Source organism: Burkholderia sp. IO2, from assembly GCF_029522185.1.
In the GTDB taxonomy this organism is placed as follows: domain Bacteria; phylum Pseudomonadota; class Gammaproteobacteria; order Burkholderiales; family Burkholderiaceae; genus Burkholderia; species Burkholderia cenocepacia.
On record NZ_JAKWFH010000019.1, the window covers coordinates 1 to 112988 of the forward strand.

Below are 112988 nucleotides of genomic sequence, written 5' to 3' on the forward strand. Positions count from 1 at the left end.
ATGTCACCAGAGCTGTTCGGTGCATCGTCGGCTCCATGATCTGACGGGGAACCGGCAAGCTTACCGAGGTCCAAATGCGACATTTCTAAATGGCTAGAACACGACATTTCTAAAAAGCTACTACAACCAAATATTGTGATAATTCACGTTATGTAAAATTGAGTCGCTAGCGAAAACCGGTAGTTCACCGCCCGCAACGCCTATGAATGCCGCCGCCTGCCGTCACGGCGCGCAAGCCGATTTGCTCACGCTCACCGATGGCCTGTCTATCGCTCGAAGCGCCCAAACACTCCGCTGCTGCATTCGCACCGTGCGGAACTACGTCGCCGGCCGCTCGCCGATTCCGCGGCATTGCCCCGAAGTCCTGCGCCTGCTGGTGCTCGAAGCGCACAGCACAGCCCATGAATCGGCGGCAGCCTGCACGCGCGTCAACCCGCCGTCGCCGCTACGCGCGAACATCCGCGCTGGACGTTCCGCTCGATGAAATGCTGCCATGAGTCGGTGTTCATGCACACGTTCGCGACCGCGCTCGCCAAGTGGCGCGCTCGCGCTGGATCTACCGCGCGCATGGCATTCTGAGCCGCCCTGGACCGGCATCGATCCACCCGCAGATACCGCCGAAATATTTGAGCTGCCGACGCAGGAAGTTCGGGCGTTGTAACGCGTGTGATATCTTCCGACCAAACGCTTTCAATTATTACGGGGTTATTTCGCATGACACGGGGTCTGTCATACGTCTGCATTTCACTCGCGCGCGCACACGATCGCCGCGCAGGAATGGTCGAGGAATTCGCGAAACAAAATATCAATGCGCGCTTCTTCGACGCCTTCGAACTCAAAGGCTGCGGCCACGGTATCCCCGGGTACGACACCGGCGCCCGCCTTCGCCGTTACGGCTGGCTGCTGTCACCGGGCGAACTCGGTTGCTATCTCAGTCATCGCGCTGTCTGGCGACAACTTGTGGAGTCGGGGAGCAACGCGTGCTGCATCATGGAGGACGACGTGGCGTTACTGGATGGCTTCAAATCCGCGACCGAAGAACTGTACGCCACGCGCGAGCACTGGGACATGGTGCGATTGATGTGGCTCAACAGACGCGAGCAAACCGAATACGCACACCTGTCGAGCGGTACAAAGCTGATGTGGATGGAAAGCCCGGTCGGTTTGCAGTGCTACATGATCACGCGCGAAGCAGCCGAAGCCATGCTCGATTACACGTCCAGGATTTTGCACGCCATCGATATCGCGTTCGATCGCAATTGGGAACACGAGCAGCGGATGTTTGTCACTGAACCGCAATTCGTCCAGGACACCGGCGCACCGACCACGATCCTCGATCGCTCAGACGCCCGCACGCTCGTACAACGGCTGAAAGCCAAATATCACCGGAAGGTCGATCGTATAGCGGCACGCGCGTACGCCAAGAAGCACCGTCCGTCGAGTCCGATAACGCTTGACGAGCGAAAAACGATTGACGCGTGAGACCTGCGATTGAAAGCGACGGCACCCGGCGCGTCGGGCGCCGTCGCCAGTCCGGGCGATCATCGAGCCGGCCCCGCCCACGCTGGACCGGTATCGAGGCGCCGACCGTCGCCCATGAACGGCGACCAACTGGCATCGAGACATCCGCAAAGCGGGCGCGCCGCACGCATCACGGCGCGCCCACACTCAACCGACCGTCAGACGGCCATCACCGTCACCGACTTCGTGACGAGATACGGCTCCAGCGCTTCCGGCCCGCCTTCCGACCCGTAGCCGGAATCCTTCACGCCGCCGAACGGCATTTCCGGCCACGGCGTCGCCGGCTGGTTGATCCACAGCATCCCGACTTCGAGGCGCTGCGTCAGCAGATGCACGTTCGCGAACGAACGCGTGAACGCGTAGCCGGCCAGGCCGAACGGCAGACGGTTCGCCTCGGCGATCGCCTCCTCCAGCTTGTCGAAACCGCGAATCGCCGCAACGGGGCCGAACGGCTCGTTGTTGAACACGTCCGCTTCGAGCGGCACGTTCGCGATCACGGTCGGTGCGAAGAAGTTGCCTTCCGCGCCGATCCGCTCGCCGCCGGTTTCGATGCTCGCGCCGACCTTGCGCGCGTTGTCGACGACCGACGCCATCGCGGTCAGGCGCCGCGGGTTCGCCAGCGCGCCGAGCGTCGTGCCTTCCTCGAGGCCGTTGCCGACCTTCAGACCTTCGGCGTGCTTGACCAGCGCGCGCGTGAATTCGTCGCGGATGCTGTTGTGCACGAGGAAGCGCGTCGGCGAAATGCACACCTGCCCGGCGTTACGGAACTTCGCCCCGCCGGCGGCCTTCACCGCGAGCGCGACGTCCGCGTCCTCGGCGACGATCACCGGCGCATGGCCGCCCAGTTCCATCGTCGCGCGCTTCATGTGCTGGCCCGCGAGCGCGGCCAGTTGCTTGCCGACCGGCGTCGAACCCGTGAACGTGACCTTGCGGATCACCGGGTGCGGAATCAGGTACGACGAGATTTCAGCCGGATCGCCGTACACGAGGCCGATCACGCCCGCCGGCACGCCCGCATCGACGAACGCGCGCAGCAGCGCGGCCGGCGATGCCGGGGTTTCTTCCGGCGCCTTCACGAGGAACGAACAGCCGGTCGCGAGCGCGGCGCTCAGCTTGCGCACGACCTGGTTGACCGGGAAATTCCACGGCGTGAACGCCGCGACCGGGCCGACCGGCTCCTTCACGACCGTCTGCTGCGCGCCGAGGTTGCGCGGCGGCACGATCCGGCCGTACACGCGGCGGCCTTCGTCCGCGAACCATTCGATGATGTCGGCCGCCGACAGCACTTCGACGCGTGCTTCGGTGAGCGGCTTGCCCTGCTCCTGCGTCATCAGCTGTGCAATCGTGTCCGCGCGTTCGCGCACCAGCGCGGCCGCCTTGCGCATCGTCGCCGCGCGCTCGTGCGCGGGCACCTTGCGCCATGCCTCGAAGCCGCGCTGCGCGGCGGCGAGCGCGCGGTCGAGATCGGCGATGCCCGCGTGGGCCACCTTGCCGATCGGCTTGCCGGTCGCCGGGTTCACGACGTCGATCGTCTTGCCGCTCGCGGCGTCGACCCACTCGCCGTCGATCAGCAGTTGCGTATCCGTATAAGTCACGTTAGCCATCCAGACACCCCTACATTGCGTCGATAAAACGCGCGCTGCCGCGAACGGCCACGCGCCGGTTGACAGAAAAAGCCGAGCCGCCGGGGCAGGCACGCACCCGGCGGCATCGACGGCAGGCACGCCGGCCTGCCCTCGTTTCGCGGCGCGCCGCGCTCAGTGCGCGGCCGCCGTCGCCTTGCGGAGTTTCGCGACGTCCGCCGCCTGCACGGCCGGCGCGCCGTTGTTCCAGCCGGCGCGCATGAACGTCAGCACGTCGGCGACCTGCTGGTCGTTCAACTGGTTCGAGAACGCCGGCATCGGATACGCGGACGGCACGCCACCGATCACGAGCGTGTCGCTGCCGTTCAGCGTCACGTTGATCAGCGACGATGCATCGGCCTCGAGCACGTTCGGATTGCCGGCGAGCGGCGCGAGCAACGGTGCATAGCCGCGCCCGTCCGCCCCGTGGCAATGCAGGCAGTAAGCGTTATACACCTTCGCGCCCGGATCGGCTGCCGGCCGGCCCAGCGCGACCTGCGTCGCCTTCGGATCATAGCGGTACGGCGGCGCGCCCGTGCCGCCTGCCGCCGGCAGCGATTTCAGGTAGCGCGAGATCGCCGCCAGATCGTCGTCGGTCAGTTCCTGCGTGCTGTGGTTGATCACGCTCACCATCGAGCCGAACGCGGTCGCGTGCTGGTTCGCGCCGGTCTTCAGGAACTGCGCGACGTCGGCCTCGTTCCAGCGGCCGAGCCCGGTGTTGTGCTCGCCGGTCAGGTTCGACGCGAACCAGTTGTCGATCGACGCGCCCGACAGGAACGCCGCGCCGCTTTCGTCGAGCGCCTTCTCCTGGAAGCCGACACCGCGCGGCGTGTGGCACGACCCGCAGTGCCCGAGCCCCTGCACGAGATACGCGCCGCGGTTCCACATCGCGTCCTTGGCCGGCTTGTCCGCGTACGGCGTCGTGTCGAGGAACACCGCGTTCCACAACGCGAGCGGCCAGCGCATGTTGAGCGGCCACGGGATGTCGGACGGCCGGTTCGCCTGCTTCACCGGTTCGACGCCGTGCATGAAGTACGCATACAGCGCCTTCACGTCGTCGTCCTTCAGCTTCGCGTACGACGGATACGGCATCGCCGGATACAGGTTGTGACCGTCCTTCGCGACGCCCTTGCGCAACGCGCCGGCGAAATCCGCTTCGGTATAGCCGCCGATACCAGTGTCCGGGTCGGGCGTGATGTTGGTCGTGTAGATCGCGCCCATCGGCGTGACCATCTTCAGGCCGCCCGCGAACGGCGTACCGCGCGGCGCGGTATGGCACGCGACGCAGTCGCCGGCTTTCGCGAGATACGCGCCGCGCGCGACGAGCGCGCTGTCGGTGGGCGCCGGCTGCGCGGCATGCGCGGCCGTGCCGATCACCAGAGCGGATAGCGCGAGCAGCGACGCGCGGAGCGTGTTCAGGTTCAGGGTGAGATATCGCATGGTCGTCCCCTCCCCTCAGGCCGTTTTCAACTGGTTGCCGACCGGCAGCTTGCGCAGCCGCGTGCCGGTGGCCGCGAAGATCGCGTTCGACAGCGCCGCCGCGGTCGCGGCCGTGCCCGGCTCGCCGATCCCGCCCGGCGCTTCGCCGCTTTTCACCAGGTGGACTTCGATTGGCGGCACCTCGTTGATGCGCATCATCCGGTAGTCGGTGAAGTTGGTCTGCACGACGCGGCCGTCCTCGATCGTGATCTCGCCGTACAGCGCGCCCGTGATCCCGAAGATGATGCCGCCCTGCACCTGCGCCTCGATCGTGTTCGGATTGACGAACATCCCGCAATCGACCGCGCACACGGCGCGCTTGACCTGCACCTCGCCGCCGTCCACCGCGACGTCGATGACGATCGAGAAGAAGCTGCCGAACGCGTGCATCACCGAGACGCCGCGACCTTGCCCCTTCGGCAGCGGCGCGCCCCAGCCGGCCGCCTTCGTCGCGACGTCGAGCACGTTGCGGGCGCGCGGCGTCTTGTCGAGCAACGCGCGGCGGTATTGCACCGGGTCGGTCTTGGTCTGCGCGGCCAGTTCGTCGATGAAGCTCTCGACGACGAACGTGCCGCGCGTCGGCCCGACGCCGCGCCAGAACGCGGTCGGCACGTGGCGCGGCTCCTGGCGCACGTAGTCGACGAGCTGGTTCGGCAGGTCGTACGGCAGTTCGGCCGCAACCTCGACCGCGTCGGGATCGACGCCGTCCTTGAACGCGGGCGGCGCGAAGCGCGCCATGATCGACGAGCCGACGATCCGGTGCTGCCACGCGACCGGCTTGCCGTTCGCGTCGAGGCCGGCGGAGATCTTGTCGTAGTAGCACGGCCGGTACATGTCGTGCTGCACGTCTTCCTCGCGCGTCCAGATCACCTTCACCGGCGCGTTGACCTGTTTGCCGACCTTCACGGCCTGGCCGACCATGTCGGTTTCGAGCCGTCGGCCGAACCCGCCGCCGAGCAGGTGGTTGTGCACGACGATCTTGTCCGGCGGCAGCCCGGTCAGTTGCTGCGCCGTGTCGCGTGCGCGGGTCGGCACCTGCGTGCCGACCCAGATCTCGCAGCCGTCGCCGCGCACGTGCACCGTGCAGTTCACGGGCTCCATCGTCGCGTGGGCGAGCAGCGGCTGTTCGTAGACGGCGTCGACGCGCGTCTTCGCGTTCGCGAACGCCTTGCCGACGTCACCCTCCTTGCGTGCGACCGCGCCCTTGCCGTTCGCCGCCGCCTGCGCGAGATCCGCGAACAGATCCTTCGTCGACACCTTCGCGCCCGCGCCTTCGTTCCACTTCACGACGAGCGCCGACGCACCGCGCTTCGCGGCCCACGTGTGATCGCCGACCACCGCGACCGCGTTGTCGACACGCACGACCTGGCGCACGCCGGGGATCTTCCTCGCGGCCGTGTCGTCGACGCTCGCGACCGTGCCGCCGAACACCGGGCTGTTCACGATCACCGCATACAGCATGCCGGGCAGGCGCACGTCGAGCCCGAACTGCGCGGTGCCGTCGACTTTCTCCGGCGAATCGAGGCGCTTCGCGGGCGTGCCGATCAGCTTGAAATCCGCCGGCTGCTTCAGCGCGACGTCCTTCGGCACCGGCAGCTTCGCCGCGGCGTCGGCCAGCTGGCCGTACGATGCGCGCCGGCCGCTCGGCGGATGCTGCACCTCACCGTTCGCCGCGCGGCAAGTGGCAGGATCGACGTTCCATTGTTTCGCGGCGGCCGTGACCAGCAGCGTGCGCGCGGTGGCGCCCGCGCGGCGCATCGGTTCCCACGCGTAGCGCACCGACGTCGAGCCGCCGGTGAGCTGGCCGCCGAGCAACGGATCGAGGAACAGTTTCTCGTTCGGCGGCGCATGATCGAGCGTCACGCTCGACAGCGGCACTTCGAGTTCTTCCGCGATCAGCATCGGCAGCGCCGTGTAGACGCCCTGCCCCATCTCGACCTTCGGCATCACCAGCGTGACCTTGCCGGCGCGGTCGATCTGCACGAAGGCGTTCGGCGCGAACACGCCGGGCGCCGCGGGTTCGGCCGCGTCGCCGCCAATCACCGAACGGCGTGCATCGTCGCCCGCGGCCGGCAGGCTGAAGCCGAGCAGCAAGCCGCCGCCGGCCGCGGCACCGAGCGACATGCCGAGTTTCAGAAACCCGCGGCGCGACACGCCCGCGCCGGCCCGGCCTGCTTCGAGGAGTCCTCGCGACATGTCAGGCCTCCTTCGCGGCTTGCTTGACCGCGGCGCGAATCCGGTTGTACGTGCCGCAGCGGCAGATGTTGCCGGCCATGGCCGCGTCGATGTCGGCGTCGCTCGGGTTCGGGTTCGATGCGATCAGCGCGGTAGCGGCCATCACTTGCCCCGACTGGCAGTAGCCGCACTGGACGACGTCGAGCTCGCGCCAGGCCTGCTGGACCTTGTGGCCGGCCGGCGTCGCGCCGACGGCTTCGATCGTCGTGATCTTGCGGCCCGCGACCGCGGCGACCGGCAGCACGCACGAACGCGCGGCGACACCGTCGAGATGCACGGTACACGCGCCGCATTGCGCGATCCCGCAGCCGAACTTGGTGCCGGTGAGGCCGACGACGTCGCGCAGCACCCAGAGCAAGGGCATGTCGTCGGGGGCGTCGACCGAGCGGTTTTCGCCGTTGATGTTGAGGGTGATCATTCAGCCTCCGGGGCCGTTGTATTGGGGAAGCGGCGCGAACGAGGCGCGCTGCGCCGTGTGGTCGTCGTCATCGCCGTTGCGTCGTGCGCAACGGGTGCCGCGCGGCCCGGGTGCGGGCGGGCCGCGGCGGTGGTGTGGCGTGCTGCGTCGTTACTCGGCCACGTCGATGCCCGACAGCACCTTGATGACCGGCGGTGCGGTGAACCAGTCGGCCGACTTCGTGCGGAATTCGCCGAAATACGGGCTCGCGAGGTGTGCGTCGAATGCCGCCTGATCGTCGTAGATCTCGTACAGATGCAGGTTCGGCGAACCGTCCTGTTCGCGGAACAGGTCGTAGCGCCGGTTGCCCGGTTCGGTGCGCGTCTTGGCGACCATGCTGCGCAGCTCGGCCTCGGCGGCCTGCGCGTGTTCGGGTTTCAGGAACAGCGAAGCAATCACGTGAAGCGCCATTTTTTCACTCCTTTGCAAACGGAAACGAGCATGCCACAAGCCGGCGTCGAGCGACGCCAGCGTGCAACGGTGGTAGGTGGTCGAGCGGAGGGATCAGGCCAGCTCGTCCGGGCCCACACGCACGACGACCTTGCCGAAATTCTTGCCGGCGAGCAAGCCGATCAGCGCTTGCGGCGCGTCGGCGAGATCGGGGACGACGTCCTCGAGCGTCTTCACCTTGCCCTGCGCGACCCATTCGCTCATGTCCTTCAGGAACGGCGCATAGCCGCTCGCATAGTGATCGAGGATGATGAAACCCTGCACGCGGATGCGCTTGCGCAGGATCGCCCCCATCAGCGCCGGCACCCGATCACGGCCGGTCGACAGCGCCTTGTCGTCGTAGGCCGCGTCGTTGTAATGCGCGATGATCCCGCAGACGGGCACGCGCGCATGGTCGTTCAGCAACGGCCACACCGCATCGAACACCGCGCCGCCAACGTTCTCGAAATAGACGTCGATGCCGTTCGGGCACGCGTCCTTCAGCTTCGCGGCAAACGCCGGATCGTGGTGGTCGACGCATGCGTCGAAGCCGAGCGTGCCGGTCACGTACGCGCACTTGTCGGCGCCGCCCGCGACGCCGACCACGCGGCAACCCTTCAGCTTCGCGATCTGGCCGACCACGGCGCCGACCGCGCCGCTCGCGGCCGCGACGACCACGGTTTCGCCGGCCTTCGGTTCGCCGATCTTCAGCAGCCCCGTGTACGCGGTGAAGCCCGGCATGCCGAGCACGCCGAGCGCGTACGACGGATGCGCGAAGTCGCGGCCGAGCGGGATCAGGTCGCGTCCGTCGGACAGCGCGTAGTCCTGCCAGCCGGCTCCGGCGACGACCAGATCGCCTTCGCGAAACGCCGGCAGGTTCGACGACACCACGCGGCTGACCGTGCCGCCGACCATCGGCTGGCCCAGTTCGGCCGGCGGCGCATACGACGGCGCGTCGCTCATCCGGCCGCGCATGTACGGGTCGAGCGACAACCAGACGGTGCGCAGCAGCACCTGACCGGGGCCGGGCACCGGCACGTCACTCGTTTCGGCGCGGAAGTTGTCCGGCGTCGGTGCGCCGACCGGGCGCGAATTCAGGATGATCTGGCGGTTTGCGGTCTTGCTTTGCGGCATGTGAGCCTCCGTCAACAGGAATGAACGTGCTTCGTGGGCACGATCGGATCAGGGATGGACCAGCAGGAAGTGCACGCCCGTGGCGGCATCGGCGGTCGGGCCGGTGCGCTCGCAGGCAGGCGGTGGGAACGATCGGGACAGCGTAACGCAGCGTGAAGCGTTCGTCATGAAGGATTGAGTAGACCAGTCGTCTAGAATCAGGGCAAAAACAAGGCGCGCTCAGGCGCGCCCGGATTACGACTGCGCTCCGTCGTGCGCGGCCGGCGGCAGGTTCAGCATGCGCCGCGTTTCGGCCATCGCCCTTTCGAGCGGTTTGCGGTTGCGGTGAATCTTTTCCAGCAGCGTCGCGCCCAGCCACAGCTCGTACAGGATCGCGGCCGTGTACGACGGATCGTCGACGCCGCTCAGCGACCCGTCGGCGAGCCCGCCTTCGATGCCGCCCGCGAGCCGCTCGATGATCTGGCTGGTGCCGCGCCGCAATACCGCGCGCATCGCTTCCGACAGATCCGACACTTCCGCGCCGAGCTTCACCGCGAGGCACTTGCCTTCCGGATCGTCCGCGCATTGCGTGTGCAGCCAGTTGCCCCAGTACGTCATCAGGCGCTCGGCGCCCGTGCCGGCCTGGTGCTTGAGCAGGTTGTCGAGATGCGCGAGATAGCCTTCGAAATACGATTCGAGCAGCGCTTCGCCGAATGCCTCTTTCGAGCCGAAGTAATGGTAGAACGAGCCCTTCGGGATGCCCGCCGCGGCGAGAATCTCGTTCAGACCGACCGCCGAAAACCCCTTGTGGAGCATGATCGGCTTCGCGATGTTCAGGATGTGCTGGCGGACTTCGGCGCCTGAAGATGCATTCATGATGGCGTATGGTAGCAACGATTAGACCGGTCGTCTAGTAACGTCGAACCGGCATGTTGAGCGGCACTTTACCCGATCCCCGTCGCGCACCCAATGCCTGGCCGGCGCTCCCCTCGCCCGCCCGGGCCGTCCGCGCGCGGCGCGTCACATCGGCGACTCGGTTTCGTCGCAGGCATTTCATCGATCTCCCGCATAAATACGCGCGGCGCATGTGCCGGCGACCGCGAGGACGCAGCCGGCATTGCACACGTGTGCAATGCGCCGGACCGTTACCGCCTCTCGAACCCGTGACCAGGAACGCCCCATGACCGCTTCGAAACCCGTCCGCCCGACCGCGCCGAACCGCCGGCGCTTCATCCAGCGCGGCGCCGCGCTGACCCTGTCGCCGCTCGTCGGCTCGCTGGCTGCCTGCGGCGGCGACGGCAGCCCGGCCGCCGCGTCGTCGTTCGCCGCCACCGGCGCCGCCGATACGTCCGCCCGCAGCTACGGCATCGGCGATCGCTCGATCACGATCAACGTCGTCAACGCGATTCCGTCGACCACGCTCGCGTTCGGCAATGCGGCGAGCCAGAGCGGCTCGACGCCGCAGGCGTCGCAAAGTTTGATCGCGACCGGGCAATCGACCGCCGTCAGCGCGTCGAACAGCTGGGGCGATTGCACGGGATCGTTCAGCCTCGCCGGCGGCGACGCATCGTTCGCGATCGCGTACACGCATCCGTTCGGGTCGCAGCCGACCACCGTCAGCGTCACGCCGTCGGCCGGCTACGTGTCGGGCGCCGACGCCGCGACGTTTCCCGGCCACGACTCGGTCGCGAATCTCAACCTGTATCGCGGCGTCGCGACCGCGAACGGCGCATGGGTCGTCCCGCTCGCGCAACTCGCGACGCCGCCGGCCAACAACTGCCAGGATTTCGCGAACAGCATGTTCGGCAGCAACGTGCGCACGGCCGCGGCGATCCGGTCCGCGTATCAGGGCACGGGCTCGCTCGGCTACGTGCCGCCCGCCGACTTCACCGGCGGCCAGCTCGCGGGCTTCGTCGCGCAATGGGTGCGACGCTGGCAGGACGGCGCGTCGTACACCGTGCTGCCCGGCGCCGATGCGCAATTGATCGATGCGCTGAAGCAGTACGTGTCGAGCGCGTCGAACGCGGGCCCGCTGACGATGTGGGTGCCGCAGATCGCGTGGCAGGCCGGCTCCGACCCGGCGGTTTTCTCGCTGACCGGCTATTGCGCGTTCCCGTTCGTCGACGCGCAAGGCAACTGGAACGCGGCCACGCTGTCCGCGTTCCTGACGCTGCTGGCGGCCGGTTCGCACCTCGTCGCGATCAGCGCGACCAGCGACCTGCCGGCGGGCGTCACGATGCAGGCCTTCGACAGTTTCATGGGGGCGAGCGGGCTGGCGACGTCGACGGATATCGGCAATTCGCACTACGCATCGGTCGTGAACACGACGGGCCGCTATTACCTGAGCGTCGGCAACGATTTCGCGCCGGCGAATTGCGGGCTGATCCTGTCGTTCCTGTACGGGCGCACGGTGAACAACCTGCTCGCGGGCGCCAGCACGTACAACACGTTCATCCAGCTCGAAGGCTGGCAGGCCGGCGGCTCGCGCCACAACGCCGACTACGCGACGTATCAGCAGACGTTGTGGAACATCTCGACGTACGGCGCATCCGCGTACAGCGAGAAGCGCGCGACGTCGATCTTCCTCGCGCCCGCCGGCTGGACGCCGCAGGTCTATCAGACGACGCGGATGATGCCGTACGTCGGCGCGTATGCGCAGTCGAACGGCACGCCGCAAGGCTGGCTGAACACGTCGCTCGTGACGATTCCGGCGGACGCGCCGCCGCTGCCGTCGCGGTATGTGGGGAGTTGAGCGGGGCGCAGCGGCCGGCGGTCGGTCGGGCCGGCCGCTCGCGCCACGTCGCTTCGCGCATGCGGCGCCGATCGGCCTGCAGTCAGCGCGGCGCTTCGTCGGCGCGCTTTCTCATGCGTGCCCGCCGCTCGCTCCGTTCGGCGGCCGGGACGGCCTTGACGCCGCGCAACGGCGGCCGGCGCACGAGCGCCGCCATCTCGCGCCTCAGCGCGTCGAGCTCGTTGCTGCGCGCCGCATCGGTCGCCAGGGCGCCGTCGAGCTGCCCCTGAAGCACGCCGCAGCGATGCAACGCGTCGCCGAGTTGCGCCTGTAGCGCGGCCATGTCCTTCCGCTGCTGCGCATCGCGCTGTTCCGCGCGCGATGTCGCTGCGTCGAGTTCCTTTTGCAATCGTGCGGCCGCGAGCCGCTCGCGATCGATTTCCTGAAGCGCCCGCTTCTCCGATGCGCGCAGGCGCGCCTCGGCGCGGCCCGCGTCGTCGCGCAACCGGTCGAGCTGGGTGGTGAAATCCGCGCGGGCTTCGGCGAGTGCGCGATCGGCCTCCGCGTTGTCGGCTGTCAGGCGTTCGATATCCGCTTGCAGCGCTTGCCGCGATGCATCGTCCGCCGCCCTCGCCTGCTCCAGTTCCTGAATGCGGACCTGCGCGGCCAGCAGCGCGGTCGTGCGTTGCTCCAGCGCGGTTTCGGTGCGGGCCAGTTCGGCCTGCAACGTCGCGACTTCCGCTTGCGCCGCGGCCCGCTGGGCTTCGACTTCCGCGCGCAGCGAGTCGAGTGCGGCGGCCGCCTCGGTACTCGACCGGTTCCACAGCGCCGCGACCAGTTCGCCTGCCGCGGCCTGCAGATCGGCCGGCAGGTCCGGGTGCTCGATGCGCACGCGGCTCTTTTCCCGCAGCTCGGCCCAGAACTCGGCCAGGACGGCCGTCGGCGTGCTCATGCTGCCCTTGCGGACGAGCTGGTACAGGCGGTTCGCCGTCGGCGTGATGCCGAAGCGGAAGAACAGCAACGCGCAGGCTTCGCGGTACAGCTCGCGGGTTTTCGGGAAGTCGGCCTTGAGGCGCTCGATTTCGGCGGTCAGGCGGGGTTCGTCGGCGGCGAGATCGGACATGGCGGGGTTTCGTCGGGAACTTGATAAATAATATAACGTAAACCGTTAGATATCCAATCATTCGCCAATTGAGTTTTGACATTATTTCTATAATGTCGAGTGCGATGGTTCATGGCCTCGCATGTGCCATCGCGGGAGCTGTTGGCCGCCTCGTCTTCGCCCCAACGTGGTTGCCCGGCAAAAACGCCGCTGCAACCGCCTCGAAAAAACGTCAACATGGCGCGATTGAAGGCTGGCCGCCCTGCTTTGCCGGGGCAACGGTAAAAGACAGAAGAACGAGGAGCCCGCGTTGCGCACATTCCGGATCGGCTTTCGCGGCTTGTTCGTCAAGCTCGTACCGACGTTCATCGTCGTGGGGTTCGTCGCGATGGTGCTGTCGTCGGTGCTGACGAGCGTGTTGTGGCGCGCGCATGCCGAAAGCGACATTCGCCGTTTTCTCGGCAATCTCGATCGCCCTGCACTGGCCGCCGCGACCGGCGCCGTCGACTTGCGCGACCCGCTCGCCTGCCGCGCCGCGGCCGACGCGATGTTCTGGCAGATCGCACGAATCGGCGCGCGCGACGTGATGGATTTCGCGCCGATGATGGGCTTCTTCGGCGCCGGCCGGTTGCAGGTGCGCATCGCGCAGCCGGATGGCGCGGGATGCGAAACGTCGCCGGTCGCGTCGCCGCTGCTGTCCGATGCGTTCGCGGCGACACCGGCCGACCCGGCGGCGCCCGACACGATGCTGCATCGTGACGGCGACTGGGCCATCGTCACGCGCATCGCGCTGGCCGGCGGCGCGATCGCGCGGATCGGCGTCCATTACTGGCCGGGCTGGCAACTCCACTACGAGATCGCGGACGACGCCTCGGCCTACGACCTGATCCGCACCGTGCTGTATCTCGGTGCGATGGGCGCGAGCTTCGCGGGCTTGCTCGTCTGGTTGCTGGTGCGGCGCGTGCGGCGGATGACGGCGGCGGCCGACCGCTGGGCGGCCGGCGACTTGTCGGCGCGGATCGCCGATGCGTCGCGCGACGAACTCGGCGCGCTGGCCGCGCATTTCAACCGGATGGCCGATGCGCTCGCGCGGGCGTTCGGCATGCAGAAGGCGCTCGCGGTATCGGTCGAGCGCACGCGCATCGCCCGCGACCTGCACGACACCGCGAAGCAGCGCAGCTTCGTGCTCGGCCTCAAGCTGACCGAGCTGGAATACGAGGCGCAGCGTCATCCCGACCTGTTGCCGACCGTCGGCGCGGCGCGACGTCTGGCCGATCACCTGCAGCAGGATCTCGACAACGTGGTGACCGGCTTCAGCCTGCCCGCGATTGCCGAGGACGGCCTGCGTGCGGCCGTTTCGCACGCGGTGCGCGACTTGCTGGCCGGCTCGGGCATCGCGTGGTCGCTCGACCTGCCGGATGCCGCGGCGCGCACGCTCGATGCCGATCCGGCGGCCGCGCACGAGTTGCTGATGATCACGCACGAGGCGGTCGCGAATGCGCTGCGCCATAGCGGCTGTCGCCGCATCGACATCGCGTGCGAACCGGGCGACGCGGGTCACGCATCGGCCGCCCGTCCGCCGGCACACTGGCGATGGAGCGTGCGCGACGACGGCGCCGGTTTCGACCCGGCCGCCGTGCCCGTCGGCATGGGGCTCGGCAATTTGCGCTGGCGCGCGGACGCGCTGCCCGGCGGCAGGCTCGACATCGTGTCGGGCGCGGACGGCACGCGCGTGACCGTCCATTTCAATCCGATGGAGACCACATGACCACCATCCTCGTTGCCGACGATCACGCGGTCGTGCGCGAAGGCATCCGTGGCCTGTTGCGGCTCGATGCGTCGTTCGAGATCGTCGCGGAAACGGACGACGGCGCGTCCACGGTCGAGCAGGTACGCGTGCATCGTCCCGACGTGCTGTTGCTCGACCTGATGATGCCCGGTATGGGCCACGCCGGCGTGCCGGCGGTGATTCGTGCGATTCGGGCGGCGAGCGGCGACACGCACATCATGGTGCTGACGTCGTCCGACGACGATGCGCTGGCACTGGCCGCGATCGACGCCGGCGCCGATTCGTTCCTGCTGAAATCGATGCGCGGCGAGCGTTTGCTGCAGGCGATCCATGCGGCCGTCCACGGCGAACCGACGCTGCACCCCGGCATCGCGCAGCGCATGATCGGTGCGTTGCGCAAGCCGCCGCGCAACCCGTTCGCCGCATTGACCGCGCGCGAGCTCGAAGTGCTGCGCTGCCTGGCCGAGGGCGGCAGCAACGCGCGCATCGCCGCGACGCTCGGCATCACGGAAAAGACGGTCAAGACGCATCTCGGCAACGTGATGTCGAAACTGCATCTGGCCGACCGCACGCAGGCCGTCGCGCTCGCGTGGCGCGAAGGATTGATGGCGCCGAAAACCTGACGTCGCCGAGCGGCCAGTGCCGGCCGCGCGTCGACCGCGCTTCCCCGTATCTACGACTTTCGTCGGATCCTTTCCGTCGCCAGCGCGCGACCTTCGCCCGATGCGCGGCGCGGCCGGCGTCCCTAAAGTGGCGCTGTCGCGCGATTCCGCGCATTCGTTACGGCGAAAACATGAGACCTGCCTGGCTGTTGTGCCTTCCTGTCGCGCTGGCGGCATGCGCGCCGCTCGAACCTTCCGCCGCGGGGCGCGACGTGCGCATCGTCACGAGCGACCCCGGCGGCACCTGCCGCCACCTCGGCGACGTGACCGGCAGCCGCGGCAACTTCCTGATCGGCGGCTTCATCCCCGATGCGACGCTCGAGACCGGGGCGCGCAACGACCTGAAGACCCGCGCGGCCGCGCTCGGCGGCAACGTCGTGGTGCTGCTCACGCAGCGCGGCGTGCAAAGCGGCAGTTTCGACGGTACCGACGGCGGCTACCTGCGGCAGACCGGCGTCACGCTGACCGGCAGCGTGTATCGCTGCCCGGGCGCCGGGGCGTGACGATGCGTGCCTTCGCCACCCTGATATGGAGCCTCGGTATTTCCGGCTGGCTGCCCGGCTGCGGCGGCGACGGCAACGAGCCCGTCGTGCCGGGCGGGCTGCCGTCCGCGCCGCCCGAGATGCTGCGCGCCGCGTGGCAGGACGGCGCGTTCGTGCCGCAGACACACGGTATCTGGGCGCTTGCCGGCACCGGCGCGATCGCCGAGATCGGGCCGCACGGCGCGGTCATCTACAACACGACGCGCACCGGCAACCTGTGCTGGCGCGATCCCGCGTACAACGCGAGCACGGCGGCCGTCGCCGGCCTGATCGGGATGTATGCACGCTGGCGCGGCGGCATGGTCTTCACCGACTCGCCGGACGGCATGCAGCTGCATGCGCGCCCGCTGGCTGCGCTGCCCGACGCGTGTCGCATGACGGGCAACGGCGCGCCGTCGCCGCTCGCGACGTATGACGCGGTCGCCGCCCTGCTGCTCGACTTCCATTCGTTCGCGGCCGACTACGGCATCGACTGGGCGGCGCGTATCGCGCGACTGCGCCCGCAGGCCGCCGCCGCCGGCAGCGACGCGGCGCTCGGGCCCGTGCTCGATGCGCTGCTCGGCGCACCGGTCGATGCGCATACCAGCATCAGCGACGAAAACGATTCGTTCACGCTCGGCTGGCGCGACGAAAACGCACCGCAGCAGACCTTCCGCCGGTTGCGGCATGCGTGGATGCAAGAGGCGCCCGCTACGTCGTTTCCGGCCTGGCTCGGCGTGTGGCACGCGCGGCAAACGCAGGCGCGGCTCGGCCTCCTGCGCGCCGATGCGCGCGGCATCGAATTCGACGGCAGCCTGGTCTGGGGCGTGCTCGACGGCAATATTGGCTATCTCGCGATCGACCGGATGGGCGGCTTTGCGGGCGGCCCGATCGCCGACATCGAGCAGGACCGGGCCCGGCTCGCCGCCACGCTCGATGTCGTGCTCCAGCGGCTCGGGCAGACGCATGCGCTCGTGCTCGACCTCGCGTTCAACCAGGGCGGCGCGGCGCAGATCGCGCACGACATCGCCGCGCGCTTCGCCGACCGCAAGCGGCTCGCCTATACGCGTGCGCTCCCGCAGGCGGCCGGCATCGCGCCACAGCGATTCCATGTCGAACCGGGCGGCGCCGTGCGCTATGCGAAGCCCGTCGTCGTGCTGACGAGCGACGTGACCGTCAGCGCCGGCGAATACCTGACGCTGATGATGCGCACGCTGCCGCACGCGATCCAGGCCGGCCAGACCACGCAGGGTGCGCTGTCCGGCGGCTTCGGCAAAGGGTTGCCGAACGGCTGGATGATGGGCATCGCGAATCATGTGACGCGCGATGCAGCCGGCATGTCATACGAAGCACGCGGAATCCGGCCCGACGCGGAATTCGACGTGATTCCGGACGATGCGTCGGACTCGGGTTACGGCCGCGCCGTGTTGCGCGCCGCGGCGCTTGCCGGCGAAGCCGCGCTGTCGCACCGGACGCGGCGCACCATGCGCGACCGACCCAACCACCGCGCGCGAGGGCGGCCCGGAGCGCGACGCATCACGGCGCGGGCCTTCAACGGCCCGACGCGGCTTCCCTGAGGAAATCGAGCAACTGGCGTGTCAGGAAGGCCGGATTCTCGTCCGGCAGCCAATGGCCCGTATTCGGCGCAACGGCTCCGCGAACGTCCAGCGCCAGCTCCCTCGCCATGTCGAGTTCCTTGGCGCCGTTGCTCTTGTCGCCCGCGAGCGCCAGCACCGGCATCGGGAGCTTGTGCTTCATGAACGCCTTGAACCGCGTCTCGTCCTGCGGAAACGCGCGATAGAGTTCGAACCCGGCGCGTAGCGCGCCCGGCGCCGCGTAAGCGTCGGCGTAGACGGCGATATCGTCGTTCGACAGCGCGACGTGGGTTCGCTTCTTGTAGAAATCGAGGATGTACGCGCGCTCCTTGCCCGCAATCAACATTTCCGCGATATCGCGCTGCTGATGCAAGCCGAAATGCCAGATCTGCGGATCGGCGCTGGCCTTCGCTTCGTCCCAGATACGCGTGCCCGGCACCGGAACGTCGAGCATCGCAAGTTTCACGATCTCGGTCGGCCATTGCGCGGCGTACGCATAGGCCACCATCACGCCGATGTCGCGGCCGACGAGGTGGATGCGCGTCGCGCCGAGCTGGTGAACGAGGGCGCGGATGTCGCCCGCCATCGACGCCTTGTCGTAGCCGCCGAGCGGCTTGTCGGATTCGCCCGCGCCGCGGTAATCGACCGCGACGACCCGATACCCGTCTTCGGCGAGTGCCGGCATCACGTGACGCCACGTGTACCAGGTTTGCGGCCAGCCGTGCAGCAGGACCACCATCTCGCCGTCGTCCGGGCCGCCGGTCACGTAATGGAGTCGGACGTCGTCGAGCTGCGCGTAGCGTCGGCTGAAGCGCCGCTCGAAACCGGCCGGCAGGCCCGGCGCCGGCATCCCTGGCATCGATTGTTCGGATCGTTCGTTCTGCATGGGTCGTCATCCGTTGCTGTGTCGGTCGCCCAGCCTGTCGACCTGCTTCACGCCCCGGAGCAGCCATGGCCGAAGTTGCCTCGTGAGGAGCGGCATGATGATCCAGGTCAGCGATGCGGTCAGCAGCGCGGAGCTGAGCGCGAGTTGGACAGGACGCTCCGACGCTGGCAGGAGCGCGTTCAGTAGGTACGTGATCGACAGCAGGGCCGGATAAACGGCCAGCCACGTCACGAGAAACGTTTTCCACTTCGGTGTAGCGGGCTTGCCGGCGATCGCGAACCACGCATCCATGCCGACCGCGGCATCGCGATGCTCGTCCGATATCGTGTCGCCCTTCGCCACCAGCTTTCGTCGCTCCGCGGAGGCCTCCCACGCATGCAGGTGCGCCGGCGAGTCGAACCGATAAATCAGGTAGTTGATGCCGCTGGAATCGCTCAGGCGAACGTTTCCGAGGTGCCCCGGGTAACGCCGCGCCGCCGCGTCGATCTCGCGCGCCCAGCGATCGAATTGCCTTTCCCGTCCCGGATGAACGACGCGACCGACGACGATCGTGCTGGACTCACGCATCGTGTCGGGTGGGTGAAGGTGCTGGCTGTCGTGCATTGAGGCGCTCACGGGAGTGGGCGGTGAATTTCGTCGCCCGGCAGCTGCCGGTGGCGGCCGGGAAAACCTCGGATACGCGGTCCGGGCGAACCTGCCGGGCTGTCGCGAAAGCAAACCGCGATCCCGCTCGCAAGCCGGCCGCGTCGCTCATCGCGCTTCGGCGCTCCATCGGGCGGCCTGCGGCGACGGCGCGGCAGCGTCATCCGATGCCAGCGAATCCGCTACCAAATGAACGCGCGCTGTAATTTTTTCAGCGCAATCGAAAGCGGTGAGCGCGACGGGTGACCGGTCAGCGGATCGCCATGCGCCGAATCCTCGCGCCGCGCCCTCGTTTCGTCTTGTCATTCGCGTGCCACCGTAGGCCGGTAACGTTCGAAGCCGTCCCCGATTCCGACAAGCGATCCGCCATGCAGCGCCCGTCGCGCGCCACGCCCCACGTCTACGCAGCCACGTCCCGCGCACTCGTCGTCAGCCTCGCGATCAACCTGCTGCTGCTCGCCGTCGAGACGGCGGCGGCATGGTCCGCGCATTCGTCGGGGCTGCTCGCGGACGTCGCGCATGCGGCGATCGACCTTGCGGCCGATGCGCTGATCCTCGTCGCCTGCCGGCTCGACGCGCGCCTGCCGCCGCAGCGTCGCCCGACCTACGAGCCGCTCGCGCTCGCGGGCCTCGGCGCGTTGCTGGCCATCACCGGCGCGCAAATGATCTGGCATGCGCTGACCCGGTTCGATACGCCGCCGGTCGTGCAGCCGGGCGCGACCGCGCTCGCGCTGGTTGCGGTCACGCTCGCCGGCAAGGCCGTGCTGTCCTGCTGGATGCTGCGCAAGGCGCGCGAGACCGGTTCCGCGCTGCTCGAGGCGAGTGGCTGGCACGTGCGGACCGATGCGCTGTCGTCGTTGCTCGCGGCGCTCGCGATGAGTGCGGCGCTGGTTGGCTTCGGCCGCCTGGACGACCTGGCCGCGCTCGCGATCGGCGCGCTCGTGATCCGCACCGGCGTCGCCTTCATCCGGCGCGGCTGCGCGCAGTGGCCGGCATGGGCCGATTGGGCGAATCGCTCGACGCGCGGGTCGTGAACTCGGGTAGCCGCACGACCCGTCGCCCAATCGATACGCATGAGCGACGGCACGGGATGAAAAAGAGGCTCGCGCGGTGCGAGCCTCTTTTGCGTCAAGTCGCCATCGTCGCGACGCCGGTGAAGTATCGATCGATGCCGATGTATTGCCGGGCGAACGCATCCGTTGCCGCTTGGTCGGCATCGACTACACCATTCACCCGAGCGGCACGACACTCCCGAGCAGAATCCGCACCAGCGTCGCCTGACGCGTGACGCCCGTCTTCGAGAAAATCGCGCGCAGGTGCGTACGCGCCGTGTTCTTGCTGATTCCCGATTCGTCCGCGGCTTCCTCGAGCGTCAGCCCGTTGGTGAGCAGCAGCGCGAGCGACGTCTCGGCCGGCGTCAGGTCGAACAGCTTGCGGATGATTTCCTGCGCGCCCTGCGGCTTGCGATCGGGATCGCGCAGGAACAGCGTGACGGCCGGCCGGCGCCGGTTGTCCTCCGACCAGTCGGACAGCAGCACCGTGCGCACCAGCAGCCCGAGGCGCGGCTTGTCGAAGCTGCGCGTGATCGGCATCGCCTCGACGGTTGCCGCGGCTGTGCCGTGATGCCCCATCACCGCGTGGCGGATCAGCCGCTTCAGCGTGCGGTTCTCCTGCGCGTCGGTCGCCTCGATCGTGCCGCGCGCGATCGTCAGCCCGTTGTTCTGCTTGAGGATCTCGTCGGCGACGCTGTTCATGTCGATGATCGTGCCGTTCTCGTCGAGCGCGATCGTGCCGACCTGCATGCGGTCGATCGCGTTCGCGTAGATCGAGCGCTCGACCTCCGCCGAATCGAGCCGCGAATGCAGTTCCACCGCGCGCTTCAGGTGCGGCAGCAGCAGCGCGCAGACCGCCTTGTCGCGCGCGGAGAACTGCTTCGACGCATGGTTGCGGCACACGCGGAACCGGCACTCGACGCCCGACGGCGTGCGCAGGTCCGCGCCGAGGATATAGCGCACGTCCTGCGGCTTCAGGAACTGCTTGTACAGCTCGCTCGACAGCCAGCCCGTGTCGCCGAACACGTCGTCGACCGTGACGACGCGATCGGCCGGCAGGCCGACGAACGGGTCGAGCGAATAGTAGTAGTTGTTGTACGACGCCTCGCCGTCGCCCGGAACGACCGGGCCGAATTCCGACGCGTGCACGGACAGCGGCGCGCGGCGATCGCTCGCGGCCGCGCGCAGGATCAGCGTCACGTAGTTCGCGTGCAGCCAGCGACGGACGAGCTCGAGCGCGCCGGCCCACGGCGGCGTCTCCAGCGGACCCTGGTAGATGCGCGCCATCAGCTCGCTGAAATCCGCGACGCCGATGTCGGCCTCGTCACTGGTTGCCTGGCTCTCTTGCGGAGCCCATCTCGTCTCCATCAGCACGCTCCATCCTCCATACGACATGTTTGCGGTGCGACCGAGCCGCGCCGCCATGATTTAAGACGCGTCTAAATTCCGGCGTCATCGGGAGATTCACTGAATGGCGAGAATTGGCCATCCGGGCGGGCAAACCATCGTCCGATCGGATGATGTGGCGCCCTGCCCGCTGCGCTGGAATGCCCGTCAGGCCGTGCCGGCAAGCGTCCGGCGCGGACTCAGGGAAAACCGGGACACGGGTTTACCTGATTCAGACCGCATCCGATTCAGACAGGAGTTCCCATGCCGCTCGACCCCCAGGCGCAGGCGCTGCTCGCCGCATTCGCCCAGGCCCCCGCGATCGATTTCGCGCAGCTCACCGTTCCCGCGTACCGCGCGAGCCTCGCCGCCGGCGGCGCGTTCGCGCCCGGCGATGCCGTCGCCGCCGAAGCGGACTGGCAGATCCCGGCAGCGGGCCGTCGATTGCCGGCGCGGCTGTATCGGCCCGCCGTCGACGGGCCGTTGCCGCTGACCGTGTTTTTCCACGGCGGCGGCTTCGTGTCGTGCGGCATCGACTCGCACGCGAACCTGTGCCGCAGCCTCGCGCATCGGGCGTGCACGCTCGTGCTGTCGGTCGACTACCGGCTCGCGCCCGAGGCGCGCTTCCCGGCCGCCGCGCACGATGCGTGCGACGCCGTGCGCTGGGCGGCGGCCAGTGCACGCGATCTCGGCGCCCGCGCCGGCGCGGTGGCGGTCGCCGGCGACAGTGCGGGCGGCAATCTCGCGGCGGTCGCCGCGCTGCAGTTGCGCGGCTCGGGCATCGCCATCGCGCACCAGTTGCTGCTGTATCCGGTCGTCGATTGCGCGACCGAGCACCCGTCGTACGAATCGCTCGGCAACGGCTATTTCCTGACGGCCGACATGATGCGCTGGTTCAAGGGCCACTACTTCGACGACGGCGCCGATCGCGCGTCGCCGCTCGCGAGCCCGCTCGCTGCGCCGGATGTCGCGGGCGTCGCGCCGGCGACGATCGTCAGCGCCGAATTCGATCCGCTGCGCGACGAGGCCGAAGCGTATGCGCTGCGTCTCGCGCGGGCCGGCACGCCGGTGACGCTCGTGCGCTGGCCGGGCCAGTTGCACGGTTTCGCGAGCATGCTCGGCGCGGTCGACGCGGCCGAGCACGTGCTGACGTTCGGCGCCGACGCGCTGCGCCGCGCCTTCGACGCGACGGAGGCGTCATGACGCTCGCCGGCACGCTGGAGATCGTCGACGAGTTGCGCGCGGGCCGCATGGTCCTGCTCGTCGATGAAGAGGATCGCGAGAACGAAGGTGACCTGGTGATCGCCGCCGATCACGTGACACCCGACGCGATCAATTTCATGGCGCGCTTCGGGCGCGGGCTGATCTGCCTGACGCTGACCGCCGAACGCTGTGCGCAACTGCGGTTGCCGCCGATGGCCGACCACAACGGCACGCCGTTCGGCACCGCGTTCACCGTCAGCATCGAGGCGGCCGAAGGCGTGACGACCGGCATTTCGGCCGCCGATCGCGCACATACGATCCGCGTGGCCGTGCGTTCGGGCGCACGCCCCGACGATCTCGTGCAGCCCGGCCATGTGTTTCCGATCGCCGCGCGGCCGGGCGGCGTGCTCGTGCGCGCCGGGCACACCGAGGCCGGTTGCGATCTCGCGGCGCTGGCCGGGCTCACGCCCGCGTCGGTGATCTGCGAGGTGATGAACGACGACGGCACGATGGCGCGGCTGCCGGAGCTGAAGGCGTTCGCCGCGCATCACGGGCTGAAGATCGGCACGATCGCCGACCTGATCCATTACCGCCGCGAGCATGAGTCGCTCGTCGAACGCGTCGGCGAGCGACCGCTGCATACGCCGTGGGGACGGTTCCGTGCGATCGAGTATCGCGACGCCGTGCACGACGCGCCGCATCTGGCGCTCGTGCGGGGCGAACCCGATCCGGCGACGCCCGTGCTGGCGCGCGTGCACGAATGCCATTCGCTGCTCGACCTGCTCGACGCGGAGCCCTCCGCGCATTCGTGGCCGCTGCACGCCGCGCTGCAGCGCATCGATGCGGCCGGCTGCGGCGTGGCGGTGCTGCTCGATTGCGACCTGCGTGGCGACGCGCCGCGGATGCCGGCCGGTACGGCGCGCCGCGACGGACGCGTGACGGGAATCGGGTCGCAGATCCTGCGCGACGTCGGCGTGCGGCGGCTGAACGTGCTGTCGAGCCCGTTCCGGCTGCCGGCGTTGTCGGGGCACGACCTGGAGATCATGGCGTTCATTCCGCTCGGCGACGACGATCCGGAAGGCGCGCGGGCGATGCCGGCGAATTCATTGCGGGCGGCGTGAGGGTCGGCGCGGGTAGCCGGGGCGCGGCACGCTGCCGTTCGGTGCCGTGGAGGGGTGTTTCGTCGATGCCTGCCAGCCACCGTGCGTGCTCGACGGGATCGCGGCGGGCCGCCGCGCGGCACCGCGGCTCATCCACGCGGACGATGCGCGCCCGTCCCGCCGCCGCACAATGGTCGCCGTGCCCATCCTTTCGTCCGCCCCATGGAATCAGCTGACCTCACCACCGCGTTCAGCCCGCTGCAGATCGGCCCGTTGACGCTGCGCAACCGCCTGATCAAGTCCGCCACCAACGAAGGGATGACGCCGAACGGCGTGCCGTCGCGAGCGCTTGTCCGCTTTCACGAGCGCATCGCCGAGGGCGGCGCCGCGTTGACGACCGTCGCATACTGCGCGATCAGCGACGACGGTCGCACGTTCGTCGACCAGGCCCGGCTCGACGCACCGACGGTCCGGCAATTCCGCGTGCTGACCGATGCCGTCCACCGTCACGGCGCGGCGGCCTCCGCGCAGATCACGCACGGCGGCTGCTTCACGTTCCTGCCGTCGCTGTCGACGAAACGGCCATTGAGCGCGTCGGGCGGCTTCAACAAGGTCGGCGTGATGAGCGGCCGCTTCCTGAAGCAGGCGATGACGCGCGAGCAGATGTCGGCGATCGCCGACGAGTTCGCGCAGGCGGCGCGGCATGCGCGCGACGCCGGCTTCGATGCGGTCGAGATTCACATGGGGCACGGCTATCTGCTGAGCCAGTTCCTGTCGCCGCTGTACAACCGCCGCCGCGACGCGTATGGCGGCGACGCCGCGCGTCGGGCGGCCTTTCCGGTCGACGTGCTGCGCCGCGTGCTCGACGCGGTGGGCCGCGATCTCGCCGTGGTCTGCAAGATCGGCGTGACGGAAGGCGTGCGTGGCGGCGGCACGGCCGACGACGCGTGCGAGATCGCGCGGCGGCTCGAAGCCGAAGGCGCGCACCTGCTCGTGCTGAGCGGCGGGATGAACGTCGAATCGGTATGGCAGTTGTTCGGCAGCCCGCTGCCGGGCGATGCGCGCGCGAATGCCGACAATGCGATCGTGCGGGCCGCGATGGCGCTGCAGACACTCACCGAGCCGAAGATGGGCGCGTTCCGGGAGATGTATTTCCTGGAGCATTCGAAGCAGCTGCGCGCGGCCGTCCGGATGCCGCTTGCCTACCTCGGCGGCGTGCGCTCGCGCGACAACGTCGCGCGGGCGATGCGCGAAGGGTTCGACGCGGTCGCGCTGGCACGGGCGCTCGTGTTCGAGCCGGGTTTCGTAAACGGGCTGCGCGACGGCCGGCTCGCGCAGTCGGGCTGTACGTCGTGCAACCGCTGTGTGGTGTCGATGTACACGCCCGGTGGCACCGCATGCGTGCTGCGCGAGCCGAACGACCCCGCGCCGAACCGCGTGCCGGCCGCCGGCGCCTGATCGTTCAGCCGGCGTCGCGCGCGCGGGCAAGCGCCGCGAGGTTGCCCTCGCCGAACCCGTGGTGCCCCTTGCGCTGCACGATCTCGAAGAAGATCTCGCCGGGGCGGCGCTTGACGAAGGTCTGGAAGAACAGCCTCGGCACACCGTCGCTGCCGATCTCGCCATCGACCAGCACCGCGCGGCGGCGCAGCGCGTCGAGGTCGACGCCATGCGCCGGCAGCCGCGCGTCGACGTCGTCGTAATAGCGCGCGGGCGGCTCGATGAACTCGACGCCGTTCGCACGCAGCGCATCGACGCACGACAGGATGTCGTCGGTGGCCAGCGCGACGTGCTGCACGCCCTCGCCCGGATGATCGGGCAGGTACGCATGCATCAGCTCGGTGCGGCGCGTGCCTTCCTCGTAGACCGGAATCCGCACCGCGCCGCACGGCGACACCATCACGCGCGATTCCTCCGACACATGCCAGTGCGCGTCGATCTGATGGATCTCGCGAAAGTGCAGCAGGTCGTGGTAGAAATCCAGCCACTCCTGCATGCGGCCCGCGCCGACGGTTTGCGTGAAGTGATCGACCTGCTGCAGGCCGACGCCCGCGCAATCGAGATCGGTATGCGCGGTCGCGATGTCGATCGGCCGGAAATCGATGTCGAAGATCGAGATGTCGCCGACGCCGCCGCGCTGGCCGTCCCGCCCGCGCCAGCGGTCGACGAAATACAGGTGCGAATCGCCGATCCCCTGGATCGCCGGGATCTTCAGCTCGCCGACCCCGACCTTTTCGCCTTCGAACGCCCACGCGCCGAGCTGGATCGCACGCTCGAACGCACGCCGGGCGTTCGCCACGCGCAACCCGATCGCGCAGACGCCCATTCCGTACTCCTCCGCATAGCGCGCGGCGAACGAATCGGGCTCGGCATTAATCAGGAAATGCATCTGCCCTTGCCGGTACAGCGTGACGTTCTTGCTGACGTGCCGCGCGATCGCCTTGAACCCGAATTGCTCGAAGCGTTGCGCGAGCGCTTCCGGCACGGGCGCCGCGAATTCGACGAATTCGAGGCCGGCCATCCCGAGCGGATTGGCGGCCGAATCGGCGACGGGCGGCGTATCGCTGGACAATGGGTGGGAATTGCCGGGCATTCCAGTCTCCGGGGACATGCGGTCGATGGGGATTCGTGCCTGTCGCGTGCGGCATGCGCGGCCGAGGTGACGGCGGCGCATGCGCCCCGAACGGGCGAGTTGTCGATGCTGCAGATTTTAACCAGATCGTTCACGGCGGCACACCCCGGCCGAACGGGATATCGTCGCACCGCCTAGTGCAAACCCGGAAAGCGTTCGATAATCGCACGGACTTGAACGATAATCGCGCACATTGCCCGTTTGGCCAATTGCCGCCATGTGGCGCGCGCCCTATTCTCCGTTCACCCTTCGACTTCAATGCAGCATCGGACGCGGCCCCGCCACGATTCCACGATGCGCCGTGCCAGGAGACATTGCCATGACCCCCACCTTCGACACCCTCGACGCCGCGGCCGGCGCCCGTGCGCGCAGCCAGGCCCGCAAGGCCGCGATCGGCAGCTTCGTCGGCGCCGTCGTCGACTGGTACGACTTCCTGCTGTACGGGATCGTCGCCGCGCTGGTGTTCAATTCGGAGTTCTTCCCGAAAGTCAGTCCGACGATGGGCACGCTCGCGGCGTTCGCCACCTTCGGCGTCGGCTTCCTGTTCCGGCCGCTCGGCGGCATCGTGTTCGGCCACTACGGCGACCGGCTCGGCCGCAAGCGGATGCTCGTGCTGACCGTGATGCTGATGGGGCTGTCGACGGTCGCGATCGGCCTGCTGCCGGCGTTCTCGACGATCGGCTGGTGGGCGCCCGTGCTGCTGGTGCTGATGCGCGCGATCCAGGGGTTCGCCGTCGGCGGCGAATGGGGCGGCGCGGCGCTGATGGCCGTCGAGAGCGCGCCGAAGCAAAAGAAGGCGTTCTACAGCAGCGGCGTGCAGGTCGGCTACGGCGTCGGGCTCGTGCTGGCCACCGGCATCGTCTCGATCCTGAGCCATACGCTCGGCGAGGCCGCGTTCAAGTCGTGGGGCTGGCGCCTGCCGTTCGTGTTCAGCATCGTGCTGGTGCTGATCGGGCTGTGGGTGCGCAAGAACATGGACGAATCGCAGGAGTTCGTCGAGAAGGTCGAGCATGGCAACCGCAAGCTGCGCCTGCCGGTGCTGGAAGCGCTGACGCGCCACCCGAAGGCGTTCCTGCTGATCGTCGCGCTGCGGCTCGCCGAACTGTTCACGATGTATATCGTCACCGCGTTCGCGCTCAGCTATTCGACGACGAACCTCGGCATGTCGCGCGACCTGTTCCTGAACATCGGCCTGCTGGTCGGCGCGGTGAGCTGCGTGACGATCCCGTGCTTCGCGTGGCTCGCCGACCGCTACGGCCTGCGCCGCATCTACCTGATCGGCGCGCTGATCGGTCTCGCGTCGGCGGTACCGTTCTTCGTCGCACTGGAAGCGCGGTCGATCGCATGGATCGTGATCTTCTCGATCCTGCTGGCGAACGCGGCGCACGACATGGTCGTGAGCGTCCAGCAGCCGCTGTTTACCGAGCTGTTCGGCGCCGAATACCGCTACAGCGGCGCGGGCGTCGGCTACCAGTTCGCGAGCGTCGTCGGCGGCGGGTTCACGCCGTTCATCGCGGTCGGCCTCGTCAGCGTGGCCGGCGGTTCGTGGCACCTCGTCGCCGGCTATCTCGCGGTCGGCTGCCTGATCTCGCTGGTGGTCGCGGCGCGGATGCGGGCGGCGCAATGACGGTGTGAGCGGATGGCCGGCCCGACGTGCGGCCGGCCATTGTGTCGGGCCGGACGGCATTCGGCCTGCCGTATCTCTGGCGCGACGTCAAACACTGTCAGTTAAGCGCGCCGATTCCCCCTTTTCCCCTCTGAACATTCCACGCCGCGTGCCGACCAATGGCATCATATGGGCCTACGTCAGTCACCGATACGCCCCCATATCATGTCGAATCTCATCGTCCACGGCGGCACTCCGCTGCGCGGGGACATCAAGCCGTCCGCGAACAAGAACGCCGTCCTGCCGATTCTGTGCGCCACCCTGTTGACCGATCAGCCGCTGCGTCTCGTCGGCGTGCCGGACATCACCGACGTGCGCAAGATCCTCGACATCTTCCGCACGCTCGGCAGCGACGTGTCGGTCGATTTCACGACGGGTCTGCTCGAACTCCACCATCGCGACACGAAGTTCGATCCGGCGGTCCACCGGCTGCCCGAGGCGATGCGTTCGTCGATCATGCTGATTCCGCCGCTGCTCGCGCGCTTCGGCGTCGCGCGGCTCGAAAACGACGTGAAGGGCTGCACGCTCGGCGTGCGCGAGATCGATCCGCACGTCGAGGTGTTCGAGCGATTCGGGGCGCACATCGAGCGCACGCCCGATTCGCTGATCGTCCGTACCGACGGCCCGCTGACGGCCAACGATCACTGGCTCGACTACGCATCGGTGACGACCACCGAGAACTTCGCGCTGTGCGCGACGGCCGCCAGCGGCACGTCGACGCTGATGAACGCGGCGTCCGAACCGCACGTGCAGGAGTTCTGCCAGTTCCTCGCGATGATCGGCGTCGCGATCGAAGGCATCGGCACGTCGCGGCTCTGCGTGACGGGCGGCGGCAAGCTCGGCGGCGGCGAGTTCCGCTTCGCCGAGGATTTCCACGAGATCGCGACGTTCCTCGCGCTCGGCGCGATCACGGGCGGCGACATCACGGTGCGCAACTCGTCGCCCGAGCATTTCCCGCTGATCGACCGCACGTTCGCGAAGTTCGGCGTCACCGTCACGCACCGCGACGGCTGGTCGCGCGCGGAACGCGACGGCCCGCTGCGCGTGCGCCGGCCGTTCACGCAGAACATCCTGACCAAGGTCGAAGCCGCGCCGTGGCCGTACTTGCCGGTCGACCTGCTGCCGATCTTCATCGCGCTCGGCGTGCGCGCGGAAGGCAGTGCGATGTTCTGGAACAAGGTCTACGACGGCGCGCTCGGCTGGTCCGGCGAACTGTCGAAGTTCGGCGCGCACGTGCTGTTGTCCGATCCGCACCGGCTGATCACGTTCGGCGGGCTGCAACTGACGCCGGCCCGTGTCGAGAGCCCGTACATCATTCGCGTCGCGATCGCGCTGCTGATGGTGGCCGCGAGCATCGAAGGTCGCTCGGAAATCATGAACGCGCTGCCGATCCGCCGCGCGCATCCGCATTTCGTCGAGAACCTGCGTTCGGTGGGCGCGAACGTCGAGTGGACGAGCAGCGAGTAAGGGCATGACGGATGCGGCGCGCGGAATAGTCGCGTCGCATCCGGTTCCTCGGCTTTTCATGCCGTATCGGCCGCTTCCATGCGCGGCCGCGCAGCGTTCTGCCATCGGTTGCCATCTGTTTACGGCAGCACACTGCGTGCTGCTTCACGCCTCTTTCCCGCAGTCAGCGCCAGCCCGACAATGCGTCATCGGGGCGTCTACTCCCGCGCCCTGCCGGCATTTTCCCGCTCACGGCACAACCAGATTCAGACCTGTCCAATTGCCCAAGCATGAGCCCGGCCATAGGCTGCCTTCCTGACCCCGGCGGATAGCGCCAAAAAACCGCGCACCCGCGCTCCAGCAGGACAATGCACCGCCTATGGAACCCCGATTCACCCTGGCGCAGATGCGCGACGTCTGGATCGACGCGTATCGTCACGCCGATGTCGAACAGCTCGATTTCGTCGCAAGCCCGAACTTCTTCGTCCTGCACGAAGCTCACATTCGCACGAAAGCGCAATTTCTTGCGCGAATGCGCGTCGTAGCGGCCGAACGTGCATCGAACAGATCGGGTATCGCATATCGGGACGAAACCATGCAAATCGTTACGCGCGGACAACGGGCGACGATAACGGGCATCGGGACGGTACGAATCAACCAGGCAATCGATTCCCGCTTCGATTTCGTCGAGCAGTGGTGCGTGATCGACGCGCGATGGCGCATTGCCTCGCTCCGCCACGAACACAAGTAAGCTGGACCGCGCCGCGGCTGCGTCCCGGCGCTTGAATGAGTCGACTCAATCCGACTCGTTTGCGTCGTTCCGCCTGAACCTGAAATCGCCTGGTAGCTTGCCTCTGAAACGCCTCAACGGCAGGAGAATTGCTTCGGGGCTCGCGTTGCGGCTCTCAGCCAAAGCACCTGCACGGTAAACGACGATTTCGACTTCGTCGCCTTCACGCAGCCCCCACTCATCGACCAGACCGGCCGGAAGGCGCACGGCCAGACTATTCCCCCACTTCGCAACCCGCATACGACCTCCTTGAATAGATGTCGTCGACTCTATATCTGCCGCTATCCAGCGGACAAGGATGGTGGATCGACCGATTTCCCGTTACCCGACCACTCGCGCGATAATCGACCACTCCTGCGCGAACACCGCGCATCTCCCCGCGCGCCGCCCATGACGAAAAAGCCCGACCTCGACCGACGCGACTGGATTGCCGGCCTCGAAAAAGGCCTGATGATCCTGGAGGCCTTCGACAGCCAGCACGCGCGCATGACGCCCACGCAGGCCGCCGCCCGCACCGGCCTCACGCGCACGGCCGCGCGGCGCTACCTGCTGACGCTGGAATCGCTCGGCTACGTGTACACCGACGGCAAGCTGTACGGCCTCACGCCGCGCGTGCTTCGGGTCGGCTGGTCGTACTTCGATTCGGCGCGGCTGCCGCGCACGGTCCAGCCTTATCTGCAGCAGCTGAGCGCGTCGCTGAACGAATCGGCGTACGTCAGCGTGCTGGACGGCTGGGAACTCGTGTTCATCGCCCGCAACGGCGTGTCGCGCGTGATGACGACCGGCTTCGTGCTCGGCGCGCGCGTGCCGGCGCCGTTGACGTCGCCCGGTGTCGTGCTGCTCGCCCATCATCCCGATCGCGAAGCCGTGCGCGCGTGGCTCGACGAGACCGAGCTGCCGCCGTTCACGCCGCACACGATCACCAACAAGGCGCGGTTGCTCGAACAGGTCGACCAGGCGCGCGATGCCGGCTACGCGGCGATCGAGCAGCAATTGCAGGTGGGCGTGCGCGGCATCGCGGTGCCGCTGAAGAACCGTCACGGCGAAGTCGTCGCCGCGCTGAGCACCAACATGCCGATCGGCGCGGAAACGACCGACGCGGCCGTGCGGCGCGTGCTGCCGCACCTTCAGGAAGCCGCGCTCGCGATGCTCAACGTGCTGTAGCGACGACCGGCAACGCCGTCACCCGATCCGCCACCACCGCGGCAGCAGATTGCGCACTTCGCGTCGCCGGTAACGGTCGTCGATCAGATGCACGACGCCCTCGTCGTGCTCGGTGCGGATCACGCGTCCGGCCGCCTGCACGACCTTCTGCAGCCCCGGATACAGGTACATGTAGTCGTAGCCGTTGCCGAAGCGCGCGTCCATCGCGCGCCGCATCTGCTCGTTGACGTCGTTGACCTGCGGCAGCCCGAGCGTCGCGATGAACGCGCCGATCAGCCGCTCGCCGACCAGGTCGACGCCTTCCGAGAACGCCCCGCCCAGCACCGCGAAACCGACGCCGCGTCCGCCCGCGTCGAAGCGCGCGAGAAACGCATCGCGCTCGCTTTCGGCCATGCCGGGCGCCTGCGCCCACACGGGGACGTCCGGATGGCGCGTCTGCATCAGCGCGACCACGCGCCCGAGATAGTCGAAGCTGCTCAGGAAGCCGAGATAGTTGCCGGGGCGCGTCGCATATTGCGCGGCGATCAGGTCGGCGATCGGTTCGAGCGAGCGATCGCGGTCGCGCCAGCGGGTCGACACGTGGCTCGCCACGCGCACCGTCAGTTGCTCGGCGCGGAACGGGCCGTCGACGTCGAGCCAGCCCGTATCGCCGGGCAGCCCCAGCGTGTCGCGGTAGAAATGGAACGGGCTCAGCGTGCCGGAGAACAGCACGGTCGCGCGCGCGGCGGCGTAGCGCGGCGCCAGGAAACCGGCCGGGATCACGTTGCGCACGCACAGCGTCGACTGGACGCGGCGCCGGCGGCCGGCCGCCGCGACGCCGTCGAGCACGGGCTGGCGCGGCATCGGTTCGCCGTGCAGCGTCGCGTCGAAGATCGACGCGCTGTCGAACGCTTCGGCCAGCACGCCGAACTGGATTGCTTCGAAGTGAAAGCGCAGCAGCGCGTCGCCGTTCGCGCGCGGCGCGTCGGTCAGGTGTTCGCCGATCGCCGCGACGAGGTTCTGCACGGCCGACACGATCGGGCCCGGCACGTCGGGATAGGCCGCATAGCGTTCGGCCTGCGCACGATTGAGCGTGCCCCACGCGCGGGCGAGCCGGTCGAACGCCTTGCGCAACGCGGCGGGCGCGGCTTCCCGCGCGGCCGCGAACGCGAACGGATCGAGCGACGCGCTGTACATCTTGCGGGCGCGATCGAGCAGGTTGTGCGCTTCGTCGACGAGCACGCCGACGCGCCACTGGTTCTGCTGCGCGAGCGTGTGCAGCATCGCGCTGCCGTCGTAGTAGTAGTTGTAGTCGCCGATCACCATGTCCGACCAGCGCGCGAGTTCCTGTGCCAGGTAGTACGGACAGACGTCGTGCGCGAGCGCCGCGGTGCGCACCGTATCGCGATCGAGCAGTCCGGCCTCGATCGCCGCATCGCGCGCGGCCGGCAGCCGGTCGTAGAAGCCTTTCGCGAGCGGGCACGATTCGCCGTGACACGCGTTGTCCGGATGCTCGCACGCCTTGTCGCGCGCGACGAGTTCCAGCACGCGCAGCGGCAGCGCGGACGTGCCGGCGCCGAGCGTCGTTGCCGCTTCGAGCGCGAGCGCGCGGCCGGGTGTTTTCGCGGTCAGGAAAAACACGTGGTCGAGCTCGCCCTCGCCGCATGCCTTCAGCAGCGGGAACACGGTGCCGAGCGTCTTGCCGATGCCGGTCGGCGCTTGCGCCATCAGGCACTGCTCGTCGCGTGCCGCGCGATAGACGGCCACCGCCAGTTCGCGCTGGCCGCTGCGGAACTGTCCGTGCGGAAACGCGAGCGCACGCAGCGCCGCGTCGCGCGCGGCGCGATGGCCCGTCTCGCGTTCGGCCCAGCCGACGAAGCACGCGCACTGCTCGGCGAAGAACGTCGCGAGCGTGCCGGCATCGAGCGTTTCCGTCAGCACGGTCTCGCGCTCGGACACGATGTCGAAATACACGAGCGCGACGTCGATTTCCCCGAGGTCGCGCGCGGCGCACATCAGATGCGCATAGACCTTCGCCTGCGCCCAGTGCAGCGCGCGATGGTTGGCCGGCATCGCGTCGAGGCTGCCGCGATAGGTCTTGATTTCCTCGAGCCGGTTCGCCACCGGATCGTAGCCGTCCGCGCGGCCGCGCACGGTGAGCGTGCCCCACGTGCCGGTCAGCGCGATTTCGGTTTCGTAGCGCGCGCCGCGCTTCGACGTGACCGCGCCGTGCCCGGCAATGCCTTCGAGCGCGGTCGGCGCGGGCGTGAAGCGCAGGTCGAGATCGCCGCGCCGCGCGGTGAACTCGCACATCGCCCGCACCGCGACGACGTAGCTCATGCGGACAACCCCGCCGCCTCGGCGTGCGCAACGCCCTCGCCGGCCCACTCGACGTCGACGACGCGCACCGGCATGCGGTGGGCGATGCAGTACGCGAGCCAGCGCGTCTGGTTGTCCTGCAGCCGGTCGCCCGGGCCCTTCACCTCGATCAGCTCGTAGCGGCGTTCGGCGGGCCAGAAGCGGACGAGATCGGGCAAGCCGGACCGGTTGCTGCGGATATCCGCGAGCAGGCGCGTGAACCACAGCCGCAGGTGTTCGGGCGGCAGGCAGGCGAGCGCTTCGTCGAGCAGTGCGTCCGTCAGCACGCCCCAGAACACGAACGGCGATTGCAGCCCGGCCTTCGTCGCGAAATGCCGGCGGATCGTGTCGCGGTACGCGCCCGAATCGAGCTGCGCGAAGCAGGCATCGAAGGCCGCCGCGCGGCGCACGGCGAAATCGGGCGCATGCAGGTCGGCCGGGCCGCGCTGGAACGGGTGAAAGAACGCGCCGGGCACGGCCGCGAACACGGGCTCCCAGCACAGCAGCCCGAACAGCGAATTGATCAGCGTGTTTTCGACGTAGTGGACCGGCGACGCCGGCTGCGCGAGGTGGTCGCGCACCGCGAACTCGACGCTGACGAACGCGTCGGGACGCGCGAGCACGAGCGTCTCGCGCGGCACGTCGACCGCAGCGGCCGCGCGTTCGACGCGCTGGCCGGCGCGACGCTGCAGGCGCGGCAGCATGCGCTCGACGCGCTGCCGCTCCTCGTCACTCTCGAAGCCGCCGCGCGCGTCGAGCGCCAGCGCGAGCGCGTCGTCGTCGCGCCCGCAGCGTTCGAGCACGCGGATGCGCCGGTGCCGGCTGCCGGGCCACGCGCTGCGCGTGTACACGTCGAGCGCGGCGTCCCAGTCGGCACGGCGTTCGCACGCCTGGCCGAGCGCGAACAGCAGCTTCGCGCGGCGCGTCGCGAGCCACGGTTGCGCGCAGTCGACTGCGTCCAGCGCGCGGATCAGGTCGTCGAACGGCAGATCGTCGGGCCACGCGTCGAGCGCGTCGCGGCACATCTGCAGCGCGAGATACGCGTCGACGTCGCCGCGCTGCTGGAACGCGCGCGACGACGGCGCGATCGGCACGCTTTCGTACTGGAACACGCCGAGATCGGCGAGCACGAATTCACTCCAGTCCTGATGCAGATTGCCGAAGAACATCAGCCGCAGCCGGTCGCACAGCGCGCCGACCGTCACACGCAGCACGCGGTCGTCGCACTGCGCGCACCACGCGTCGAGCGGTTGCGCGACGTCGTGCGCGGGCCGCAGCCGGTCGAGCCAGTCGGACTTGCGCTCGCCCGCATGCGCGGCGAGCGACGGAAAGATGCGCAGCAGATCGGCCTTGGTCGACAGCGCGAACAGTTCGTCGAGCGTGAGCGCCGGCGCCGGATCGACCCAGCCGAGCGCGACGAGCGGCGCAGCGGCGTCGAGCGGGCAGCCGATCTCGTCGTACACGAGCTTGCTCGCGCGGAAATCGGACCCGTTGCGCATCAGCATCCGCACGAGCAGCGCGCGCGACGCCTGCGGCAGCGTCGCGAACTGCCGGACGAACGCGTGCTCGTGCGCATCGAACAGGTCGTCGTAACGCTCGCCGAGCCAGGTCAGCGCGCGTTCGAAATTGGTCAGGTAGTAAAACGCCGGGGGCGTGGGCGAGGCAGGCGTCACGGGGATCGATCACTGTACATTTGTACAGGTCGCAATCATATCAAATGTGACGGACGATGCCGCATGCGGCATCGCCCTTTCGCTGCCCGCCCCGGTCAGAACTGGTAATTCACCGACATGTCGAACACGCCGTTGGTCGACTGCTGCGTGATCGGGCTGCGCGCCGCGCGGCCGACGAGCTGCTCGATCGCGCCGTCCATCGTCACGAACCAGTGCTTGTTCACGAACCACACCATCGTCACGCCGAGGCCGGCCGACTTGATCCCCGCCCCCGACGAATAGGTCGGCAACCCCGAGCGAGCGGCCGCGCCCGGGTTCACGCCGAACCAGCTGTTCATGTAGCGGGAATCGGCGAACGTCACGGTCGGCCCCGCGAACCAGAAGAAGTGTTCGTTGCTGCCCGGCATCGGCATGTACGCGGAGAAATCGCCGGTCCAGCCGTTCGACCCGCCGATGCTGCGCCGGACGTCCGCGCGCAGCACGAGCGGGAAATCCTTCGACACCACGTAGTCGGCCGCGAGTTTCATCACGGGCGCCGCGTTGATGTTGTCGAGACCGTTCAGGTGGCCGAGATCGTCGGCCGAACGGCGTCCGAGGTCATAGCCGACCGACAGGCTCACGCGCCAGTTCGGCCCGCGCAACACGTTCGCGCCGAGCCCCTCGCCGGTCGACAGGAAGAACAGGTCGCGATAGCGGATGTCGAAGTTCGGGCCGCCCATCACGCGATAGCGGTCGGAGCCCGCATAGCGCGGCTGCAGCGTCATCGCGGCGCCGACGCTCACTTGCCAGGTGGGGATATTCGGATCGAAGAGTTTCTGGAGCGGTACGCCCGCCGTGTACTGCCATTCGCCGAGCGGCGAAGGCGTCTGGGCCGACGCGTCGCGGGTGCCGGCGGCGGCGAGCGCGGCGAAGGCCGACAGGCCGGATACGAACCGGCGTGCGCCGGGGGACAGCAACAGGCGAGCAACAGGGGTCAAGGCGGTCTCCGTCGGTTGCGCGAAACGAACCTGAAGGAAAGCGCGTCGCGCTTCATCGGCCGCAACAGCCGGCGGCCTGCCGCGCGAACGTAGCGTGCGCTGAATTAACGGACATCCTACGCGACACGCGCGCAGACGCAAAGCGCCCGTTGTGCACGGGCACTTTGCCGAAATCCGGCATGAGCCGGCGAATGATTGCGGAATCAGAAACGCTCGACGTGATAGTCGCCGGCGAGCGCGGCCGGACTGCGCGTCGACATCATCCGCGAGAAGCCGTCGGCGAGCCGGCCGAGCGCGAGCTGCTTCTGGCTCGCGTCCCAGTGCGTGTAGGTGTCGTACGCGGCATCGTCGAACGAAACGGTGACGGCGACCGGGCGGCCGCTGGCGCGAAAGCCGATCTGCAGCACGCCGCCCGGCAGTTCCTCGATGTGATAGTGCAGCGAGCGCGATTCGAAATAGCGGCCCAGTACCTGAGCGATCGCGCGCTTGTCTGGCGATTGCACGTGAATGTCCATGTCGGTCCTCCTTTTCAAGGTTCGCGCGGCCGCTCGCGGCGCATGGCCTCCGCCCGGCATCCGCATCGGCGGCGGGTTCGACGGCGGATCGCCCTGCGGCAGCCCGTCGGGCACGGGCGGATCGACCGGGTCGTCGTGTCCGGGCGGTGGCGGATCCGGATCGACGTTGGGTGTCGTCGGTTCGGGGCGATGCAGCATGGATGGCGTGTTCATGTCACTCCCGCGCGACGGCGCGCGCATCTCGATGGCGAGGCGAGCGCCCGCAAGCACCGTGCCTGCTCTCGCGCCGCGGCCATCGGGCGTTTGGTTCATCGGTCATTCGTCGTAAGCCGCCATGACGAGCCACATCGTGCGCCCCTCGGCGCTCAGTTGCACGGCGAGCGCGAACGGATCGGACGGCTCGCATCGCGCGATGAGCGCCTGCTGCGCGCGCTCCGGGCCGTCGTAGACGGTGTCGTTCAGTGCGCGTACCTCGTCCTTGCCGTCGAACATGCGGCGCTCCGGCCGATAGACCAGCGATTCGCGTTTCCACGTCGCGAAGCGTTCGCGCACGTGGCCGAAGTCGCCGCCGCAGACGTTCGCGTCGTAACGTATCCTTTCCCTGGCTGCATTCATCACGATGTCCTCTCGTCCATGCCGGACGCGTGCGCGTCGTATCCGCATGCCCGGCCCTCGCCGGCTTGCAAGCGCCGTGCCGCGGACACCGCGGGTACGGCGCTTGCGCCTTCTCATCGACAAGGAGGTTGACCATGACCGTTCACGCCCCCGGCCGCCGCGACGCCGTGTCACCGGCTGCCGGACTGCTCCGGCTCGCCACGTCGCGCCCGCCGTCCGAAGACAAGACGGAGGAGCGCATCGACGAAGGGCTCGAGGAGACGTTCCCGGCCAGCGATCCGCCCGCCGTCGGCGGTGCGACGCGTATCGACCCCGCCAAGCCGTCCGGCGAGCACGAACGTCGCGCGCCGCACGTCCCTTCCCCGCCCCGCGATCACGGCTGACGGCGGCACCCGGCGCGCGGTGCATGGCAGCAGCGGCGCACCGGCGAAATCAGGAGCGATCCGATGAAAGTCCTTGAACGCAGATGGCATGAAATCAGCGGCGCGGCCGGCGTCGCGGCGCTCGCCGCGATCGAAAGCGCGGTGGTGCTGGCAATCGTCACGGTGACGGGTATCGGTCACTGACGTCCCGCACCGACCGGCCGCGGCGCCGCCGTGGAAGATGTACAAGCGCGGTGGCAAATTTCTCCGTCGCCCGGCCGCCCAGGCCCGGCGTGCGCGCCGTGCGCGCGGCACGCGACCTGCTCCCGTATCGTTCCGATCACGAAGGAGGCGTTCATGTATCGCGTCAACGAGATCATGTCGCGCGACGTAGTGTGCGTCGCGCCGACCGACACGATCCGCCATGCGGCCGAATTGATGCAGCGCTTCGATATCGGCGTGCTGCCCGTGTGCGACGGCACCGAACTCGTCGCGATCGTGACCGACCGCGACCTCGCGGTGCGGGCGCTGTCGCACGGTCATTCGCCCGATACGCCGGTTCAGGCGGTCGCGTCCCGGCCGGTGCAGTGGTGCGTCGAGGACGATGGCGTCGGCGACGTCCAGCAGCGGATGGCCGACGTGCAGTTGCACCGGTTGCCGGTGCTCGACCGCAGCCTGAAGCTGGTCGGCATGGTGTCGCTCGGCGACATCGCGACGCGCGCCGGCGGTCCGGCGCGCGACGAGCTGGCCAATACGCTCGAGGACGTATCGCTGCCGCGCCGCCGTTGATCGGCGTCCCTCATCACCTCGCGGCCCGTTCTCCCGGCGCATTGCCCGCGCGGCGAATTCGCATGCGCACCGGGTTGCCGCTACGATCAGGAGGTTTTCGATGACAACGGACAAACCGTCGCGCGACCCCGCGCACATCGTCGGCACCCGTCCGCGCACGGCCGTCGGCGGACCGGGGCCCGACGTGATGGCCGCCCGCACGTTCGAAGGCGATCGCGTGCTGACGATGGATGGCGACGACGTCGGCAAGCTCACCCACATCATGCTCGACGTGCGCGCCGGGCGGGTCGCGTATGCGGTCGTGTCGTCGGGCGGCCTGCTCGGGTTCGGCGACAAGCTGCTCGCGGTGCCGTGGAACGCGCTCGTCCTTGATGCCGAGCGCGAGTGTTTCGTGCTGCCGGTCAACACCGAACGCGTGCGCGAGGCGCCCGGTTTCGACAAGAGCCGGTGGCCCGCGATGGCGGACCCGGAATGGGCCGAAGCACTGCATGCGTACTATGGCCGCTCGCCGTACTGGCTGATCGAGGAAGGCGAAACGGCGCTCGATTCGCCGCCGTACGAGGCGTCGCCGGGCGGCCCCGAGGACGGCACGCGGCAGCACTGACGCCTAGCCGCCGGAAAGCCGATCACTGCGCGGCGGCCACCGTCTTCGCGAGTTGCCGCGCGGCACTCAGGTGCGCGTTCAGCGTCGGCAGCGTGCGGGCCGCGAATGCGCGAAGCTGCGGATCGCGGCCCTCTTTCGCCTCGGTTTCGTAAAGCCGGACCGCCGCTTCGTGCGCGCGGGGCCCGGCCAGCGCCACGTACGCGGCATCGAACGCGCGCCCGTCCTTCGCCCGCAATGCCGTTACCTCTGGATCGACGAGCATGCGCGTCTGCACCGGCACGCCCTTTTGCGCACCGATATGCCGCAATTCGTCCGCGATACGCGCGTGATCGTCGACCATCCTGCGGGCGAACGCCTTCACGTCCGCGTTCGACGAGCGGTCGAGCGCGAGCTGGCCGGCCTGCCGTTCCACCTTGCCGATCATGCCCGCCTTGTCGACGAATTCGGCATCGATACCGATCGGTCGTTGGGTCAGGCCAGCCTCGTCGGCGGTCGGGCCGGGGCGGATGACGCCGGGCGCGACCTGCGCGGATGACGCGGGCGGCGCCTGCGCGTGCGACAGCGCGGATGTCAGGATACTGACGGCGGCCGTCAGCACGATGGCCATCGGCCGCCGCGTGCCGGGTTTCATTCGGTGGAGTGTCGTCATCCGGGCCTCCGTGTCGGGCGACGGAGCGGGCCGGCCGCCCGGTTTGCCGTCACGCGGGACGATGGGCCGACGTGAAGAAATCGGTCCACGCGCCGTTGTGCCACGCGCCCTCGGTACGCTCGACCGACAGCGCGCCGGCCGCGAGCATCGTCCGCTCGGCGAACGTGATCGTGCGCCGCGTCACGTGCGCGGCCAGCACGACGCCGTTCTCGCATTGCTTGAGCGCGCCATGCCCCTCCGGCGCATCGCCGCGCATCCGGCCGAGCGCGCCGCACAACGCGCCGACATAGCCGCCGACGAGCGGCACGCCGATCCACGCGAGCGGCGAATGAAGCCCGACCAGATAGAGCAGCGCGGCCCCGGCGAGCCCGACGATCGCACCGATGGCCACGCCTTCCAGCGCGCCGAGGCCGCCCGGCCGCGCGGCGGAGTCCGCATAGACGTCGCCGCCGAGCCAGAACAGCGCGTGCTGTCCGGGCGGATTGAGAAAGAAGACCTTCACGTCGTCCCGATGCATGGCGTGGCCGCGCAACTGTTCCGCGCAGCGTTCCGCCTGTTCGAGCCGCGAGAAACGGCCCGCGATGATGGTGTCCATGTCGAACCTCCTGCCCGGTGACGCGCAGGGCCGCGGACGTGCGACGCCCGGTCGGCCCGGCGCTGGCCCGCGCATCACGTTACTTCCGGCGGATCTGCAGCTTGTCGCGCACGCCGCTCACGCCGTCGACGTCGTGCGCGACGCGGATCGCGGTCGCGCGTTGCCGCTCGTCGGGCACGTTGCCCGTCAGTTCGACCACGCGATCGTGAACCTGCACGTCGATGTCCGCGGAAGCCAGCCCGCGTTCGGCGACGAGCGCGGCCCGGACGCGGGACGCGAGCGTCGCGTCGCGGATCTGGCCCCCGACGGCCGACGCCTGGCTCGCGAGCTTCGCACGCGTGCCCTCCTCGGCGGCTGCGTAGCGGGGTGTCGCGATCCATGCACACGACAGCATCAGTATGCTCGCGATCGGCACGACCGGCGTCCTGCGTCGGCTGCGTGCAGGCCGGCGGCAGCCGCCGTCGCGCCGCATGCTTTCCGTTGCGTCCATCGCGTCTCCTTTTCGTATGCGGCCGAGTGGCCAGGGGGCCGGCCCGCCGGGCCGCGTGCGCGCCGCTATCGGTCGCGCGGCTTCCCGTCGCCGGCGTCGTCCGGTACGACGTCGACGATCACGCTCGCGAGCGTCGGCATGTCGACCGGCTTGCACAGATACGCATCGAACCCGGCGGCCATCACGCGGCGCCGGTCGGCCGTGCCGGCGTGCGCGGTCACCGCCACGACAGGCAGATGCCCGCCGCCGTTCGGCAAATGCCGGATCTGGTCGAGCAGCCAGTAGCCGTCGCCGTCCGGCATCGCGAGATCCGACAGCACGACGCTCGGCTGCTGCCGCTCCACCGCCGCGAGCGCATCGTGCCCCGAACGCGCGGTCGATACCTGTGCGCCCATCGTCTTGAGCGCCGCCGCGAGGCTGGTCCGCGACGTTGCGTCGTCGTCGACCACCAGCACGCGCTGGCCGTCGAGCGCGACCGTATCGGGAGCGCCTCGCGCGCGCGACGTCTGCCCCACCGGATCGTCGGCGTCCCAGCCGGCCGGCAGCGTCACCGTGACGGTCGTTCCGCGCCCGGCGCCCGCGCTCGTCGCGACGACCTCGCCGCCGTGCAGCTGCGCGATATTGCGCACGATCGACAGGCCGAGCCCGAGGCCGCGCTTGGGCGACGTGAACGCGCCTTCCGGCCGGCTGAACGTCTCGAACAGATGCGGCAGGCGTTCCGGCGCAATGCCTTGCCCGGTGTCGGAAACCGACAGCCGCACGCGTTCGCCCGCGCGCGTCAGCGAAACGTTGATGCGGCCGCCCGGCGGCGTGAACTTGATCGCATTCGACAGCAGGTTGGACAGGACCTGACGCAGGCGTTCGCCGTCCGCCGGAATCACGCAGGCGGGCATCGCGTATTCCGTCGACAGCACGAGCCCGTTCGCCTGCGCGGTCGCGTCGAGTTCACGCGCCGCGTCGCGCACGATCCGCACGAGATCGACCGGCACGCGCTCGAGGCGCAGCCGGCCGGTCGCGAGCGACGATGCGTCGAGCAGGTCGGCGACCATGTGCGACAACGACCGTGCGCTGCGATCGATCGCGGCGACCGCCTGCTGCACGAAACCCGGCCCGTCGGCATTGCGCAGTACCTCGACCCAGCCGTAGATCACGTTCAGCGGCGTGCGCAGTTCGTGCGACACCGTCGCCAGCAGCTCGTCCTTCAGCCGGTTCGACGCGTCGGCCTGTACGCGCGCGTCGCGGGCGCCGCGCAACGAACGAAGGTGGTGGCGTTCGTCGCGGCGGCGTTCGCCCGCTTCGCGCAGCGTCAATGACAGGCCCGTGCAGTTGCCCTGCGCGTCGACGATCGGCGACGCGGCGAACGTAGCGCGAAAACGGCCGCCGTCAGGGCGCACGCACAGTACGTCGAGCGGCCCGACCGGCGCGCGCAGGTCCGCGAACGATGCGGGCACCGGATGCCGGCGCAACCAGCGCGGCGCGATCATCGTGACGATGTCCCGTCCGTTCGCCTGGGCCGTATCGATGCCGAAGATGCTTGCCGCGGCCGGATTCCAGCTGGTGATCCGGCGCGCGGCGTCGGTCCCGACGATGGCATCGGGCGACGCGTCGACCACGCGGCGCAGCAGCCCGTCGTCGGGCGCAGCCGCGACGGACGACGGCTCGAGGTGCGGCGGGTACGAGCCGCCGTCGTCGTCATCGATCTCGCGCAGACGATCGTTCGCGAGCAGCGGCTTCACGGCCGTCACCAGCACGCATTCGACGAAACTGATCGCGACGAACGCGCCGGCTTGCGCCAGCAGCGTCGCCAGCGGCGCGTCGCGCCACCACAATGCGCCGATCACGCCGACGCTCGCGGCGGTCGCGACGAGTCCGCCGGCGAACGACGTCAGCCATGCGGCAGCCGCCACGCCTGCGTAGAAAGGCAGCGGCGCAAAGGGCGCGTGCTGGCCGACAGCCCGAATCGCCCACGCCTGCAGCGCGGACGCAAGCCCGACGGCCAGCACGACCCATGCACCCTGCCGCAACACCTCACGGGTCAGAGTCCTCATTGCATCCTTGCATCGCACCGGCTGCCGTCGTGCGGGGCATGCCGCCAGTCGGCCATCCGGCATGCCGTCGAACGCGCCGGGCGAGCGTGAACGCGTCAGCAAACGGCGTGCCTGGCCGGGGCTGGCAGTCGGGTTCGCGGCAACGGCAGGCGGGACCGTGCGCCCGCTCGGGGCCGTGGCCGATCAGGTCGTCGCCGATCTCACGGCGCGCGCGGGCGCACCGTGCGGCCGGCCACTTTTTTCATCGACTTCCTGTAAAAAAGCGCCGGTAGCGACCGGATGGAGCGTCGCGCGCCGAATGCGCGGAAAACCGATGGGCGATTCCTTTCGTGCCGCTCGCCCGCATTGGAAATTCCTATTCAGCGGCACCTTCGTGGTCGTTTCGCTGTCGATGATAAATATTGCAATCAACGGGATGCGTGATGCCGTTTTTCAAAACGGCCCGCGAACGCCTATGGGTGAATCCGCCAACCGGACGAAGCAGCGCGCAGACGACCGCCGGCTGTCCGGCCGGTCCGCCGCGATGCGCACGCTGCTCGGCCGTATCGAGAAAATCGCGCCGACCCGCGCGAGCGTGATGATTGCCGGCGAAAGCGGGGTCGGCAAGGATATCGTCGCGCGCCGGCTGCACGATCTGAGCGCCCGGCGCGACGGCCCGTTCGTGCCGATGAACTGCGGCGCGATTCCGCCTGACCTGGCCGAGGCGCAATTGTTCGGGCACGAGAAAGGCAGCTTTACCGGCGCGGTCACGCAGCGTGAAGGGTTCTTCGAAGCCGCGCGCGGCGGCACGCTGCTGCTCGACGAGATCGCGGAGATGCCCGCGGCGCTGCAGGTGAAGCTGCTGCGGGCGATCGAGTCGAACACGATCGTGCGGGTGGGCGGCACCGAATCGATTCCGCTCGACGTGCGGTTCGTGTCGGCCACCCGCCACAATCCGGCCGACGCCGTGCGCGACGGCCGGTTGCGCGAGGACCTGTTCTACCGGCTCGCCGCGTTCGCGATCTACGTGCCGCCGCTGCGCCAGCGCGACGGCGACGTCGAGACGATCGCGCGGGAATTCGTCGACACGCTGAACGCACGGCATCGCTCGCACAAGCGGCTGACCGACGCGGCGATCGCCGCGTTGCGCGCGTATTCGTGGCCCGGCAACGTGCGCGAGCTGCACAACACGATCGAGCGCGCGTACATCCTGTCGGACGAAGGCATCGAGGTCGCGCTGCCGAAGCAGCCGGTGCCGGCCCTCGACAGCACGTCGGAAGGCGCGATGGCGCTGCCGCTCGGCGCGACGCTGCACCACGCGCAGCAACACTTCATCGCGGCGACGCTGCGTCACTTCGACGGCAACAAGCCGCGCGCGGCCAAGGCCCTCGGCATCAGCCTGAAGACGCTCTACAACCGGCTCGCGCTGATGCGCGACCAGGACGGTTCGTGAGCGGCGCAGCCCGCGAGCCGCCGCTGCGTCAGGCGACCTTGAACTGGCCGACCGTCGTCGCCAGCGCGTTCGCCTGCGACTGCAGCGCGGTGGCCGCCGCGGTCGACTGTTCGACGAGCGCCGCGTTCTGCTGCACCATTTCGTCGAGCTGCGTGACCGCGCGGTTCACTTCCTGGATGCCGCGCGTCTGCTCGTTCGCCGCGTGCGTGATCTCGGAGATGATGGTCGTCACGTTCGACACGTTGGACACGATCTCGCGCATCGTGTCGCCGGCCTGGCGTACCTGGCCGGACCCGGCCGACACGCTCGCGACCGTCGATTCGACCAGCACCTTCACTTCGCGCGCGGCTTGCGCGCTGCGCTGCGCGAGGCTGCGCACTTCCTGTGCGACGACCGCGAAGCCGCGGCCCTGTTCGCCCGCGCGGGCCGCTTCGACGGCCGCGTTCAGCGCGAGGATGTTGGTCTGGAACGCGATCCCGTCGATCACGCCGATGATGTCGCCGATCCGGCCCGACGCCTCCTCGATCTTCCCCATCGTCGCGACCACGTCCGACACGACCACGCCGCCGTGCGACGCGATCCGCGACGCGGCCGCCGCGCGTTCGTCGGCCTGGCTCGCGGCCGCCGCCGACTGACCGACGGTCGCGGTGATCTCTTCCATCGACGCGGCGGTTTGCTCGAGGCTTGCCGCCGCCGATTCGGTCCGCGACGACAGGTCCTGGTTGCCCGCCGCGATCTCGTTCGCGGCCGTGCGCACCGATTCGCTGGCGTCGCGGATCTGGCGCATCACGTGGTTCAGCTTGTCGACGAAGCTGTTGAACGAGCGCGCGATGTCGGCGACTTCGTCGCGGCCGTCGGCCGGCAGGCGCTGCGTCAGGTCGCCGGCGCCCGAGCCGATCGCGGCCATCGCCTGGCGCACCTGCGACAGGCGGCGGAACGCGGTTGCGGTGATCGCGCCGATGATCAGCGACGCCACGCCGACGATCACGATCAGCGTGATCAGCGACGCGGTCAGCAGCGAACGCATCCCGGCCGTCGCTTCGGTCTTGTCGAGCAGCACCAGCGCGTACCAGTCGGTGCCCGGCACCGGTTTCGCGCGCACCAGCTTCGCGTCGCCGCCGACGCCGACCTCGACCGGCGCGCTCGCCGCCGCGATCGACGCCACGCCCAGCGAGCCGAGTTCGGGCGAGACGTCGGCGACCGGCTTCAGCGTGAGCTTCGCGTCCGGGTGCGCGACCACGTGGCCGCTGCTGTCGATCAGCATCCCGAAGCTCGCCGGCGTCGGGCGGATCGACTTGACGTTGGCGATCACGCTGTCCATCGACACGTCCGCGGCGACGACGCCCTTCAGCGCGCCGTCGCGCAGGATCGGCACCGCGAACGTGACGACGAGGTTGCCGGTGCCGGCATCGACGTACGGCGGCGTGACGACCGGCTTGCCGGCCTGCGCGGCCTGCTTGTACCACGGGCGGCCGGTCGGGTCGTAGTCGGGCGGGATGCCGGTCGGATCGGAGAAGTGGAACGCCTTGTCGGCGTAGCCGGCGTAGACGTTGGTGAAGCCGCCGGCCGCGGCCATCTGCTTGAACACCGGCAGCGGATCGGGGGTCAGCGCGGCATCCTGCAGCGACGCGATCATCCGGCTGCGGGTCGCGACCCAGTCGGCGATCCCGACCACGTGACCGCTGGCGACGGAGGTCAGGTTGCGGTCGATCGCGTCGTCGTTGTACGAGCGTGCGATGAAATAGTTGATCAGGGTCGTGGCGACGAGCGCGAATACGACGATGGCGACGCACGCGGCGAGAATGCGGGCGCGAATGGACGAGAACATGGCAACGACTCGGTAAGGGAGCGCGAACGCCCGGTGGACGAATTCACCGGGTAAACGGCAATCGCGCCGCTTACTTGAGGTCGTTGTGACAATTCAGTGAAACGTATGACGAAAGCCGCCGGCGACTGTCGGCGGATCGTCAGGATGGCCGGCGCCAACGGGCATGTGGCATGTCGGTGCGGCACCCGGCCGCCGCGCGTTACAGCCGATGGCTCGGGCGCGGATCGGCGTCCGCGGGCGCCGCGTTGGCGCGGGTGTCGCGGTCGAACTCGTCCTTCTGGCGCATCCGCTCGCGCAGGTTGCGGATCGCGAACACGTGGATGTAGTCGTGCACGCGCGCACCGGACGACAGCGCGCGCACTTCGTCGTCGAGCATCGCGCGCAGCTGATCCGCGCCGATCGCACGCTGTTCGGCGGCTTCCTTGAGTGAATCGAGCAAATTGTCCTTGGGCATCGACGGACTCCTGACGGTCGAGGAACGAAAAGATGGCGGTACCGGAAGCTTAAAGACTAGACAGATACGCGGCGTACGATGCGCCGGCACGTGTTTGCGCGCGATCAACGGCACGTTGCGTGCCGCCGCGCCGATCCGTTTCCGAACCGACCCCGCGCGGGGTTCGCGGTGCACGTGGCCCGCGAACGAGACTGGAAGCCCTGCCACGCCACCCCGGGGCGCGGCACTGACGACGGGCGGCAGGTGAAACGCACGCGCGACGCCGATGCAGACGCGAACTTAGACCGGCCGAAATCATGCGTCAAGCGGCGCCCCGCGTGTGCCGTCCATTCGTCGAACGAACCTGCCGGCCCGGCCGGTCGACTGCCGCGCGTGTCAGCGGATTCCGATACGCGTCGCGCAATTTCCTGACAGCGACTTCAGCGCGCGCCGCTTGGCAGCGCACCGTCGCCGCACGATACTGATCACATGAACCAGGCGTTCATACCGGAACATCGCTCAGCTGGCCATCGAGCCGGCACGCGGGGTTCCGCGCAGGAGACCAATCATGGCACATCGCAACTTGCCGGGCCGGGACGGCCAGCGGCGCGCGTCGGGCAACGCGCGCGCCCTGCCCGCCCGGGCCGCGTCGGCCGGCAACCGTCCGTCCGACGATCTCGACACCCTGCTCGCGCTCGCCCGCGAGGCCGGGTTGCTCGTCACGCTCGACGGGCAGATCGGCCGCGAAAAGTATCAGAGCGTCGTGGGGTCGGTTCTCGCGTTGCAGCGGTTCGCCGCGGCGCTCAGCGCGCGAACCGAAGCCGACGCGCCGGCCGTGTCCGAGCCGCGTCGCAAGGCGCGCCCGGGCTGGCCGCATGCGAATCGTCTGCGCAGCCGCACGTGCAGCGCATGCGCGCCGCTCCGTGTCGCTCATCCGCATTCGCGGGTACGGCGCGGCGCGGGCCGCCGGCACGACCTGCGATCGGTTCTTCGTATCCTCTGATCTGAGCGCGTCACCGACGCACGGCACGAGGCGACTGCCATGCCCGCGCGCTGCCGTGCAGGCTTCCAGGTTCGCCGTGGTCCGTGCCGAAGCGACCGCGCGATGACGCGCCGCTCGACGCGGCCGCGTTCAAAACCATTCCTGCGGGAAAGTGAATTCGACGGGGCCAGGCGGAAAGCGGACGGGGTGACTTGCACCCCGCCCGTCCTCCAAGGCAACCGTCGGTTGCCTACCCTCGTGCCAGAGAGTTCCCGGTCGGATGACGCGCCGGACGAACACGTGGCGCGGCTCCCGAAAATGATGTGACGGCGGCGCGTGCGACGGTGATCGTCCCTCGCATACCGGCGCGGTTGCCGTCGCGACTGCACGACCAACCCGCCGCGTCTCCGGATGTTCCATCACTGTCTCACGCGATGTGCGTCGCGTTTCTGATGCAGGTCAATCCAAACCCGCTTCGGTCGCGATGACGCGCGATTCAGTCCGCGCCACGCACCAGCAACACGGGCACCTGCGCGAGATGCGCGACGCGCCGCGCGACGCTGCCGATCAGCCAGGCGGCGATGCCGCGACGGCCATGCGTGCCGACCACCAGCAACTCCGCGCGCCAGTGCACGGCATCGCGCATCAGCGCATGGGCCACGTCGTCGCTGGTCGGGCGCGTTTCGACGATGCCGCGCTTGGTCGGATTGCCGGTCGCATGGAACAGCGGGCCGATCTTCGCGAGCGCATCCTCGCCCTCCGCGCGGTACGCATCCTCGAGCGCGCGCACGGGCACGACATCGGTCAGACGAACCGCGCGATCGATCACGTACGCCGCATACAGCAACGTCGTCGGCGCCGCGAAGCCGAGCCCGACGCGCACCGCGTGCAGCGACGGCTCGCTGCCGTCGACCGCGAACATCAGCCGCTGCAGCGCGCCGTCCGACGGCCGCGCATAGGTGCCCGGCACGATCAGCAGCGCGCAGCGCGCGCGTTTCGTCAGCGTGTCCGACATCGCGCCTTCGACGAGCCGCAACAGCCCGTGATGCGGATTCGCGCCGATCACCAGCACGTCCGCATGCCACGTCGACGTATCGTTCACCAGTGCGTCCGCCACCGAGCCGCCCGTGACCGACGTATCGACGACCGTCTGTTCGACGTCGATGCCGTTGTCGGCGAACAGCGCCGCGATCCGCTCGCAGGTGGCGTGCGCTTCGCGCGTCATGTCCTCGCGCGCGGACGTCAGCAGCGCATCGATGCGCGGAATGTCGGGCAACACGAGGCGCGGATTGTCGATCGCGCAAATGATGCGCAATCGCATGCCGGGGCTCAGCAGCGTACGCACGTAGCGCGCGGCGGTCAGCGATTCGGGCGTCGGGTCGACGGCCAGCGCGATCCGCGCGAGCGTCGGGATGGGCTGGGCAGGCTGCATGGCGAAGGCCTCCGTGCGTGCACGTCGTCGCTGAACGACGACGGGCGCTTCGCGCGGCAGCGGCGCGCGGCGGCCGGACAGCCGCCGCGGTCGCAGGGATCGGCGGATGCCACGCGAAGCGCGGACAAGCAATGCGTTCGTTCAGCATAGGCCGTCCGGCCCGCGCATGCATGATCGCGATCAACGATCGCGCGGCACCCTGCCCGCGCCGGCTTACGACTTCGTCGGCATCGATGCGGCCGGACGGTTCGCGTAGAACAGCGCGTACGCGATGCCGAGCAGCACGATCCACACCGGCCCGATCACGAGCGCGACGCGCGTATCGGGCGTGAACGCCATCAGCACGACGACCAGCGCGAGAAACCCGAGCGCGACGAACGAACCGAGCGGATAGAACGGCACGCGAATCGGCAGGCGCGCGATCTTGTCGGCCGACAGCGTGCGGCGAAAACGCATCTGCGCGATCAGGATCACGCACCACGTCCAGATCGCGCCGAACGTCGACACCGACGTGAGCCACGTGAACACGTGCTGCGGCGCGAGATAGTTGAGCAACACGCCGATCAGCAGCAGCGCGACCGACACGGCCACGCCGTACACGGGCACGCCGCTGCGGTTCACGCGACCGAGCGCGGCCGGCGCCTGGCCTTGCTGCGCGAGGTTGTAGAGCATCCGCGCGGTGCTGAACAGGCCGCTGTTGCACGACGACAGCGCCGCGGTCAGCACGACGAAGTTGATGATGCCGGCGGCGGCGGGAATGCCGAGCCGCGAGAACGTCATCACGAACGGGCTGCCCTGCGTGCCGATCTGGTCCCACGGATAGAGCGACATGATCACGAACAGCGCGCCGATGTAGAAAATCAGCACGCGCCAGAACACCGAGTTCACGGCCTTGGTCAGCGACTTCTCCGGGTTGCGCGCCTCGCCGGCCGTGAGGCCGAGCATCTCGACGCCGAGATACGCGAACATCACGATCGGCAGCGCGGCGATCACGCCGTTGATCCCGTTCGGCATGAAGCCGCCGTGCGACCACAGGTTCGAGATGCCGGTCGCGATGCCGCCGTTGCCGATGCCGAACGCGATCATCAGCCCGCCGCCGATGATCATCAGCACGATCGTGACGATCTTGATCAGCGCGAACCAGAATTCGAATTCGCCATACAGCTTGACCGCGATGAAGTTCACCGAGCCCATCGCCATCAGGGCCGCGAGCGCCCAGATCCAGTTCGGCACGCCGGGAAACCACATGTGCATGTAGACGCCGACCGCCGTGATTTCCGCCATGCAGGTGACGATCCACACGAACCAGTAGGTCCAGCCGGTCAGGTACCCGGCGAGCGGGCCGAGGTAGTCGCGCGCATAGCGGCTGAAGGCGCCGGCGACCGGGTTGGTGATCGCCATTTCGCCGAGCGCGCGCATGATCAGGAAGATCGCGAGGCCGCCCAGCAGATAGGTCAGCAGGATGGCCGGGCCGGCCGTGCGGATTGCGGTGGCGGAGCCGAGGAACAGGCCGACGCCGATCGTCGCGCCGAGCGCCATCAGGTTGATGTGCCGTTCTTCCAGCCCGCGGTGCAACTGGTCTTCTGGTTGTTTCAAATCCGTCTCCTGGCAGCCGCGAGCGGGCCGCCGTCATTGTGTCGATGACAAGGCGCGCCTGTTCATGCCGAGTGTGGCAGCCGAAAACGAAATAATCGCCGCTGTCGATTTCCGAATAAGAAACGACACGGATACCGCGTCAATCCGGTTGGAATTGCCGCGGATTATCCGAATTTCCCGGAACAATCCGGAAAAACGGATCGAGCCCTTCACGGAATACACCCGAGCGGCCCGCGCGACGCGGCTGTGCGCGTGGCGAGCGGCAACGGGATCCATCGCTTTCGGCGCGAACGACCGCGCGTCGAATGTGCGCAATTTCGCGCACGCAATATGCAGGCGGGATTATAGGGAGGATCGGCGATTTAACGCCAGGTGATTTTGGGGAAAATCGCGGTGCGTGAAAGCGGTGATCGGATTCGAATGCGCGCGGCGCAGCGCGCGCATTTATTTCGACAACGTCGCCCGCACCGTATATTCGCCGTCGAGCCGGCCCTGCTCGGGCCGCACGAAATAACGCGACGAATCCAGATCGGCCGGCAGCGGCTCGACCGGATAACCGTGCTTTTCCCACGCATCGAGGCCGCCCTTCAGCGCGCGGATGTTGTGGATCATCTTCTTGCGCTGCATCTTCGCGATCAGGCGCTTCGCGGTCGCCTCGTTCGGGCACACGCAATAGACGACGATCGGCCGTTTCAGCACTTCCGGATCGAGCAGATCGGGCGAATCGAGATCGACCGGCACCGCGCCCGCAATCCGGTATGGCTCGCGTTCGCGAATCGCCTTGGGCCGCGCGTCGAAGATCAGCGGCGGTTCGCTGGACGTCATCATCTCGACGAGCTGCGGCGGCGAAATGCGCACCTGCGCGAGATAGCGGCGGAACTGCACGCGGCGCACCCAGCGGTACAGCAGGAACGTGATGAAGATCGCGAGGAACGCGTCGAGGATCGTGCCGCCGCTCGCGCGCACCCACAGCACGAACTGGACGATCTGGTCGTGAATCGCCGCGCCGCCGATCAGCCAGAACGCCGCCCACAGCGACGCGCCGGCCAGATCCCAGAACAGAAACACGCCGATGCCGATCGCGGTCGTGCCGAGCAGCGGCGCCGACACGAGGCCGAGGCCCGGCAGGAATTTCGACAGCACGAGCAGCGGCGCGCCGTATCTTTCGAACACGTTACGCGCGAAGCGCAGCGTCGTGTCGAGCGACAGCGAGAAGCGCACGAGGCCGTTCAGCAGACGCCGGCCGCGCGTGCGGCCCATGAAGAACCACAGCGAATCGGCCAGCATCGTCGCGCCGATCGCCGCCGCGAACATGCTGACCCAGGACGCCTGCCCCATCGCCGCCATCGTGCCGCCGAGAATCAGCATCGGCACGGCCGGCACCGGCACGCCGAGCTGCGTGATCAACACGCTCGCGAACACGGCCCACGGGCCGAGCGACGATGGAATAGCAATGGGAAAGTGCCACACGGCGGCGCTCCTGGAAGACATGCAGGCCGCGCGACGGGGCCGTCGGTACGGCGGCGCAACGGCCGCCGCGGCACGTCCGCGACCAACCGGTGCATCATGCGCATTCTAAACGGGTTTGGCCTCGACCGCGCGGAACGCGGCCGTCGGCACGGGCTTTGCGCCGGACGTGACGCGCCCGTGACAGTCACGCGTCGGAGCGCTGCGCGAGCTGGGCGACGTGTTCCGCGTAGTCGGGAAACTCGGCCGCCAGCGCGGCCGCATCGGCCAGCTCGAATTCCGCGAACTCGAACCCCGGCGCAACCGTGCAGCCGACGAGCGCGACGTGCTGCGGCGACGCGCAGCGCGCGCCGAACCAGCTTCCGGCCGGCACGACCGCCTGGAACACGGTGCCGGGATGCGTGAGCGGATTGCCGAGCCGGTGGATCGTCAACCCGTCGCGCGCGTCGAGTACCCACACTTCGATCGGGTCGCCCGCATAGAAATGCCAGACCTCGTCGGAGCGGATGCGGTGCCACGACGAATACGCGCCGTCGCACAGCAGGTAGTAGATCGCGGTCGACGCGGCACGGGGCGCGCCGTCGGCCGGACGCACGACCGAATCGGTCGCGCGGTAGGTTTCACGGAAATAGCCGCCTTCGGGATGCGGCTGCAGGTCGAACTGGCGAATCAGGTCGGGCGCGGAAATCGGCATGGCAGATGACGTCGGTAAGGTAGGAAACCGGCATCCGGCGGCCTGCCCGATCTCGATTTACGCGCTCGGATGCCGCCGGATGTCCCTGCGTCGATCGCCGCGGCCATGCGCGCGGCGATCGAGCGGACACCGGCCGATGCTGCCAGAACTGCGTGCCGGGATGCAACCGTCGACGCGCAATCGCGCACCGGCGAGCGTATCGGCAGTGCGGCGCCGCGCGCCGGATCGCTCGCGCCGACGGCCGGCCCGGCGCGCGGCGCTCGGCCGACCGCGGATGTGTGCGCCGCGTCGGCCGCCGTACCGCCCGTCGTCGATCATGCGGCCGCCGACGCCCCCGCCTCGCCATGCCGCACCAGCAGCACGGGCCGGTCGGCCGCGCGCAGCAACGATTCCGCCACGCTGCCGAGCAACAGCCTGCGCAGGCCGTGTCGCCCGCTCGTGCCCATCACGATCAGATCGGCGTCGGCTTCGGCCGCCGTGCGCATCAGCACCGTCGCGATGTCCTCGCCGTACGCGTCGAGCGCGCGCACCGTGCCGCGCACATGCTGCCGCGCGAGCGCCGCTTTCGCATCGTCGAGCACCGGCGTCGCGGCGTCGGCCGCGGCGGCATCGCCGTCGCGCTCGGCCGCGAAGCCGGCGTCGACGTCGACGAGCTGCGGCCGATGCTCGACGACGTACGCACAGGTCACTTCGCCGCCGGACGCCGTCGCGATCCGGATCGCCTCGTTCAGCGCGAGACGCGCGCTCGGGCTGCCGTCGAGCCCGACGAAAATCCGCTTGTACATGGTCCGTCCCTCCGACCGGGCGCGCGTCGCGCACTGCGCCGCCACGACCCGTTACCGCAAGCCGGCCCGGCGCCGGCTTGCCTGCCGAACAGTCTGCCCCACGTGCCGACGCGCGCGTTGACGCGCGTCAAGCGCGCCTCGCGCGCCCGCTGCCCCACGCCGTTTGCCGCAATTTCAACCGACCCCATTACAAAAAATGTGTAAAACGCGCACAATTTCATCTTGAAAATAGTCGTTGCACGCAGCCGGTGCGAGTTTTCCCGGTTTTGCCGCGCTGCCCGAGTGCCCCGGGTAGCCCGAATAACAGAATGGCCATCGAATGACCGCCAGTGGAACCCCGACGCGTGACGCCAGAGGGCCCACGCGCCTCCAGACCATGTTACGCCAGCCGTTCGCGGCCGGCGTCGTCGCGCTGTGCGCGGGCGCCGTGCTGTCGCTCGGCGTCGCGCTGCTGGTGCGCGAGCAGTGGCAAGGCGCCGTTCACACGCGTTTCGAACGCCGCACGTCGCACGTGACCGCGATGCTGCGCCACGAACTGCAGGCCGGTGTCGCCGTGCTCGAAGGCGCGCGCGGCGCGTTCGGCCTCGTCCCGGACATGACGCCCGGCCAATGGCGCCGGTATGCGGAGACGCTCGATCTCGACAGCGGCCGCTCGCCGGTCCGGCAGATCGGCTATGCGCCGCTGACGCCCGCGGCGCGCGCCGCGCTGGCCGGCGCGAAGCCGCTGCCGGCCGATCCGCTCGCGGCTGCGACGCTCAGCGCGCCCGTCTCGAACTCGCCGGTCGTGCGCTTCGGTGCGTCCGACGCGGCGCCGCTCACGCGCGCGCTGCGCACCGGCGATATCGCGCTCGGCGTTCACCCTGCCGACGACGACACTTCCCGCGACGCCCGTACCCTGACGCTGTTCCTGCCCGTGGCGTCTTCGCCGCTGGCGGCCGCCAAGCCCTCCGGCACGCGGGAAGGCGGCGCCGACGGGATGCTGTTCGCGGCGCTGAGCCCGCGGCGCCTGATCGAGCGCGCGCTCGATGCGGAGCGCGGAATCGACCTGTGGATGACCGCCGGCGGCGATGCGCGCGCGATCGCCAGCGTCGAGACGACGACCGACGAAGCATCGGCGTCGCCCGACCTGATGCGGCGCACCGATGTGCTGAATTTCGGCGGCACCGCGCTGACGCTCGCCTATTCCGCGGACGGCCGGCCGAGCGCGACCGGCGCGCAGCGTGCGGCCGGCACCGTGCTCGCCGCCGGGCTGATCGCGTCGTTCGCGTTCGCGGCGCTCGTCCATGCGTTGCTGCGCGGGCGCGCCGACGCCGGTGCAAGCAGCCGCGGCATCCTCAACGAGGCGCGGATGATGGGCATCATCCGTTCGTCGATGGAAGCGATCATCACGATCGACGAGAAGCAGACGGTCGTGATCTTCAACCCGATGGCCGAACAGGTGTTCGGCGTGTCCGCGATGGAAGCGATCGGCGCGCCGCTGTCGCGCTTCATTCCCGAACGGTTCCGCGCCGCGCACGCGAAGCACGTCGACCAGTTCGGCGTGACGGGCGTGTCCGAGCGGCAGATGGGCCGCCAGCGCGTGCTGTTCGGGCTGCGGGCCAACGGCGAGGAATTCCCGATCGAAGCGTCGATCTCGCAGATCCGCGACGCGTCGGGCAAGCTGTATACGGTGATGCTGCGCGACATCACCGAGCGGCAACGGGCCGAGAATGCGTTGAAGCAATCGCGCGAGGAATTGCGCGAATTGTCCGCGAACCTGCAGAACGTGCGTGAGGAGGAAAAGACCCGTATCGCGCGCGAACTGCACGACGACCTCGGGCAACAGCTCACCGCATTGAAGATGGACCTGTCGGTCGTCGAGCAACAATTGCGGATGCCCGGCCGCGCGCAACCCGATGAAGGCGTGCAGACACATCTGCAAGGCATGCGGCGGCTGATCGACGCGACGGTCGCGTCGGTGCGGCGCATCGCGGCCGACCTGCGACCGGTGATGCTCGACGATCTCGGCCTCGTGCCCGCGATCGAATGGCTCGCGAACGATTTCACGAACCGCTACGGGATCGATGTCGAGCGCCACATCGAAACCGGCGGCCTCACGTTCACCAGCGCGGGCGCGACCACGCTGTTCCGCATCGTCCAGGAAGCGCTGACGAACGTCGCGCGCCATGCGGATGCGACGCGCGTGGCGTTGCGGCTCGACATCGAGGAAGGCTTTTGCGTGCTGCGCGTCGCGGACAACGGCCGCGGCGCGGCGCCCGGCGGCCCGGCCCACGAGGACAAGTCGTTCGGCCTGATCGGCATTCGCGAACGCGCCCACATGCTGGGCGGCACCGTGACGATCGACACCGCGCTCGCGCGCGGCTTCTCGATTACCGTCGCCTTTCCGCTCGCCACCGTTCAACAGGACACGCTCATCACATGATCAAGGTGCTCATCGCCGACGACCATACGCTCGTACGCGACGGTCTGCGGCACATCCTCCAGAACGCCACCGGATTCGAGGTGGCCGGCGAAGCCTGCGACGGCCCGTCGACGATCGCGCTGGTGCGTGCGACGCCCGCGCAGGTGCTCGTGCTCGACCTGTCGATGCCCGGCCGCAACGGCGTCGAGCTGATCAAGCAGATCAAGGACGAAAAGCCCGCGCTGCGCGTGCTGGTGCTCACCATGCACGCGGAGCAGCAATACGCGGTGCGGGCGTTCCGCGCGGGCGCGTCGGGGTATCTGACGAAGGAAAGCGCGAGCGCGGAGCTGGTCGGCGCGGTCACGAAAGTGGCGTCGGGCGGTGTCTACGTGAGCCTCGCGATGGCCGAGCAGTTCGCGCAGAGCCTGAACGAGCCGGCCGAAACGCTGCCGCACCAGCGGCTGTCCGACCGCGAATTCGACGTGTTCCGTCGGATCGCCGCCGGCCAGACGCTGACCGAGATCGCGAATGCGCTGTGCGTGAGCGCGAAGACGGTCAGCACCTACAAGACCCGGATCCTGGAAAAGATGCAGATGCCGCACGAAGCGGCGCTCGTGCGCTACGCGATGCGGCACAAGCTGCTCGACGAGACGGACGACGTCTGAGCCGGCGTCGTGCAGGCCCGGTCGGGCCCGCGCGTGATCGTTACTTCGCGGGCACCGGGCACGCGAGGTCGCCTTCCTCGCAGGACAGATAGCCCTTCAGGGTGTCGGTGCGCGCTTTCGTCAGATCGTCGAGACAGGTCGATACGACCATCGGGTATGCACTGCCGTCCTCGGCATTCGCGCTCGAGAAACGGCATTCGGCGTCGCGGTACGCGATCCACGCGCGCTGCGCATTCACGAGCTTGTCGGCAAGCGGCCGCGCGTCGCGCAGGCGCGCGGTGACGGCCTGGTAAGTCCGGTTCAGTTCCCCGTCGGATTTCTTGTACGCGCGATCGGCACACGCCGTCATCGTCGCCTGATCCGTCGCGTCCGCACAATTCGCCTGCGCATGGGCGACGCTCGCCACCAGCGCCAGCGAGCCCAGCAGACCGGTCAAGACACGCATGGATGCTCCTTGTCGTTCGTTGAAGTGTGGAACCCGACGCCCTGCTGCGCCCCGTATGAATGGGCCGCGCCACGCGCCGCGGCGACATCGACCGCGATGCTAGCGCACGTGCGGCGGATTGTCAGCGGGGTGCGGCGCGGCGGGTGACGTGATCATGCACGCCAAGGTATCGCGCGGATCCCGCGCCGATCGGCATCCGGCGTTTCGCTCATGCGCGCCGCAGGCTATCAGCGACCGATTCGGCCGACCGACCTCGTGCATCGGGCCGCCCAATGAAGAAGACGCAAAAAAGCCTGCACGCGATACGCGTGCAGGCTTTCTCGATACGGCTTCAATCGCGGCCGTCGAGGGCCGCGCGGCACGGCCGGCTCAGTGGCCGAAGTACACCGACGAGCGGTCGCTCACGGCCGGCACGGCCGCACGCTGGCCCGACTGCGACGTCGCGACCGGGTTCGCACCGTAGCCGGTGGCGTCGGCTTGCGCGCCGGCATTCTGCGCGGCGGCGATCTTGGCCTGGGCGGCCTGGATGTTTTCCGGGTAGTTGATCCAGTCGTTCGGGTTGTAGCCGGCCTTTTCGAGCTGGACCAGTTCGGCGCGCACTTGCGCGCGGGTCAGCGGCTGCTGGTTCGATTGGGCGAACGAGACGACCGGTGCGGCCACCAGGGTGGCCAGTGCAACTGCCTTGATCAGCGATTTCATGATGCGTTACCTCCAGGATTGTTTTGTCAGGCGCTTCGGACTCGAGGTCGTTGCGCATGAGTAGAAGTCTAGGAGGCACGGCTATCAGGGTAAATACTTAAATCGCAAATTCACTGTTGACCGAAACCGTACAATCGAGCGGGAATAAGTCGTTTCGTCAGACGATTATCGGCGTTCGTGCACCGAATGCCGCGATACGGCAGCCGGCACGCGCGGGTCGCGCGTTCAACGCAGGCGATCGGTATCCGCCGACGCCATCTGCCTGTCGAACAGCAGCGCCTTGAGGCGAATCAGGTCGTCGGCATCGATGTCGCCGAACGCCGCATGATGGAGCGTCAGCGCGGGCGGCGCCGGGTCGGCATGCACGGCCCGCACGGTGCCATCGAGCGCCAGCCGCTCGACGCGACCGGCGGTTTCGTACGGAAGCAGCACGCGCAACGGCTCGCCGGTCGCCGCGATCGGCCGGTCGACGGCGATCGACAGCCCGCTCAGGCTGATGTCGTGCACCACCCCGATGCCTTCCGTCCCTTCCGCTCCTCCGCTGCAGCAGGCCGCGATGCGCACCGGCACGCGCGGCTCCGCGCGCGTGCGCAGCCGGTCGACGAACCCTGGCGGCGACAGGACCATGAACGGCGCGGCGCCCGACGCCTGCACCGATTCCACCGTCGCGCCGAAACGCGATACCGCGGCCCGGCCGATCGCCACTGCTTCGACGTCGTCGCCGCGGGCGAAATCGAGCACGGTGGCGGGCTGCGGCTCGACGAACAGCGCACCCGCCGCGCCGACGCCGATCAGCCGGCAGCGCTGCAGCGCGCGCGTCGTGCCGACCCGGCGGCGGATGCCGATCGCGGCGCCCGCCGACAAGCCCATGCGCGTGGCGGGCGCGGCCGCCGTCGCGGACCCGCGCGGACCGGTGTCGGCGTCCTCGCGCCGGCGCACGGGGCGGAAATGGTCGAACAGGAAAGCGTGCTGAGCCGGGTCGCGCAGCGTCGTGCCGGCCGGCAGCAGCGCGGCGCCGTCGGCGTCGTAGAGGTCGAAGCCGAGCGGGACCTCGGCGGAAAGATCGTCGCGAGCGAGGGCGACGTAATCGCTGGAAAGCAGCATCGGAGAAGCGCGGAGCGACCGCGCGAGCTGTCGTGACAACTTGATTACGGCAGCATCGCGCGGAATCTGAACGGCTTCGTTACTGCGACGCGCCGGTCGCATCGGGCGCAGCCGGCACCGGCATCGGCGGCGGCGGCACGGCGGAAGGCGCGGCGCCGCTACCGGCGCTGCTCCCGCTCGTCGTACTGGCGCCTGCCGGCGGCTGCGCAGGCAGCTGCGACGCGCCGGACGACAGCGCCGCGGCCGATGCGGCCACTTCGGACGCCGGCACCCATTCCTCGACGATGCCGCCGGAAGCGACATCCGGCGCCGACGCAGCGGAGGCTGCCGACGCCGCGCCCTCGTCGACCTCGGCCGGGCGCTCGATACGCGGCGTCCTGACCGGCGTGGGCGCCTTCTTCGGCTCGGGCGGGAACCACGTATCGAACAGGTCGGTCGCGCGCTCGCGCAGCGACGCGAACCAGCCCGGCGACGGTTCGGTATCGAATTTCGCCTTGGTATCGACGATCCGGGCGCGCTGCGCGCGCTGGAAGAAATCGCCGACGATCGGCAGCGCGCTGTGCGCGCCCTGCCCCCAGTAATCGCTGCGCAGCGTCACGCGGCCGTCGTCGAATCCGACCCACGCGCCGGCGACGAGGCCCGGCTGCATCAGGATGAACCAGCCGTCCGCGTTGTCCTGCGTGGTGCCGGTCTTGCCGGCCACGTCGCCGCGGATGCCGAACCGCGTGCGGATGCTGCCGCCCGTGCCGCGCGTCACGACGTCGCGCATCACGTCGAGCAGCGTCTTGTCGGTTTCGGCGTCGAGCGCGCGCTCGGGCGGCGCCGGTGCATATTCGGCAAGCACCTCGCCCTGGCGATTCTCGATGCGCGTCACCATCTGCGGCTCGACGTACAGCCCGCCGTTCGCGATCGTCGCGTACGACGCGACCATTTCCTTCAGCGTGACCGGGCTCGTGCCGAGCGCGAGCGACGGCACGCGTTCGAGCGGGCTTTCGCGCACGCCCATGTCGCGCGCCAGCCGCGCGACGGCGCCCGGCCCGACCTTCTCCATCACCTGCGCGGTGATCCGGTTGCGCGACAGCGCGACCGCGTCGCGCAGCGTCATCGGCTTGCCCGTAGGCGGCACGTCGTCGTTCGGCCGCCAGATCTCGCCGCCCTTCAGCGGGATCTCGACCGGCTGGTCGACGAACGTATCTTCCGGCTTCATCCCGTTCGCGAACGCGACGCCATAGACGAACGGCTTGAACGTCGAGCCCGGCTGGCGCCGCGCCTGCGCGACGTGATCGAACGGCTCGCGGGTGAAGTCGCGACTGCCGACCCACGCGCGGATCTGCCCGTCACGCGGATCGATCGCGAGGAAGCCGGCCTGCACGTCGGTCTTGGCCTTGCACAAGGCATGCAGGAAACCGCGATCGGCCGCGAGCATCTTCATCGCGGCCGCGTCGTCCTTGCCGGCCTCCTGCGCGGCCTTGTACTCGGGCGACTCACGCATGAAGGTGCGAAACACCTCGTTGTCGGTGCCGCAGCCGTCGCGGCCGCTCCATGCGTTGTTCGCGATGCCCTGCAGCTGATTGCCCTGCAACGTGAGCGCCTGCGTCGCCATCTGCTGGAGCCGCGAGTCGATCGTCGTGCGCACGATCAGCCCGTCCGAGTAGATGTTGTAGTCGTTGCGGTCGGCCCATGCGATCAGCCATTTGCGCAACTGCTGCGCGAAATGCGGCGCCGGCCCGGGCGGCTCCTTCTGGCGCTCGAAGTCGATGCGCAGCGGCCGGCGCTGCAACTGCGCGAACTGCGCCGGCGACAGCTTGCCGTACTTGACCATCTGGCCGAGCACCGTGTTGCGTCGCTGCAGCGCGCGCTCGGGGTTCAGCACCGGGTTGTAGTAGCTGTTGCCCTTCAGCATCCCGACGAGCGTCGCGCTGTCGAGCACGTCGAGTTCGTCGGCCGACTTGTCGAAATAGGTGCGCGCGGCCATCTCGACGCCGTACGCGTTGTACAGGAACGGCACCGTGTTCAGGTAGGTCTCGAGGATCTGGTCCTTGCTGTAGACGGCCTCGATCTTCAGCGCGGTGATCGCCTCCTTCACCTTGCGCGTGAGCGTCGGCGCGCGGCCGATCTCGTCCGGATACAGGTTGCGCGCGAGCTGCTGCGTGATCGTCGAGCCGCCCTGGCGGCTGCCCGAGAACGTATGCAGCGCGGCCGACGCCGTGCGCTTCCAGTCCAGCCCGTGGTGTTCGTAGAAGCGGTGATCCTCGGTCGCGATCAGCGCGTCGATCATGCGCGGCGAGATCTGCTTGAGCGGCACCCATTCGCGGTTCGACGGCTTGAATTCGGCCAGCAGCTTGCCGTCGGCGGACAGTACCTGCGCGGGCTGGTCGACGCGCGCCTTGCGGATGTCGCCGATCCCCGGCGTGAACGGAATGAGGACGATCACGTACCCCGCGAACAGCGCCGGCACGGCGGCGGCCGTGAGCAGCACGCCACGGCGCGTCGGGTGGCGGACATGGTGCCACGCGGTGGCGGCGAGAGGCTTGGCCCGCGCGACGGCGGCCGCCGCGACGGGTTGGGCGCGCGCGACCCATCTGGCACACAAGGCACGCACTGACGACACGTTTCGGCGATTCACGCGGGTGGAGCTCGGCTGAAAAGGCTGCATCGTACCAAACTCGCGCGGCCGGCCGGCCCGCGGCGGCCTTGCGCCGGCACACGCGGTGCGGTTTCGCCGCAACGCTCACGCAAAAAAGGCGCGTGCCCCGCAACCGGAGCGACGCGCCAAACCTGGTACGACAACCTGAACGCCGCGCGACGGGGACGCGGCAGCGGCGCGACCGACGCTGCGGGTCAGCGCACGAGAAACCCGTACGTGAGCGGATCGCGTTCGTCGACGATCCAGTTCGCGAACCCGCAGACATGCGCGCTGCCTTCCACTTCCGGGATCACGGCCGGGATGTCGCCGACCGTCGTTTCGCGCAGCACGCGCCCCTTGAAGACCGTGCCGACGATCGATTCGTTGACGAGCGTGTCGCCCGCCGCGAGCAGCCCCCGCAGGTACAGCTGCGCGACGCGCCCGCCGGTGCCGGAGCCGGTCGGCGAGCGGTCGACCTCGCGATCCGCGAACACGCAGCAGTTCGCCTGCGTCGAACCCGCGTGGCGCGGCGCGTTCGCGATGATCGTGCCGTAGATATGGTTGATTTCCGGGATCTCCGGATGGACGACCGGATACTTCGCGTTCGCGGCCGCCTTCACTTCCGCGCCGAAGCGAATCAGTTTCTCGACCGCCGATTCGCGCACCGGCAAGTCGAACGGCGCGCCGTCGACATAAAAATAAAACGCGCCGCCATAAGCAATGTCGCCGGTCACGGTGCCGAACGACGGCGTGTCGACCGACACGTCGCGCTGCCAGATGAACGACGGCACGTTGACGAAGCGCACCGGCCCCGCGTGCTCGCCGTCCCACTGGACGAACGCCTCGATGAACCCGCACGGCGCATCGATGCCGACCCGCGTCTCGGGCACGGTGCGCTGCACCCAGCCGAGCTCGACGGCCGCCGTCGACAGCGCGATCACGCCGTGACCGCAATGGTCGCTGTAGCCTTCGTTGTGCACGAAGATCACGCCGAAATCGGCGTTCGGCGACACCGGCTCGGTCAGATAGCCGCCGTACATGTCGGCATGGCCGCGCGGTTCGAACATCAGCGCGCGGCGGATCTCGTCGGCGTGCTCCTTGAGCCACGCGCGGCGCTGGACGATCGTGTCGCCGGGCAGGCGCGGCAGCCCGCTCGTGACGATGCGGAACGCCTCGCCGCCGGTGTGCACTTCGACGGTGGACAGGGATCGGGAAATTTTCATGGCGGATCGAATGCGTTGAAACGAAGGACGGCGGCCGGGCCGCCGTCCGGTGACGGGCGATGCGGCAATTACTTCGCGTACGGTTCCGGCAGGCCGTTGCGGATCACGTAGACGGTGGTCGGCGCGCCTTTCAGGTCGCCGTTCGCGTCGAACGAATAGGTGCCCGCGACGCCCGCGTAGTTCGACTTCGCGAGCTGCGCGCTCAGCTTCGCCTTGTCGGTGGTCGTGCCGGCCTTGACCATCGCGTCGGCGAGCAGCTTCATCCCGTCGTAGTAGTTGACGCCATAGACCTGCGTATCGGTGTGATAGGCGTCGTGGTACTTCTTCAGGAATTCGCGGCCGGCCGCCGTCTTCTCGAGCGCGACCCCGCCCTGCGCGCAGTAGACGATCGACGCGGCCTCGCCCGCGACCTTGCCCATGTCGGCCGAGCAGATGCCGTCGCCGCCGAGCAGCTTCGCGCGCAAGCCCCGCTGCTTCATCTGCTTGGCCATCGGCGCGCCCTGCGCCGCATAGCCGCCGAGGAAGATCACGTCGGGGTTGCTGGCCTTGATCTTGGTGAGGATGCCGAGGAAATCGGTGGCCGACGAGTTCGTGTATTCCTGGTCGACGATCTTGATGCCGTTCGCCTTCGCGACGTTCATGAACTGCTCGGCGACGCCCTGCCCGTACGCGGTGCGATCGTCGATCACGGCGGCGGTTTTCGCGTTCAGCGTCTTCGCGGCGAACGTGGCCATCGTGCCGCCGAGCTGCTCGTCGCTCGCGCCGATCCGGAAGATGTTCTTGAAGCCCTGCTTCGTCAGCGCCGGGTTCGACGCGACCGGCAGGATCGGCACGCCGGCAGTCGAATACACGCGCGAGGCCGGAATCGCGACGCCCGAGTTGTACGGTCCGAGCACCGCGACGACGCCCTTGTCGACGAGGTTCTGCGCGACCTGCACGCCGGCCTTCGGGTCGGCCTGGTCGTCTTCGGAAACCAGTTTGAACGTGACGGCCTTGCCGGCGACCTTGATGCCGGCCTTGTTGAGCTCGTCCACCGCGAGCCGCGCGCCGTTTTCGTTGTCCTTGCCGTTGGCGGCCTGCGGGCCGGTGAGCGGCGCCGAATGGCCGATCATCACGACTTCCTGCGCGTGCGCGGAAGTCAGCGCGCCGGCGGCAACAGCCACCGAGAGCGCGGTCACGAGGTGTCGCATGATGTCTCCTGATTGGTTTTGTGTGAAACCAATGTAGGACACACGTGGTCACATCGCAAGCAATTTCAAAATAATTGTCGGGATTTTGGTCATATTGAAGACCAGAATGACTTCGCGCGCAGGCCGGTCACTTCGGCGCGATGTCGCGCCGCACGCGGCGGATGTGCTGTTCGACATAGAACGCAGCCGCATCGGCATCGCCGGACACGATCGCCTCGTAGATCAGCCGGTGCTCGGACACGTAGAGCCGGATCCGGCCCGCGTCGTAGATGCCGTCGTCCTTCAGCCGCTTCCACAGCGGCTGGTCCATCGTCTTCGCGACTTCGTCCGCGATCTTCACGATCAGCGCATCGCCGGTCATCAGCGCGAGCTGCCGGTGGAACAGCCGGTCGCTCTCGTTCCACAGCGCGCGCTGGTGCGGATCGTCGACGTCGGTGATGGTTTCCATCTGCGCGAGATAGCGTTCGGCGCCGGGGTCGGCGCGGCCATGGGCGGCCGCGAGGCGCGCGATCGCGGGCTCCAGGATCAATCGCACGTCGAGCGTCGACGTCGGGCTGAAGTCGGCCTCGGACGCCGTGTGCGGATCGCCGCGCTGCGCGAGCACGTCGAGCGGCGCCGCGACGACGTAGGTGCCCGAATTGCGTTTCGTGCACACGAGCCCTTCGTTCTGCAGCGCGCCGAGCGCCTCGCGCACCGCCGGCCGGCCGACCTGGAACAGCGCCGCCAGCTCGCGCTCGGACGGCAGCCGCGACTCGGCCGCGTAGCGCCCCGCGCGGATCTCGTCGCGGATCTTTTCGGCTACCTGCTCGTAGATCTGCAGCGGGCGGAAACCGCCTTCGGGTGAGTCGGGACGCGCGGACATCATCGGATGGCTCCTGCCCGTTCGCGGGCGTGGATCTGGAATGGGTTCGCACTATACCGGAGCCGCGCGGGCGGCACGGCAGCGGCGCGCTTCTGGCCAGATATTAGAACCAAAATCCCCACAGCGCTTTATTTTCTGGGTTGCAGGCGCGCCAGCAAGTGGTATAGATTCGATCCACACTGCCCTGTGTCACGGTATCCGGCAGACCTGTGGCGGGCGCGGCATGCGTCCGCCGTTCACGCTCACCGACGCCCACGACGTACACGATGACCGCCTCTTCCCCGATTCCCGTTTTCGACGCGGCCGACACGGCCGCGCTGCTCGACTACCCGGCGCTGCTCGCCACGCTCAGGCAAGCGGTCGCCGAGTACGCGGCGGGCGACATCGTCAGCCCCGAACGCCTGGTCGTGCCGCTGCAAGGCGGCGGCGTGATGCTGTCGATGCCGTCGAGCGCCCACGACCTGGCGAGCCACAAGCTCGTCAACGTGTGCCCCGGCAACGGCGCGCGCGGGCTGCCGACGATCCTCGGCCAGGTCACCGCGTATGACGCGACGACCGGAGAAATGCGCTTCGCGCTCGACGGCCCGACCGTCACCGGTCGCCGCACGGCGGCGATCACCGCGCTCGGCATCCAGGCGCTGCACGGCGCCGCGCCGCGCGACATCCTGCTGATCGGCACCGGCAAGCAGGCGGCCAATCACGCGGAAGCGCTCGCGGCCATCTTTCCGGATGCGCGGCTGCACGTGCGCGGCACGACCGCGGAGCGCGCGGCCGCCTTCTGCGTCGCTCATCGCGCCCATGCGCCGCGGCTCGCGCCGCTCGACGGCGACGCGATTCCCGAGGCGATCGACGTGGTCGTCACGCTGACCACCAGCCGCACGCCCGTCTACCGCGAAGCCGCGCGCGAAGGCCGTCTCGTGGTCGGCGTCGGCGCGTTCACCGCGGATGCCGCCGAGATCGATGCGAACACGGTGCATGGCAGCCGGCTCGTCGTCGACGATCCGGCCGGCGCGCGCCACGAAGCCGGCGACCTGATCGTCGCACGGGTCGACTGGCAGCACGTCGCATCGCTCGCCGACGTGCTGAACGGCGTCTTCGCCCGCGGCGGCCCGCTGCTGTTCAAGAGCGTCGGCTGCGCCGCGTGGGATCTGGCCGCGTGCCGCACCGCGCGCGACGCGCTGGCCGCGCGCCGCGCCGGCTGATCCGGCCGCGCAACCATTCCAGCCGCTCGCGCGGCATCGCCGCAGCCGCATCGTCCCGGCGATTTCCCGTACGCGGTGTAGGAAATGCCCTACACCGCGTCGAAGCGGCCTACACGAAGTTCCAATTCGGCCGATTTCAATTTCGGCGGCGCAACACGATACTGCCGGCATGAATGCCAGCCTGTCACCCGCCGCGCTCAGGGTGTTCCTCGTCGATCACGCCGTCGCCGTTCGCCAGCGGATCGCGCTGCTCGTCGGCGCGATCCGCGGCGTTGCCGTCGTGGGCGAAGCGGAAGACGGCCAGGACGCGTGGTCGCATATCCGCAGCAGTCGCGCGGACGTGGTGATCGTCGACGTGCGGCTCGCGGACGGCAGTGGTCTCGACCTGATCGGGATGCTGTCGAAGGCCGCGCCGCGCATCGTCACGATCGTGCTGACGAACCACTCGGCGCCGGCATTCAGAGAGGCATGCGCGACGGCGGGAGCCGACTACTTCTTCGACAAGACCGTCGAATTCGACGCCGCATGCCGTGTCATCGAATCCCTGGTGCACGCTCGCGTGCGCCGCCCCTGACGAGCCGGAGCGACTCATGTCCACCGCCACCGCCTTCGCCGCCGACGTGTCCGTCGTACCCCGGCCAACGATTGCCCTGCGCCCGGTCGCGCGCGCCGACGCCGCCAAGCATCCGGCCGCACGCTGTTCGGCCTGCGCGATGCGCTCGATGTGCCTGCCGCCGCATCTGACGGCCGCCGAATACGGCCGCCTCGACGCGATCATCTGCACGACGCGACAGGTGCGCCAGGGCGACGCGCTGTTTCGCACCGACGATCCGTTCCAGAGCATCTATGCGGTGCGCGCGGGTTCGTTCAAGACGGTGATGATGCATCGCGACGGCCGCGAGCACGTGACGGGCTTCCAGATCGCCGGCGAAACGCTCGGGATGGACGGCATCGGCGGTGGCCAGCACTGCTGCGACGCGATCGCGCTGGAGGACAGCGTGGTGTGCATCATCCCGTTCGGCGCGCTCGAAGCCGCGTGCCGCGAGATGAAGCCGATGCAGCACTTCCTCTACCAGATGCTGAGCAGCGAGATCGTCCGCGAATCGAGCCAGATGCTGCTGCTCGGCACGATGTCGGCCGAGCAGCGCGTCGCGCATTTCCTGCTGAACCTGTCGTCGCGGTTCGAGGCGCGCGGCTATTCGGCGACCGAATTCAATCTGCGGATGACGCGCGAGGAAATCGGCTGCTATCTCGGGATGAAGCTCGAAACCGTCAGCCGGATGTTCTCGCGGTTCCATCGCGAAGCGCTCGTCGAGACGCGCGGCAAGCGCGTGCGCATCATCGACGCGCAAGCGCTCGCACGGGTCTGACACACGGCGCCGGCGCGCGGCATTACCGGATCGCGTCGCCGGTCGCCGCGTCGCGCAGCGCCACCGTCGCGGCGCCCGCCTGCCACGCGATCAGCGCCTGTTCGGCCTGCGCGAACGCGCGGCGCAGCGCATCGTCCACGTCGACGCCGACGCACGGCGGCAGCGACCTGAGCGTCGCGTCGTGCATCACCAGGTCGAGCCGCACGTCGTACAGGCACGCGCCATCGGCCACCGTGCGCGCGTCGATCGCCAGATGGCAGCCGTCGATCAACGCGCGAAACCGTTCGAGCCGCACCAGTTGCGCGCCGGCTTCGGCCTCGACCGCTGCCGAAACCGTGAATCCGAGGCAGGCGATCTGCATGCCCACGCCCATGTCGTGTCTCCTGACGGGGCCGCCCGCTCGTCGACCGCCTTGCATGTGCCGGCCGCCTCGCGATGGAGGCGGCACGTGTTTCCCGTCGCGCGGCGCGCAGGATTCGATCGCGGCCGGCCGACGGTCTGCCCGCGCCTGGCTGGCGCGGGGCCATTCATACGTTGAAGGTCTGCGACGCCTTCATCTCGATCCACGTCATGCCGGCCCGCAGCCCTTCGATCATCGCCTCGCGCTCCGTCGGATACGCGTGGCTGTGCTCGAACGTATGATGAAACCGCGCGGCGCCGGCGCCGTGCTCGACCGACACGCGGCAGCGGAACTCGCCCGATTCGCACGGGCGCGTCTCCACCTCGACCGACCAGTCGCGTTCGTGAATGTTGCCCTGCAGTGTCATGCGCCCTCCTGCGGTATCAGTCTTCGAGCCGGAAGTGCCCACTGTGCAGCAGCACCGGCCGGCCGCCGATTTCCTCGAGCATTCGCCGTGCCATTGCCTCGATCGCCGACCGGTGCGCGTCGAATGCGTGCAGCAGATCGCGTTCGAGCAGCGACCGCGCGCCGAAATGGTCTTCCAGCGCCTCGGCCGTGACCGCGCACTGGACGCAACGCCCGTCGACCAGCGCCGAAAACGCGACGACCAGATCGCGCGCGCAGTATTCCGGCGGCTCGGGCGGGAAAGTAATGTGCATCTGTCGGCCTGTCATCGTCGTGATGGCTCCATGACGAGAGCATAGTGGCGCGCGCGGCCGCGCGCTTGACCCACGTCAACCGGTTCGCTGCACCGCACGATCGCGGCGCGGCCGCGCGACGCCGCGTCAGCCCGCGTCGGGCTCGATCACCGCGCCGCGTTCCGCGAGCAGCTCGCGCAGCACGCTGCGGTGGCAATGGCGCTCGTCTTCGCAGTAGCAGCCGATCGACAGCGCGGTGGTCGCCGACAGCGCGGCCAGCAGGTCCAGCACCTTCGCCGGATCGCCGTGCGTCATCTCCGCGCGGAAGTGACGCTTGAACGCTTTCCATTCGGCGTCGGTTTCGGCGGCCTGCGCCTGTGCGACGAGTTCGGGGCTCGGCGACAGCGTCGGCAGCCATACATCATAGTAGTTGCGCGACGCGAATTCCGCCTTCGGCACACCGCGCGGCGGCCGCCGCACCGTGCCGATCCGCAGCCCTTCGCCGGCCGCGCGCGGCGTGCCGAGCTGGATGATCCGGATGCCCATGTCGCTCCTCTGTCGTGCATGCGATCCCGTGATCGTACCGCCGTGCCTGCCCGTGCGTCAGCCGGGCACCGCACATGATCGACGCCCAACAAAAAACCGGCTGCTCCCGTGACGGGACACAGCCGGTTGTGCATCCTGGCGCGCCGCGGCGCCGCGGTCAGACGCCGCTCTTCAGCACCTTGCCGATCGCGTCCGCGACGATGCCGACGTTCGAGTCGTTCAGCCCCGCCACGCACATCCGGCCCGAGCGCAGGATGTACACGCCGTGCACCTCGCGCAGCGCGTCGACCTGCGATTCGGTCAGGCCCGTGTACGTGAACATCCCGCGCTGCTTCACGTAGCGCGTGAGCGCTTCGCCGCTCACGTGGTCGCGCAGGCCGTCGTGGATCGACTGGCGCATCCGCGCGATGCGGCGGCACATCGCCGACAGTTCCTCTTCCCACTGCTTGCGCAGCGCCGGCGTGCCGAGCACGGCCGCGACGACCTTCGCGCCGTAGGTCTGCGGATTGCTGTAGTTCGAGCGCACGGCGCCGGCCAGCTGGCCGAGCACGCGCTCGGCCGCGGCCGCGTCTTCGCAGACGACGCTCAACCCGCCCACGCGCTCGCCATACAGCGAGAAGTTCTTCGAGAACGAGTTCGCGACGAGCGTCGGCACGCCGCGGCGGGCCAGTTCGCGCACCGCGAACGCATCCGCGTCGAGGCCCGCGCCGAAGCCCTGGTACGCCATGTCGACGAACGGCAGCAGCCCGCGCGCCTCGATCACGTCGATCAGCTTCTCCCACTGGCCTTCGTCGAGGTCGACGCCGGTCGGGTTGTGGCAGCACGCGTGCAGCAGCACGATGCTGCGCGCCGGCAGCGCGTCGATCGCCGCGAGCATCGCGTCGAACTTCAGGCCGCCCGTCGCCTCGTCGTAGTACGGATACGTGTTCACCGTGAAGCCGGCGCGCTCGAAGATGAAGCGATGGTTTTCCCAGCTCGGGTCGCTCAGCCACACTTGCGAATCCGGAAAATAGCGCTTCAGGAAATCGGCGCCGACCTTCAGCGCGCCCGAGCCGCCGAGCGTCTGCAGCGTCGCGATGCGGCCGGCCGCGCGGGCCGGGTGATCGGCACCGAACACCAGCGACTGCACGGCATCGCGATACGCGGCCAGGCCGACCATCGGCAGGTACGGCTTCGGGCCGCTGTCGCGCTGCAGCGCGGTCTCGGCTTCGCGCACCGCGCCCATCACCGGAATCCGGCCTTCGGCGTCGAAATAGATCCCGATGCTCAGGTTGACCTTCTGGTCGCGCGGATCTTTCTGGAAGTTCTCGTTGAGCGTCAGGATCGGGTCGCCCGGGTACGCGTCGATGTGTTCGAACATGGCTTGAGTCGGTCTCGTTTGGAAGAATGGTCGGTCGTGGCCTGCGTCAGCGTGCGGAGACGCCATCATGCACCGCAAAGCCGGCATTCTTCTGACGGAAGCGATACCCGACCGCGAGCACCGCGAGCCATACCGGGATCAGGTACACCGACAGGCGGAGATCCGGCGTCAGGTACATCACGACGAGAATGCCGGCCATGAATGCCAGGCACAGGTAATTCGTGAAAGGATAGCCCAGACTGCGGAAGGAAGTCTCCTCCCCGGCAGCGCGCTTGGCCTGGCGGAACTTCAGGTGGATCAGGCTGATCATCGCCCAGTTGATGATCAGCGCCGACACGACGAGGCCCATCAGCACCTCGAACGCCTTGCCCGGCATGAAGTAGTTGACCAGCACGCACACGCCGGTCGCGAGCGCCGATGCGCCGAGCGCCGCGAGCGGGATGCCGCGCTTGTTCACCGAGCACAGCACCTTCGGCGCGTTGCCCTGCTGCGCGAGGCCGAACAGCATCCGGCTGTTGCAGTACACGCCGCTGTTGTAGACCGACAGCGCGGCCGTCAGCACGACGACGTTCAGCACGTTCGCGACCAGGTTGCTGCTGAGCGCGTGGAAGATCAGCACGAACGGGCTGCCGCCGCTGACGACCTTCTCCCACGGATACAGCGATAGCAGCACGGCCAGCGCGCCGATGTAGAAAATCAGGATGCGGTAGATGACCTGGTTGGTCGCGCGCGGGATGCTGCGCTTCGGATCGTCGGCCTCGGCCGCGGTGATGCCGACCAGCTCGAGCCCGCCGAACGAGAACATGATCGCGGCCATCGACATCACGAGGCCCGACACGCCGTTCGGGAAGAAGCCGCCGTGCTGCCACAGGTTCCGGACGGTGGCTTCCGGCCCGGCGTGGCCGCTCGCGAGCAGCCAGCCGCCGAAGCCGATCATCCCGACGATCGCGGCGACCTTGATGATCGAGAACCAGAATTCCGTCTCGCCGTACGACTTCACGCTGGTCAGGTTGATCAGGTTGATCGCGACGAAGAACACGAGCGCCGACACCCAGGTCGGCACGCCCGGCCACCAGTACTGCACGTAGATCCCGACGGCCGACAGTTCGGCCATGCTGACGAGGATGTACAGCACCCAGTAGTTCCAGCCGGACAGGAAGCCCGTGAAGTGGCCGAAGTACTTGTTCGCGAAATAGCTGAACGACCCCGCGACGGGCTCGTCGACGACCATCTCGCCGAGCTGGCGCATGATGAAGAACGCCACGACGCCGGCTACCGCGTAGCCGAGCAGCACGGACGGGCCGGCCATCTTGATCGTCTGCGCGATGCCGAGAAACAGCCCCGTGCCGAGCGCGCCGCCGAGCGCAATCAGCTGGATGTGCCGGTTCTTCAGCCCGCGCTTCAGGCCGTCGCTGTCGTTTCCAGAAACCATGTCTTCTCCACTCTGTCCGCTTCCGCCTGGAGCGGTGCGGCGCGCCTCGGTGTGCCGGGCGCTGTTTTGCTGTGCCGGCGGCCGTTCGTGGAGCCACCGGGTTGGGGACTGCAATCTTCGCGTGCCGGCAGTCGATCCGCGTCGGCGTGCCGGCCAGCCCCGCCGCCGACTCGTCGCCCGCGCCGCATTGCTGCGGCCGCACACGAAAATCCGGCGTCAGTTTAGCGTCGCGACGGCGAAATCGGGTTGCGTAACCCGCTCATGCAAACCCTACATTATGAGATAAGATTGCATCCAGGAGACAGATGAGGAAACAAAAATGCCTGAACCGGTTCTCGATCGCATCGATCGCCACTTGCTGTCGGTGTTGCAGGAGAACGGCCGCGCGTCGAACCTCGACCTGGCGAAGGCCGTCGGCCTGTCGCCCGCGCAGACCTTGCGACGCCACCGCCGGCTGGAGGAAATCGGCGCGATCCGCCGTTACGAAACCCGGCTCTGCCCCGACACGCTCGGCTTCGGCGTCACCGCGTTCGTGCACGTGACGATGGAGCGCGGACATATCCGCGATCTGTCGAAGTTCCAGAAACTCGTGTCGGATCTCGCGCAGATCCAGGAGTGTTTCTCGGTGACGGGCGACATCGACTATGTGCTGAAGGTCGTCGCGCACGACCTGAAGGGGCTGTCGACGTTCCTGCTCGAAACGCTGATGCGCATTCCCGGCGTGAGCGGCGTGCATTCGAGCGTGTGCCTCGACGAGATCAAGTGTACGAGTGCGATGCCGGTGGAAAGCTGACACGCCCGGCGCACCGGGGTGATCCTTTACCCCACCGCCTCGAACGCACTGATCAACAACGCCCCCGCCGCGATCACCACGCAACCGGCCGCCCGGCGCGGCGTCAGCCGCTCGCCGAGATACACGCGCGCGATCAGTGCCGCGAACACCACGCTCGTCTCCCGCAGCGCCGAGACCGGCCCCATCGGCGCGCGATCCATCGCCCAGATCACGATGCCGTACGCGAGCGCCGCGAATACGCCGCCGCAGGCGGCCTTCGCGGTTTCGCCGACATCCTGCGTCAACCGCAACGATCCCGCCCGCAGCCGGTAGTACCCGGCCATCAGCACACCCGTCAGCACGAACATCCACGCGGTATAGCCGACCGTGCTGCCACTCTCGCGTACACCGATCCCGTCGACCACGCTGTACGCGGCGATCGACACGCCGGTCGCGAACGCCGTCGGCAGCACCTGCGTCATCCGGTGTCGGGCGCCGCGTCCGCGCTCCAGCCCGATCGCCATGATCCCCGCGCAGATCAGCACGAGCCCGCCTTGCGCACCGAAGTTCAGGCGCTCGCCGACGAACGCCGCCGCGCCGAGCGTGACGAGCAGCGGCGCCGTGCCGCGCGCGACCGGGTATGCGACGGTCAGGTCGCCGTGTTCGTACGCGCGGACGAGCAGCAGCGTATAGACGACGTGGATCACGGCCGACGCGACGACGCACAGCCAGCTCGTCGGCGTGATCGGCGCGGCGGCCGGCAGGAACAGCAGCGCGAACAGCCCGATCGCGATCTGCAGCACCGTGGCCGAGCGCAGCCGGTCGCCGCTGCTGCGCACCAGCGCATTCCATGACGCGTGCAGGAACGCCGCGCACAGAACGGCAAACAGAACGGGGATCGGCACGCTGAACACTCCCTGACGGTCGGAGGCCGCGCGGTGCGCGGCAGCCGTTCATCCTATGAATGCGTCACCGGATTGTCAAAAAAGCGACGCACGAGACTCCGGACGTGAGCCGGCCGCCACGCGCCCTGCCGCTCCCGCGCCGGATGCCGCCACCGCAGTACGCCCGTGGCGGTATGTGACGTGGAGATTGCACACGGTCCGCCCCTTTCCGTTCTCTTTCGCATCGCCCTGCGTCGTAATGAAACCGATACCGGAGCGCAACCATCGCGAAATCACTCTGTCCCCATATCTTCATACGCGGCTGGTCCAATGCGCGTGCTCCCTCACGAGCTTCGCGCCGAACCGACACGGCGACGGGGCCGTTCTCCACCATCGAAGACCTTACCCTGGAGTTTCCCGATGTTCCGTCAAGCCTTGCTCGTCACTGCCTGCGCAGCCGCAGCGCTGGCGCTGTTCGCCTGCGGCGGCAGCGACGATTCCACGCCGACGCCCGCCGTGTCGTCGCAGGATGCGCTGCAGACCGCCACGCCGATCAAGCACGTCGTCGTGATCTACGGCGAAAACATCTCGTTCGACCACTACTTCGGCACCTACCCGAACGCGACGAACCCGTCGGGCGAACCGGCGTTCACCGCGAAATCCGGCACGCCGACGCCGAACGGCCTGACGGGCACGCTGCTGACCGCGAACCCGAACTTCACGAACACGGCCAACGGCACCGACGCCGCGAACCCGTTCCGCCTCGACCGCACGCAGGCCGCGACCGCCGACCAGAACCACGCGTACACGGCCGAAGAGCAGGCCGAGGACAACGGTCTGGCGGACCTGTTCCCGAAGTACACGGGCAAGGGCTCGTCCGGCGGCGCCGGCGCGTTCGGGACGAAGGGCCAGGTGATGGGCTACTTCGACGGCAACACGGTGACCGCGCTGTGGAACTACGCGCAGCGCTTCGCGATGAGCGACAACACGTTCACGACGTCGTACGGCCCGTCGACGCCGGGCGCGCTGAACGTCGTGTCGGGGCAGACCAACGGGATGCAGATCGTCAAGACGTCGAAGCAGCCGTCGACGCTCGCCGCCAGCTCGTACTACATCAATGACGGCCAGGGCGGCTTCACGATGATCAACGACGTCGACCCGGGCTTCGACGTGTGTTCCAGCCCGACCGACCAGGCCATGATGACCGGCAAGAACATCGGCGACCTGCTGAACGGCGCGAACATCACGTGGGGCGGCTTCATGGGCGGCTTCAACCTGTCGACGACCAACGGCAACGGCACGACGGGCTGCACGCGCAGCACGGTCGCCACCGCCGTGAACGCCGCGACGGCCGACTACATCCCGCACCACAACTGGTTCCAGTACTACGCGTCGACCGCGAACCCGCAGCACACGCGCCCGAGCTCGATCGCGGCGATCGGTTCGAGCGTCGAGACCGACGGCAAGACTCCCGAACCGGCGAACCACCAGTACGACACGGACGACTTCTTCGCCGCCGTGAAGGCCGGCAACTTCCCGTCGGTCAGCTACCTGAAGGCGCCGGCGGCGCAGGACGGCCACGCGGGCTATTCGGATCCGCTCGACGAGCAGGCGTTCGTGACCAAGGTCGTCAACTTCCTGCAGCAGCAGCCGGACTGGCAGAACACCGCGGTGATCGTCACCTATGACGACTCGGACGGCTGGTACGACCACGTGTACACGGCGCCGACGCGCGCATCGTCGGACCTGGTCGATCAGCTCAACGGCGCCGGCAAGTGCGGCACGGGCGGCACCACCGGCGTGAACGGCGCGACCGTGAACGGCCGCTGCGGCCCGGGCGTGCGCATCCCGCTGGTCGTGATCTCGCCGTATGCGAAGCAGAACTACGTCGATCACACGATGCTCGACCAGTCGTCCGTCGTGCGCTTCATCGAGGACAACTGGCTCGGCGGCCAGCGTATCGGCGGCGGTTCGTTCGATGCGACGGCGGGCGACCTGCGCAACCTGTTCGACTTCACGTCGAAGCCGAACACGACGCCGCTGTATCTCGACCCGACGCTCGGCACCGTATTGAGCGCCGCACCGTCGATCTGACCGTGACGGCATGACCGCAAGGCCGGCGCGTCACGCGCCGGCCGTTTCCGTTTCAACGCGCCGCTTCGCGCGACGCCCGATTTTCGACCGACAGCATGACAGCTCGCCCCGCATTTCCGTCTCCCGATGCCGCCGGCACGCCCGCGCCGCGCCCCCCTTCCCGCCTGCTGCGCCGCGCGGCGTTCGTGCTCGGCGCGGCCGTGATCGGCTATGGCGCGTTCGCGATCGCGTTTCCCGCGCAGGTGCCGGCGGCGATCGGCACCGTGGTCGCCGACTGGACCGGCGCGAACCCGCATCCGGTCGTGCTGCAGCGGCCCGCCGCGCAGCCGCTGTCGGCGGTCGCGCAGCTCGGGCGCGCGCTGTTCCACGATCCGTCGCTGTCGGCGTCGGGCAAGCAGTCGTGCGCGTCGTGTCACAGCCCCGATCACGCGTACGGCCCGCCGAATGCGCTCGACGTGCAGCCGGGCGGCCTCGCGATGACGCAGCAGGGCTATCGTCCACCGCCGTCGCTGATGTACCTGTACCGCCAGCCGAATTTCAGCATCGGCCCCGACGCCGGCGAAAACGACGCCGCGCCGAGCGTCGCGCAGCAGGCCGCGGCGGCGGCCGGCGTCGTCAAGGCGCAGAAGGTGGCCGGCACGTCGGCCGCGCCGCAGCTCGTGCCGCAGGGCGGGATGTTCTGGGACGGCCGCGCCGATACGCTGCAGCAACAGGCGTTCGGCCCGCTGCTGAATCCGGTCGAAATGGCGAACGCGAGCGTCGACGACGTCGCGCACAAGCTCGCGCAATCGTCGCATCGTGCGCAACTGGAGCAATTATTCGGCGCGCGCGTGTTCGACCGCCCGCAGCTCGCGGTATCGGAAGCGATGTTCGCGATCGCGCGCTATCAGGTCGAGGATCCGTCGTTCCATCCGTACGACAGCAAGTACGATCGCTGGCTCGAGGGCCGCGCCCGCCTGACGCAGGCCGAACTGCGCGGGCTGCGCCTGTTCAACGATCCGGACAAGGCGAATTGCGCGGGCTGCCACTTGTCGAAACCCGGCAAGGACGGGCTGCCGCCGATGTTTACCGATTACCAGTACGAGGCGCTGGGCGCGCCGCGCAATCGAGCGCTCGCGCAGAACCGCAATCCGGCGTTCTACGATCTCGGCGTGTGCGGGCCGTTCCGCGACGACCTGAAGGACCAGACACAGTATTGCGGAATGTTTCTGACGCCGACGCTGCGCAACGCGGCGACGCGCCACGTGTTCTTCCACAACGGCGTGTTCCACACGCTCGATCAGGTGATGGCGTTCTACAACGAACGCAGCATCTCGCCGCAGAAGTTCTACTCGCGTGGCGCGGACGGCAAGGTCGACGAATACGACGACATTCCGCCGAAATATCGCGCGAACGTGGACGTGACCGACGCGCCGTTCGATCGCAAGCCCGGCGACAAGCCCGCGATGACCGCGCAGGACATCAAGGACATCGAGGCGTTCCTGAATACGCTTACCGACCCGGCTGCGCGGTAAACGACACGCGCCCCGCCGAAGCGGGGCGCGTCACGCCGCCAGGACATCGGCCGTCAGCCGGCGCGCTGCATGCCCTCGCCCGATGGCGCTCGACACCGGCTTGCGCGTTTCACGCGAATCGCCTCGATGCACGCATCGAGCCGCCGGTTGCTTTCCGCAATGCCGAAGCGTGCCGCCCGCTCGAACGCCCGGGCGGCCAGGTCGGCACGCAGTCGGTCGTCGGTCAGCAATTGCGCCATCGCGCGGGCCAACGCATCGACATTCCCGACTTCCACCAGCAATCCCGCGCGGCCGTGGTCGAGAATCTCGCGCGGCCCGGTCGGGCAATCCGTCGATACGATCGCCTTGCCGAGGGCGAGTGCCTCGATCAGCACCATCGGCATCCCTTCGTTCTTCGAACTCAGCACCATGATCGACGCGCCCGCCATCAGCGGATGCGGGTTGTCCATCTGCCCCATGAAATGCACTCGCGCGCCGATGCCGAGCTCGTGCGCGAGACGCATGAGCTCGTCGCGATGGGCGCCGTCGCCGGCAAGCACGAGATGCTCCGCCAAATCGCGCTGCGCGACGAGTTGCGCATACGCGCGCAGCAACGTGCGGTGATCTTTCTGGAGTTCATCGAGCCGGGCGACGGAGACGATGTAAGGCACATCGCTTGGCAACGGGGGACGCGCGGCAGTCGCGTTCTCGCGAATGGCGTCGATGTCGATCGCGTTGGGCAGGACGGTGACTTGCTGCAGCCGGTCGCCGAACATCCGGTCGGCTTCGTCGCCCATCTGCGGGTTCAATGCGGCAATACTGTCGTAGCGGCTGTACTGCTCGAGCAGGCGGCGCATGCGCCGGCCGCGGCCGCCGAGCCGGGCGACGAAGCTGAAGTGGTTGACGCCGATCCAGGCCACCCCGAAGCGGCCGGCAAGGCGCCGCAGCGACAAGTCGTAGTCGACGATGACGTCTACGTCGCGCGCCAGTTCGGCGACACGCCGCCCGATGTACGGACGCACCGCGAGCGCGCCGTGAAGGTCACGAGCAATCCGGCCCACTTTGTCGAGCTTGCGTGCGTGGCGGCGGTCCTGGAAATAGCGCAGCCACTGCGGACGCACCAGGATTTCAATGGGAATGTCATCCGGAATCAGGGCGCGAAAGCGCTGCGCCAGCATCGGCGACGCGTACGTGACCGACAATGTGGCCCTGAAACGCTTGCGATCGAGGATGCGCAGCCACTGGATCAGAGACGATTCGATCCCGCCGTTCCCGAAATCGGTTACGTGAAACAACACGCGAACACGCGTGTCCGCACTTTCGGTATACCCCGCGTCGGCCATGATTTCTATTATGTTGTCTATTGTTGGACTATGCACCTGATTTGGGCGCGGCCTTTTATAACATAGGGTATTCCAATAGCCAAGCAAGGACGGGGCGCGGTCGATTTTTCCCTATTGCCGGAATCAGGTAGGGGCGACAGTCGCCGACTGCGAAGCCATCCGCCGGCATCTCGCGCAAACGTCGGAGCACGCGATGCGCGGTTCAACCGCCCACCTGCGTCAGGACAGGCTGTCGAGCAACCGATACCAGGCGACCCCGGCCGCGATATAGAAGCGCTGCAGCCCGTGCAACGGAATCGGCCGGATCGGCGACACGCGGAACGGCAGCGGCAATTGCGCATCGCCCGACAGATGCGCGGCCAGATGCTTGCCGAGCGTCGTCGCCATCGCGATGCCGCGGCCGTTGTAGCCGAGCGCGATCGTCACGCCCGGTGCGGGCTCGTGCACGTGCGGCAGAAAATCCGCGGTGATCGCGACGCGTCCGGCCCAGCGGTATTCGAACCGGACGCCCTTCAGTTGCGGATACAACAGCGTCGTCGCGCGTTCCAGATGGCGCCAGTCGCCCGGCGCGCGCGGTTCGGCGAACGGGCCGCGGCCGCCCATCAGCAGTCGCCCGGCCGCATCGCGGCGAAAGTACAGCAGCAGGCGCCGCGCATCGGATGCGACCTCGCCGCCGGCGAGGATGTCGCGACCGAGTTCCGGCGCGAGCGGTTGCGTCGCGACGATGAAACTGTTCGCGGCGATCACCGACTGGCGCAAGCCGGGCCATAGCCCATCCGTGTAGCCGTTGGTCGCGATCACGACGCGCGCGGCCGACAGCGTCGCGCCGCCGGACGTCGCGACCTGCCAGCGGCCGTCGGCACGCGTCAGTCCGACGGCGCGGGTCAAGCCGTGCACGACCGCACCGCTCGCCTGTGCGGCGCGCACGAGGCCGCGCGTATAGCTGAGCGGCTGCACGCTGCCCGCGCGGCGATCGATCCAGCCACCCGCATACGCGGGCGTGCCGAGCCGTCGCGCGACGTCGTCGCGGCCGAGCACCTCGACCGGCGCGCCGCGCGCGGCCCACTGCTGCGCGCGGCGGGCGACCGTGTCGAGCATCGCGGCGGTCGGCGCGGGCTGGATCCAGCCCTGGCGACGCGCATCGCAGTCGATCGCGTGCCGCGCGATCAGGTCGAACACGGTATCGGCCGCGCCGCCGACGATACCGGCAAGCTGCTCGCCGGCCGCGTCGCCGAACCGGCGAACGAGTTCGTCGGGGTCGTATTTCAGCCCGGGAATGACCTGCCCGCCGTTACGGCCGGACGCGCCCCAGCCCGGCTGCGCGCCGTCGATCACGCGGACGTTCACGCCGCGTTCGGCCAGGTGAAGTGCGGTCGACAGGCCCGTGAAGCCGGCGCCGACGATCGCCACGTCGCACGATACGGACGCGTCGAGCGCGGGCGTATCGGGCGCCGGCGCGGCGGTCGCCGCCCACAGCGAATCCGGCCACGGCGAGTCGGGCCATCCGGGTGCCGCGTTCGTTGCGCTCATGTTCGATCCGGGTTGTCGGCGCCGTCCGACGCCAGCAGGCGACGCAGGAATTCCTGCGTGCGGGGATGAGTCGGCTGCGTGAGCACGTCGCGCGCCGGTCCGCTTTCGCAGATCGTGCCGTCGTGCAGGAAGCACACGCGATCGGCCACCTCGCGCGCGAATGCCATTTCGTGCGTGACGACCACCATGGTCATTCCGTCGCGGGCCAGCCCGCGCATCACGCCGAGCACTTCGCCGACGAGTTCGGGGTCGAGCGCCGACGTCGGCTCGTCGAACAGGATCGCCTGCGGCTCCATCGCAAGCGCGCGTGCGATCGCGACGCGCTGCTGCTGCCCGCCCGACAGCTCGGACGGATACGCATTCATCCGGTGCGCGAGGCCGACCTTGTCGAGCAGCGCGCGGGCCTGCTCGCGCGCCTGCGCGACCGGCACGCGCCGCACGTGCACCGGCCCTTCCATCACGTTCTCGAGCGCCGTGCGGTGGGCAAACAGGTTGAAGCGCTGGAACACCATGCCGACCCGCATCCGCAGCTCGTGAATCCGCTTCGAATGCGCGTCGACCTTCACGCCGTCGATCGTGATCGACCCTTCGTCGTAGGTCTCGAAGCCGTTGATACAGCGCAGCACGGTCGACTTGCCGGAACCGGACGGCCCGATCAGGCACACGACTTCACCCGGCTGCACGTCGAGGCTCACGCCCTTCAGCACCGCGTGCTGCTGAAACCGCTTGTGTATCGAATCGATCCGGATCATGCGCCCCTCCTCAATGCGAGCCGCTTGCCGAGCCGGTTCACGCCGAACATCAGCGGCAGGCCGAGCGCGAGATACAGCAGCGCGACGAGCGTATACACGCTCATGTTCTGGAACGTCGACGACGCGATCAGCTGGCCGGCGCGCGTGATCTCCGCGACGGTGATCGTCGACGCGACCGACGAATCCTTCAGCAGCATCACGAGCGTGTTGCCGTACGGCGGCAGCGCGATGCGAAACGCCTGCGGCAGCACCACGCGCCGCATGATCATCGGGCCGCGCATGCCGATGGCGTGCGCGGCTTCGATCTGGCCGCGGTCGATCGCCTCGATGCCGGCGCGGAAGTTCTCGGCCTGGTACGCCGAATACGCGATGCCGAGCCCGAGCACGCCGGCCTGGAACGCCGACAGTTGGACGCCGAGATCGGGCAGCACGAAGTACATGTAGAACAGCTGCACGATGATCGGCAGCCCGCGGATCACGTTGACGATCGTGCTGCCGGCGGTCGATACCGCCCGATTGCGCGACACCTTCAGCAGCGCGAGGATCAGCCCGAGCACCGAGCTGAGCACGAACGCGCATGCGGTGATCTCGATCGTGACCACCGCGCCCTTCAGCAGGATCGGCAGAAAATCGATCGCATTCTGGAAAAACATGAGGTCTCCTATGCGACGTCGGGACGGCGCGCCGCGGTGGATGCCCGCGACGCGCGGGCGATGCCGGTCGGGAATCGCGCGCCGGCGCTCAGCTCATGTGCCACTTCTGCAGGATCTGCTGCAGCGTGCCGTCGCCCTTCATCTTGCGGATCGCGCCGTTGAGCTGTTCGAGCGTCGCGGTGTCGCCCTTGCGCACGATGAAGCAGACCTGCCCCTTCACCACGCTCTGGTATTCGGGCACGAGCCGCACCTGGCGATTGACGCCGTGCTCGATCTGGTACGCGACGATCGGCTGGTCGGCGAAGCCGGCCTTGATGCGCCCGAGCGCGACGTCGCGCATGATGTCGGCGATCGAATCGTAGGTCCGCACTTCCTTGAAGATGCCCTTCTTGTTGAGCGCGTCGACGAACGCCGTGCCGACCTGCGCGCCGACCACCTGCCCCTTGAAATCGTCCATCGACGTATAGCGGCCGGGGTCGTCGGCCTTCACGATCAGGCCTTCGCCGAACGTGTAGACGGTGTCGGAGAAATCGACGACCTGCTGGCGCGCCGGCGTCTTCAGCATCGCGGCCGAGATGATGTCGATCTTCTGCGTGGTGAGCGACGGGATCAGCGCGGAGAACACGGTCTGCTGCACGTCGACGCGAAACCCGGCCGACTTCCCGGCCGCGGTGATCGCATCGACCATCATCCCCTGGATCGAATTGCTCTTGACGTCGAGAAACGTGAACGGCACGCCGGTTGCGGTCGCGCCGACCTTCAGCGTCGGCTCGGCCGCAACGACGCCCGCCGAGGCCGTGGAGAGTGCGATACAGGTGGCGAAACCGGCGGCCAGTGCGCCGAACCGCTTGATGAACGGAACCATGGTGTCTCCTTCTCGAATAATCCGGGCGCCGGCCGGTCGCTGATCGACACTGCGACGATGGCTCGATCTTAAAACGAATCAAAAATATCGTAAAAAGATTTTTCAGTATCGATATGCGATACGCTATGATGCGATATCGAATCGATCCCGCCTCATGCCATGGAAACGTTGCCCGATCAGTCAAACGACCTGCTGTTCAACCAGTCGCTCGAAAAAGGGCTCAACGTGCTGCGCGCGTTCAGCGCGAAGCGGCGCACGATGACGCTGGCGGAAGTGGCCGACGCGGCCGGGATGACGAAAAGCTCGGCGCAGCGGATGGTCTATACGCTCGAGAAGCTCGGCTACATCCGCAAGCATCCGGTCACGCGGCGTTACCAACTCACGCCGCACGTGATGCGGATCGGCTTCAACTATCTCGCGGCCGATACGCTGATCGACGTCGCGAATCCGTTCCTGTCCGAGCTCACGAACCTGACCGGCGAAACCACCAACCTCACCGAGCCGGACGAGGACGAAATGGTGTACGTCGCGCGTTTCGTGTCGACCAAGTTCGTGCCGATCCACATGCCGATCGGCAGCCGTATCCCGATGTACTGCACCGGCAGCGGGCGCGCGTTCCTGAGCGCGTTGCCGCCGGCCGACGCGCGTGCACGGCTCGACGACATGGTGCGCACACCGCATACGCCGCGCACGGTCACGGCGCTCGACGAACTCGTCGCGTTGCTCGACAGTGCGCGACGCGAAGGCTACGCGACCAACCAGGAAGAACTGTTCATCGGCGACATGTCGATCGCCGCGCCCGTGCTCGGCAGCCAGGGGCAGCCGGTCGCGGCCGTGCACGTGGTCGCGCCGACGAGCCGCTGGACGTTCGACGATGCGCGCCGCAAGCTCGCGCCGGCGGTGATCGACTGCGCGCGCGGGATCAGCAATTCGATTCGGACGCTCGAATAGCGTCGACGAAACGGCATGCGGCGCGCCGTTGCATTGCGTAGCGGCGCTTGATCGCTACCGCGGCTTCGGCGAATGCCCGGTTCGATAGGTACGGTTCGGACGCGATACGAGCTGCTTCGCTGCAGCGTCCAGTTCCTTGCCGTGATACAGATCGACGCACTTCAGGAAGTCGAACTTCACATCCGCGACTTCCGATTCGACAACCGGACTCCGATAGTCGCGAGCCAGGTACTTCGCGACCAGCGCGTGAATGACGTCCGGCGCACGTTCCATGTCGTAGTAGGTCCAGTCGCGCAAAGCGCTGATGCTGCTGCCGATGTCCTTGCTCGCGCCGGGCGCCTGCTTGTATGCGGTAGCCAGGCACTCCGCGAGCACCATGTCCTTGAAGTTCTGGAGGTAAGTTCGTGAGCCGGCCTCGGGCGAAGTTTGTGCGACGTCCTTCGCCACGGCCATCGTCGGTTGAAACGCGATGCACGCCAACGCGGCAGCGATCCGGACTCCCCTCATGACAGGCTCCAAAAATTTGCGCGATCGGTACGATACCGCGCGCCCGGTTCGTTGAAGTAACAATGGTCGTAACACGTCCGCCCATTGAACAGCGTGGCGTGGCCCTGTGCATCGCTCCACCCCGACACCTCGAACAGGATGACGCCCTGCCGACCCGCAAGCAGCCCTCCGTTCGACGGCGGGTATTTGACGCCCTCAGCCTTCCCCCAGCGTTGCTCGAGAAAACGAATCAAGTCCCGGACACGAAAAAAATATTGCCGATTGTCTCTGCCCGAGACCGTTTGCTCGGGGATTCTCGGTATCACCATACCGGCTTCACCCAGGATATAACTCATTCTCACCGCGCAAGTATTGCTCCATCGCTCTGTCGGATTCGGATTGTTGACGTTCTTCTCGACGTATCCACCTATCACTTTCGCAACGCGCTCACCGGAATTTGCCGGGTCGTAGATTCGCTGAGATGCCGCCCATGCAACGGCAAATGATGGACGTTTCACTTTGGCTCCTTGTTGTTGAGATGAATTCGACTCGAGGGCAAACGCATCGAAAACTCGCGACGGCTCATGTGCTCCGGGAACCTTCGAATCCATCGAATCAGGGCGTCATGATGCGTGATTTGAAAGTTTTTTGTAATGACGCCAGCTTTCCGGACGCCGCCCCTCTTCTATTGCCCCCCTCGTTTTCCCCAATCCCGTTCGCCTTGACTCCGCTCCTCCGATCGTCAAAACTTCGCATATCGTCAGTGTGATCACAGATCGCAGATCAAACCCAGGAGAGCCCGCCTTGCCGCCTCGTATCGCCCCGCCCGCATTGAAGGTCATCGAACAGGAAACGATGGCCGACAAGGTCTACCAGCAACTGCGCGAAGCGCTGATGAGCGGCCGCTTCGCGCCTGGCCAGGCGCTGAGCCTGCGCAGCGTGGCCGAGGCGGTCGGCTCGTCGACGATGCCGGTGCGTGCCGCGCTCACGCGGCTGCGCGCCGAACGCGCACTGGTCGACGGCCCGAATCGGGCGCTCGTCGTCCCGCCGATGACGCTCGACATGCTCGACGAACTGCGCGACGTGCGGATCGCCCTCGAAGGCTGCATCGCCGAGCGCGCGTGCGCACGGATGACCGACGCGCAGATCGCGGCCGTACGCAAGACCTGCGAGACGATGCAGGCACACGCCGGGGCCGGCCGCTCGCGCGCCTACCTGCAAAGCAATTTTGCGTTCCACAGCGCGATCTATGCGCACGGCGCCAGCGAAAGCACGCTCGCGATCGTCGAGAACCTGTGGATGCGCGTCGGCCCGTTCCTCAACATGGTCGCGCTCGACATCCCGCACATGCGGCGCTCGATGGATGCGCACCGCGCGATCGTCGATGCGCTCGAACGGCGCGACGGCGCGGGCGTGCGGGCCGGCATCGCGCTCGACATCGGCGGCGCCGCGCACGACCTCGCCGAGACGCTGCGCGCCGAACAGACACCGCGGACCGTGAACGCGAAGCCGTAGCGGCCGCCTGCCACGGCCGCCCGATACCCAAGCGGCCGTCATCCCACAACATCAACGATGGAGACAACCCGGCATGACAGCTTCCGACCTGCTGAAACCCTATGACGGCCTGCGCGTGCTCGTGACCGGCGGCGCATCGGGCATCGGTCTCGAAATCGCCGACGCGTTCGCCGAATGCGGCGCGCGCGTGCACGTGTGCGACGCATCGCAAGCCGCGATCGCGGCGCTTGCCGATCGGCCGCCGCGTGCCGCGGCCGGCGCGATCAGCGCGACGCTGGCCGACGTATCCGACCCGGCCGCCGTCGAGCGCGTGTTCGCCGACGTGTCGTCCCGGCTCGGCGGCCTCGACGTGCTGGTCAACAACGCGGGCATCGCTGGCCCGACCGGCGGCATCGACGAAATCGACCCCGTGCAATGGGAGCAGACCGTCGCGATCAATCTGAACGCGCAATTCCAGTTCGCGCGCCGCGCGGTGCCGCTGCTGCGCGAATCGAAGCCCGGCGGCGCGATCATCGCGCTGTCGTCGGTCGCCGGCCGGCTCGGCTACGCGTTCCGCACGCCGTATGCGGCCACCAAATGGGCGGTGGTCGGTCTCGTGAAAAGCCTCGCGATCGAACTCGGGCCGCTCGGCATCCGCGTGAACGCGATCCAGCCCGGCATCGTGCGCGGCCCGCGGATGCGCCGCGTGATCGAGGCGCGCGCGCAGCAGCTCGGCATCGGCTACGACGAAATGGAGCAGCGCTATCTCGAGAAGATCTCGCTGCGACGCATGACCGATCCGGCCGAGATCGCCGCGACCGCGCTGTTCCTGTGCTCGCCGGGCGGGCACGGAATCACCGGGCAGGCGATCTCCGTCTGCGGCAACGTCGAAGTGCTCTGACGCCTCCTGCATCGTTCATCGAAAGGAATCCATCCGTGGCAAACGCTCGCAAAGTCATCATCACCTGTGCGCCGACCGGCGCGATCCATACGCCGTCGATGTCGCCGTACCTGCCCGTCACGCCGCAGGAAATCGAAACGGCCGCTGTCGCGGCCGCGCAGGCCGGCGCGGCGATCCTGCACCTGCACGCACGCAACCCGTCGGACGGCAAACCGACGCAGGATCCGGCCGTGTTCGCCGAATTCCTGCCGCGCATCAAGGCACAGACCGACGCCGTGATCAACCTCACATCCGGCGGCAGCCCGCACATGACGGTCGACGAACGGCTGCAGCCCGCGCTGCATTTCCAGCCCGAGGTCGCGTCGCTGAACATGGGCTCGATGAACTTCGGGCTGTACCCGATGCTCGAGCGCTTCCGCGAGCTGAAGCATCCGTGGGAGCGCGAACATCTCGAGAAAAGCCGCGATCTCGTCTTCAAGAACACGTTCGCCGACATCGAGACGATCCTCACGCGCTGCGGCGCGAACGGCACGCGGTTCGAATTCGAGTGCTACGACATCTCGCACCTGTACAACCTCGCGCACTTCGTCGATCGCGGGCTCGCGAAACCGCCGTTCTTCGTGCAGAGCGTGTTCGGCCTGCTCGGCGGGATCGGCGCGCATCCGGAGGACCTGATGCACATGCGCCGGACGGCCGACCGCCTGTTCGGCAGCGATTACGTATGGTCGATCCTCGGCGCCGGGCGCAACCAGATTCCGCTCGCGACGATCGGCGCCGCGCAAGGCGCGAACGTGCGCGTCGGGCTCGAGGATTCGCTGTGGATCGCGCCCGGCAAGCTCGCGGAATCGAGTGCCGCGCAAGTCCTGAAAATGCGTCAGGTGCTCGAAGGCCTGTCGCTCGAGATCGCGACGCCGGCCGAGGCGCGCGCGATGCTCGCGCTCAAGGGCGGCGACGCGGTGAATTTCTGATCGCCGGGTCGCCACCCCAACACCAGAATCCGCAAGCGCAGTGACAAGGCGCCGGCCCGAGCCGGCCGGCGCCAGGACGCCCTTCATCGCCCCGCTCCGTTCGAGCGCCGCCGGCGCGGCTCCGTCGTCTGCCCATCCGCTGCCCGCACCGCAGCGGCATTTGCCGAACGCGGCGCGCCGTGCTTGCCGTGCGCGCCGGTTCGCCCTTACCGGAGTCGTCCGCATGTCCACTCATCACGCTCAGGCCCTGTCGTCCGCCGCCGGCGACGCGAACGCGTCGCTGAACCGGCTGCTGTTCCGCAAACTCATGCCGCTGCTGATCGCCGCGTATGTGATCAGCTTTCTCGACCGCACCAACATCGCGTTCGCCAAACACTCGATGGGCGTCGATCTCGGCATCTCATCGGCCGCGTACGGACTCGGCGCGGGGCTGTTTTTCCTGACCTACGCGCTCTTCGAGATCCCGAGCAACCTGATCATGCATCGCGTCGGTGCACGCTTCTGGATCACGCGGATCATGATCACGTGGGGCGCGCTGTCGGTCGCGATGGCGTTCGTCAGCGGCGAAACGTCGTTCTACGTGATGCGCCTGCTGCTCGGCGTGGCCGAAGCCGGCCTGTTTCCCGGCGTGATGCTGTATTTGACGTACTGGTTCGGCCGCGAGGAACGTGCGCGCGCCACCGGCTATTTCCTGCTCGGCGTGTGCATCGCCAACATCGTCGGCGGACCGCTGGCCGGCGCGCTGATCGAGCTCGACGGCACGCTCGGCTTCCACGGCTGGCAATGGCTGTTCGTCGTCGAAGGCATTCCGGCGATCCTGCTCGCGTTCGTCGTATGGATGCGATTGCCGGACCGGCCGAGCGCCGCGCCGTGGCTCGCTCCGGAAACCGGCCGCGCGCTCGAGCGCAAGCTGGCCGCCGAACAGGACGCGGGCGTCGCCGCGCACGGCGGCCATGCGTTCGGCGCCGCGCTGCGCGATCCGCAGATCTGGCTCGCGATCTTCGTGTACTTCTGCCACCAGTTGACCATCTACACGGTGATCTTTTTCCTGCCGGGCATCATCGGTGCGTCGGGGCGCCTCTCGCCGTTCGCGGTCGGGTTGCTGACTTCGCTGCCGTGGCTCGCCGCCGCGCTCGGGGCCGGCACGCTGCCGCGCTTCGCCCGTGAATCGCGTCATTCGCGCCGCATGCTGTGCGCGGGGCTGGTGGTCATGGCGGCCGGGATGGTCGGCGCCGCGCATGCGTCGCCGTTGGCGGGGCTGCTCTGCGTGTGCGTGGCGGCGTCGATGTTCTTCGTCGTCCAGTCGATCGTGTTCACGTTTCCGGCGTCGCGGCTGGCGGGCAGCGCGCTGGCCGGCGGGCTCGGGCTCGTGAATACGTGCGGGTTGCTCGGCGGCTTCGTCGGGCCGACCGTCGTCGGCGCGATCGAACAGGCGACCGGCAATGCAAAGAACGGGTTGACGCTGCTGGCGGCCGCGCTCGTGATCGCAGCGTTCGCGAGCCTCGCTTTGCGGCACGGGCACGAGCGCGCCGACGTGCGGTCGCGCGGCTGAAGGCAGGCTGAAAAAATCCAGCGGACAGGATGCGGGCCTCGCGCCCGCCTCTCGTCTCACTTCGTCAGAACAGATACATCCCGGCGACGAACACCACGCCCGAGAACAGCAGGGTCGTCACGCAGTACCCCATGATGTCGCGTACGCCGAGCCCCGCGATCGCCAGCGCGGGCAGCGCCCAGAACGGCTGCGCCATGTTGGTCCACGCCTCGCCGTACGCGATCGCCATGGCCGCCTTGCCGAGATCGGCGCCGAGCGCCTGCGCGGCCGGCATCACGAACGGCCCCTGCACGACCCAGTGGCCACCGCCCGACGGCACCGCGAAATTGATCACGGCCGAGCTCAGGAATGCGAGCAGCGGGAACGTGTGCACGTTCGCGATATCGACGAACCACTTCGTGATCACGCCCGCGAGGCCCGAGTGATCCATCAGCGCCTGGATGCCGGCGTAGAACGGGAACTGGATCATGATCCCGGACGCGCCGCGCGCCGCGCCGGCCACCGCGCGTGCATAGGCCATCGGCGTCCGGTGCAGCAGGATGCCGGCCGCGAGGAACGCGAGGTTCACCGTGTCGATGTCGAGCGCGAAGCCCTTCTGCGCGAAACGCAGCACGAGGAACGCCGCGCACAGCGCCGCGACGAGCATCGACAGCACGCGGCTCTCCTCCATCCGCTCCGCGAACGTCGCGTCGGGCCCGAGCTTGCGCTCGACGCTCGGCGGCTCGGCGAGCAGCGCCGGATCGACGCTGACGACGTCGCCCGGCTTCGGCATCATCATTCGCGCGAGAAACGGCAGCATCACGATCAGCCCGATCGTGACGAACGCGTTGTAGCCGGTGAAGATCGTGTCGGACACCGGAATCAGGCCGATGGTCTTTTCCATCGGATTGCCTTTCGTCGCCGCGACGAGCGGGATCGAACCCGACAGCCCGCCGTGCCAGCTCAGGAAGCCCATGTAGGCGGACGCGACGAGCAGCCGGTAGTCGCTGCCGGCCACGCGGCGCGCGACTTCGCGCGCCAGCATCGCGCCGAGCACGAGCCCGAAGCCCCAGTTGATCGCACAGGCCAGCGCGCCGACGAACGCGACGAGCATCACGCCCTGGCCGGGCGTGCGCGCGGTGCTCGCGAGCGCGACGAGCAGGCGCCGCACGGGCGGCGAACTCGCCAGCGCGTGGCCGGTGACGAGGATCATGACCATCTGCATCGAGAACGCGAGCAGGTTCCAGAAGCCCGAACCCCACATCGTCGTGAGTTGCACGGGTGTGTTCGGCGTGAGGCCGAACGCGAGCGCGAACGTGACGATCGTCAGCAGGATCGCGAAAATCAACGGGTCGGGCAACACGCGGTGGACCACCTGCGTGAAGAAGCGGGAAATGCGCTGGATCAACTTGAGCTCCTCGTTTCCTGATAGGGACATCCGCGCGTATCGTTGTTGGTTGAGGCGCGGAAACGCGCGGATTCTTGCACAGAACCGGCGGACGCGCTTCGGCGCGCAAAATCACGCTCGCGTCGTGTCAGGACAGGGAAACGGGGAAAAACGGAGAAAGGCGGCACGATCCGCGCCGCCTTCGAGGGTAATGGCCGCCGCGCGTCAACGCACCGTCGTCACTTCACTGGCTCGCTCAGCGTCGCCACGTCCGTCACCCGCCGCTCGGCGAGCCGCTGCGCGAACCGATACGCGGCGAGCGATCCCGCCACCGCCAGCAGCATCGGCACGAGGCTGTCGTGATTCGCACGCGTGAATTCGAGCAGCAGCACGACGGCCGTGACCGGCATCTGCATCGATGCGGCGAGAAACGCGGTCGCGCCGATCAGCGCGCATCCGCCGAGCGATGCGCCGGGCCACACGGCGCTCCACAGCCCGCCGAGCACGACCCCGAGCAGCGCACCGTTCGCGAGACCCGGCGTCAGCAGCCCGCCCTCCGCGCCGGCCCGCAGGCTGCCGGCCTCGATCAGCACCTTCAGCATGAGCAGCGCCGCCGCGAGGCCGATCGTCAGCGTGCCGTCGAAACCCAGCGACGCCGGCCCCTTGCCATTGCCGAGCAATTGCGGAAACCGCATCGACAGCACGCCGATCACCGCGAAGTTGAGCAGCGCGAACACCGGCAGCCGCCAGTCCTTCGGCGCGTTCGCCCGCGCGCGGGTGGTGAGCCGCACGAACCCGTACGCGGCGAAGCCGAACAGCGGCCCGCAGACGACCGACCATGCGACGAGCGGCGTGCTCAGCACGAACGCCGGCACCGTGTACTGGTGTTCGTTGCCGAGACCGAGCCACGCGACGATCGCCGCGATCGCGGACGTCACGACCGCCACGACCAGCGCACGCAGTTCGAACGTGCCGAGCAGCACCTCGAGCACGAAGATCGCGCCGCCGAGCGGCACGTTGTAGACGGCCGCGAGCCCCGCGCCGGCGCCGCATGCGACCATCAGCCGGCAGTCGTCGGGCGTGAGTCCCGCCGCATGGGCAAGCCGCCCGGCGAGCAGCGAACCGATCTCGCGCGGCGCGACTTCGCGGCCGAGCGGCGAGCCGAGCGCGACGGTGACGATCTGCAGCAGCGCGTGAACCATCGTGCTGACGAACGGCATCCGCGGATCGGCCGCGCGCACCGCGCGGCGGATGCTGACGAGCGGCCGGCCATACCGGTAAAGCGCCCACCAGCCGCCGCCCGCGACGATCCCGCAGACGACCAGGACCGCCAACCGGCGCAGCGGCTCGGCGCCGGTCACGCCACTGAGGAAGCTCTCGGCGCCGATCACGTGCGCGACGCTGTAGCCGTACGCGACGTGCTGGATCGCATGCAGCAGCAACGCGAGCAGCATGCCGCCGAGCCCCGCGCCGATACCGGTCAGGACCGTGACGACCGCCACGCGCGCGAACGGGCTGGCGGTCGGCGAAGATGCCGCGGGAGGGGACGGAAGATCGAGGCGCATAAGTTCGGCGAACGGGGAATCGAAAAAACGGCATGCAACCCGCACGCCGTCGTCAGCACCGCATCGTAGGCCTGCACCCCTTATGAGGCAAACGTATTTTTCGAATCGACTCATGCATTTCATGAATGCACGGCGTCCGGCGGGCCGTAATGGCCCGCCTCCTCGTCAATCCGGATACGTGATCCGCTCCGGTTCGCGCCGCATGATGACCTGCCCGTGGCGCATCGACAGCGTGGCCTTCGCCTGCCGGCGCACGGCTTCGTAGTCGCTGTCCGCATCCAGCACGACGAGATTCGCCGGACGTCCGACCGCGATGCCGTACCCGTCGCCGAGGTGTAGCGCCGTCGCGCTGTGGTCGGTCACGAAGTCGAGGCAGCGCTGCAGGTCCTGGTAGCCCATCATGTGGCAGATATGGAGGCCCGCGTCGAGCACACGCAGGATGTTGCCGTTGCCGAGCGGATACCACGGGTCCTTGATCGAATCCTGCCCGAAGCACACGTTGAGGCCGGCACGGTCGAGTTCCGCGACGCGCGTGACGCCGCGCCGCTTCGGAAACGTGTCGAAGCGCCCCTGCAGATGGATGCTCTCGGTCGGGCACGAGATGAAGTTCAGCCCTGCCCGTTTCAGCAGCCGGAACAGCTTCGAGCAGTACGCGTTGTCGTACGAGCCCATCGCGGTCGTATGGCTCGCGGTCACGCGTGCCCCCATGCCGCGCACGCGTGCCTCTTCCGCAAGCACTTCGAGAAAGCGCGAATGCGGATCGTCGGTCTCGTCGCAGTGCACGTCGACGAGGCAGCCCGTGCGCTCCGCGAGGTCCATCAGGAAGCGGATCGAGCTGACGCCCTGCTCCCGCGTGTTCTCGAAATGCGGAATCCCGCCGACGACGTCCGCGCCGAGTTCGATCGCCCGCTCCATCAGCGCGCGGCCGCCGTCGAACGATTCGATGCCCTCCTGCGGGAACGCGACGATCTGCAGATCGATCAGCCCGCGCGCCTCGTCCTTCACTTCCAGCATCGCCTTCAGCGCGGCGAGCGTCGGATCGGTCACGTCGACGTGCGTGCGTACGTGCTGGATCCCGTGGTCGCGCAGCATGCCGATCGCCGCATGCGCGCGCGTTTTGGTGTCCTCGTGCGTGATTGTCGCCTTGCGCTCGGCCCAGCGCTCGATGCCCTCGAACAGCGTGCCGCTCATGTTCCACGCGGGCTCGCCGGCCGTCAGCACGGCATCAAGGTGGATATGCGGTTCGACGAGCGGCGGAATCGCGAGACGGCCGCCGCCGTCGATATGGTCCGGGTTCGTCGACGCAATCGGCGCGGCTTGCGCGTCGATGCGCGCGATCTTGCCGGCATCGATGCCGATCGTGAACAGGCCGTCGCGGCCGCGCAGGCGTACGTTGAACAGGTTCATGGGGAGGCCTCTTGTCGTGCATGCGTGAACACGGCCGCGCGATCTGCGTCGACGACCGTGCGGTCCGGGCAATCAGTATGGAGGAAAAGCGGCGACGCGCGCACCTGCCGCGCATGTTGCATCGACACGACAACCGGGCTGCGCGGGACGGCAGCCGCATGCCGGCCGTCACGCAGGAACGGCCGGCCCGACGCGCGCGCGACGCCGCGTGTCAGTTTTGTGAAGGACTCTTGCCGGATCAGGAACAGTGCGCTCGCGGCCCCAAGGCCCTTGCGCGTGCGGCGCATTCCTATACTTGCGCCGAACTTTGGTTTCCAGTCCCACACGCAGGAGCTTCCCGATGAAAAAAACCCTGATCGCCGGTGCGTGCGCCGCCACCCTGTTCGCGCCGCTCGCCCACGCGCAAAGCTCGGTCACGCTGTACGGCCTGATCGACGCCGGCATCGCCTATACCAACAACGTGAACGGCGCGTCGCAGTGGCGCATGGCGACCGGCACGATCAACGGCAGCCGCTTCGGCCTGCGCGGCACCGAGGATCTCGGCGGCGGCCTGAAAGCGCTGTTCGTGCTCGAAAACGGCTTCAACGTGAACAACGGCGGGCTCGGCCAGGACGGCAAGCTGTTCGGCCGCCACGCGTATGTCGGCCTGAGCCGCGCCGGCTACGGCACGCTGACGCTCGGCCGCCAGTACGACACGATGGTCGACTTCGTCGCGCCGCTGTCCGCGACGGCCGGCGATCTCGGCGATGCGGGCTTCGCGCATCCGTTCGACAACGACAACCTGAACCACTCGCTGCGCATCAACAACGCGGTCAAGTACACGAGCGACACGATCGCGGGCTTCAAGGTCAGCGCGCTGTACGCGTTCTCCAACTCGGCGAATTTCAGCGCCAACCGCGCGTACAGCGTGGCCGCGAGCTTCACGAACGGCCCGCTGAAGCTGGCCGGCGCCTACCTGCAGATGAACGGCACGAAGGGCTCGACGAGCGCGAGCCCCGGCGCGACCGATTCGGCCGAGGCGAAGAGCCTGAACCAGGGGGGCTGGTCGATCGGCTCGGACCGCATGCGCACGTACGGCGGCGGCGTCAGCTACGTATTCGGGCCGGCGACCGTCGGCTTCGTCTACACGCGCTCGCAGTACGACAACACCGGCTCGTTCGGCTCCAGCGGCCAGATCGCGTTCAACAACTACGACGTGAACGTGCGCTATGCGGTCACGCCGGCCGTCAGCCTCGGCGCCGCCTATGTGTACACGGACGCCAGCGTGTCGAATCCCGACAGCAAGCACGGCACCGATCCGAAGTGGCATCAGGTCGACCTGCAGGCCGTGTACAAGCTGTCGCGCCGCACCGACCTGTACGCGGAAGCGATGTTCCAGCATGCGTCCGGCCGCGGCTACCAGGCGTTCATCAACACGTCGGGCGGCGCATCGAGCACGGCGAACCAGGTCGTCGGCACGATCGGCATGCGCACGCGCTTCTGACCGGCAGCGCGCAACGTCGCCCGCCTGTACCGAGCCCGTGTGCACCGCGCCCGTGTGCACGGCGCCCGTGTTTGCTCACGGGTCCGGCCGCGGCGGGCGACAGCGCCAATGTTGTTGCTTCTGGAACGCAGCCCTCCTGGAATCGGGGTGTTTGCGCATCGGCCCGCTGCGTAGACTGACGTCGAAGGTCGGAGCCGCGCGTCGCGCGTCGATCCGGCCACCCACCCCGTATTCAGGAGAACCTCGTGAAATCGCTCGTCGTTACCGCCGCCGCTGCCATCCTGCTTGCCGCACCGGCCCTGTCGTTCGCCCAGCAGGCGAAGTCGCCCGTCACGCGCGCGCAGGTGCTGCAGGAACTGATCGATCTCGAGTCGGTCGGCTACAACCCGGCGCGCGGTGAAGTCGGCAACTATCCGGAGGACATCCTGGCGGCGCAGGAACGACTGCAGGCGAAGCGTCTCGCCGAGCGGAAAGCGGCGCAGGCCGCCTACGGCCCGGCCGGGGCGCCTGCAACCGAATCGGGCGCGGCGGCCAAGCCCGCGCTGTGATGACGTGCGTCGCTCGCATCGAGCATGCATGGCGAGCGACGCGTAGTGGATGTTTGCAGGAAACAACCCGCCGCGCGCCGATGCGCGCGCGGGGTTCAGGCGGCCTGCGCTCAGGCGGCCTGCGGTTCGCGGTCGATCGCGTTCAGCATCTCGACGTCGCGCGCGATCATTCCCGGTACTTGCGCACGCAACATCTCGACCCAGGTCCGCACCTTCGCATCGACGAAACGGCGCGACGGGTACAGCGCATACACGTTCATCTTCTGCAGGATATGCGCGGGCAGCACACGGACCAGCGTGCCGTCGCGCAGCGCGTCGATCGCCGAATACAGCGGCAGCATGCCGATTCCGATGCCGTCGCGGATCGCGAGCGCGAGCGATTCGGCGGTATTGGTCTGCACCGGCCCGGCGACGTGGATCTGCTCGACGCCTTCGGGCCCTTCGAGCACCCATTCGTGCGTCGGAAACGCCGGCGTGCACAGCGTCAGGCACGCGTGCGCGGCGAGATCCTGCGGGCGGGCCGGCACGCCGTGCCGTTTCACGTAGTCGGGTGACGCACACAGAATGCTGAAGGTCGACCCGAGCAGGTGCGACACGAGTTCCGAATCGGGCAGCGACGACGCGGTGACGACGGCCATGTCACTCGTGCCGTCGAACAGGTCGGGCATGCGCTGCGACAGCGACAGCTCGATCGACACGTCCGGGTACTGCGTGTGATAGCGCGTCAGCGCGGGCATCACGTAGTGGTGACCGACGCTCGCGAAGCTGTGCATGCGCAGCACGCCGGCCGGGCGCTCGTGCGCGCAGCTCGCTTCTTCTTCCGCGCGGTCGACGTCGGCGAGGATCTGGCGGCAGCGCCGCAGATAGCTTTCGCCGGCCGACGTCAGCGCGAGACGGCGGGTCGAGCGATTCATCAGACGGGTGCGCAGGCGCGCCTCGAGCTCCGACACCGCGCGCGACATCGCGCCGGTCGTCGAATTCAGCGATTGCGCGGCGGCGGTGAAGCTGCCCGTCTCGACGACGCGCGAAAACACCCGCATGTTTTGTAGGGTATCCATTCCTGTGAGCAACCTGTAGCGGAGCCGCCATTTTCCTCCACTGGATGCGACAGATTGTTACTTCGGCTGCAACTATCGTTTCCCCGCAACTGCGTTAATGCGCGGGCGCCGCGCTCCTACAATCGGCGCCTCACCAGTCGAACGGGCCGTTCGGACGCGCCGCGGCACCGCGCCGGCCCCCTCTTTTCATGAAGCCACAACCTGCGATCGAGCGATCTTCCATCGAACCGGCACGATGGAGGCCATGGCTCGATCCGCTCGGCAACGCGGCGCGCGACTGGGCCGCGACCGACGGGCTGATCTGGCTGCATCTCGCGAAAACGGTGCTCGCGGCGCTGCTGGCGATGGGCATCGCGATGCGTCTCGAGATGTCGCAGCCGCGCACCGCGATGACGACCGTGTTCGTGCTGATGCAGCCGCTGTCGGGCATGGTGTTCGCGAAGAGCTTCTATCGCGTGCTCGGCACGGCGGCCGGCCTCGTCGGTGCGCTCGCGCTCGGCGGGCTGTTCGCGCAGCAGCCGGAGCTGTACATGGCCGGCATCACGCTGTGGATCGGCGGCTGCATCGCCCTCGCGGTGCGCAACCGCCACTTCCGCTGGTACGGCTTCGTGCTCGCCGGCTACACGGCCGCGCTGATCGGCCTGCCGGCCGTGATGACGCCGCAGACGCTGTTCCAGTCCGCGCTCACGCGCGCCGCGGAAGTCGCACTCGGCATCGCGTGCTCGGGCGCGGTCAGCGCGCTGATCCTGCCGTTGAGTTCCGCGAAGGCGCTGATGCGCTCGTTGAGCGCGCGCCACGCGACGTTCGCGGCGTTCACGGCCGGCGCGCTGGCGGGCGACGTCGCGCGCGGCGATTTCGAACGGCGCTTCGCCGATTTCGTCGACGACATCGTCGGCTTCGAAGCCAACCGCGCGTTCGCGTCGTTCGAGGACCCGCACATTCGCGCGCGCAGCCGCCGGCTCGCGCGGCTGAACAGCGAGTTCATGAACGCATGCACGCGGCTGCATGCGCTGCACCAGCTCGTCAAACGGCTGCGCGCGAATCATTCGGACGCGGTGCTCGACGCGCTGGCGCCGCACGTCGACGCGCTCGCACAGCGCTTCGCCGCGTTGCGCGACGAACGCCAGCACGGCATCGCACCGGCCACCGGCGCGCTGCTCGAACTGCGCCGCTTCCATGGTGCGTTGCCGAAGGCCGCGCGCGCGTCGCGACGGGCCATCGAGGACCATGCGGCCGGCGGCCTGCTCGACTTCGATACCGCGATCGAGCTGCTGTACCGGTTCATCGGCGAATATCTCGGCTACGTCGATACCTACGCGTCGCTCGATCAGGACGACCACGCATTCGAGCGCTCGGTCACGCATTACGCGGTGAAGACCAATGCGTTCTTCGTCGGCTTCGCCTTCCTGCGCACGGTGGTCGCCGTCGGTGCGATGAGCGCATTCTGGATCGCGTCCGAATGGCCGAGCGGCTCGCTCGCGGTGATCGCCACCGCGATCGCATGCGCGCTCAGCTCGACCTCGCCGCGCGCGCCGAAATTCGTCGCGCAGATGAGCGTCGGCGCGGCGTTCGCGACCGCGGTCGGCTACCTGTTCCTGTGCTACGTCTATCCGAACATCGACGGCTTTCCGCTGCTGTGCGCGGCGCTCGCGCCGGTGCTCGGCCTCGGCGCGTTCCTCGCGATGCGGCCGGGCCTGTCCGGCTACGGGATCGGCTTCGCGGTGTTTTTCTGCCTGCTCGCGGGCCCCGACAACGCGATCGCGTATACGCCGGAAGTGCTGATCAACAACGGGCTGGCGATCGTCGTCGCGATGCTCGCGTGCTCGCTCGTGTTCGCCGTCGTGTTCCCGACCCACATGCCCTGGCTCACCGGCCGGATCGCGCACGACTTGCGCCGCCAGGTGACGCTCGCATGCGAAGGCGCGCCGGACGGCCTCGCGCAGCGCTTCCAGTCGAGCACGCACGACCTGATGGCGCAACTGCGGACGCTGCTGGTACGCCGCACGCGGCAGCATCGCGATGCGATGCGCTGGATGCTGTCGACGCTCGAGGTCGGCCATGCGGTGATCGACCTGCGCGACGAACTGCACGCGTTCTGCGCGTCGAAACCGCCGCAGACGCTGCGCTGGACCGGTTCGATCGACGCGGTGCTGAACGAACTGCCACGCTTCTTCGACGATCCGACGCCCGGCCACCATGCACGCACGCTGAAATCCGTGAATCTCGCGATCCGCGCGGCGCAGCACACGCTGCAGGCGTGGTACGCGGTGCCCGACGCGCGTCGCAGCATGCAGCGGATCGTCGGCTGCCTGCACTTCATGCGCAGCGCGCTGCTCGACAAGGACGCGCCGTTCAACCGGCACCGCCATTGAAGGCCGATGCGCGCGCAACGGGATCGTTGTTCCGGATGGAAATAAGCTCTACAGCCGCGGTGATTAATCTTTAAGCAGTGCGAGCCTATAGTTTCCTCACTGCCAGCAAGACTGGCACTCACCCAGGAGAACTCAAATGAAGCCGCTGCACCTCGCCCTCGTTGCCCTGTCGCTCACCGCTGCTGTCGCCCACGCACAGCCGGCGCCGGCAGACGTCGCACCGCAACAGGCGAACCGCGCCGAGGCGATCAAGGCCGCCGGCCGCGTCGATCGTGCGCAATCGAAGCAGGAAGACCCGAATGCCTGCGTCGGCCCCGTCAGCTTCTGCAACATCTATTTCGGCAGCTGAGCATGACGCCGCGTCGTCACGGCCAGGCCCGTATCGCCCGCACCGCGCGCATGACCTGCGCGGGCGGACGGCGGTCCGGCCGATCGCCGCATCGCCGTTCCGCCCCACGCCGCTTCGATTGAAGCGGCGCTTGCCGTTTCAGGCGCCGCGCCCCGGCCGCCAACCCACTTCGCGCAACGCATCCAGCAAGCGCGCCGGCCCGAGCCCCTCGACGCGCGCCCCGCGCGACGCGACGTCGCCGCCCGCGACCAGCGCATTCACGATCGCCTCCTCCACTGCTTCGGCCGCCGCGACGAACAACGCGGAAATATGGTCGTTGTTGACCATTTGCACGCCGGTGGTCGGCGTACCCTTGCTGCCGTAGTTCGCGGCCGGCAAGCCGTCGTTGCCGGTGGCGAACGCGAGGAAGATGTCGCCGCTCGAATCCTCGGTGCCGCCGCCGACGCGGGCGAGCCCGACGCTCGCGCGCTGCGCGAGACGCGTGCATTGATGCGGCAGCAACGGTGCGTCGGTCGCGATCGTGACGACGATCGAGCCCATGCCGGCCTCGCCTTTCGCGTCCGCGTCGCGGAACGGCGAATGCACGTGCCGCAGCACTTCGCCGACCGGGTAGCCGGCCACGCGCAGCATCTCGCGTACGCCGTAGTTCGCCTGCACGAGCGCGCCGACGGTCCAGCCGCCCGCCTCGTCCGCCAGCACGCGCGATGCGGTGCCGATGCCGCCCTTGAACTCGTGGCAGATCATGCCGGTGCCGCCGCCCACGCCGCCTTCGGCGACCGGCCCCGATTGCGCGGCGGCCAGCGCGCGCTGCACGTGCGCGGCGTTCACGTGCTGCCCCCAGATGTCGTTCAGCAGTCCGTCGTAGGTTTCCATCACGACCGGCATGCACCAGTACACGCGGCCGGCCGCCGCTTCGCGTTCGTTCGCGACCAGCGCGTCGCGTACCGCACCGACGCAGTGCGTGTTCGTATAGGCGATCGGCGTCGTCAGCAGGCCCGCTTCGCGGATCCATTCGAGCCCGGTCGCGTCGCCGTTGCCGTTCAGCACGTGCACGCCCGCGAAGCACGGCGAATCGTGCACGGCGCCCGCGCGCGGCTCGATCACGGTGACGCCGGTGCGGATCGACGCGTCGCCGTTCTCGACGTTCAGCGTGCAATGTCCGACCCGCACGCCCGGTACGTCCGTGATCGCGTTGAAGCGGCCCGGCGTGCCGAGTCCGATGCGGATGCCGAGATCCCTCGTGCGCATGATGCAATTCCTCCCGTCTTTCAATGGTTCGGTATATCGGTGCTGCAAGGTGTCGATCCGGTGCTCAGAGCGCGCGGAACGCTTCGCTGTGGCGCGCCCAGGCCACGTACATCACGAGTGCCGCGACCAGCAGCCCCGCGATGATGATCAGGTCGGTCGGCTTCGTCGCGGTGGCCAACGTCGTGACCAGCGTATACGCGGCGCCCGCCACCGCGACGAGCGGCGTCACGGGCCACAGCGGCATCCGGTAGTGATGTTCGACGTCGCGGCGCACGAACCGGCTCGCGAGCGCGGCCAGCCCGACGACGAGGTAGATCAGCAGCAACAGGTCGACCGTGAACGCGGTGAGCTCGTCGAGGCTCGACACGAACACGAGCCCGGCCGACGGTATCGCGAGCGCGATCGTCGCCAGCCACGGCGATTCGAGGCGCGGATGGATCGCCGAGAACGCGCGGTTGCAGGTGCGCGACCAGAGCGCATGCCGGCCGCTGCTGTACAGCAGGCGACCCATCGTGATCACGATCGCGATGATCGCGTTGAACACCGACAGGAAGATCCCGCCGCTGACCACCCGCGACACGGCCGGATTGCTCAGCGAGCGCACGACATAGCCGATCGGATCGGCGCTCTTCGTCAGTTCCGTCAGCGACGGCGCACCCAGCACGATCGCGGTGAGCGGAACCAGTTCGACGACGAGGATCACGAGCAGCGAATAGATCACCGCCTTCGCGACGTTGCGGTTGCCGCCGCGCAGGTCTTCCGCGAGATACGCGGCCGAGCCGAAGCCGTTGTAGCAGAAGATCGCGGTGCCGATCGCGGGCACGATGGCCGCGAGCGTCGCCGGCACGAGCGCATTGCCGCTCGCGACGACCGGTGCGATCAGCACTTCGGCGCCGCGATGCGGCGACCCGAAGCCGAGCCCCGCGATCAGCATCAGCACGCCGATTTCGACGACCAGGAACGCGCCGGTGATCCAGGCGTTCGTCTTGATGTTCAGCATGCCGAGCAGATAGCTGAGCAGCACGATCGTCAGCGCGACCGACTGGTTGCTGAAGTGCGTGCCGAGCGCGTTGTTCAGGTATGGCGCGGCGCCGCTCGCGAGCACGGCGGGGATGAACACGCTGACCGACAGCACCGTAATGAAGGTCAGGTAGCCGGGCAGCGTGCCGAACACGCGCTTGGCCATCACGTATTCGCCGCCCGCACTGCGATGCGCGGCGCTGAGTTCCGCATAGCAGAGCGCGAACGCGAGCGCGAGCACGCCGCCGAGCACGAACGACAGCACGGCGCCGCTGCCGGCCTGCTGTATCGCGAACGGCGCGATCACGAAGATCGAGCTGGCCGGTGTCACGCCCGATACGGTGATCATCACTGCGTCGCGTACGCTGAGCGTCTGCGACAGCGCGCGCGGCGCGTCTTCCATTGCGGGCGCCGCTTGCACGGTGCCCGTCGATTCCGACATCATCGCCATTTCGTTCTCCTGCGCCTATGCTGCTCTTTTTTGACAACCCATACTCGGGCCCGATTGATTGCGTGGCAGTCTAGGAAGCCAATTTCAGGACCGCTATTCCCCCTTCGTGTTACGCCCTTCCGGTGGTGGTATGGATCGTCTCTTTTCGGAAATCGCAATGCACCAGGCGCTTGGCCGCGCAATCGATCATCTCGGCCAGCCGCGCTTCTGGCGGTTCCTGGTGCTGCTGCTCAATGAAATGGTGCCGTTCGACAACGCGCTCGCGACCGCGGTCGGCAGCGACGGCGTGCCGCTCGTGCTCGACGAATACGACACCGGCGGCACCGACAGCGCGTCGCCCGTGCCGCTCTACCTGAACGGCGTCTATCTGCTCGATCCGTTCCTGCAGGCCGCGCACGACGGGCTCGCCGACGGTTGCTACCGGCTCGAGGAAGTCGCGCCCGACCTGTTCCGGCAGAGCGAGTATTTCCTCAGCTATTTCCGCGACGCGGTCGGCGACGACGAGATCCAGATTCTCGTGCGGCCGAATGCCGACACGCTGCTGTCGCTGTCGCTCGGTGCGTCGACGCGCTTCGACGTCGAGCCGCTCGGCAAGCTGACGGCCGCGATGCCGTGGGTGCTCGCGGCGATCCGGCAGCACTGGCGGCTGGTGGGCGACGCCGCGCGCGTGATGCCCGACGCCGATCTCGGCGCACGTGTCGAGCAGGCGCGGGCGTGCTGACCGACCGCGAGATGTCGATCGCACGCATGGTGCTGCGCGGCAATTCGTCGAAGGCGATCGCCGAGCGGCTCGCGATTTCACCGGAAACGGTGAAGGTGCATCGACGGCATGTGTATGCAAAGCTCGGAATTTCGTCGCAACCGGAGCTGTTTTCACGGTTCATCCAGGCGCTGGGCGAGGACGCGGCGGGATGAGTGCGCCGATGCACGCGACTGCCTTCACCCGCCCGCCTCGATGAACCCGCCATCGGGCGCCTGGTGCGGCACGTACCAGCCGAAATACACCTCGGCCTCGACGATCCGGCCGTCGCGTACGCGCAATCGCTCGGCGTTGCGAAACCGCCGTCCGGCGGTCGTGACGGCTTCGTACACGACGAACACGTATTCGCCATGCACCGCCACGTCGACGAACTCGAATCCTGCGAGCATCGCGCTGTTCGGCCAGCAGCGCGCCAGATACGCGTCGCGGTCGAGCCGGTTGTCGAGCGGGCTCGTGAAATGGAAGTCCGGCGCGATCAGCGCTTCGATCGCGTCGCGGTTCTTGTCGACATACGCGCGATAGCTCGCACGCGCGACTTCACCGGGATCGTCTGGCATCGTCGTTACCTCCGCGAAGGGTCGGGGTGACCGCAACGGCTCGCGTCGCCCCGGCGCATCGATGAAACGGAAACGGGCGGCACGCACGGCCACGGCCGCTCGCGCGTGCGCGGACCGGCGTGCATGTCCGGCGCGACGCCATGCATGAGAAAGCACGCGCCGACCGATCCGCCGGTCCCGCACCGCGCCTGTCGGCGCAGGCCGGGGTGCGCGTCGGTTGCCCGTTTCCGCACGCACGGGCATGATGTCTGCCAGCGTGCCAGCGCCAGCCGTCCGCTTCGGCGGTCGTCGACACCCCGAGCGGCATGCCGCCACTGCGCCGCCGGCATCGTCGAGCAATCCGCGTGCCGGCCCCGTTCGTCCATCTCACCGAGCCCATGTCACTCCGCGCCTTCAGAACGCTCGTCGCCATCGCCCGCTACCGGACCTTCGCGCGCGCCGGCGAAGCCATCGGCCTCACCCAATCGGCGGTGAGCCTGCAGATCAAGACGCTCGAAAGCGAATACAACGTGCAGTTGTTCGACCGTTCGCGCCGACAGCCGGTGCTCACCGAAGCCGGCAACATCCTGCTCGCGCAGGCCGAGCAGGTGCTCGCGATGGTCGACCGGATTCCCGATGCGCTCAGCGACGAGAAGAAGCTGGTCGGCCGGCTGCGGATCGGCGCGATCCAGACCGCGTTGTCCGGCCCGCTGCCCGACGCGCTGCTCGCGCTGCGTGCCGCGCATCCGTCGTTGCGCGTGCACGTGTCGGCCGGCATGTCGGTGGAACTCGCGAACCGCGTCGCAGCCGGCGAGCTCGACGCGGCGATCACGACGCGCCCGGTGCGCCCGCATCCGGCGGAACTGACGTGGACCACGCTGTACGAGGATCGCTTCTGGCTGCTCGCACCGCCCGGTCATGCGGAACGCGACGCGGGCGCGCTGCTCGATGCGCTGCCGTTCATTCGCTTCGACGCGCAGGCGTGGGCCGGCCGGATGATCGCCGCCGAGCTGCGCCGCATCGGCGTGCGGGTGCGCGAGGAGATGGTGCTGGACAGCGCGGAAACGATCGCGCGCATGGTGGCGCGAGGGCTCGGTGCGGCGATCGTCGCGCTCCCCGACGCAACGCTTGCGCGCCTGCCGCCGGTCACGCGCTTGCCGTTCGGCCGGCCGCAGATGGGCCGCGCGGTCGTGCTGCTCGAACACCAGTCGCGTCCGGCCGAACGTTTCGCCCGCGCGCTGGCCGCCGAAGTGACCGCGTCATCGATGAGAATTTCTCATTGAACACCCGATAATTCACCATTATTCCTGTTGCTTGCACGTGTTAACTTGGCGGCATCGTCACTCTTTCGATTGCATGTCGCCATGTCGTCCGCCGGATGGATTCCCGCGTCGTTCCGCTGCGTTGCCTGCCGGCCGCGCCGGCGCTCCGGCACGACCCGCATGAAGGCGCGCCGATGATCGGCCCGATCCTGCTCGCGCTCGCGCCGGTCGCGCTGCTGGTCGCGTTCGGTCATGGCCTGCGGCGCACCGGCTTCATCGCCGCAGCGTTCTGGCCGCACGCCGAGCGGCTCTGCTACTACGTACTGCTGCCCGCGCTATTCGCGGACGGCCTCGCGAATGCGCGGCTGCAATCGTTGCCCGTTTTACCGCTCGCGGCGGCGCTGGTCGGTTCGACCGCATTCGCCGCGGCGCTTCTTCTGCTGGTCCGCCAGTTCGTGCGGGTCGACGGCGCCGGCTTCACGTCGGTGTTCCAGGGCGCCGTGCGTTTCAACAACTATGTCGGCACCGCGCTCGCCGCCGGGCTGTTCGGTGCGAAGGGCATTGCACTCGCGGCCGTCTGCGTCGCGGCGATCGTGCCGACCGTCAACCTGATGTGCGTGCTGGTCTTCGCGCGCTACGGCGACACGCGGCTCGGCGCGGCGGCGCTCGTGCGTCAGATCCTGTCGAATCCGCTCGTCGTCGCCTGCGCGCTCGGGATGGCGATGCAGGCCGGCGGCCTGGCGTTTCCGGCCGCCGTCGAGCCGGCCGTGCGGGCGCTCGGCGCCGCGTCGATGCCGCTCGGCCTGCTGTGCGTGGGCGCGGCGCTGACATTCGATGCGGCCCGCGCATGGTGGCAGCCGGTGTGCGTCGCATCGGCGTTCAAGTTCGTGGCGATGCCGCTCATCACGCTCGCGGCCGGCCGGCTGTTCGGGCTCGGCGATGCGGCGCTGACCGTCGCGCTGCTGTTCCAGGCGCTGCCGACCTCGTCGGCGTCGTACATCATGGCGCGCCAGCTCGGCGGCGACGCGCCGCTGATGGCCGGCATCACCGCGTTCCAGACGATCGCCGCCGCGCTCGCGATGCCGGCCGTGCTCACCGCGCTCGCGTCGACGCCCGCGTTCCGCTGACGACGCCCGCCCGGCCCCCTTCCCTGAATCGGCCCGCAGGCCGGCCATCGCGCGGTTCGGCATCGTTTAGCCGCGCGCGGCCACGCACGCCTCGCGGCACACGCTTCCTTTCGAGATTGCACGCCACATGAATGCTCCCGCCCCGCCCGCCAGCGTCGTCGCCCCCCGGCCGCACGCGGCCATCTACGTGAAGCTCACGCTCGTCGCGCTGTTCTGGGGCGGCACGTTCATCGCAGGCCGGATCCTCGCCGCGACGATGTCCGCGACCTCGGCGGCCACCGGACGCTTCGCGATCGCCGCGCTGCTGCTGGTCGTGCTGACCTGGCAGGTCGAAGGCGGGCTGCCGACACTCAGCGGACGCCAGATCGTGACGACGTTCGGCCTCGGCGCGACCGGCATCTTCCTGTACAACGTGTGTTTTTTCGCGGCGCTCGCGCGGATGCCGGCCGGGCGCACCGCGCTGTTCGTCGCACTGAATCCGGTCGCCACCGCCGTGCTGCTGTCGGTCGTCGTGCGCGAACGCCTGTCGCTGTCGCGCTGGGCCGGCATCGCGGTCGCGCTGTGCGGCGCGCTGGTCGTGATCAGCCGCGGCGATTGGCTGCGCGTGCTGACCGATCTCGGCAATACGTTCGGCGCCGGCGAACGCTTCATGCTGTGCGCGGTGCTGAGCTGGGCCGCCTACACCGTGATCGGCCGGCGCGCGCTCGACGGGCTGTCGCCGCTCGCGGCCACCACGTACGCGGCGCTCTGGGGCCTCGCGCTGCTGCTCGTCGCGCACCTGTTCGACGCGACGGCGACTGGCGGCACGCCGCTGACGTGGCAGGCCGTCGCATCGATGCTCTATCTCGGCGCCGTCGGCACGGTGATCGCGTTCGTCTGGTATTCGCAGGGCATCCGCCTCCTCGGGCCGGCCCGCGCGGCCGTGTTCACCAACCTGGTGCCGGTGTTCGGCGTGCTGCTGTCGGTCGTGCTGCTCGGCGAGCCGCTGTCGCCGTCGATGCTGGCCGGCGGCGCACTCGTGATCGCGGGCGTCGCACTGACCAATCGCGCGAACCGCTGATGCGTCGGCGTGCGCCGCGTTCGGGGACGGATGCCGAATACCGGATGCAGGCGCCCGCCATGCCGTTGCGTGCTGCATACGTCGGGCCGATACGCCCCCCGATCTTCTCGCAGCCCCGCCAAAAACCGCCTATCGTGAATGAAGCGCCCCCGTTTGCCGCCGTTCGACCGTGCGTCGCCCGCCGCGGCAACGGCCTTGCGTTCCGGCGCCATTCACCGCGGTCGTCGCGCACGCTCGCCCGTGCACGCGATCGCGCCCGCCCACCGACTACCAGGAGGCACACATGAAAGCTGCGCTGCTCGTCAGCTCCGTCCTGCTCGCCATGGCGTCCGCCTCGGCCTCGGCCCAAGGTTCGATCACGAAAGTCGAGAACGGCGCGCTCGTCGCCGCCAACGGCATGACCGTCTACGCATTCGACAAGGACAAGCCCAACGCCGGCACCAGCGCCTGTACAGGCCCATGCGAAACCCTGTGGCCACCCTACAAGGCCAGCGCGACCGACGTACCGGTCGGGCCCTACACGATCGTCAAGCGCGACGACGGCAGCCCGCAATGGGCGTACAAGGGCAAGCCGCTGTACTTCTTCTCGAAGGACATGAAACAGGGCGAGCGCAACGGCGACAACTTCAAGAACGTGTGGCACGTGGTCGCGCCGTAAGCCTTCTTTCGCCGCCTTCCGCGCATTTCGCGAGGACGTAAAAAAGCCCGCCCCCGATCGCCGATCGGGGCGGGCTCCGGCCGCTTCGCACGTCGCACCGGCCGCATGCAGCCGGTGCGCGCGTGGGCTCAGCGGCTCGACGGGAAGCTGAACACCGTCCCCTCGCGCACGCCGGCCGACGGCCAGCGTTGCGTGATCGTCTTGCGCTTCGTGTAGAACCGCACGGCGTCCGGACCATAGGCATGCAGGTCGCCGAACAGCGAACGCTTCCAGCCGCCGAACGAGTGGTATGCGACCGGCACCGGCAGCGGCACGTTGATGCCGACCATGCCGATCTGGATGTTGTCGCCGAAATAGCGCGCAGCCTCGCCGTCGCGCGTGAACAGGCACGTGCCGTTGCCGTACTCGTGCGCATCGATCAGCGCCATCGCCTCGTCGAGCGACTTCAGGCGGATCACGCCGAGCACCGGCCCGAAGATCTCGTGCTGGTAGATCGGCATGCCGGGCTTCACGTTGTCGAACAGGCACGGGCCGAGGTAGTAGCCGCCGTCATGGCCGTCGACCTTCACGCCGCGACCGTCGACGACGAGCGTCGCGCCGGCTGCCACGCCCGCTTCGACGAAACCCGTCACCTTCTCGAAATGCTGCTTCGTGACGAGCGGGCCCATGTCGACGCCCGCGCCGTTGCCCGGGCCGACCTTCATCTTCTCGATCTCGGCCTTCAACCCCGCGACGACCTTGTCGCCCGTTTCGTCGCCGATCGCGACGACGAGCGGAATCGCCATGCAGCGCTCGCCGCACGAGCCGTACGCGGCGCCCATCAGCGCGTTCACCGCATTGCCGATGTCCGCATCCGGCATCACGACCGCGAAGTTCTTCGCGCCGCCGAGCGCCTGCACGCGCTTGCCGTGCGCGCAGCCGGTCGAGTAGATGTATTCGGCGATCGGCGTCGAGCCGACGAAGCTCACGGCCTTCACGCGCGGATCGGTCAGGATCGTGTCGACCGCTTCCTTGTCGCCGTTCACGACGTTCAGCACGCCCGGCGGCAGGCCGGCCTCGAGCGCGAGCTCGGCCATGCGCAGCGTGGACGACGGCGTACGCTCGGACGGCTTCAGCACGAACGTGTTGCCGCAGGCGACGGCCATCGGCCACATCCACAGCGGCACCATCACCGGGAAGTTGAACGGCGTGATGCCGGCCGCGACGCCCAGCGCCTGGAACTCGCTCCACGAATCGATCGCGGGGCCGACGTTCTTGCTGTGCTCGCCTTTCAGCAACTCGGGCACGTAGGTCGCGTATTCGACGTTCTCGATCCCGCGCTGCAGTTCGCCCATCGCATCGGCGAGCACCTTGCCGTGCTCGGCCGTGATCAGCGCGCACAGCTCGTCGGCGTGTTCCTCGAGCAGCGTCTTGAAGCGGCTCATCACGCGGGCACGCTTCAGCGGCGGCGTGTTGCGCCACGCCGGGAACGCGGCCTGCGCGGACGCGATCGCGGCTTCGACGGTCAGCTTGTCGGCGAGCGCGACGCTCTTGTGCGATTCGCCGGTGGCCGGGTCGAACACCGGCTGGACGCGGCTGCCGCCGTCGACGCGCTTGCCGTCGATCAGGTGGCCGACGGTGGAAGTCACATTGCTGTCGTGTTTCATGTTTCGGGCTCTTTCGTGAATTCGGTTATCGCTGCGGGCGAGCGGTGGCTCAGTCCACTTCGTTCAGTGCGTCGGACAGCGCGTTGACCAGGTTGTCGATCTCGCGCTTCTCGGCGATGAACGGCGGCGCGAGCTGGATCGTGTCGCCGCCGTAACGCACGTAGAAGCCCTTCGCCCAGCAGCGCATCGCGATCTCGTACGGGCGCCGTGCCGGCTCGCCCGGCAGCGCGGCGATCGTCAGGCCGGCCGCCAGCCCGTAGTTGCGGATGTCCGCGATGTGGCGCTGGCCCTTCAGCCCGTGCACGGCCGCCTCGAAATGCGGCGCGAGATCGCGCACGCGGGCCACCGCGTCTTCCTTCACCAGCAGGTCGAGCGCCGCGACGCCGGCCGCGCACGCGACCGGATGCGCCGAATACGTGTAGCCGTGCGGGAACTCGAGCATGTACTCGGGGCCGCCCGCGGCCATGAACGTGTCGTAGATTTCCTTCGTCGCGATCACGCCGCCGAGCGGCTGCACGCCGTTCGTCACCTGCTTCGCGAAGTTCATGATGTCCGGCACCACGCCGAATGCGTCGGCGCCCGTCATCGCGCCGGCGCGGCCGAAGCCCGTGATGACCTCGTCGAAGATCAGCAGGATGTCGTGCGCGGTACAGATGTCGCGCAGGCGCTTCAGATAGCCCTTCGGCGGCACGACCACGCCCGCCGAACCGGAGAACGGCTCGACGATCACGGCCGCGATGTTCGACGCGTCGTGCAGCGCGATCAGCTCGAGCAGGCGGTCGGCCAGCTCGGCGCCGTGCTCGGGCATGCCGCGCGAGAACCTGTTCTCGGCCAGTTGCGTATGCGGCAGGAAATCGGCATCGAGGCCCTGACCGAACAGCTTGCGGTTCGGTCCGATCCCGCCGACCGAGATGCCGCCGAAGTTCACGCCGTGATACCCCTTCTCGCGACCGATCAGGCGCGTTTTCGTGCCCTTGCCCTTTGCGCGCCAGTACGCGCGGGCCAGCTTCAGCGACGTGTCGGCCGCTTCCGAGCCCGAACCCGTGAAGAATACGTAGTCGAGGCCGGCCGGCGTCAGCTCCTTGATCTTGTTGGCAAGTTCGAACGATTTCGGATGGCCGAACTGGAAGGCCGGCGCGTAGTCGAGCTGCGCGACCTGGCGGCTCACGGCCTCGACGATTTCCGTGCGGCCGTGACCGAGGCCCGTGCACCAGAGGCCCGACAGGCCGTCGAAGATCTTGCGGCCTTCGGCGTCGGTGTAATACGCGCCCTTGCCGGACACGATCATGCGCGGATCGGCCTTGAACTGACGGTTGGCCGTGAACGGCATCCAGTGCGCATCGAGCCAGGCGGCGTCGGTGCGGAGGTTCGTGTCGTCGTGCTGGGCGGTGGTGATGTCGGTCATGTCGGTCGGCGCGGCGCGCCCCTCCTCCTTGTGATGATGTTGCACATTGTCGGGACGACAATTAGTCTTTTGAATATCGCAATATCAATGTTCACTTGCTCAACTATGCAAGCAAAGAAACCGAAGAGCCGCGCGCTGCTCGGGCAGCTCAGCGACATGGATCTCCGTCTGCTGCGGGTCTTCAAGGGCGTCGTGCAGTGCGGCGGGATGGCGGCGGCCGAACTGGAACTGAATATCGGCATCTCGACGATCAGCCGGCACGTGAAGGATCTGGAAACGCGGCTCGGCCTCGTGCTGTGCCGGCGCGGCCGCGCGGGCTTCACGCTGACGCCCGAGGGGCAGACGGTGTACGAGGAAACGCTGCGGCTGCTCGCGTCGATGGAAGCATTTCGCAGCAGGATCGACGGCATTCACGACCGGATGGGCGGAGAACTGCACATCGCGGTATTCGACAAGACGGCCACCAACGCGAATGCCCGCCTCGGCGACGCGATCCGCCAGTTCGCCGACGAAGCGCCCGACGTCGCGCTGAACCTGCACGTCGCGTCGATCAACGAGGTCGAGCGCGGGATCATCGACGGCAGTTACCAGGTCGGGATCATTCCCGTGCACCGCAACTCGGGCAGCCTCGTGTATTCGGAGCTGTTCGACGAACGGATGCTGCTCTACTGCGGCCGCCAGCATCCGCTGTTCGATGCGCCGCACGGCAAGCTTACGTGGACGACGATCCGCAACCACGCGTTCGCCGGGCTGGGTTTCCATTCGCCGAACATGGAGCTGAGCCATCGCGCGAAGCTCACCCGCAGCGCGACCGCGTCGGACCAGGAATCGATCGCAACGCTGATTCTGTCGGGCCGCTATCTCGGCTTCCTGCCCGATCACTATGCGGAGAGTTTCGAAAACAAGGGGCTGATGCAGCCGATCGCGCCGCACCGGTTCAATTACCGTTGCCGGTTCGTGAGCCTGCTGCGGCGCTCGCCGCGGCCGTCGCGGGCGGCGCTGCTGTTCCAGTCGTGCCTCGACGCCGCGCATGCGGCGGCACGGCCGGCGGCGTAGCGGCGGCTTGCGGTCCGGTCAGGCGGCGTCGCCGCCCGTACGCGGCTGTGCCCGCTTGCGCGCGACGAAATGGGTCGCGACGAGCGCGGCCGCAAAGCCGGACGCCGCGCCGACGCCGAGCGCCCAGCGCGGGCCGAGATGGTTTGCCACCCAGCCGGCCACCGGCGCGCCGATCGGCGTGCCGCCCAACGCGACCGCGAGGCGCAGCGCCATCACGCGGCCGCGCATCGCCGGCTCGGTGGACAGCTGCATCAGGCTGTTGGTCGAGTTCATGAAGGTGATCGCGGCGATGCCCGTCAGCACCAGCGCCGCGGCGAACGACCAGTAGCCGGGCGCCAGCGCGGCGAACGTGCAGCCGAGCCCGAACAGCGTCGCGCCGATCCACAGATGACGAAACCGCGGCTGCTCGCGGCGCGCGGCGAGCAGCGCGCCCGAGATCGTGCCGACCGCCATCATCGACGACAGGAACCCGAACCCGCGCGCATCGACGTGAAACACGCTGGCGGCCATCGTGGAAATGAACAGCTGGAAATTGAGCCCGAACGTGCCGATCAGGAACAGCATCACGAGGATCGCCGTCAGGTCCGGGCGACGCCACACGTAGCGGAACCCGTCGAGCAGGCTGCTGCGCGCGCGATCCGCCCGCACGTTCGCGCGCAGTTCGTCCTCCCGCAGCCGCGACAGCGACGCCAGCACCGCGAAGAAGCTGAGCCCGTTCGCGAGGAACGCCCAGCCGGTGCCGACCGATGCGATCAGGAACCCGGCCGCCGCCGGGCCGACCATCCGCGCGGCATTGAACGACGTCGAATTGAGCGCGACCGCGTTCGCGAGCTCGCGGTCGCCAACCAGTTCCGCGACGAAGGTCTGCCGCACCGGCGCGTCGAACGCCGACGCGCAGCCGAACAGGAACGCGAACACATAGACGTGCTCGAGCCGCACGGCGCCGGTGACCGTCAGCACGCCGAGCACGAGCGCCAGCGCGCCCATCAGCGCCTGCGTCGCCATCAGCAGCTTGCGCTGGTCGAAGCGGTCGGCCGCGTAGCCGGTCCACGGCAACAGCAGCAGTTGCGGCCCGAACTGCAGCGCCATCACCGTGCCGACCGCCGAGGCATCGTGATGCGTGAGTTGCGTGAGGACGAGCCAGTCCTGCGCGGTGCGCTGGATCCACGTGCCGATGTTCGACACCAGCGAGCCGATCGCCCACACGCGATAGTTGAAACTGCGAAGCGAGCGAAATACGCCCGCGGCCGGCACGCTCATGGCCGCTCCCGGTCCGGCTCGTTGCCGCCGTGCAGCGCGCCGAAGCGCCGCGCGAGGAACAGGCCGAGCACCAGGATGCCGAGGCCGAGCGCCGCGGCGTCGGCCGTGCGCTTCAGGTCGAAATCGCCGACCCGGCACACGAGCGCATACGCGATGACGAGGTTCACGACGCCCCACACCACGTTCACGGTGGACGACGACAGCCCGCGGCCGGGCGGATTCGCGAACGGCGTCTGGAACGGCTCGCCGCGCAGCCCGCTGACGAGATGCGGCACGACGTTCGCGAGAAACGCACCGCCGAAGAAGTACGACACGAGAGGCAGGAAGTTCATGCGCGGATTGTCCTTGCGGCGAGTGGATCGGAGCGGTTCACGGACGCGCCGGGTCCTGGAATTCGGCGAGCCGCTGCAGCAGTTTCACGGCCGCCGCAAGCTCGGCCTGTTCCGCCGCCGACAGTTGCGCGTGCAGCGCGCGGAACAGCCAGTCGTCCTTGGCCGCGCGGTTGGCTTGCAGCACCTTGCGGAAACCGGGCGTGAGCGCGATCAGCGTCTGCCGGCCGTCGCTCGGATCGGGCGCGCCGGCGACCGCGCCGAGCGCCTCGAGCGTCGCGACCGTCACGCGCATCGATTGCGGGCGCACGCTTTCGGCACGCGCAAGCGCCGACACGGTCGCCGGGCCGTCGCGGTCGAGCCGCAGCAACACCGATTTCTGCGAGGACGTGAGGTCGTTCGGATGGGTCTGTTCCCGCAGCCGCCGCATCAGCTTGCCGACCGAGATGCGGAGTTCGCCGGCGAGACCGGCCAGCGGGAGTGGGTCGGGGGGAGACGATGGCGCGTTCATGAATCCAAGATAGCACATCGACAGTCAAACTGTACAGTTTGACTGTATATTACAGCGTGTAAGGATCGCCCCCGCCGTGCCGGCCTT

The 112988-nt window shown here is 68.4% G+C and carries 106 protein-coding genes and 1 pseudogene; 43 read left to right on the forward strand and 64 right to left on the reverse strand.

Annotated features, from left to right (window positions below; genetic code table 11):
- Positions 1-202 precede the first annotated feature (202 nt).
- Both MMB92_RS14230 and MMB92_RS14235 read left to right on the forward strand, forming a co-directional pair.
- A complete protein-coding gene (locus MMB92_RS14230; protein ID WP_240464489.1) occupies positions 203-484 on the forward strand; it encodes a hypothetical protein in 282 nt (93 codons plus the stop codon).
- A 230-nt stretch (positions 485-714) separates the two neighbouring features.
- Positions 715-1482 carry a glycosyltransferase family 25 protein gene (locus tag MMB92_RS14235; RefSeq protein WP_012493339.1) on the forward strand — a complete coding sequence of 256 codons (768 nt, stop codon included), beginning with the start codon at positions 715-717 and terminating at the stop codon, positions 1480-1482.
- A 197-nt stretch (positions 1483-1679) separates the two neighbouring features.
- Here the strand turns inward: MMB92_RS14235 and MMB92_RS14240 are convergent, their stop codons facing one another.
- From MMB92_RS14240 to MMB92_RS14270, 7 genes are all read right to left on the reverse strand, one after another.
- On the reverse strand, positions 1680-3125 hold the full coding sequence (locus MMB92_RS14240; RefSeq protein ID WP_006482793.1) for an NAD-dependent succinate-semialdehyde dehydrogenase: 1446 nt from the start codon (positions 3123-3125) through the stop codon (positions 1680-1682).
- Between the two features lie 153 nt (positions 3126-3278).
- Positions 3279-4583 carry a cytochrome c gene (locus tag MMB92_RS14245; protein WP_205672035.1) on the reverse strand — a complete coding sequence of 435 codons (1305 nt, stop codon included), beginning with the start codon at positions 4581-4583 and terminating at the stop codon, positions 3279-3281.
- A 15-nt stretch (positions 4584-4598) separates the two neighbouring features.
- Complete coding sequence (locus tag MMB92_RS14250; RefSeq protein WP_006494851.1) at positions 4599-6818, reverse strand: xanthine dehydrogenase family protein molybdopterin-binding subunit; 2220 nt, start codon at positions 6816-6818, stop codon at positions 4599-4601.
- 1 nt (position 6819) lies between these two features.
- Entirely contained in the window at positions 6820-7275 is a 456-nt protein-coding gene (locus MMB92_RS14255) for a (2Fe-2S)-binding protein (RefSeq protein WP_006494852.1), read from the reverse strand.
- A gap of 150 nt (positions 7276-7425) precedes the next feature.
- Entirely contained in the window at positions 7426-7725 is a 300-nt protein-coding gene (locus tag MMB92_RS14260) for a putative quinol monooxygenase (protein WP_006482784.1), read from the reverse strand.
- Between the two features lie 93 nt (positions 7726-7818).
- Positions 7819-8877 carry an NADP-dependent oxidoreductase gene (locus MMB92_RS14265; RefSeq protein ID WP_006482783.1) on the reverse strand — a complete coding sequence of 353 codons (1059 nt, stop codon included), beginning with the start codon at positions 8875-8877 and terminating at the stop codon, positions 7819-7821.
- A gap of 234 nt (positions 8878-9111) precedes the next feature.
- Positions 9112-9732: a TetR/AcrR family transcriptional regulator gene (locus MMB92_RS14270; RefSeq protein ID WP_006482787.1), complete on the reverse strand. Its 621-nt coding sequence runs from the start codon at positions 9730-9732 to the stop codon at positions 9112-9114.
- Positions 9733-10036: 304 nt separating this feature from the next.
- Between MMB92_RS14270 and MMB92_RS14275 the strand changes: the two genes are divergently transcribed.
- Complete coding sequence (locus tag MMB92_RS14275; protein WP_077021731.1) at positions 10037-11608, forward strand: hypothetical protein; 1572 nt, start codon at positions 10037-10039, stop codon at positions 11606-11608.
- Positions 11609-11690: 82 nt separating this feature from the next.
- Here MMB92_RS14275 and MMB92_RS14280 read toward each other — a convergent pair whose 3' ends face one another.
- Positions 11691-12710 (reverse strand): DNA-binding protein, encoded by a 1020-nt coding sequence (locus tag MMB92_RS14280; protein ID WP_077176942.1) that lies wholly within the window; start codon positions 12708-12710, stop codon positions 11691-11693.
- 289 nt (positions 12711-12999) lie between these two features.
- Here MMB92_RS14280 and MMB92_RS14285 point away from each other — a divergent pair, with 289 nt between their 5' ends.
- The 4 genes from MMB92_RS14285 to MMB92_RS14300 all read left to right on the forward strand — a co-directional run bounded on the left by MMB92_RS14285 (position 13000) and on the right by MMB92_RS14300 (position 17238).
- Positions 13000-14457: a HAMP domain-containing protein gene (locus MMB92_RS14285; RefSeq protein WP_277562738.1), complete on the forward strand. Its 1458-nt coding sequence runs from the start codon at positions 13000-13002 to the stop codon at positions 14455-14457.
- Positions 14454-15101 carry a response regulator transcription factor gene (locus MMB92_RS14290; RefSeq protein WP_277562739.1) on the forward strand — a complete coding sequence of 216 codons (648 nt, stop codon included), beginning with the start codon at positions 14454-14456 and terminating at the stop codon, positions 15099-15101. The genes MMB92_RS14285 and MMB92_RS14290 overlap by 4 nt, the downstream gene beginning before the upstream one ends.
- Before the next feature lie 170 nt (positions 15102-15271).
- Positions 15272-15643, forward strand: coding sequence for a DUF4156 domain-containing protein (locus MMB92_RS14295; protein ID WP_034202340.1), 372 nt, complete (start codon positions 15272-15274; stop codon positions 15641-15643).
- 2 nt (positions 15644-15645) lie between these two features.
- The gene (locus tag MMB92_RS14300; RefSeq protein ID WP_277562740.1) at positions 15646-17238 is read left to right on the forward strand and encodes a S41 family peptidase; all 1593 of its coding nucleotides are present in this window, start codon (positions 15646-15648) and stop codon (positions 17236-17238) included.
- Here the strand turns inward: MMB92_RS14300 and MMB92_RS14305 are convergent.
- Positions 17213-18142, reverse strand: coding sequence for an alpha/beta hydrolase (locus MMB92_RS14305; protein ID WP_058903119.1), 930 nt, complete (start codon positions 18140-18142; stop codon positions 17213-17215). The genes MMB92_RS14300 and MMB92_RS14305 overlap by 26 nt on opposite strands.
- A gap of 6 nt (positions 18143-18148) precedes the next feature.
- Positions 18149-18745 carry a hypothetical protein gene (locus tag MMB92_RS14310; RefSeq protein ID WP_006490642.1) on the reverse strand — a complete coding sequence of 199 codons (597 nt, stop codon included), beginning with the start codon at positions 18743-18745 and terminating at the stop codon, positions 18149-18151.
- 407 nt (positions 18746-19152) lie between these two features.
- Between MMB92_RS14310 and MMB92_RS14315 the strand changes: the two genes are divergently transcribed.
- Entirely contained in the window at positions 19153-19818 is a 666-nt protein-coding gene (locus MMB92_RS14315) for a cation diffusion facilitator family transporter (protein ID WP_077176945.1), read from the forward strand.
- A gap of 195 nt (positions 19819-20013) precedes the next feature.
- Here the strand turns inward: MMB92_RS14315 and MMB92_RS14320 are convergent, their stop codons facing one another.
- Positions 20014-21204, reverse strand: a complete 1191-nt coding sequence (locus tag MMB92_RS14320) for a LuxR family transcriptional regulator (RefSeq protein WP_012493335.1) — start codon at positions 21202-21204, stop codon at positions 20014-20016.
- Between the two features lie 282 nt (positions 21205-21486).
- On the opposite strand from MMB92_RS14320, the gene MMB92_RS14325 reads away from it, so the two are divergent.
- The 3 genes from MMB92_RS14325 to MMB92_RS14335 all read left to right on the forward strand — a co-directional run bounded on the left by MMB92_RS14325 (position 21487) and on the right by MMB92_RS14335 (position 24983).
- Complete coding sequence (locus tag MMB92_RS14325) at positions 21487-22425, forward strand: alpha/beta hydrolase (protein WP_277562741.1); 939 nt, start codon at positions 21487-21489, stop codon at positions 22423-22425.
- Positions 22422-23546, forward strand: a complete 1125-nt coding sequence (ribBA, locus tag MMB92_RS14330; protein WP_265225479.1) for a bifunctional 3,4-dihydroxy-2-butanone-4-phosphate synthase/GTP cyclohydrolase II — start codon at positions 22422-22424, stop codon at positions 23544-23546. The genes MMB92_RS14325 and ribBA overlap by 4 nt, the downstream gene beginning before the upstream one ends.
- Positions 23547-23747: 201 nt before the next feature.
- Positions 23748-24983 carry an NADH:flavin oxidoreductase gene (locus MMB92_RS14335; protein ID WP_277562742.1) on the forward strand — a complete coding sequence of 412 codons (1236 nt, stop codon included), beginning with the start codon at positions 23748-23750 and terminating at the stop codon, positions 24981-24983.
- A gap of 4 nt (positions 24984-24987) precedes the next feature.
- Here the strand turns inward: MMB92_RS14335 and MMB92_RS14340 are convergent, their stop codons facing one another.
- A complete protein-coding gene (locus MMB92_RS14340) occupies positions 24988-26115 on the reverse strand; it encodes a VOC family protein (RefSeq protein ID WP_277562743.1) in 1128 nt (375 codons plus the stop codon).
- 358 nt (positions 26116-26473) lie between these two features.
- On the opposite strand from MMB92_RS14340, the gene shiA reads away from it, so the two are divergent.
- The 3 genes from shiA to MMB92_RS14355 all read left to right on the forward strand — a co-directional run bounded on the left by shiA (position 26474) and on the right by MMB92_RS14355 (position 30017).
- Entirely contained in the window at positions 26474-27781 is a 1308-nt protein-coding gene (gene shiA, locus MMB92_RS14345; RefSeq protein ID WP_058903117.1) for a shikimate transporter, read from the forward strand.
- 204 nt (positions 27782-27985) lie between these two features.
- Complete coding sequence (locus tag MMB92_RS14350) at positions 27986-29287, forward strand: UDP-N-acetylglucosamine 1-carboxyvinyltransferase (RefSeq protein WP_006485223.1); 1302 nt, start codon at positions 27986-27988, stop codon at positions 29285-29287.
- 358 nt (positions 29288-29645) lie between these two features.
- The gene (locus tag MMB92_RS14355; protein WP_012493332.1) at positions 29646-30017 is read left to right on the forward strand and encodes a DUF4440 domain-containing protein; all 372 of its coding nucleotides are present in this window, start codon (positions 29646-29648) and stop codon (positions 30015-30017) included.
- A gap of 45 nt (positions 30018-30062) precedes the next feature.
- Here the strand turns inward: MMB92_RS14355 and MMB92_RS14360 are convergent, their stop codons facing one another.
- Complete coding sequence (locus MMB92_RS14360) at positions 30063-30296, reverse strand: AbrB/MazE/SpoVT family DNA-binding domain-containing protein (RefSeq protein ID WP_011547707.1); 234 nt, start codon at positions 30294-30296, stop codon at positions 30063-30065.
- A gap of 150 nt (positions 30297-30446) precedes the next feature.
- On the opposite strand from MMB92_RS14360, the gene MMB92_RS14365 reads away from it, so the two are divergent.
- Positions 30447-31220: an IclR family transcriptional regulator C-terminal domain-containing protein gene (locus MMB92_RS14365; RefSeq protein ID WP_006485222.1), complete on the forward strand. Its 774-nt coding sequence runs from the start codon at positions 30447-30449 to the stop codon at positions 31218-31220.
- 18 nt (positions 31221-31238) lie between these two features.
- Here MMB92_RS14365 and MMB92_RS14370 read toward each other — a convergent pair whose 3' ends face one another.
- The 5 genes from MMB92_RS14370 to MMB92_RS14390 all read right to left on the reverse strand — a co-directional run bounded on the left by MMB92_RS14370 (position 31239) and on the right by MMB92_RS14390 (position 37337).
- The gene (locus tag MMB92_RS14370; RefSeq protein WP_277562744.1) at positions 31239-33539 is read right to left on the reverse strand and encodes an ATP-dependent DNA helicase; all 2301 of its coding nucleotides are present in this window, start codon (positions 33537-33539) and stop codon (positions 31239-31241) included.
- Complete coding sequence (locus MMB92_RS14375) at positions 33536-35230, reverse strand: VRR-NUC domain-containing protein (protein ID WP_205670768.1); 1695 nt, start codon at positions 35228-35230, stop codon at positions 33536-33538. Before MMB92_RS14375 ends, MMB92_RS14370 begins: the two co-directional genes overlap by 4 nt.
- A 95-nt stretch (positions 35231-35325) precedes the next feature.
- Positions 35326-36207, reverse strand: coding sequence for a MipA/OmpV family protein (locus tag MMB92_RS14380; RefSeq protein WP_060266071.1), 882 nt, complete (start codon positions 36205-36207; stop codon positions 35326-35328).
- Between the two features lie 203 nt (positions 36208-36410).
- The gene (locus MMB92_RS14385) at positions 36411-36722 is read right to left on the reverse strand and encodes a hypothetical protein (protein ID WP_006479035.1); all 312 of its coding nucleotides are present in this window, start codon (positions 36720-36722) and stop codon (positions 36411-36413) included.
- Positions 36723-37037: 315 nt separating this feature from the next.
- Positions 37038-37337, reverse strand: a complete 300-nt coding sequence (locus tag MMB92_RS14390; RefSeq protein WP_012493330.1) for a hypothetical protein — start codon at positions 37335-37337, stop codon at positions 37038-37040.
- 134 nt (positions 37338-37471) lie between these two features.
- On the opposite strand from MMB92_RS14390, the gene MMB92_RS14395 reads away from it, so the two are divergent.
- From MMB92_RS14395 to MMB92_RS14405, 3 genes are all read left to right on the forward strand, one after another.
- Entirely contained in the window at positions 37472-37720 is a 249-nt protein-coding gene (locus MMB92_RS14395; RefSeq protein WP_006491222.1) for a hypothetical protein, read from the forward strand.
- Between the two features lie 336 nt (positions 37721-38056).
- Entirely contained in the window at positions 38057-38488 is a 432-nt protein-coding gene (locus tag MMB92_RS14400) for a CBS domain-containing protein (RefSeq protein ID WP_006491217.1), read from the forward strand.
- Positions 38489-38588: 100 nt separating this feature from the next.
- Entirely contained in the window at positions 38589-39092 is a 504-nt protein-coding gene (locus tag MMB92_RS14405; RefSeq protein ID WP_265225481.1) for a PRC-barrel domain-containing protein, read from the forward strand.
- Between the two features lie 22 nt (positions 39093-39114).
- Here MMB92_RS14405 and MMB92_RS14410 read toward each other — a convergent pair whose 3' ends face one another.
- The 4 genes from MMB92_RS14410 to MMB92_RS14425 form a co-directional block, all read right to left on the reverse strand.
- On the reverse strand, positions 39115-39741 hold the full coding sequence (locus tag MMB92_RS14410) for a DUF4142 domain-containing protein (protein ID WP_006491229.1): 627 nt from the start codon (positions 39739-39741) through the stop codon (positions 39115-39117).
- Positions 39742-39790: 49 nt separating this feature from the next.
- Positions 39791-40336: a hypothetical protein gene (locus MMB92_RS14415; protein ID WP_058903111.1), complete on the reverse strand. Its 546-nt coding sequence runs from the start codon at positions 40334-40336 to the stop codon at positions 39791-39793.
- 79 nt (positions 40337-40415) lie between these two features.
- Positions 40416-40826, reverse strand: a complete 411-nt coding sequence (locus tag MMB92_RS14420) for a BON domain-containing protein (protein WP_006494873.1) — start codon at positions 40824-40826, stop codon at positions 40416-40418.
- Between the two features lie 65 nt (positions 40827-40891).
- Complete coding sequence (locus MMB92_RS14425; protein ID WP_062885512.1) at positions 40892-42874, reverse strand: ATP-binding protein; 1983 nt, start codon at positions 42872-42874, stop codon at positions 40892-40894.
- Positions 42875-43265: 391 nt separating this feature from the next.
- Between MMB92_RS14425 and MMB92_RS14430 the strand changes: the two genes are divergently transcribed.
- Complete coding sequence (locus tag MMB92_RS14430) at positions 43266-44306, forward strand: sigma-54 dependent transcriptional regulator (protein ID WP_277562745.1); 1041 nt, start codon at positions 43266-43268, stop codon at positions 44304-44306.
- 28 nt (positions 44307-44334) lie between these two features.
- Here MMB92_RS14430 and MMB92_RS14435 read toward each other — a convergent pair whose 3' ends face one another.
- Both MMB92_RS14435 and MMB92_RS14440 read right to left on the reverse strand, forming a co-directional pair.
- Entirely contained in the window at positions 44335-46134 is a 1800-nt protein-coding gene (locus tag MMB92_RS14435) for a methyl-accepting chemotaxis protein (protein ID WP_006494876.1), read from the reverse strand.
- A 199-nt stretch (positions 46135-46333) separates the two neighbouring features.
- Positions 46334-46588, reverse strand: coding sequence for a DUF3562 domain-containing protein (locus MMB92_RS14440; RefSeq protein ID WP_077021082.1), 255 nt, complete (start codon positions 46586-46588; stop codon positions 46334-46336).
- 547 nt (positions 46589-47135) lie between these two features.
- On the opposite strand from MMB92_RS14440, the gene MMB92_RS14445 reads away from it, so the two are divergent.
- A complete protein-coding gene (locus MMB92_RS14445) occupies positions 47136-47570 on the forward strand; it encodes a hypothetical protein (RefSeq protein WP_006492218.1) in 435 nt (144 codons plus the stop codon).
- A gap of 475 nt (positions 47571-48045) precedes the next feature.
- On the opposite strand, the gene MMB92_RS14450 is transcribed toward MMB92_RS14445, so the two are convergent.
- The 6 genes from MMB92_RS14450 to MMB92_RS14475 form a co-directional block, all read right to left on the reverse strand.
- Positions 48046-48981, reverse strand: coding sequence for a universal stress protein (locus tag MMB92_RS14450; RefSeq protein WP_006485822.1), 936 nt, complete (start codon positions 48979-48981; stop codon positions 48046-48048).
- 213 nt (positions 48982-49194) lie between these two features.
- Positions 49195-50577, reverse strand: a complete 1383-nt coding sequence (locus MMB92_RS14455) for an amino acid permease (RefSeq protein WP_048985478.1) — start codon at positions 50575-50577, stop codon at positions 49195-49197.
- Between the two features lie 33 nt (positions 50578-50610).
- Positions 50611-50853 carry a hypothetical protein gene (locus tag MMB92_RS14460; RefSeq protein WP_277562746.1) on the reverse strand — a complete coding sequence of 81 codons (243 nt, stop codon included), beginning with the start codon at positions 50851-50853 and terminating at the stop codon, positions 50611-50613.
- 168 nt (positions 50854-51021) lie between these two features.
- Complete coding sequence (locus tag MMB92_RS14465) at positions 51022-52047, reverse strand: DedA family protein/thiosulfate sulfurtransferase GlpE (protein ID WP_006485817.1); 1026 nt, start codon at positions 52045-52047, stop codon at positions 51022-51024.
- Positions 52048-52231: 184 nt separating this feature from the next.
- On the reverse strand, positions 52232-52738 hold the full coding sequence (locus MMB92_RS14470; protein WP_006485821.1) for a cupin domain-containing protein: 507 nt from the start codon (positions 52736-52738) through the stop codon (positions 52232-52234).
- 314 nt (positions 52739-53052) lie between these two features.
- Entirely contained in the window at positions 53053-53523 is a 471-nt protein-coding gene (locus MMB92_RS14475) for a universal stress protein (RefSeq protein WP_034202359.1), read from the reverse strand.
- 319 nt (positions 53524-53842) lie between these two features.
- On the opposite strand from MMB92_RS14475, the gene MMB92_RS14480 reads away from it, so the two are divergent.
- Both MMB92_RS14480 and MMB92_RS14485 read left to right on the forward strand, forming a co-directional pair.
- Entirely contained in the window at positions 53843-55945 is a 2103-nt protein-coding gene (locus MMB92_RS14480) for a PAS domain-containing sensor histidine kinase (protein ID WP_012493327.1), read from the forward strand.
- Positions 55942-56589: a response regulator transcription factor gene (locus MMB92_RS14485; RefSeq protein WP_006483707.1), complete on the forward strand. Its 648-nt coding sequence runs from the start codon at positions 55942-55944 to the stop codon at positions 56587-56589. Before MMB92_RS14480 ends, MMB92_RS14485 begins: the two co-directional genes overlap by 4 nt.
- Positions 56590-56629: 40 nt before the next feature.
- On the opposite strand, the gene MMB92_RS14490 is transcribed toward MMB92_RS14485, so the two are convergent.
- The 7 genes from MMB92_RS14490 to MMB92_RS14520 all read right to left on the reverse strand — a co-directional run bounded on the left by MMB92_RS14490 (position 56630) and on the right by MMB92_RS14520 (position 64741).
- Positions 56630-57034, reverse strand: a complete 405-nt coding sequence (locus MMB92_RS14490) for a lysozyme inhibitor LprI family protein (RefSeq protein ID WP_006483706.1) — start codon at positions 57032-57034, stop codon at positions 56630-56632.
- A gap of 369 nt (positions 57035-57403) precedes the next feature.
- Entirely contained in the window at positions 57404-57733 is a 330-nt protein-coding gene (locus tag MMB92_RS14495; protein ID WP_006494882.1) for a DUF4148 domain-containing protein, read from the reverse strand.
- A 225-nt stretch (positions 57734-57958) separates the two neighbouring features.
- Positions 57959-58837: a PilZ domain-containing protein gene (locus MMB92_RS14500; RefSeq protein ID WP_205672042.1), complete on the reverse strand. Its 879-nt coding sequence runs from the start codon at positions 58835-58837 to the stop codon at positions 57959-57961.
- Positions 58838-58916: 79 nt separating this feature from the next.
- Positions 58917-61493 (reverse strand): transglycosylase domain-containing protein, encoded by a 2577-nt coding sequence (locus tag MMB92_RS14505; protein WP_264835695.1) that lies wholly within the window; start codon positions 61491-61493, stop codon positions 58917-58919.
- Positions 61494-61678: 185 nt separating this feature from the next.
- Positions 61679-62686: a trans-3-hydroxy-L-proline dehydratase gene (gene lhpH, locus MMB92_RS14510; RefSeq protein ID WP_006494886.1), complete on the reverse strand. Its 1008-nt coding sequence runs from the start codon at positions 62684-62686 to the stop codon at positions 61679-61681.
- Positions 62687-62754: 68 nt separating this feature from the next.
- Positions 62755-63876 (reverse strand): branched-chain amino acid ABC transporter substrate-binding protein, encoded by a 1122-nt coding sequence (locus MMB92_RS14515; RefSeq protein WP_077021078.1) that lies wholly within the window; start codon positions 63874-63876, stop codon positions 62755-62757.
- Between the two features lie 127 nt (positions 63877-64003).
- Positions 64004-64741: a GntR family transcriptional regulator gene (locus tag MMB92_RS14520; protein WP_006481703.1), complete on the reverse strand. Its 738-nt coding sequence runs from the start codon at positions 64739-64741 to the stop codon at positions 64004-64006.
- Between the two features lie 263 nt (positions 64742-65004).
- On the opposite strand from MMB92_RS14520, the gene lhpI reads away from it, so the two are divergent.
- The 3 genes from lhpI to MMB92_RS14535 all read left to right on the forward strand — a co-directional run bounded on the left by lhpI (position 65005) and on the right by MMB92_RS14535 (position 67310).
- Positions 65005-65940, forward strand: coding sequence for a bifunctional Delta(1)-pyrroline-2-carboxylate/Delta(1)-piperideine-2-carboxylate reductase (lhpI, locus tag MMB92_RS14525; protein WP_277562747.1), 936 nt, complete (start codon positions 65005-65007; stop codon positions 65938-65940).
- Positions 65941-66109: 169 nt separating this feature from the next.
- Positions 66110-66514: a response regulator transcription factor gene (locus tag MMB92_RS14530; RefSeq protein ID WP_006481701.1), complete on the forward strand. Its 405-nt coding sequence runs from the start codon at positions 66110-66112 to the stop codon at positions 66512-66514.
- Positions 66515-66530: 16 nt separating this feature from the next.
- Positions 66531-67310 carry a helix-turn-helix domain-containing protein gene (locus MMB92_RS14535; RefSeq protein ID WP_006481707.1) on the forward strand — a complete coding sequence of 260 codons (780 nt, stop codon included), beginning with the start codon at positions 66531-66533 and terminating at the stop codon, positions 67308-67310.
- A gap of 22 nt (positions 67311-67332) precedes the next feature.
- Here the strand turns inward: MMB92_RS14535 and MMB92_RS14540 are convergent, their stop codons facing one another.
- From MMB92_RS14540 to MMB92_RS14565, 6 genes are all read right to left on the reverse strand, one after another.
- Complete coding sequence (locus MMB92_RS14540) at positions 67333-67683, reverse strand: hypothetical protein (RefSeq protein WP_006481700.1); 351 nt, start codon at positions 67681-67683, stop codon at positions 67333-67335.
- A 154-nt stretch (positions 67684-67837) separates the two neighbouring features.
- Positions 67838-68077, reverse strand: coding sequence for a hypothetical protein (locus MMB92_RS14545; RefSeq protein ID WP_006479066.1), 240 nt, complete (start codon positions 68075-68077; stop codon positions 67838-67840).
- 16 nt (positions 68078-68093) lie between these two features.
- A complete protein-coding gene (locus MMB92_RS14550; RefSeq protein ID WP_006481711.1) occupies positions 68094-68384 on the reverse strand; it encodes a DUF1488 domain-containing protein in 291 nt (96 codons plus the stop codon).
- 111 nt (positions 68385-68495) lie between these two features.
- A complete protein-coding gene (locus MMB92_RS14555) occupies positions 68496-68894 on the reverse strand; it encodes a DUF488 family protein (RefSeq protein ID WP_006494891.1) in 399 nt (132 codons plus the stop codon).
- Positions 68895-69051: 157 nt separating this feature from the next.
- Positions 69052-70254: an amino acid aminotransferase gene (locus MMB92_RS14560; protein WP_060212406.1), complete on the reverse strand. Its 1203-nt coding sequence runs from the start codon at positions 70252-70254 to the stop codon at positions 69052-69054.
- 46 nt (positions 70255-70300) lie between these two features.
- Positions 70301-71686, reverse strand: coding sequence for an amino acid permease (locus tag MMB92_RS14565; RefSeq protein ID WP_006481698.1), 1386 nt, complete (start codon positions 71684-71686; stop codon positions 70301-70303).
- Positions 71687-72005: 319 nt separating this feature from the next.
- On the opposite strand from MMB92_RS14565, the gene MMB92_RS14570 reads away from it, so the two are divergent.
- Entirely contained in the window at positions 72006-72479 is a 474-nt protein-coding gene (locus MMB92_RS14570; RefSeq protein WP_006479071.1) for an Lrp/AsnC family transcriptional regulator, read from the forward strand.
- A gap of 26 nt (positions 72480-72505) precedes the next feature.
- On the opposite strand, the gene MMB92_RS14575 is transcribed toward MMB92_RS14570, so the two are convergent.
- On the reverse strand, positions 72506-73363 hold the full coding sequence (locus tag MMB92_RS14575) for an EamA family transporter (RefSeq protein ID WP_062885666.1): 858 nt from the start codon (positions 73361-73363) through the stop codon (positions 72506-72508).
- 399 nt (positions 73364-73762) lie between these two features.
- Between MMB92_RS14575 and MMB92_RS14580 the strand changes: the two genes are divergently transcribed.
- On the forward strand, positions 73763-75436 hold the full coding sequence (locus tag MMB92_RS14580) for an alkaline phosphatase family protein (RefSeq protein ID WP_277562748.1): 1674 nt from the start codon (positions 73763-73765) through the stop codon (positions 75434-75436).
- 95 nt (positions 75437-75531) lie between these two features.
- Complete coding sequence (locus MMB92_RS14585; protein ID WP_062885508.1) at positions 75532-76950, forward strand: cytochrome c peroxidase; 1419 nt, start codon at positions 75532-75534, stop codon at positions 76948-76950.
- Positions 76951-77003: 53 nt separating this feature from the next.
- On the opposite strand, the gene MMB92_RS14590 is transcribed toward MMB92_RS14585, so the two are convergent.
- From MMB92_RS14590 to MMB92_RS14610, 5 genes are all read right to left on the reverse strand, one after another.
- The gene (locus MMB92_RS14590) at positions 77004-78272 is read right to left on the reverse strand and encodes a glycosyltransferase (protein ID WP_058903099.1); all 1269 of its coding nucleotides are present in this window, start codon (positions 78270-78272) and stop codon (positions 77004-77006) included.
- A gap of 219 nt (positions 78273-78491) precedes the next feature.
- Entirely contained in the window at positions 78492-79802 is a 1311-nt protein-coding gene (locus MMB92_RS14595) for an FAD-binding oxidoreductase (RefSeq protein WP_012493322.1), read from the reverse strand.
- Complete coding sequence (locus tag MMB92_RS14600; protein WP_006482849.1) at positions 79799-80554, reverse strand: amino acid ABC transporter ATP-binding protein; 756 nt, start codon at positions 80552-80554, stop codon at positions 79799-79801. The genes MMB92_RS14595 and MMB92_RS14600 overlap by 4 nt, the downstream gene beginning before the upstream one ends.
- Positions 80551-81207, reverse strand: a complete 657-nt coding sequence (locus MMB92_RS14605) for an amino acid ABC transporter permease (protein ID WP_006482843.1) — start codon at positions 81205-81207, stop codon at positions 80551-80553. Before MMB92_RS14605 ends, MMB92_RS14600 begins: the two co-directional genes overlap by 4 nt.
- An 88-nt stretch (positions 81208-81295) precedes the next feature.
- Entirely contained in the window at positions 81296-82072 is a 777-nt protein-coding gene (locus MMB92_RS14610; RefSeq protein WP_006482855.1) for an ABC transporter substrate-binding protein, read from the reverse strand.
- A gap of 159 nt (positions 82073-82231) precedes the next feature.
- On the opposite strand from MMB92_RS14610, the gene MMB92_RS14615 reads away from it, so the two are divergent.
- A complete protein-coding gene (locus MMB92_RS14615; RefSeq protein WP_060266027.1) occupies positions 82232-83023 on the forward strand; it encodes an IclR family transcriptional regulator in 792 nt (263 codons plus the stop codon).
- Positions 83024-83077: 54 nt separating this feature from the next.
- Here the strand turns inward: MMB92_RS14615 and MMB92_RS14620 are convergent, their stop codons facing one another.
- The gene (locus MMB92_RS14620; RefSeq protein WP_043204713.1) at positions 83078-83530 is read right to left on the reverse strand and encodes a type VI secretion system amidase immunity protein Tai4; all 453 of its coding nucleotides are present in this window, start codon (positions 83528-83530) and stop codon (positions 83078-83080) included.
- Entirely contained in the window at positions 83527-84120 is a 594-nt protein-coding gene (locus MMB92_RS14625; protein ID WP_226245064.1) for a type VI secretion system amidase effector protein Tae4, read from the reverse strand. Before MMB92_RS14625 ends, MMB92_RS14620 begins: the two co-directional genes overlap by 4 nt.
- Before the next feature lie 193 nt (positions 84121-84313).
- On the opposite strand from MMB92_RS14625, the gene MMB92_RS14630 reads away from it, so the two are divergent.
- The 4 genes from MMB92_RS14630 to MMB92_RS14645 all read left to right on the forward strand — a co-directional run bounded on the left by MMB92_RS14630 (position 84314) and on the right by MMB92_RS14645 (position 88424).
- Positions 84314-85024, forward strand: a complete 711-nt coding sequence (locus MMB92_RS14630; protein ID WP_058903095.1) for a GntR family transcriptional regulator — start codon at positions 84314-84316, stop codon at positions 85022-85024.
- A 73-nt stretch (positions 85025-85097) separates the two neighbouring features.
- Positions 85098-85904, forward strand: coding sequence for an SDR family oxidoreductase (locus MMB92_RS14635; protein WP_058903094.1), 807 nt, complete (start codon positions 85098-85100; stop codon positions 85902-85904).
- Between the two features lie 35 nt (positions 85905-85939).
- A complete protein-coding gene (locus tag MMB92_RS14640; protein ID WP_112751146.1) occupies positions 85940-86872 on the forward strand; it encodes a 3-keto-5-aminohexanoate cleavage protein in 933 nt (310 codons plus the stop codon).
- 223 nt (positions 86873-87095) lie between these two features.
- Positions 87096-88424 carry an MFS transporter gene (locus tag MMB92_RS14645; RefSeq protein ID WP_080322742.1) on the forward strand — a complete coding sequence of 443 codons (1329 nt, stop codon included), beginning with the start codon at positions 87096-87098 and terminating at the stop codon, positions 88422-88424.
- A 64-nt stretch (positions 88425-88488) separates the two neighbouring features.
- On the opposite strand, the gene MMB92_RS14650 is transcribed toward MMB92_RS14645, so the two are convergent.
- From MMB92_RS14650 to MMB92_RS14665, 4 genes are all read right to left on the reverse strand, one after another.
- Positions 88489-89811: a TIGR00366 family protein gene (locus MMB92_RS14650; RefSeq protein ID WP_012493319.1), complete on the reverse strand. Its 1323-nt coding sequence runs from the start codon at positions 89809-89811 to the stop codon at positions 88489-88491.
- A 218-nt stretch (positions 89812-90029) separates the two neighbouring features.
- Positions 90030-91355, reverse strand: coding sequence for a chloride channel protein (locus MMB92_RS14655; RefSeq protein ID WP_112751145.1), 1326 nt, complete (start codon positions 91353-91355; stop codon positions 90030-90032).
- 165 nt (positions 91356-91520) lie between these two features.
- On the reverse strand, positions 91521-92762 hold the full coding sequence (gene codA / locus MMB92_RS14660) for a cytosine deaminase (protein ID WP_006482832.1): 1242 nt from the start codon (positions 92760-92762) through the stop codon (positions 91521-91523).
- Complete coding sequence (locus MMB92_RS14665) at positions 92759-93088, reverse strand: hypothetical protein (protein WP_227743154.1); 330 nt, start codon at positions 93086-93088, stop codon at positions 92759-92761. The genes codA and MMB92_RS14665 overlap by 4 nt, the downstream gene beginning before the upstream one ends.
- Before the next feature lie 14 nt (positions 93089-93102).
- Here MMB92_RS14665 and MMB92_RS14670 point away from each other — a divergent pair, with 14 nt between their 5' ends.
- Together MMB92_RS14670 and MMB92_RS14675 are read left to right on the forward strand one after the other, a co-directional pair.
- Positions 93103-94245, forward strand: coding sequence for a porin (locus MMB92_RS14670; RefSeq protein WP_080331875.1), 1143 nt, complete (start codon positions 93103-93105; stop codon positions 94243-94245).
- Positions 94246-94490: 245 nt separating this feature from the next.
- Positions 94491-94793 (forward strand): DUF4148 domain-containing protein, encoded by a 303-nt coding sequence (locus MMB92_RS14675; RefSeq protein ID WP_006482838.1) that lies wholly within the window; start codon positions 94491-94493, stop codon positions 94791-94793.
- Positions 94794-94903: 110 nt separating this feature from the next.
- Here the strand turns inward: MMB92_RS14675 and MMB92_RS14680 are convergent, their stop codons facing one another.
- Positions 94904-95851 carry a LysR family transcriptional regulator gene (locus tag MMB92_RS14680; RefSeq protein WP_012493318.1) on the reverse strand — a complete coding sequence of 316 codons (948 nt, stop codon included), beginning with the start codon at positions 95849-95851 and terminating at the stop codon, positions 94904-94906.
- A 188-nt stretch (positions 95852-96039) separates the two neighbouring features.
- Here MMB92_RS14680 and MMB92_RS14685 point away from each other — a divergent pair, with 188 nt between their 5' ends.
- Both MMB92_RS14685 and MMB92_RS14690 read left to right on the forward strand, forming a co-directional pair.
- Complete coding sequence (locus MMB92_RS14685; RefSeq protein WP_006494911.1) at positions 96040-98223, forward strand: FUSC family protein; 2184 nt, start codon at positions 96040-96042, stop codon at positions 98221-98223.
- Positions 98224-98359: 136 nt separating this feature from the next.
- The gene (locus MMB92_RS14690; protein ID WP_006482828.1) at positions 98360-98572 is read left to right on the forward strand and encodes a hypothetical protein; all 213 of its coding nucleotides are present in this window, start codon (positions 98360-98362) and stop codon (positions 98570-98572) included.
- A gap of 138 nt (positions 98573-98710) precedes the next feature.
- On the opposite strand, the gene MMB92_RS14695 is transcribed toward MMB92_RS14690, so the two are convergent.
- Positions 98711-99820, reverse strand: a complete 1110-nt coding sequence (locus MMB92_RS14695; RefSeq protein ID WP_277562749.1) for a P1 family peptidase — start codon at positions 99818-99820, stop codon at positions 98711-98713.
- Positions 99821-99884: 64 nt separating this feature from the next.
- A complete protein-coding gene (locus tag MMB92_RS14700) occupies positions 99885-101291 on the reverse strand; it encodes an APC family permease (protein ID WP_006494913.1) in 1407 nt (468 codons plus the stop codon).
- Between the two features lie 130 nt (positions 101292-101421).
- On the opposite strand from MMB92_RS14700, the pseudogene MMB92_RS14705 reads away from it, so the two are divergent.
- Positions 101422-102206, forward strand: a pseudogene (locus tag MMB92_RS14705) (helix-turn-helix transcriptional regulator).
- A gap of 24 nt (positions 102207-102230) precedes the next feature.
- Here the strand turns inward: MMB92_RS14705 and MMB92_RS14710 are convergent.
- A complete protein-coding gene (locus MMB92_RS14710; protein ID WP_006482852.1) occupies positions 102231-102608 on the reverse strand; it encodes a nuclear transport factor 2 family protein in 378 nt (125 codons plus the stop codon).
- 377 nt (positions 102609-102985) lie between these two features.
- On the opposite strand from MMB92_RS14710, the gene MMB92_RS14715 reads away from it, so the two are divergent.
- The 4 genes from MMB92_RS14715 to MMB92_RS14730 all read left to right on the forward strand — a co-directional run bounded on the left by MMB92_RS14715 (position 102986) and on the right by MMB92_RS14730 (position 106694).
- A complete protein-coding gene (locus MMB92_RS14715) occupies positions 102986-103870 on the forward strand; it encodes a LysR family transcriptional regulator (protein ID WP_058903089.1) in 885 nt (294 codons plus the stop codon).
- Between the two features lie 173 nt (positions 103871-104043).
- Positions 104044-104976 carry an AEC family transporter gene (locus MMB92_RS14720; RefSeq protein WP_195904377.1) on the forward strand — a complete coding sequence of 311 codons (933 nt, stop codon included), beginning with the start codon at positions 104044-104046 and terminating at the stop codon, positions 104974-104976.
- Between the two features lie 127 nt (positions 104977-105103).
- The gene (locus MMB92_RS14725; protein ID WP_006494917.1) at positions 105104-106036 is read left to right on the forward strand and encodes a DMT family transporter; all 933 of its coding nucleotides are present in this window, start codon (positions 105104-105106) and stop codon (positions 106034-106036) included.
- A 283-nt stretch (positions 106037-106319) separates the two neighbouring features.
- Positions 106320-106694, forward strand: coding sequence for a hypothetical protein (locus MMB92_RS14730; RefSeq protein ID WP_006479101.1), 375 nt, complete (start codon positions 106320-106322; stop codon positions 106692-106694).
- 128 nt (positions 106695-106822) lie between these two features.
- On the opposite strand, the gene MMB92_RS14735 is transcribed toward MMB92_RS14730, so the two are convergent.
- Entirely contained in the window at positions 106823-108340 is a 1518-nt protein-coding gene (locus MMB92_RS14735; RefSeq protein ID WP_034202380.1) for a CoA-acylating methylmalonate-semialdehyde dehydrogenase, read from the reverse strand.
- Positions 108341-108389: 49 nt separating this feature from the next.
- The gene (locus MMB92_RS14740) at positions 108390-109745 is read right to left on the reverse strand and encodes an aspartate aminotransferase family protein (RefSeq protein ID WP_012493315.1); all 1356 of its coding nucleotides are present in this window, start codon (positions 109743-109745) and stop codon (positions 108390-108392) included.
- A 105-nt stretch (positions 109746-109850) separates the two neighbouring features.
- Here MMB92_RS14740 and MMB92_RS14745 point away from each other — a divergent pair, with 105 nt between their 5' ends.
- The gene (locus tag MMB92_RS14745) at positions 109851-110801 is read left to right on the forward strand and encodes a LysR family transcriptional regulator (RefSeq protein ID WP_006494919.1); all 951 of its coding nucleotides are present in this window, start codon (positions 109851-109853) and stop codon (positions 110799-110801) included.
- Between the two features lie 18 nt (positions 110802-110819).
- Here the strand turns inward: MMB92_RS14745 and MMB92_RS14750 are convergent, their stop codons facing one another.
- From MMB92_RS14750 to MMB92_RS14760, 3 genes are read right to left on the reverse strand one after another with little or no spacing between them, the layout of a single operon-like run.
- Entirely contained in the window at positions 110820-112061 is a 1242-nt protein-coding gene (locus MMB92_RS14750; RefSeq protein WP_048985517.1) for an MFS transporter, read from the reverse strand.
- A complete protein-coding gene (locus MMB92_RS14755; RefSeq protein WP_006482655.1) occupies positions 112058-112393 on the reverse strand; it encodes a hypothetical protein in 336 nt (111 codons plus the stop codon). Before MMB92_RS14755 ends, MMB92_RS14750 begins: the two co-directional genes overlap by 4 nt.
- Before the next feature lie 37 nt (positions 112394-112430).
- The gene (locus tag MMB92_RS14760; protein WP_060266004.1) at positions 112431-112901 is read right to left on the reverse strand and encodes a MarR family transcriptional regulator; all 471 of its coding nucleotides are present in this window, start codon (positions 112899-112901) and stop codon (positions 112431-112433) included.
- Positions 112902-112988 lie beyond the last annotated feature (87 nt).

Coding starts and splice junctions, on each gene's coding strand:
- MMB92_RS14230 (WP_240464489.1), top strand. CDS start 203: ATGAATGCCGCCGCCTGCCGTCACGGCGCGCAAGCCGATTTGCTCACG.
- MMB92_RS14235 (WP_012493339.1), top strand. CDS start 715: ATGACACGGGGTCTGTCATACGTCTGCATTTCACTCGCGCGCGCACAC.
- MMB92_RS14240 (WP_006482793.1), bottom strand. CDS start 3,125: ATGGCTAACGTGACTTATACGGATACGCAACTGCTGATCGACGGCGAG.
- MMB92_RS14245 (WP_205672035.1), bottom strand. CDS start 4,583: ATGCGATATCTCACCCTGAACCTGAACACGCTCCGCGCGTCGCTGCTC.
- MMB92_RS14250 (WP_006494851.1), bottom strand. CDS start 6,818: ATGTCGCGAGGACTCCTCGAAGCAGGCCGGGCCGGCGCGGGCGTGTCG.
- MMB92_RS14255 (WP_006494852.1), bottom strand. CDS start 7,275: ATGATCACCCTCAACATCAACGGCGAAAACCGCTCGGTCGACGCCCCC.
- MMB92_RS14260 (WP_006482784.1), bottom strand. CDS start 7,725: ATGGCGCTTCACGTGATTGCTTCGCTGTTCCTGAAACCCGAACACGCG.
- MMB92_RS14265 (WP_006482783.1), bottom strand. CDS start 8,877: ATGCCGCAAAGCAAGACCGCAAACCGCCAGATCATCCTGAATTCGCGC.
- MMB92_RS14270 (WP_006482787.1), bottom strand. CDS start 9,732: ATGAATGCATCTTCAGGCGCCGAAGTCCGCCAGCACATCCTGAACATC.
- MMB92_RS14275 (WP_077021731.1), top strand. CDS start 10,037: ATGACCGCTTCGAAACCCGTCCGCCCGACCGCGCCGAACCGCCGGCGC.
- MMB92_RS14280 (WP_077176942.1), bottom strand. CDS start 12,710: ATGTCCGATCTCGCCGCCGACGAACCCCGCCTGACCGCCGAAATCGAG.
- MMB92_RS14290 (WP_277562739.1), top strand. CDS start 14,454: ATGACCACCATCCTCGTTGCCGACGATCACGCGGTCGTGCGCGAAGGC.
- MMB92_RS14295 (WP_034202340.1), top strand. CDS start 15,272: ATGAGACCTGCCTGGCTGTTGTGCCTTCCTGTCGCGCTGGCGGCATGC.
- MMB92_RS14300 (WP_277562740.1), top strand. CDS start 15,646: ATGCGTGCCTTCGCCACCCTGATATGGAGCCTCGGTATTTCCGGCTGG.
- MMB92_RS14305 (WP_058903119.1), bottom strand. CDS start 18,142: ATGCAGAACGAACGATCCGAACAATCGATGCCAGGGATGCCGGCGCCG.
- MMB92_RS14310 (WP_006490642.1), bottom strand. CDS start 18,745: ATGCACGACAGCCAGCACCTTCACCCACCCGACACGATGCGTGAGTCC.
- MMB92_RS14315 (WP_077176945.1), top strand. CDS start 19,153: ATGCAGCGCCCGTCGCGCGCCACGCCCCACGTCTACGCAGCCACGTCC.
- MMB92_RS14320 (WP_012493335.1), bottom strand. CDS start 21,204: ATGGAGACGAGATGGGCTCCGCAAGAGAGCCAGGCAACCAGTGACGAG.
- MMB92_RS14325 (WP_277562741.1), top strand. CDS start 21,487: ATGCCGCTCGACCCCCAGGCGCAGGCGCTGCTCGCCGCATTCGCCCAG.
- ribBA (WP_265225479.1), top strand. CDS start 22,422: ATGACGCTCGCCGGCACGCTGGAGATCGTCGACGAGTTGCGCGCGGGC.
- MMB92_RS14335 (WP_277562742.1), top strand. CDS start 23,748: ATGGAATCAGCTGACCTCACCACCGCGTTCAGCCCGCTGCAGATCGGC.
- MMB92_RS14340 (WP_277562743.1), bottom strand. CDS start 26,115: ATGCCCGGCAATTCCCACCCATTGTCCAGCGATACGCCGCCCGTCGCC.
- shiA (WP_058903117.1), top strand. CDS start 26,474: ATGACCCCCACCTTCGACACCCTCGACGCCGCGGCCGGCGCCCGTGCG.
- MMB92_RS14350 (WP_006485223.1), top strand. CDS start 27,986: ATGTCGAATCTCATCGTCCACGGCGGCACTCCGCTGCGCGGGGACATC.
- MMB92_RS14355 (WP_012493332.1), top strand. CDS start 29,646: ATGGAACCCCGATTCACCCTGGCGCAGATGCGCGACGTCTGGATCGAC.
- MMB92_RS14360 (WP_011547707.1), bottom strand. CDS start 30,296: ATGCGGGTTGCGAAGTGGGGGAATAGTCTGGCCGTGCGCCTTCCGGCC.
- MMB92_RS14365 (WP_006485222.1), top strand. CDS start 30,447: ATGACGAAAAAGCCCGACCTCGACCGACGCGACTGGATTGCCGGCCTC.
- MMB92_RS14370 (WP_277562744.1), bottom strand. CDS start 33,539: ATGAGCTACGTCGTCGCGGTGCGGGCGATGTGCGAGTTCACCGCGCGG.
- MMB92_RS14385 (WP_006479035.1), bottom strand. CDS start 36,722: ATGGACATTCACGTGCAATCGCCAGACAAGCGCGCGATCGCTCAGGTA.
- MMB92_RS14390 (WP_012493330.1), bottom strand. CDS start 37,337: ATGAATGCAGCCAGGGAAAGGATACGTTACGACGCGAACGTCTGCGGC.
- MMB92_RS14395 (WP_006491222.1), top strand. CDS start 37,472: ATGACCGTTCACGCCCCCGGCCGCCGCGACGCCGTGTCACCGGCTGCC.
- MMB92_RS14400 (WP_006491217.1), top strand. CDS start 38,057: ATGTATCGCGTCAACGAGATCATGTCGCGCGACGTAGTGTGCGTCGCG.
- MMB92_RS14405 (WP_265225481.1), top strand. CDS start 38,589: ATGACAACGGACAAACCGTCGCGCGACCCCGCGCACATCGTCGGCACC.
- MMB92_RS14410 (WP_006491229.1), bottom strand. CDS start 39,741: ATGACGACACTCCACCGAATGAAACCCGGCACGCGGCGGCCGATGGCC.
- MMB92_RS14415 (WP_058903111.1), bottom strand. CDS start 40,336: ATGGACACCATCATCGCGGGCCGTTTCTCGCGGCTCGAACAGGCGGAA.
- MMB92_RS14420 (WP_006494873.1), bottom strand. CDS start 40,826: ATGGACGCAACGGAAAGCATGCGGCGCGACGGCGGCTGCCGCCGGCCT.
- MMB92_RS14425 (WP_062885512.1), bottom strand. CDS start 42,874: ATGAGGACTCTGACCCGTGAGGTGTTGCGGCAGGGTGCATGGGTCGTG.
- MMB92_RS14430 (WP_277562745.1), top strand. CDS start 43,266: ATGATAAATATTGCAATCAACGGGATGCGTGATGCCGTTTTTCAAAAC.
- MMB92_RS14435 (WP_006494876.1), bottom strand. CDS start 46,134: ATGTTCTCGTCCATTCGCGCCCGCATTCTCGCCGCGTGCGTCGCCATC.
- MMB92_RS14440 (WP_077021082.1), bottom strand. CDS start 46,588: ATGCCCAAGGACAATTTGCTCGATTCACTCAAGGAAGCCGCCGAACAG.
- MMB92_RS14445 (WP_006492218.1), top strand. CDS start 47,136: ATGGCACATCGCAACTTGCCGGGCCGGGACGGCCAGCGGCGCGCGTCG.
- MMB92_RS14450 (WP_006485822.1), bottom strand. CDS start 48,981: ATGCAGCCTGCCCAGCCCATCCCGACGCTCGCGCGGATCGCGCTGGCC.
- MMB92_RS14460 (WP_277562746.1), bottom strand. CDS start 50,853: ATGGATCCCGTTGCCGCTCGCCACGCGCACAGCCGCGTCGCGCGGGCC.
- MMB92_RS14470 (WP_006485821.1), bottom strand. CDS start 52,738: ATGCCGATTTCCGCGCCCGACCTGATTCGCCAGTTCGACCTGCAGCCG.
- MMB92_RS14475 (WP_034202359.1), bottom strand. CDS start 53,523: ATGTACAAGCGGATTTTCGTCGGGCTCGACGGCAGCCCGAGCGCGCGT.
- MMB92_RS14480 (WP_012493327.1), top strand. CDS start 53,843: ATGACCGCCAGTGGAACCCCGACGCGTGACGCCAGAGGGCCCACGCGC.
- MMB92_RS14485 (WP_006483707.1), top strand. CDS start 55,942: ATGATCAAGGTGCTCATCGCCGACGACCATACGCTCGTACGCGACGGT.
- MMB92_RS14490 (WP_006483706.1), bottom strand. CDS start 57,034: ATGCGTGTCTTGACCGGTCTGCTGGGCTCGCTGGCGCTGGTGGCGAGC.
- MMB92_RS14495 (WP_006494882.1), bottom strand. CDS start 57,733: ATGAAATCGCTGATCAAGGCAGTTGCACTGGCCACCCTGGTGGCCGCA.
- MMB92_RS14500 (WP_205672042.1), bottom strand. CDS start 58,837: ATGCTGCTTTCCAGCGATTACGTCGCCCTCGCTCGCGACGATCTTTCC.
- MMB92_RS14505 (WP_264835695.1), bottom strand. CDS start 61,493: ATGCAGCCTTTTCAGCCGAGCTCCACCCGCGTGAATCGCCGAAACGTG.
- lhpH (WP_006494886.1), bottom strand. CDS start 62,686: ATGAAAATTTCCCGATCCCTGTCCACCGTCGAAGTGCACACCGGCGGC.
- MMB92_RS14515 (WP_077021078.1), bottom strand. CDS start 63,876: ATGCGACACCTCGTGACCGCGCTCTCGGTGGCTGTTGCCGCCGGCGCG.
- MMB92_RS14520 (WP_006481703.1), bottom strand. CDS start 64,741: ATGATGTCCGCGCGTCCCGACTCACCCGAAGGCGGTTTCCGCCCGCTG.
- lhpI (WP_277562747.1), top strand. CDS start 65,005: ATGACCGCCTCTTCCCCGATTCCCGTTTTCGACGCGGCCGACACGGCC.
- MMB92_RS14530 (WP_006481701.1), top strand. CDS start 66,110: ATGAATGCCAGCCTGTCACCCGCCGCGCTCAGGGTGTTCCTCGTCGAT.
- MMB92_RS14535 (WP_006481707.1), top strand. CDS start 66,531: ATGTCCACCGCCACCGCCTTCGCCGCCGACGTGTCCGTCGTACCCCGG.
- MMB92_RS14540 (WP_006481700.1), bottom strand. CDS start 67,683: ATGGGCGTGGGCATGCAGATCGCCTGCCTCGGATTCACGGTTTCGGCA.
- MMB92_RS14545 (WP_006479066.1), bottom strand. CDS start 68,077: ATGACACTGCAGGGCAACATTCACGAACGCGACTGGTCGGTCGAGGTG.
- MMB92_RS14550 (WP_006481711.1), bottom strand. CDS start 68,384: ATGACAGGCCGACAGATGCACATTACTTTCCCGCCCGAGCCGCCGGAA.
- MMB92_RS14555 (WP_006494891.1), bottom strand. CDS start 68,894: ATGGGCATCCGGATCATCCAGCTCGGCACGCCGCGCGCGGCCGGCGAA.
- MMB92_RS14560 (WP_060212406.1), bottom strand. CDS start 70,254: ATGTTCGAACACATCGACGCGTACCCGGGCGACCCGATCCTGACGCTC.
- MMB92_RS14565 (WP_006481698.1), bottom strand. CDS start 71,686: ATGGTTTCTGGAAACGACAGCGACGGCCTGAAGCGCGGGCTGAAGAAC.
- MMB92_RS14570 (WP_006479071.1), top strand. CDS start 72,006: ATGCCTGAACCGGTTCTCGATCGCATCGATCGCCACTTGCTGTCGGTG.
- MMB92_RS14580 (WP_277562748.1), top strand. CDS start 73,763: ATGTTCCGTCAAGCCTTGCTCGTCACTGCCTGCGCAGCCGCAGCGCTG.
- MMB92_RS14585 (WP_062885508.1), top strand. CDS start 75,532: ATGACAGCTCGCCCCGCATTTCCGTCTCCCGATGCCGCCGGCACGCCC.
- MMB92_RS14590 (WP_058903099.1), bottom strand. CDS start 78,272: ATGGCCGACGCGGGGTATACCGAAAGTGCGGACACGCGTGTTCGCGTG.
- MMB92_RS14595 (WP_012493322.1), bottom strand. CDS start 79,802: ATGAGCGCAACGAACGCGGCACCCGGATGGCCCGACTCGCCGTGGCCG.
- MMB92_RS14600 (WP_006482849.1), bottom strand. CDS start 80,554: ATGATCCGGATCGATTCGATACACAAGCGGTTTCAGCAGCACGCGGTG.
- MMB92_RS14605 (WP_006482843.1), bottom strand. CDS start 81,207: ATGTTTTTCCAGAATGCGATCGATTTTCTGCCGATCCTGCTGAAGGGC.
- MMB92_RS14610 (WP_006482855.1), bottom strand. CDS start 82,072: ATGGTTCCGTTCATCAAGCGGTTCGGCGCACTGGCCGCCGGTTTCGCC.
- MMB92_RS14615 (WP_060266027.1), top strand. CDS start 82,232: ATGGAAACGTTGCCCGATCAGTCAAACGACCTGCTGTTCAACCAGTCG.
- MMB92_RS14620 (WP_043204713.1), bottom strand. CDS start 83,530: ATGAGGGGAGTCCGGATCGCTGCCGCGTTGGCGTGCATCGCGTTTCAA.
- MMB92_RS14625 (WP_226245064.1), bottom strand. CDS start 84,120: ATGGATTCGAAGGTTCCCGGAGCACATGAGCCGTCGCGAGTTTTCGAT.
- MMB92_RS14635 (WP_058903094.1), top strand. CDS start 85,098: ATGACAGCTTCCGACCTGCTGAAACCCTATGACGGCCTGCGCGTGCTC.
- MMB92_RS14645 (WP_080322742.1), top strand. CDS start 87,096: ATGTCCACTCATCACGCTCAGGCCCTGTCGTCCGCCGCCGGCGACGCG.
- MMB92_RS14655 (WP_112751145.1), bottom strand. CDS start 91,355: ATGCGCCTCGATCTTCCGTCCCCTCCCGCGGCATCTTCGCCGACCGCC.
- codA (WP_006482832.1), bottom strand. CDS start 92,762: ATGAACCTGTTCAACGTACGCCTGCGCGGCCGCGACGGCCTGTTCACG.
- MMB92_RS14670 (WP_080331875.1), top strand. CDS start 93,103: ATGAAAAAAACCCTGATCGCCGGTGCGTGCGCCGCCACCCTGTTCGCG.
- MMB92_RS14680 (WP_012493318.1), bottom strand. CDS start 95,851: ATGGATACCCTACAAAACATGCGGGTGTTTTCGCGCGTCGTCGAGACG.
- MMB92_RS14685 (WP_006494911.1), top strand. CDS start 96,040: ATGAAGCCACAACCTGCGATCGAGCGATCTTCCATCGAACCGGCACGA.
- MMB92_RS14690 (WP_006482828.1), top strand. CDS start 98,360: ATGAAGCCGCTGCACCTCGCCCTCGTTGCCCTGTCGCTCACCGCTGCT.
- MMB92_RS14695 (WP_277562749.1), bottom strand. CDS start 99,820: ATGCGCACGAGGGATCTCGGCATCCGCATCGGACTCGGCACGCCGGGC.
- MMB92_RS14700 (WP_006494913.1), bottom strand. CDS start 101,291: ATGGCGATGATGTCGGAATCGACGGGCACCGTGCAAGCGGCGCCCGCA.
- MMB92_RS14710 (WP_006482852.1), bottom strand. CDS start 102,608: ATGCCAGACGATCCCGGTGAAGTCGCGCGTGCGAGCTATCGCGCGTAT.
- MMB92_RS14715 (WP_058903089.1), top strand. CDS start 102,986: ATGTCACTCCGCGCCTTCAGAACGCTCGTCGCCATCGCCCGCTACCGG.
- MMB92_RS14720 (WP_195904377.1), top strand. CDS start 104,044: ATGATCGGCCCGATCCTGCTCGCGCTCGCGCCGGTCGCGCTGCTGGTC.
- MMB92_RS14725 (WP_006494917.1), top strand. CDS start 105,104: ATGAATGCTCCCGCCCCGCCCGCCAGCGTCGTCGCCCCCCGGCCGCAC.
- MMB92_RS14730 (WP_006479101.1), top strand. CDS start 106,320: ATGAAAGCTGCGCTGCTCGTCAGCTCCGTCCTGCTCGCCATGGCGTCC.
- MMB92_RS14735 (WP_034202380.1), bottom strand. CDS start 108,340: ATGAAACACGACAGCAATGTGACTTCCACCGTCGGCCACCTGATCGAC.
- MMB92_RS14740 (WP_012493315.1), bottom strand. CDS start 109,745: ATGACCGACATCACCACCGCCCAGCACGACGACACGAACCTCCGCACC.
- MMB92_RS14745 (WP_006494919.1), top strand. CDS start 109,851: ATGCAAGCAAAGAAACCGAAGAGCCGCGCGCTGCTCGGGCAGCTCAGC.
- MMB92_RS14750 (WP_048985517.1), bottom strand. CDS start 112,061: ATGAGCGTGCCGGCCGCGGGCGTATTTCGCTCGCTTCGCAGTTTCAAC.
- MMB92_RS14755 (WP_006482655.1), bottom strand. CDS start 112,393: ATGAACTTCCTGCCTCTCGTGTCGTACTTCTTCGGCGGTGCGTTTCTC.
- MMB92_RS14760 (WP_060266004.1), bottom strand. CDS start 112,901: ATGAACGCGCCATCGTCTCCCCCCGACCCACTCCCGCTGGCCGGTCTC.